Consider the following 115,343-nt stretch of genomic DNA (forward strand, 5'->3'; position numbering starts at 1 on the left):
CGCTCACCGGGGCGGGCGGCAAGTGCCTCGACGTGGCCGGCGCGAACCCCGCGAACGGCACCGGGATCCAGCTCTACGACTGCAACGGCACCACCGCGCAGCGCTGGACCGTGGGCACGGACGGCACCATCCGCGCCCTCGGCAAGTGCCTCGACGCGGCCGCAGGGGGCACCGCCGACGGCACCCGGGTGCAGCTCTGGGACTGCAACGGCTCGGGCGCCCAACGCTGGTCGTACAACTCCGCCACCCGCGACATCGTCAACCTGGCCGCGGACAAGTGCCTGGACGCGGTGGGCGGTTCGACGGCCAACGGAACGCCGACGCAGCTCTGGACCTGCACCGGCGCCGCGAACCAGAAGTGGACGCTCAACTCCTAGCGCCGCAGGCTCCTTCGGGGGTGCCGGGAAAGCGCTCTCACTGGTACGGACCAGAGTCTTGACACCGCTTCCCGGCGCCCCCTTAACTTCAACACGTGAAATAGCCGGACCCCCCACTCGACTTCACCGCCGCGCCCGGCCGCCGCAGCCCTCCCGTCCGACGCTTCCGTGCGCACGCGTGCCCGGACACGACGGCCGACGGCTCCGGGCGCGGCCAGAAGAGGACGGTGACCGCACATGGGAACCCACCGAACCGACCGCAGGAACGTCCGCCGGGCGCTCGTCGCGACCGCGGCGGCGGCCGCGGTCGCCGGCGGCTGGGCGCTGATGCCCGCCGCCGGCGCCTCCGATGAGAAGCCCGCCGCCGGCAAGGCCGCCGCGCAGCCGGCCGCCGCGTCGATGGCAGTGGCGCCCTACCTCTACAACGGCTGGGGCAGCCCGCCCGACCCCGCGGAGGTCATGGAAGCCACCGGTGTCGGCGGGTTCACCCTCGCGTTCATCCTCAGCAACGGCACCTGCGACCCGCAGTGGGACGGACAGCGCCCGCTCAGCGGGGGCGTCGACGAGGAGACCATCGCGGCCGTCCGCGCCGCGGGCGGCGACGTCGTCCCGTCCTTCGGCGGCTGGAGCGGCAACAAGCTGGAGAGCTCCTGCGGCAGCGCGGACGAACTCGCCGCCGCGTACCAGAAGGTGATCGACGCGTATGACCTCACGGCCATCGACATCGACCTCGAAGCCGACGCCTACGACAGCCCCGAGGTCCAGCAGCGCACCGTCGACGCGCTCAAGGCGGTCAAGGCCGCCAACCCCGGACTGAAGGTCATCTTCACCATCGGCACCGGGCAGAACGGCCCCGACACCAGCCTCATCGACCGGGCGGCGCAGTCCGGCCTCGACGTGGACGTCTGGACGATCATGCCGTTCAACTTCGGCGGCAACGGCGGGGACATGGGCCAGTTGTCCGTCCAGGCGTCGGAGGGCCTGCGGGGCTCGCTGCAGGAGGCGTACGGGTACGGCGAGCAGGAGGCGTACCAACGCATGGGCATCTCCTCGATGAACGGCAACACCGACGTGGGCGAGGTCGTGAACCAGGACGACTTCCGCACCATGCTCGGCTACGCGCAGGAGAAGAGCCTGGCCCGGCTCACCTTCTGGTCCGCCAACCGCGACCGCCCCTGCGACGGCGGCGGTGCCGACACCTGCGGGGGGATCCCGCAGGAGCCCTGGGAGTTCACCTCGATCCTCGCCGAGTACCAGGGCTGACGTACCGGGGCACGGTGGCGGCTCCTCCCACGCCGCCGTGCCCCCGGGCGTCCGCCGCGGTGCTCACCCGGCGAGGAACGACAGGTCGCCGTTCTCCTCGGCCCGGATGGGCCGGTCCCCCCACCGGATGTGCTGGACGTCGTCCGTGCACGTCTTCGAGACGTCCTGGCAGAAGTAGCCGGTCTCCTTGCCGGGCTCGGCGGTGAAGACCTCCGGGAGCCGGTCGCACCGCGGGTCCACGGGCGCGAGGGGGCCCTCCGTCGTGCCGTTCTTCCCCGTCTCCCAGGCGTACCAGTCGTAGACCGACCGGGCGGTGTGCAGCGTCCTGAGCGGCTTGGCGGTGTAGACGAAGTCCTGGCTGAACGCCCCCGCGCTCCCCGACGTCATGCCCTTGCTCGTGACCAGCCAGGGCACGGACACCCCCTCGTACGTCACGGTGCAGCGGACGGTCTCGCCGCGCGGCCGGTCGACCTCGCCCGCGCAGCGGCCCGGCCCGGTCTCGCCGATGACGCCGGCCATCCGCACGGTCTCCTGGCGCAGATGGTTGAGCACCTTGGCGTTCAGCTCGTCTTCGTGCTCCGGCGACGGCAGGGCCTTCTCCAACTCGCGGTCGGTCAGCCCGGGGTGGTGCGTGCTGGGCTCGATCCGCACCGGCCGCTTCTCGCCCTTCACCTCGGAGAGCCGGTACTCCGCGTCGCAGCCGCTCGCCTCCTCGCTGCAGCCGCCCAGCAGAGCCACGACGACCGCCGCGGCCGGAATCATCCTTCGCTCCATCCCGCTGTTGTACCGCGGCCGTCCCGGCAGGGGTCCCCGGGGCGTGGTGAAGCGTTTCACACGACACCGGGGACCTGGCGGCACAGCGCGTCGATCGCCGCCACGACCCGGGCGAGTTCGGCATGGTCCGGCGTGCGTCCGTGCAGGCGCCCGAGGCGCGCGACCGCCCCGTCCCGGGGATCGGACGACGGGACGGCGCCGGCGGGGAGATCGCCGAGGTCGACGCCGGGCAGGTGGAGCAGGCCGTCGAGACGGACGCACAGCTCCGGGCCGCCGGTCGCGGGCGCGTGCCCGGCCCCGCCGGCCGGCGGCATCAGCGTGTACTGGTACGTGACCGCCTCGAACCGCGGCGCGTCCGGCACGGGCAGCCCCAGCGCCAGCCGCATCGCCGCCGCCACCATGTCGAAGCCCGACCCGCGCCGTACGACGTCGCCGGCGAGACCGCCGAGACGGCCGTTGACCTCGATCAACCGCGGCCCGTCCGCGGTGAGTTTCAGCTCCGTGTGCACGATGCCGTCGCTGATGTCCAGCGCCCCTATGGCGGCCTCCGCCAGGCTCTCGGCGCGCTCAGCAAGCGGCGTGTCGAGGGTGTGGGGGACGAAGGAGCCGCGTTCCCGGAACGGCTCGACCAGGGGGAACTTCCCCGTCACGCAGAGCGGCCGGCACTCCTTGCGGTGGACGGCCGTCTCGACGGAGACGTAGTCGCCCCACTGCGGCCCCGCCGCCGCGGGATCCCCCGGGAGCAGCGCCTCGACCAGCAGGTCCGCGCCGGGAGCCGCTGCCGCGCAGGCCGCGACGGCGGCGCGCGCGCCGGAGAAGCTGTCGAGCCGGTGTACGAGCCGGCCGCCGGCGCCGCGCCGCGGCTTCAGCACGGCGGGCAGGCCCACCGCGTCCAGCGCGGCGTCGAGGTCCGCGGTGCCGGCGACCGGCGCGAACGGCAGGTCGTCCAGGCCGGCTTCGGCGAACGTCCGGCGCTGCTGCAGCTTGTCCACCAGCCTGCCGGTGACGGCGGGGGAGTGCCAGTACGGGATGTCCAGTGCCGCCGCGATCGCGGAGGTGAGCTCCATCCGGTGCTCGCTGAACGTCAGCAGCCCGTCGGGCAGGAACGTGGCGACCGCACGCGCCGCCTTCCGTGTGTCGAGACCGGTGATGTCGCACAGCGCGAACCGCCGCGTGAGCACCGGCAGCAGGTCCCGTACATGGTGCGAGGCCCGGTCCACGACGAGGAACAACTCCACGCCGCAGCAGCGTGCGGCGGCGGCGACCTCGGCGGCGTCCGCCGACCCCGCGTCGTAGAGAACCCCCACCGTCCGCTCCCCGCCGACCGTGCCCGGTCCTTCGCCCGGCGCATGCGGAGAGGACCGGGGTACCCGGCCCGTCACGTCGTCCCGTCCCCCGCCGTCCGCACCTACCCGCCGTCCCCGGAGCGCCCGCCGGCGCCCGCGGCCAGGGTCACGGCGGTGACGAGCAGGCCGCTGCGGCACAGCCAGCGGCCGCTCAGGTGCGCCAGGGGCGTGCCGTCGACGGTGGGCGCGTCGACCAGGATCCGGGCGGTGAAGGTCCCCGTTTCAGCGTCCAGGTCGACGCGGGCCTCGTCGAAGTCCAGTTCCCTGTGGGTCAGCGGATACCAGACCTTGAAGACCGACTCCTTGGCGCAGAACAGCAGCCGGTCCCAGCAGACGCCGGGCGCGCCGCGCATCCGGGCGCGCACCTGCTCCTGCTCCTCCGGCAGCGCGATGGCCTCCAGGAGGCCGTCCTTGAGGGACTCGTTGGGCTCGGCGTCGATGCCGACGCCGAGCACGTCGCCGCGGCGGGCCACGGCGGCGGCGCGGTAGCCCGCGCAGTGCGTCATGGAGCCGACGACCCCGGCGGGCCACTGCGGCGCGCCGCGGCGACCCGGCAGCAGGGGGGCCGGCTCGACGCCGAGCGTTTCCAGGGCGCGGCGCGCGCACTGCCGTACGGTGGCGAACTCCGCCTGCCGGTGCGGTACGGCGCGGGCGACCGCCCGCGCCTCCTCGGGGTACAGCCGCTCCGCGGGCGGCTCGGGCGGATCGGTGAACGCCTCGGCCGCGACCACCGCGCCGGGCACCAACTCCCGGAGCAGCCGGGCCGGTTCGGCCGGCCCGAGCCGCTTCGGCGCTGCCGCTGATGCCGCCGCTGCCGCCGCTGCCGCCGCTGCCGCCGCTGCCGCCGCTGCCGCCGGTGTGGCCGTCGTCGACGGGGGGAGGACCGTGCGCAGCGGCTCGCGCGGCGGGCGGCGCTTCCACTCCCGCGGGTAGCCGACCGAGACCTCGGTGAACTTCACCCCGTCGTACCAGGTGACGCGGGGGATGTGCAGATGGCCGTAGACGACGGCGGCGGCGCGGAAGCGGCGGTGCCAGTCGGCGGTCAGCGTCGTACCGCACCACTGTGCGAACTCCGGGTAGCGCAGGATGTCGGTCGGCTGGCGCACCAGCGGCCAGTGGTTGACCAGCACCGTGGGGTGCGACGGGTCGACGGCCGCGAGCCGCCGCTCGCTCAGCGCCACCCGCTCCCGGCACCAGGCGTCCCGCGAGCCGTGCGGGTCCGGATGCAGAAAGTACTCGTCGGTGCAGACGACGCCCGCCTCGTGCGCCAGGCGCAGCGACTCCTCCTTGGTCGCCGCGCCGGGCACGCGGAAGGAGTAGTCGTAGAGCACGAACAGCGGGGCGACCGTCACCGGGCCGCCCTCGCCCCGCCACACGGGGTACGGATCCTCGGGGGTCACGACGCCGAGCCCGCGGCAGACCTCGACCAGATGCCGGTAGCGCTCCGCGCCGCGCAGGGTGACCGGGTCGTCGGGGTGCGTCCACAGCTCGTGGTTGCCCGGCACCCAGACGACCTTGGCGAACCGCTCGGCGAGCAGCCCGAGGGCCCACTCGATGTCCGCGACCCGCTCGCCGACGTCACCGGCGACGATCAGCCAGTCATCGGGCGAGGCCGGGCGCAGCCCGGCGGTGATGTCGCGGTTCTCGCGGTAGGCGACGTGCAGGTCGCTGACGGCCAGCAGTCTTCCGTGCATCAGGGCCATTCGATCATTCGGCGACGGCGGAACAGGGGTGTCAAGGGCGTGACGGCAGATCCCGTACGGACCTGCGCCTCAGGTGTGTGCCGACAGGCTGATGCCCCCACCTAAATTCCCGCCAAAAGTCGGCCGACCAGCCGTTTCCCGGGAGCAACGAACGGCTTTCCCGGGGGAGTTGCGGGCGCGACGGGGGCCGCGCCAGACTGGATCCTCAACGTCCGTTGAACAGAAGTGTTCTGTTTGCGAATGACAGGGAGAGCAGATCGTGACCACACCGGCCGCAGGGCCCCACGACGGCGCGGCGCCGTCCCCGGCGCCGACCGCACCGCCCCCGGAGGCGGGCGGCTCCGGTAACTTCGGCGTGCTGTTCGGCCCGCTGGTCGTCGGGCTCTTCCTCGTCCTCGCCTTCGCCGGGCTGATGATCCCCGGGCTGCGCAACCCCGCCCCCAGCGAGATGCCGCTCGGCCTGGCCGGCCCCGGCCCGGCCGTCGCGCAGATCGAAGCGCAGCTCGACGCGGCCGCCCCCGACGCCTTCGAGGTCACGCGGTACGCGGACGAGGCCGAGGCCCGCACCGCCCTGCGCGACCAGGACGTGCTCGGCGCCCTCGTCGTCGGGCCGTCGCCGAAGCAGCCGCCCGCCCTGCTCGTGGCGAGCGCCGCCGGCGACGCCCCGACGACCGCGGCCACGAAGGCGTACGAGCAGCTCACCGCGAAACTCGGCACCCCGCAGCGGGTGGACGACGTCGCGCCGCTGCCCGAGAAGGACTCCCGCGGCATCAGCGCCGTGCTGCTGTGCGTCGCCCTCACCATCGGCGCGGTGATCTTCCAGCTCGTCCTCAGCCTGGCCGCCGCCCACGTGCGGGCCTCGGCGCGGTGGCTGTCCTGCGTCTGCTACGCGGCCGTCGCCGGCCTGGCCGGAGCCGTCTTCGCCGGGCCCGTCACCGGCACCCTGGACGGCCACTTCCCCGAACTGCTGGGCATCGCCACCCTGCTGTCGCTGACCGTCGTCGGCGTCGTCGCGGCGTGCCAGGCGCTCCTGGGGGCGCTCGGCATCGCCGTCGGCGCGCTGCTCGTCCTCCCGCTCGGCCTCGCCTCCTCCGGGGGCGTCGTCGATCCGCACTTCCAGCCCGCCTTCTACGGCGCCGTCTCGGAGTACCTGCCGATGGGCAGCACGGTCTCGCTGCTGCGCCGCGTGCTGTACTTCGACGGCAACGCCGTCGGCGGACCGCTGCTCACGCTGCTGCTGTGGGCGGGCGGCGCCTGGCTGGTCACCCTGGCGATGGAGCGGATCAGGCCCTTCCACCCGCTGATGGTCATGGTGCCCGCGTCGGCCGTCGGCCCGGCACGTACCGCCGCGGCCCGGACGGCCTGATGGCGCGGCACCGCGAGTCCGGCGACCGGCCGGCGGCCGAGTCGCCGGAAGCCGGGCGGGACCGCCGCGAGCTGATCAAGCTCGCGGCGGTCGAGCTGTTCGCCCGCCACGGCTACCGCGGCACCACCGTGCGCGCCATCGCCGAACGCGCCGGTGTGGACCCGGCGCTGGTGATGTACCACTACGGCAGCAAGGAGAACGTCTTCTCCACGGTGATCCGGGAGACGATGCGCGCGGAGGAGCTGCTCCCCGAACTGCCCCGCCTGCTGGACGAGGTCGCCGACACCGACAGCGCCGACGACCCCGCGGCCGACGGCACGTGTCCCGGCGGGCCCGGCAGCCGGCTGCTGCGCGGCTTCCTCACCCGCTGGGAGGACGCCACCACCCGCTCTTCGCTGCTCGTGGTCTTCCGCTCCGTGATGGAGCACCCCGAGGCGTCGCAGCTCTTCCGCGAGGTCGCCGGCGGCGAGCTGCTGCTGCCCATCGCCCGCCGCATCCCCGCCCCCGACCCGGAGCTGCGCGCCGTGCTGGTCGCCTCGCTGCTTCTCGGGCTGGTCACCGGGCGCTACGTGGTGCCGATAGAACCGCTGGCCGGGATGGATCTGGACACCGTCGTCGGCCTCTACGGCCCGTACGCCGACGACATGCTGCTCGGCCGGCTGGGCGGCTCCGCGCCGCCCGGCCGGCCGGGCGCCTGACCACGGGGGCCGGGCTCGTCGTCGCACCGGTGCCCGGGTGGTCCCGTCAGTGGCTCGTCGGCAGCGTGCCGTCGACGAGCGCGGCCACCACATGCCGCCGCTGGAGCTTGCCGCTCGGGGTCTTCGGCAGCGTCCCGCGCGGCACCACCTCCACCCGGTCGGGGCGCAGCCCGGTCTCGTCGGCGACTGCCCGGATGACGCCCTCGCGGATCTCGGCGACGGCGGCGGCGTCCGCGTGGCTCTTCGACTCCACCACCAGCACCAGCGCCTCCGTGCTGCGCTCCTCGTCGGGGCAGCCGACCGCGGCGATGGAGTTCGCCCGCAGGCCCTCCACCGAGGCGGCGGCCGACTCGAAGGCGTACGGGTGGTAGTTGGACCCGGCGATGATGACGACGTCCTTGATGCGGCCGGTGACGTAGGTCTGCCCGGCGTCGGTGAAGCCCTGGTCGCCGGTGTTCAGCCAGCCGTCGTCGCCCAGGACCTTCGCGGTCTCCTCGGGCTGGCGGTAGTAGCCGGACATCATCGAGGCGGTGCGCAGCAGGATCGTGCCCTGCTTGCGGTCCGGCAGGTCGGCGCCCGCGTCGTCCACCACGCGCAGCTCCATCCCCGTCAGCGGGGTGCCCGAGGAGACCAGCTCCTGCGCGTCGGCGGCGCCCGCCTCGGCCTCCACCACCTCGCCGTCGGCGGCCAGCCGGTCGCGGCTGACGGTGAGCGTGGTCAGCGGCTCGCCGGGCACGCACATGGTCGCGGCGAGGGTGATCTCCGCCATGCCGTAGCAGGGCATCATCGAACGTTCGCGGTAGCCGTACGCGGCCATGCGCTCGGCGAACAGCCGCAGCGTGTTCGCCTGGACGACCTCCGCGCCGTTGCCGGCGACCCGCCAGGCGCTCAGGTCGAGGCCCGCCAGCTTGGCGTCGGGGATGTTCGAGGCGCACATGCGGTACGCGAAGTTGGGCGCCGAGGTGAACGTGCCCCGGTAGCGGTGCATCGCCCACAGCCACCGCTCGGGCCGTACCGCGAACGACAGCGGCGGCATGCTCGCCACCGGCAGCCCGTGCAGCAGCGGGGCGAGGTTCAGGCCGATCAGGCCCATGTCGTGGTGCATCGGCAGCCAGCTCACGATCAGGTCGCCGCCGCGGTAGCAGCGCTCGCCGATGGCGGCCGCGTTGGCGAAGACGGACTCGTGGGTCAGGGTCACGCCCCGGCTGTCGCCCGTGGTGCCGGAGGTGAACTGCAGCACCGCGATGTCGTCGGGCTTCGCCTGGGCGGCGGCCAGGTCAAGACCTCCCTCGAAGGGCGGCTCGACGATCGCCACCCCCGCCTCCTTGCAGGGGTCCGTCACGGCGTCGAGGAACTCCGGCGCGACGACCACGGCGCGCGGCTCGGCGCGGCTGATCAGCAGCCGCAGCCGGTCGGCCCAGCGCTGCCGGCGCATCGTCGCCAGCGGCGGCTCGCTGACGAACGGGATGGCGCCCAGAAGGAAGCAGCCGTGCAGCGTGGCGTAGGCGTCGGCGCTGGTGTCCATGCACACGCCGACGCGGTCACCGCGCCGTACGCCGTGCTCCGCGAGGGTCGTCGCGGCGGCGCCCGCGCGCTCGGCCAGCTCCGCCGCGGTCAGCCGTAGGGGGTCCCCGGAGCCCTCGACGTACGCCAGCGGACGGTCCGGGTCACTGTCCGCCAGATCGAGCAGCGCCGCGCCTATCGTGGCCGCCGACGTCAGCGCGACCGGGGCCGGATCCGCTTCGGGCTGAAATCCCGCGCGGTCCTCGTGGATTTCGTCGGTCGAAACGGCAATTGTCATTCCATACCCCCGAATTGACTGCCGCGGTCGCGGCATGAAATGGGCTGGCTGAGGTAGGGTCATGATGGGCGGCGGGCCGCGGCATCGTCAAGTCGGGTATTTCCTGGTCGGGGCTTTAGCGGGCCGCTAGGGCACCCTTAGTCGGTCCGGTCACGATGGACTCACCAGAATAGTGCTGCGCGGTCAGGATGCGTAGCCGCTAAAGTCCCCGCGGTCCCGTGCCGGGATTTCACCGACGCATACTGTGAAGGAACGACTCGACATGTTTGCGCTCGCATTCCCAGGCCAGGGTTCGCAGCACAAAGGGATGGGTGCGCAGCTCTTCGGCCGTTTCCCGGAGGAAGTCGCCCGCGCGGACGAGATACTCGGCTATTCGACAGCGGAGCTGTGCCGCGACGATGCCGAAGGCAGGCTGCAGAACACGGAGTACACGCAGCCCGCGCTCTTCGTCGTCAACGCGCTGAGCTACCTGGCCCACCGCGCCGACGGCGGCGCGGAGCCCGACTATCTCGCCGGGCACAGCCTCGGTGAGTACAACGCCCTGCACGCCGCCGGCGCTTTCGACTTCGACACCGGGGTGCGGCTGGTCGCCAAGCGCGGCGAGCTGATGTCCCGGGTGGCGGACGGCGGTATGGCCGCGGTCGTCGGGCTGACGGCGGAGCAGGTCGCGGAACTCCTGGGCCGGCCGGGTCTGGAGAACCTGTCGATCGCCAACTACAACAACCCGACGCAGACCGTGGTCGCCGGCCCGCGCGAGGACGTGGCGGGCGCGCGCGCCGTCTTCGAGGAGGCCGGCGCGGGCCTGTTCACGGTGCTGCGGGTCAGCGGCGCGTTCCACTCCCCGTACATGTCGGCGATCCAGGGCGAGTTCGCCGAGTTCCTGGGCGGCTTCACGCTCGCGCCGCCCGCCGTGCCCGTCATCTCGAACGTGACCGCCCTGCCGTACGAGGACGACGTCGCCGCCGCGCTCGTACGCCAGCTCGACCACCCGGTGCGCTGGACCGACACCGTCCGCTACCTCATCGCGCGGGGGGTGGCGGACATCAAGCCCGTCGGCCCCGGGCGGGCCATGCGCGGGCTGATCAAGGCCACCCGGCGCGACGAGGAGCGCCGCGCGCAGGAAGCGGCGGAGGCGGCGAAGGCTCCCCAAGCGACGGAATCCGCGGAATCCGCGGCTTCCGCGGAATCCGCGGAAGCCGCGGAATCCGCGGAAGCCGCGGAAGCCGCGCAGGGCGCGGCGGCGGACGCCTCCGGCGGCGAACTGCGCCTGCGCCGCCCCGAGCGTGACCGCACCCGCCCCGAGGGCGCCCCCGCCGTCCAGCTTCACCAGGCCCTCCTGAAGGACCTGCGCACCACCGTCGCCCAGGTGCTGAAGATCGAACCCGCGGTCGTCCGCGGGGAGACGGAGCTGAGCGAGCTGGGCTTCGACTCGATCCGGCTGATCGAGTTCGCCGACCTGCTCCGCCGCGACCTCGGCGTCGACCTCACCCCGTCGGTGTTCTTCGAGCACTTCACCCTGGAGGCGTTCGCGCGCCACCTGCTGACCGAGCACCACGACCTGGTCTCCGCCCGCTACCCGGACGCCGGCGACGACACCCCGCGCACCGGCCCCCGCGGTGCCGGGCGCGCGCAGGACGACGCCCCGCTGCCCGACCCGTACCCCGTCGCCGTCGTCGGCCTCAGCGCGGTGCTGCCCGGCTCGGCGGACCTGGAGCGCTTCTGGCAGCGCCTCCTGGCCGGCGACGAACTGGTCACCCAGGTACCCGAGGGCCGCTGGCGCGACTGGGCCGGGCCGGAGCGCGCCGGCCGCGCCCGCGGCGCGTTCCTCGACGAAGTCGACTCCTTCGACTGCGCGTTCTTCGGCATCTCGCCGCACGAGGCCGAGCTGATGGACCCGCACCAGCGGCTCTTCCTGCAGACGGTGTGGAAGGCGGTCGAGGACGCGGGCCGCCGCCCCGACGCCCTCGCCGGGAGCCGCACCGGCCTGTTCGTCGGGGTCAGCTCCATGGACTACGCGGAGGTGCTGGGACACAGCGCCGCGGGCCCCCAGGCGCACACCGCCACCGGGCTCTCCCACGCCGTGCTGCCCAACCGGATCTCGTACCAGCTCGACCTGCGCGGCCCCAGCGAGGCGATCGACACCGCGTGCTCGTCCTCGCTCGTCGCGGTCCACCGCGCGATCCGCAGCCTGCGCGCCGGCGAGTGCGGGCTCGCCATCGCCGGCGGCGTGAACCTCATGCTCAGCCCCACCCCGTTCGAGTGCTTCGAGCTGGCGGGGATGCTCGCCCCGGACGGCCGCTGCAAGACCTTCGACCGGTCCGCCGACGGCTACGTACGCGGCGAGGGCGTCGTCGCCGTCGTGCTCAAGCCGCTGGCCGCCGCCGAGGCCGACGGCGACCACATCCACGCCGTGATCCGCGGCAGCGCCGTCGGCCACTCCGGCCGCGCCGCGTCGCTGACCGCGCCCAGCCCCGAGGCGCAGGCCGACGTCATCGTCGACGCCTGGCGCGCCGCGGGACTCGACCCGGCGACCGCCACCCACGTCGAGACCCACGGCACCGGCACCAGCCTCGGCGACCCCATCGAGATCGAGGGCCTGAAGCAGGCGTTCGCCCGCCTCTACGCCGCCTGGGGCCACGGCGCCCCCGCCCTGCCGCACTGCTCGCTCGGCTCGGTCAAGACCGCCATCGGGCATCTGGAGGCGGCGGCCGGGCTGGCGGGCCTGGTCACGATGGTGCAGGCGCTCCGGTACGGGAAGCTGCCCGCCCTGCGCCACTTCGAGGAGCTGAACCCGTACATCCGCCTGGACGGCAGCCCCTTCCGCATCGGCGACCGCGCCGGCGACTGGCCGCGGCAGACGGCCCAGGACGGCCCCGCCACCCCGCGCCGCTGCGGCGTCAGCTCCTTCGGCTTCGGCGGCAGCAACGCGCACGTCGTGCTGGAGGAGTACGAGCGCGAACCCGCCGCCGACCCGGCGCCCGCCGCCCCGCTGCTGATCCCGCTGTCCGCCCGCACGCCCGACGCGCTGCGCGGCTACGCCCGCGAGCTCGTGCGCCACCTCGACCTGCACGCGCCCGACGGGGGCACCGCCGACTTCGCGCTCACCGCGCTCGCCGACACCCTGCAGCTCGGCCGGGAGCCGATGGAGGCACGGCTCGCCGTCGTCGCCGAGGACGTCGACGAACTGTACGACGCGCTGGTGCACTTCCTGCGCGGCGAGGACCAGGGCGACACGTGGTGGAGCGGGCAGGCCGCCGGCGCCGCGGACCTCTCGCGCGCGCTGCTCGCCGGTCCCGAGGGCGACACGTACCTCGACGCCCTCGCCACCGCCGGAAAGACGGCGGCCCTGGCCCGCCTCTGGGCGGCCGGCGCGGACTTCGACTGGGCGCTGCTGCGCGGCGGCAGGCCCGTACGCCGCACGCCCCTGCCGACGTACCCCTTCGAACCCCGGCCCGTCCGCCCGCGGGACCTCGTCCCGCACGTCCTGCTCGCCTCCGGCCGGGCGCAGCCCGGGCTCGCGGCGCCGCCCGTGCCCGCGGCGCTGTCCGCCGCGGCGGAGCCGGCCGCGCTGCCGGGCGGCCCGGGCGCCACGCAGGACGCCGTACTCGCGCATCTGGTGCGGCTGTTCGCCGAGGAGCTGAAGTGGCGGCCGGAGGAGATCGACCCGCGGGCCGGCTTCGACGACCTCGGCCTCAGCTCCCTGCTGGTGGAGAAGCTGCGCCGGCGGCTTGAGGAGCACTACGGGCCGGTCGACAGCGCCACGCTCTTCACGTACAAGAACCTCGACGCGCTCGCCCGCCACCTGACCGGCCGCGTACGCACCCTGCCCGCGGCGCCCGCGCCCGCGCTGCTCCAGGCCCCCGCGAGCGCCGCCGGCGCCGGCAGCACGGGCACCCGGGACATCGCCATCGTCGGCATCAGCGGCCGCTACCCCAAGGCCCCCACGCTGGCCGACTTCTGGGACCGGCTGCGGGACGGCGACGACTGCGTGGACGAGATCCCCCTCGACCGCCCCGGCTACCGCCGCTTCGCGGAGCTGGCGCGCGAGAAGTTCGGCGACCAGTGGCCGCGCTGGGGCGGCTTCCTGGACGACGTCGACGCCTTCGACCCGCAGTTCTTCCACATCTCACCGCGCGACGCCCGGCTCCTCGACCCGCAGGAGCGGCTCTTCCTCACCACCGCGTGGGAGACCCTGGAGGACGCCGGCTACACCCCCGCCTCGCTGGCGGATCCCGAACTCGGCGACGAGCGCGGCTCGGTGGGCGTCTTCGCCGGGGTGACGTACAACAACTACCAGATGTTCGCGGGCGGCGACCTGGACGAGGGCGTCTGGCGCATCGTCGGCTCCCAGACCTTCTCGGTCGCCAACCGCATCTCCCACCTGCTCAACCTCGGCGGTCCGAGCCTGACCCTGGACACCGCCTGCTCCTCCTCCCTCTACGCCGTCCACCTGGCCGTCGCCGCCATCCGCCGCGGCGAGTGCGCCATGGCCCTGGCCGGCGGGGTGAACCTGTCGCTGCACCCCAGCAAGTACGTGATGCTCGCCGAGGCCGGCTTCCTCGCCGAGGACGGCCGCTGCCGCGCCTTCGCCGAGGGCGGCACCGGCTACGTGCCGGCCGAGGCGGTCGGCGCGGTGTTCCTGAAGCCGCTGGACAGGGCGCTCGCCGACGGCGACCGGATCCACGCCGTCATCAAGGGCTCGGCGGTCAACAGCGACGGGCGCACCTACGGTTACGGCGTCCCCAACCCCGTCGCGCAGGCCGAGCTGGTACGCGCCGCCCTCACCGACGCCGGCGTCGACGCCGGCTCCATCGGCTACGTCGAGGCGCACGGCACCGGCACGAGCCTCGGCGACCCCATCGAGGTGCGCGGCCTGACCGAGGCCTACGCGGACGCCGCCGCCCCGCACCGCCGCGACGGGCGGCCGGCGTGCGCCATCGGGTCGGTGAAGGCCACCATGGGCCACGCCGAGGCGGCGGCCGGCATCGCCCAGGTCACCAAGGTGGTCCTGCAGTTGCGGCACGGCACGCTCGTGCCGTCGCTGCTGCACACCCCGGACCTCAACCCGAACCTCGACCTCGACAGCACGCCCTTCGCCGTGCAGCGCGAGACCGCGCCCTGGGAGCGGCCGGTGCTGCCCGGGCCCGGCGGGGCAGCGGCCGGGCCCCGCCGCGCCGGCGTCAGCTCCTTCGGCGCGGGCGGCGTCAACGTGCACCTGATCCTGGAGGAGGCCCCGGCCCGCCCCGCCCCGGCCGCCGCGGGCGCCGGCGGGCCGCTGGTGTTCCCGCTGTCGGCCCGTACGCCGGAGAACCTGCGTGCGTACGCGGCCCGCATGGCGGCGTTCCTGCGCACCCTGCCCGCCGAGCCCGACGCCGACGACCCGGAGGCGCCGCGGCCCGCCGACGTCGCGTTCACGCTGCAGCACGGCAGGGAGGCGATGGAGCACCGCGCCGCCTTCGCGGCCCGCACCCTCGCCGAAGCCGCCGAGCACTTCGCGCGCGTGGCCGCGGGCGACGACGCGGACGGCCGCGCCAGCGTCGGCCGCCGCCCCGGCCGGTCCGGCGGCGCACCCGCGGTGCCCGCCGACGCGGCGCCGGAGGAGGCCGCCGCGCTGTGGGCGGCGGGCGGCGAGGCGGACTGGGCGGCCCGGCCCACCGGCGGGCGCCGGGTGTCGCTGCCGACGTACCCCTTCTCGCGGGAGCGCTACTGGCTGGAGCCGGGCGCCACGAACCCGGCACGGCCGACCGCACCGGCCGTGCCGTCCCCCGTGCCCGCGCCGCGGACCGCCCCGGAGGCGGCGGTCCCCGCGGTCGCGGCGCCGGCCGACGCGACGGACCTGCTCGCGGCGCTGGCCGCCGCGCCCCCCAGCGAGCGCCACACCGCGCTGGCCGCGCGGATGCAGCGCACGCTCGGCGAGCTGCTGGAGTTCCCGCCCGGCAGCCCGCCGGACCGGCAGCGCGGCTTCTTCGAACTGGGCATGGACTCGGTGATGGCCGTACGCCTCGGCAACCTGCTGGAAGAGGCGCTGGGCCTGGTCCTGTACGCCGGGGTGGTCTTCGACTACCCGTGCATCGACGACCTCGCCACCTACCTGCTGGACGAGCTGAGCCTCGACGACGCCCCCGCCCCGGCGGTCCCCGAGCCAGCGGCGGAGCCGCCCGGGCCCGCGCCCGCCGACGCCCTCCAGATCGTGCACTACACCGCCGGCTGGGAGCGGGCCGCCGCCCCCGCAGGACCCGCGTCCTGGCTCACCGGCCCCGTGCTCGTCTTCGACGACGACGGCGCCCTCACCGAGCGGGTGCGCGGCCGTCACACCGGCGCCGCGCCCGTCGTCGGCGTCCGGCCCGGCGAGGCGTACGAGGTGTCCGGCGACGGCCGTACCGTACGCGCCGAGTCCGCCCGGGACCACGCCGCGCTCCTCGCCGGCCTCGACACCCCGCCCCTGACCGTCGTGCACGCCTGGAGCGACCCGCGCACCGCGCTCACCTCGGTCTTCCATCTCAGCCAGGCGCTCCTGCGGCTCGGACTGCGCGCCCCCGTGCGGCTGCTGCGGGTCCACGCCCACGCCGGCGCCCGCCCCGATCCGCTCGCGGAGGCGTTCGGCGGCTTCGCCCGCAGCGTCGACCACGAGAACCCGCGGCTCGTCCAGCAGGCCGTGGCCGTGCGCACCGCCGCCGGCGAGGAGCCCGCGGACGCCCTGCTGCGCGTCTGCGAGGCCGAACTCGCAACGGACGCCCGCGCGGACACCGAGGTGCGCCACGACGCGGACGGCCGCTGGGTGCGCAGGCTCCGCGAGCTGCCCGAGGTAGGCGCCGACGAGCCCGCCGGCGTCGCGGTGCGGGCCGGCGGCACGTACGTCATCACCGGCGGCGGAGGCGGCCTCGGCCTGCTCTTCGCCGAACACCTCGCCCGCCGGGCCTCGGTGAACCTGCTGCTCGTCGGCCGCTCGGAGCTCACGGGCGAACGCCGGGAGGCGCTGGAGCGGATCCGCGCCCTCGGGGCCGACGTCCGCTACGAGCGCGCCGACGTGGCGAACCGCGGCGACGTCGAATGGATCCTGGCCGCCGCCCGCGACCGCTGGGGCAGCGTGCACGGCGTCATCCACTCCGCCGGCGTGCTGCGCGACGGGCTGCTGCCCAACAAGACCGCCGACGAGATCGACTCCGTGCTCGCGGGCAAGGTCGACGGCGCCGTCCACTTCGACGCGGCGACCGCGGGCGACGACCTCGACTTCTTCATGGTCTTCTCCTCGCTGGCCGCGCTCGCGGGCAACCCCGGCCAGGTCGACTACGCCTTCGCCAGCCGCTTCCTGAACGCCTTCAGCCGCCGCCGCGAGGAACTGCGCGCCGCAGGCGAGCGGTCCGGCGCGAGCATCGCGCTGGTCTGGCCGTTCTGGCGCGACGGCGGCATGCGGGTCGACGAGGCCACCGAGGGCTTCGTACGCCGCCGCCTGGGCCTGACGCCGCTGGAGAACGCGGTCGGCGTGGCGGCGTTCGACGCGGCTCTGCACCACGCCGTGGCGGAGTTCGGCGTGGTGCACGCGGAACGGGACAAGCTGCAGCGGGTGTTGCGGATCGAGCCGCCGGCGGCCGCATCCGCCGCGGCGGAGCCCGAGGCGGCCACCGCGAGGACCGCCGGCGGCGGATCCGCGGCCGCGAAGGGCGATTCGACGGTGGAGATCGAGCTGAAGGGCGTCCTGGCCGAGCTGGGGCTGTAGCACACGGCACGCGGGGGAGAGGAAACGGCGATGACGGACAAAGAACTGCTGAGGCGTTCCCTGGACGCCGTACGCACCCTGCGCGAACAGGTGGACGAGCTGCGCGCGCGGGCCGAGGAGCCCATCGCCGTCGTCGGCCTCGGCTGCCGCTTCCCCGGCGGCGCGGACGGGCCCGAGCGGTTCTGGGAGCTGCTGCGCGAGGGCCGCGACGGGATCGTGGACGTACCGCGGGACCGGTGGCCCGTCGAGGGCTGGTACTCCTCCGACCGGAGCGAGCCCGGCACGTCGTACACCCGCCGCGGCGGGTTCCTCGCCGAGGGCGCCCACGCGTTCGACGCCGGGTTCTTCGGCGTCACCGACGCCGAGGCCCGCGACATGGACCCGCAGCACCGGCTGCTGCTGGAGACGAGCTGGCAGGCGCTGGAGAGCGCCGGGCTGCTGTCGGGCACCACGGCCGAACGGCGCGTCGGCGTCTTCGTCGGCGTCTCCGGCTCGGAGAACACCCTGCTGCCCCGGTCGCCGCGTGAGGCCGGGCCGTACACCGCCACCGGCTCCGCGATCAGCGTGGCCGCGGGACGGGTGGCGCACACCTTCGGGCTGCGCGGCCCGGCGCTCGCGGTCGACACGGCGTGCTCGTCGTCGCTGCTCGCGGTGCACCTGGCGGTCGAGAGCCTGCGCCGCGGCGAGTGCACCGCCGCCCTGGCCGGCGGCGTCAGCGCCATGATGTCGCCCGCCGTGATGGTCGCCCTGTGCCGGATGGAGGCGCTGGCAGAGGACGGCAAGTGCAAGGTCTTCGACGCCGCCGCCGACGGCTACGTACGCTCCGAGGGCAGCGGAATGGTCGCCCTCATGCGCGCCTCGGACGCCGCCGCCGTACGCGCCCCGGTCCTCGCCCTCATCCGCGGCTCCGCCGTCAACCACGACGGGCGCACCAGCGGCCTGACCGTCCCCAACGGCCGTGCGCAGCGCGAGCTGATCGCCGACGCCGTGGCCGCGGCGGGGGTGGAGCCGCGCGCCGTGGACTACCTGGAGGCGCACGGCACCGGCACCTCGCTGGGCGACCCGATCGAGGTCCGCGCCGCCGCCGACGTCCTGTGCGCCGACCGCGACCCCGGGGCGCCGCTGCGCATCGGCGCCGTGAAGTCCAACATCGGGCACCTGGAGGCCGCCGCCGGGGTGGCCGGCCTGATCAAGACCGTGCTCGCGCTGCGGCACCGCGAGATCCCCGGCGGACTGCACCTGAACACGCCCAACCCGCGGCTCGGCGTCGAGCGCCTGCCGGTGGCGCTGTGCGACCGTACGGCGACCTGGCCGCGCCGGGCCGACGGCCGGCCCCGTACCGCGGGCGTCAGCTCCTTCGGCTTCTCGGGCACCAACGTGCACGTCGTGCTCACCGAGCCCGACACCCGGCCTGACGCCGAACCGCCGCGCACCGCGGGGCCGGAGCGCCCCGCTCACGTCTTCGCGCTCTCCGCGCGCGACCCGGAGGGCCTGCGCGAATCCGCCGCCCGCCACGGCCGGTGGCTCGCCACGCACCCCGACGCGACCCTCGCGGACTTCTGCCACACCGCCACCGCACGCCGCGCCCACTTCGCCCACCGCGCCGCGTTCGTCACCGCCACGCGCGACGACCTCGCGCGCCGGCTCACCGCGCTCGCCGAGGGCGACGCGCCCGAGCCGGCCCCCGGCCGGCGGCAGACCGCCGCGGCCGAGGCCGTCGGCGCCCGCGACCGGGCGCCCGCGCCGCCGGTCGCCTTCCTCCTCGACGCCACCGCCCCCGTCGCGGAGCGCATCCACGAGACGCTGTACGCCACCCACCCGGGATTCCGCGCACACGTCGACAGGTGTACGGCCGAACTGCGGCCCCCGGCCGCCGAGTCGGACGGCGCCCACGGCGCCCCGCTCGCCGCCGACGTACGGACCGTGGCCTGCCAGATCGCGCTGGTACGCACCCTGGGCGACTGGGGCATCGCGGCCGGTGCCGTCGCGGGCGGCGCCGCCCCCGGCGACCTCGCCGCCGCCGTCCTCAGCGGCGCCCTCGACGCCCCCACCGCGGGCGCCCTCCTCGCCGCCCGCCACGGCGCCGCCGCCCCGCCGGCCGCGCCGCCGCGCCGCCCGCGCGCCCTGCGGCTGCTGCACGGACCCGACGCCGGCGAGGCCGGCGCGGACCAGGCGGCCGATCCGGGGTTCTGGCTGCGTCCCGGTGCCGGCGTCCGGCCGGAGGCCGCCGCGGCGGCGCTCGCCGCGCACGGCTACGACACCCTCGTCCACCTCGGCGGGCCCCCGGCACGGGCCGAGGCCGGCGAGATCCGTGGGCTGCCCGGGGACGACATCTGGCGCGAACTCCTCGGCTGGCTGGCGGAACGACACGTCTCGGGCCACGACGTCGACTGGTCCGCCTGCGACGCCGGCTACGAACGGACCCGGCTGGACCTGCCCGGCCAGACGTTCCGACGCCGTGCGCACCGCCCGGACGCCGCGGCATCCGATGCCGCTCCCGCGGCGTCCGGGGCCGGTGCACCCGTGGGCGCGCTCGGCTTGCGGCAGGTCGCCTCGCCGCTCGCGCAGCGCCAGTACACGACCGCCGTCAGCCGCGCGGTCCTGCCCCAACTCGCCGACACCGCCGGGGTGCTGCACGTCGGCTACTACCAGGAGCTGCTGGCCTCCGCGGCCCGCACGGGCCCCGGGCTGCGCCTGGACGACGTGCGGTTCGAGCGGGCGCTGACGGTCTCCCGCGGCCGGGAGCGCACCGTGCACCTGGCGGTGGGGCCGGCGGACGGCGCCGGCTGGGCGGAGTTCTCCGTGCACAGCCGCGAGTCCGGCGAGGCGCCTGCGGAGCGGCCGGGCGACGAGGGCTGGCACCGGCACGCCGCCGGCCGGCTGCGCCCGGGCGGCGGGGGAGCGGAGCCGGGCACGCTGCCCGAAGCGGCGCGGGCGGAGATCCGCGAGCGCTGCCCCGTACGCTTCGAAGGCGCCGAGTTCTACCGGCAGATGGCCGAGCGGGGCGTGCCCCTGGGCCCTTCCGTCGAGTGGGTCGACGAGGCGTGGCTCGGCGAGGGCGAGGTGCTGGCCAGGTTCCGGCCGCCGACGCCCGCCGAGACCGGTGCCGCACCCGGCCGCCCGGACCGCGAACTCCCCGTGCCCGCCGGGATGCTGGACGCCTGCGTACAGCTCTACGCGCTGGCCGCCGGCCCGCAACTGGCCGAGCGGGACCTGTTCATGACCGCCCGCCTCGGCGAGGTCGGCTTCGGCGCCCCCGCCGACGGCGCCCTGTGGTGCCACGTCAGGCTGACCGCGCCGGTCGGCGAGCTGCTGGTCGGCGAGCACCTGCTGTGCGCCGAGGACGGCGCGGCCGTGGGCTGGGGCCGGGGCACCGAGATCCGCGTCATCAGCCCGGGCGCCGGCCGGTACGAGACGTCTGCCGACGACGTACGCGACGACCTGCGCGGCGATGCGGCGCGGCGGGCCCCGGGCGGCGCGTACGACGCCGCCGCGCTGCGGGACCTGCTCACCGGCATGGTCGCCGAACTGCTGCAACTCCCGCCCGCCGAGGTGCCGAGCAGCCGGCCGCTCGCCGAGACGGGCCTCGACTCCCTCGCCGCGCTGGAGCTGCGGCAGCGGGTGCGCGCGGAGACCGGCGTCGACCTCCCGGTCGACCTGCTCATCGCCGGGCCGTCGCTCGACGAGGTGGTCGAGCGCGTCTCGGGGTCCGCGGCGGGCGCCGAGCCGGCGGCGCCCCGCCCGTACGACGTGGACGGCAGGCTCTGGCTGCCGGTCACGCCCCGGGACGACGCCGCCGTGCGGCTGTTCTGCCTGCCGTACGGCGGTCGCGGCGCCTCCCTGTACCGCGACTGGCCGGGCAGCGCGTACGCCGGTGTCGAGGTGGTCCCCGTCCAGTTGCCCGGCCGGGAGGAGCGCGCCGACGAGCGCTGCCTCGTCGACGCCGACGAGGCGGTCGACGCCGTCGCGCAGGCGCTCAAGCCCTACCTGGACCGGCCGTTCGCCTTCTACGGGCACAGCATGGGCGCCCTCCTCGCGTACCGCCTGGCCCACCGGCTGGGCGCGGAGTACGGGGAGTTGCTGCGCCACCTGTTCGTCGGCGCGTTCAGCGCGCCGACCGGCGGGGAGAACCCGCTCGGCGCCCGGCTGCGCTCGGTGACCCAGCGGCTCGGCTTCGAGCAGATGCCGGAGCACGAGGAGCTGGCGCGGGTACGGCGGGCGCAGCCGCGGCTGTACGACACGGCGCTGCGCGCGGAGCTGGGCGAGCACCTGGCGGGCAAGGCGGACGTGGCCATGGACGGCCCCGGCTACTCGGACCTGCGGGTGGTGCAGAGCTACCGGCACGAACCGGGGGAGGCGCCGCTGCGGGTGCCGGTGACCGCGTTCCACGGCGCCGGGGATCCGGTGGTCGCGGAGCAGGACGCCGACGGGTGGCGGCCGTTGACGGACGGCGGCTTCGAGCTGCTGGTCGTGCCGGGCGATCACTTCTTCGTCCACGGCGACCAGAGCGGCCCGCGGGTGCTGGCGGAGATGTCCGCGCGGCTGCGGCAGCCGGTCCGCGCCTGAAGCCGGGGCCGCGCGGGGCAAGCCGAAGGGGCGGACGAAGCCGGTGGCTTCGCCCGCCCCTCGTCGTACCGCCGGGGCTGCCGTCAGACCGCCGCCGGCAGCTCCAGCCGCTCGTCCGCGACGAGGATGGCCTGCTGCAGATCGCGCAGCGCCCGGCAGGGCTCAAGGCCGAGTTCCTCGTTGAGCCGGTTCCTGGCCTGCTGGTACGTACGCAGCGCGTCGGCCTGCCGCTCCGAGCGGCACAGGGCCAGCATCAACTGGCGGTAGAAGGTCTCCCGCAGCGGATACTCGGCCGTCAGCGCGGACAGCCGGCCGATGAGCTCGCGGTGCAGCCCGAGGCTCAACCGCGCCTCCATCAGCCACTCCAGATACTCGAGCCGCGTCTCCTCCAGCCAGGTGGCGAAGCCCGCGATGACCGGGCCGTCGCACAGGTCGCCGAGGACCGGGCCGCGCCACAGGGACAGCCCGTCCTCGAAGGCGGTCACGGCCTGCTCCGGCCGGCCCTCCTTGAGGTGCTGCCGCCCCCGGTGCAGCAGCTCCTGGAAGCGGTCCACGTCGAACTGGTCGTCCTCCAGGTGCAGGAGGTAGCCGGGCGGACGGGTGAGGATCGGGTTGTTCCGGCTGCCGGGCTCGCCGAGGAACTTGCGGAGCTGCGAGATGTAGACGTGGATGCCCGCGGTCGCCCGGCGCGGCGGGTTCTGCCCCCAGATCTCGGCGATGGCCTCGTCGATCGAGACGACCTGCCGGGCGCGGATGAGCAGCAGGACGAGAAGCACCTGCATCTTCTTGGCGCTCACGAATCTGCTGCCGCGGTTGTCCACCACTCGGACGGGTCCGAGTATTTCGTACTGCACTTTTCAACCCCCGATGAATTTTTTTCTCGACCAAAGTGCTTGTTTCATGGCACTCTTGTTCACATTCCATCGCCGCTACAGGCAGGGGAGCTTGTGTGTCACGCGGCGATGCGGTACAAGCCTCTGCAGGCTATGGGAGGGGGTAGGGGGCGCCGAAACCCCTACCCACCCCTAAGGCCCCCCTAATTGCGGTCAGGGGTATTGCGTAGTCCGCACAGGCGCGTGTCGGACACATTTCCGACCCGCGTGGGGGGTCGCGATCCTCCGCCGTTCTCGCAAATGCCCGGTATTCACCGGCGCGTATCCGCCGCCCGTTATCCGGCTCCCGATGCCGCCGAAAACGCCGCTGCCGGTTCCCTGGCACCAGGGAACCGGCAGCGGCCGTTGCGGGGCTCCGGCGGACCGGAGGGAGGCCGGGAGAGGCGGGACGGGCGGCGTCAGCGCGGGCTGAGGCCCTGACGCATCGCCAGCAGCGAGCCGAACGTCCAGTCCACGGTCTGCTGCACGTGCGCCGGCGCGCCGTGCACGTCGTCGAACTCGTTCATGCTGAGGTGCTTCACGTGCTGCCGCAGGAACGCCGGGTCCCCGGCCGGGATGATCTCGTCGCGCAGGCTGGCGGAGTAGCAGACGGGTATCTCCAGGGCGGCCAGGTCCCCGGGCGTCAGCGCCCAGTCGGCGAGCGTCTTGTGCAGCGCGTCCACGTCGCCGTCCGGCGTGCCCGTCAGCCGGGCCAGCGTGTGCCGGGTGATGCCGGGCACGCCACGCAGCCACGCGGCGTCGCCGAAGAACTCGCTCACCGGCGCCCCCGACGTCACCACGCCGCGGAGCCGGACGTCGTGCCCGGCCCAGCGCAGCGCCAGGTGCCCGCCGAAGCTGTTCGCGAGGGCGTACGTGTCGGTCACGTCCGCCCGGTCCGCGATCGCGTCCAGCACCGCGGGCAGCATCCGCCAGCTCTCCCGGTCGTACGGGACGGTGTTCTCGCCCACGCCCGGCAGTTCGGTGACGACGACGGCCATGCCCAGCGCCGCCGCCTGGAGCGTCACCGGCGCCCACTGCTCCTTGAGGCTCACGATCCCGCCCGCCACCAGCAGCACCGGCTTCGGCTCGGCTGCCGAAAGACCGCCGGCCCAGGCCACCACCTCGCCGTCGGCCAGCGGCGCGCTGACCCGCTCGATGCCCGCCTGGTCGGCGCGCCAGCGGTCGAACACCGACCGGCACTTCTCGTACGCGGCGTGCCGCGCCGGGCCGTCGACGACGGGGAAGCGGGCCATGGTGTAGCAGAGGAACCCCGGCAGCAACTGCCCGGCGTCGACGAGTTCCCCGGCCGCCGCCGACCACTCCGCCGTCCACGAGCCCGGGGCGCCGTCCTCGTCGTTGGTGATGCGGCCGAGTACCGCCTCGTACCGCTCGGCGGGCAGTTGCAGCGCCTTGGCGTGGACGAGCGCGAACTCCTTGAGTTCGGTGACGTCGTTCATCGTGTTCCCTCCCGCTCCCAGCGCACGGTCAGGGCGAGGTGGCCGGGCACCGCGTCGATCTGCCGCAGATCGTGCCGGAAGTCGGCGGTCCCGTCCTCGGCGTGCCCGTGGGTGTCGAAGCCGTTGCGTGGATAGAAGTCCCTGACCTTGCCGTTCTTCGGCGACGGCACGTACCGCGCCGCGACCGCCTCGGCCCCCTCGGCGCGGGCGTGCGCCAGCAGCGCGGCGAGGCAGCCCTGCTCGATGCCGCGCGAGAAGACCCGGCAGCTCAGCAGGAAGTTGTCGATGTGCCACACGGGCCCGTCGGTCCGTACGAACACCGCACCGACCAGGCCGTTGTCGCCGAAGCGGTCGCCGGAGCGGACGGCCAGGACCAGGTTTCCGGGCGAGCCGGCCAGCGAGCCCACCTCGTCCTGCTGAAGCCGCCTGGTGGTCAGGTTGAACTGGTTGGTGCGCTGGGTGAGCTGGGCGAGCCGCGGCAGGTCGGCCTCGGCGGCGGCGGTCAGCTCGACCCGCACGTCCAACTCGCTCAGGTACTCGTCCAGCGAGGAGAAGGAGTCGAGGAAGTCCTTGCGGACCAGTTCCTCGCGGTAGCGCTCGGGCCGGCGGACGTCGTCGTCGGTGAGGTCGCGCACGTCGAACCAGCCGTCGGCGAGCAGCCGTTCGGCGTGCAGCGCCGGGTCGCCGTCGAGGTGGAGCACCGTGACCTCGGGCAGTTCGCGGGACACCAGGCCGCACTCGTAGGAGCTGTCGTCGGCGAAGACGAACGAGTCGAGGCCGAGGTTGAGGTCGGCGGCGAGCGCCCGCAGGTTGTCGTGCTTGGGCGACCAGTTGGCGACCACCCGGACGAAGTCGGCCTCGCGCACGGTCATCTCGGGGTGCTCGCGCAGCACCTCGCGGACGGGCTCCACGTCGTTCTTGCTGACGGCGGCCACGAGCACGCCGCGCGAGGCGAGCTGCTTGACCACCCGCTGCATGCGCTGGAACGAGCGCCCGGTGCGGCCGTCGGCGACCTCGATGCCGTCCGGGCCGTCGTCGCCGAGCACGCCGCCCCACAGGGTGTTGTCCAGGTCGACCGCGAGGACCTTCTTCGCCCGCCCGGCCCGGCCGCGGGCCAGGTGCGCGACCTCGCGCGCGACGGCGGCGGTCAGCTCGGCCGCGAAGGGCGTGCCGGCGTAGGTCGCGAGGCGGGCCTCGGCGAGGGCGGCGGGGCCGGTGAGGAGCGGGTCGAGGTCGAGGACGACGAGGCCCGGGTGGTCGTCCATCAGCGCGAGCAGCCGGGCGTTGCCCTCGCGCCAGACGGCGCCGAGCCGGGCGCGGGAGCGGTGGTCCACGAGCTGCGCGGTGAACTCCCGGGGCAGCGGCATCGTGGTGTAGACGAGGGTGCCGGAGCCCGAGGAGCCGTGGGTGGCCGCGAGCTTGCCGAGGAGGTGCACCTTCTCGGTCAGCACCCGCTCGACGTCCTCGGGCCGCCACGGGCGCGGGACCTCGTCGAAGACCACCCCGGCGGCCAGCAGGCACACCACGACGTCGGTGCCGGCGGCGTAGACCTCGCTCGCCGGGTCGGCGAGGTCGAACAGCCAGCCGCCGTAGTCCGCGACGTGGGGGCGCAGCAGCAAGCCGTGCCGGGCCAGCTCCATGGTGAGGGGCGGGACGATCCCGGCGGTCGTGCCGTGCCCGGTGACCGCGACGGACACGGTCGGGACGCCGGGGTGGACGGCGAGTACGTCGTCGGGGGCCAGGCGGGACAGCAGCCGCCCCGCGCGCTGCCGTTCGTCCTCGCCGAGGCCGTGCAGCAGGGCGGGCAGTCTCGGGTACTCCGCGACCAGGTTCCCGGACCGGTGCAGTTCCGCGACCGGATCCGGAGCGGACGGCGGGCGAGCGGGGGCAGCGGACACGGATTCGCACCTCCTGGTGAACCATCGCGGCGGGCCGCCGGGCGGCGCGACGGAAGGGGGCGCGGGGCGGACCGTCACCCAGGTTCACCGGCGGAGCTTGACGGGGTCTTGGAGGCCGCTAAAGCGGGCGTACGGCGGCCGGCGCGGTCAGGGCTCGGCGGCGCGTCGTCACCGTGGGACCCCGCCCCGCCGTACGCCGGCTACGGCACGGCGCCGCGCGCCGCTGCGTGAACAGCGGCGCGCGGCGCCCGTACGGACATCCGCGGTCCCGTCAGGCCGTCGCCTCCAGCGCGAAACCCGACTTGATCCACTTGCTCGACTCGATGGCGACGCCGAGGGCCCGGTCGCCCGCGGCGAGCTTCGGCAGCAGCCGCTCCAGTTGGAAGAACACCAGCGCGTTGCCGTTGTTGCCGGTCTCGTCGACGCAGGAGACCTCCTGGGCTTCCGGCGCGCCCATCCGCTCCCGGATCAGCGCCGTCATCCGCCCGGAGAGCTGCGGCGGCAGCACGTACGTCAGCTCGTCGGGCTTCCAGTCCAGCCCGTACAGCAGTTCCTCGGCCGACTCGGCGGCCATCTCCGGAACCGCCGCCTCGATCGCCTTGTAGTCCTCGCTCACCGGCGGTCCTTCGAACCGGCGGCTCGCGCCGTACCAGTCGAGCGTCTGACCGGGCTGGCGGCCCAGACCCACCAGTTTCGTGAACACCGCCCGCAGGGCGGGCCCCGGCGACGGCTCCGCGGTCAGCACCAGCGCCCCGGCACCGTCCCCGAACAGCATGAGGTTCACCAACTGCGCGGGCGGCAGCTTGGCGGCGTCCATGTCCGGGTCGACGAGCTTCGCCGAGACGTCGCCGCCGAGCACCAGCGCCGTGCGGTGGCTGCCGGACAGCAGCAGCCCCGCCGCCACCGACAGCGCCTGCACCGCGCCCGAGCACCCGGACTGCAACTGGTAGGTCGGCACCTGGTCGATGCCCAGCCGGTCCGCGACGACGTTCACCGTCGTCGGCATCAGCATGTCGGGCATCGCCGTGCCCATCACCATCACGTCGACGTCGGACGGCTCCAGGCCGGCCGCGGCCAGCGCCCGCCGGCCCGCCGTCTCCCCGAGGTCGGCGAGCGAGAACCGCGGCTCACCCGTCTCCAGATCCACCGCGAGATGGCGGTACTTCGTGCCGACGAACGCCTCCGCCCACTGCTCCCACATCGGGCCCAGGCCCATGCGGCGGCCCAGCGTCGCGTTGTCGATCCGCGGTCCCGGCGACGCCGTGCCGAGGCCGGCGACCCGCAGGTCGCGCTCCCGGTTCAGTACGAGCACGTGATCACCAGGCCACCGGGAGCCGGCTCGCGGCGTACATCGTGGCCTCCGCGCGCAACGGCACCTCGTCCGGGTCGACCGCCAGCCGCAGCTCCGGGAACCGGCGGAAGAGAGCCGAGTACGCGATCCGCATCTCCACCCGGGCCAACTGCTGGCCCAGGCACTGGTGGATGCCGTAGCTGAACGCCATGTGCCCGGACGTGGAGCGGCTGACGTCGAAGCCGTCCGCGTCCTCGAAACGGCCCGGGTCGCGGTTGGCCGCCGCCAGGGACACGGTGACCCCGTCGCCCGCCTTGATCAGCTTGCCCTCCAGCTCGACGTCCTCCAGCGCGGTGCGCGGAACGCCGAACTGGGCGATCGTCAGGTACCGCATCAGCTCCTCGACCGCGTTGGCGAACAGCGTCGGGTCCTCGCGCAGCCGCTTGACCTCGCCCGGGTGGCGCAGCAGCGCGTACGTGCCGAGCGACAGCATGCTGGCGGTCGTCTCGTGCCCCGCCATCAGCAGCAGCATCCCGATGCCGGTCAGCTCCGCGTCGTTCAGCTCGCCCGTGGCGATCAGACCGCTCAGCAGGTCGTCCTCGGGCTCCTTGTGCTTGAGCTGCACCAGCTCGTGGATCAGCCCGTAGATCGCGGCGAAGGCCGCCGCCACCTCCTCACCGGACGAGCCGATGCGCATCACCGTCGTCGAGTGGTCCTGGAAGCGGCGGCGCTCCCCGTACGGAACTCCCAGCAGCTCGCAGATCGCCAGCGACGGGATCGGCAGCGCGAAGGCCGGCACCAGGTCCGTGGGCGGCCCCTGCCGCTCCATCTCGTCGAGGTGCTCCTCGGTGATCTGCTCGATCCGCGGCTCCAGCGCCTTCATCCGCCGCACCGTGAACTGACCGGTGAGCAGCCGCCGGTAGCGGGTGTGGTCCGGCGGGTCCATGTGCATGAAGAAGCCGGGCGGCACCTTCTCCCAGGGCCGGCCGCCGGACGGCAGCTCGAACGGCACCTTCTTGATGTCGCCCCGGGCGCTGAACCGCTGGTCGCTGAGCACCTTCCGGGCCGCTGCGTGACTCGTCACCAGCCAGCCCACGTGCCCGTCGGGATACAGCAGCGGGCTCACCGGCTCCTCGGCACGCAGCCGGCCCAGCTCTTCCGGCGGGTCCAGCGGGCGCGGGCGCTCGGTCGGCAACCGCCGGGGCGGCGTGGACAGCGTGTCCGACATGACGCGTTTCCTTCCTCCGCATGCGAAGCCGCGGGGCCGGCACTGCCGGTCCACGCCTTTCCGCCCAGCCTCGGGCCGCGGCCTTAAGGCGGACTTGGGCGTGCTTAAGGCGCCTCGGCCGGCTCGGCCGCCTGCTCGAACCGGATGACCTGGCCCGGGCAGGAGCGCACCGCCTCGTCCACCGCGGCCCACTGCTCCTCGGCGGGGCGCCCGTCCAGCACCACGACCTGACCTGTCGCCTCATCCTGGTCGAAGACGTGCGGGGCCAGCAGCGTGCACATGCCCGACGCCACGCACCGCTCGATCTCGGTCTCGACCTGCATGGAGGAATCCCGCATGAGGGCATCCTTCCGGAACTCGGATCCGTTGAACCGGCCCGTAGCGTAAGGCCATTCACGTCCGCATTCGTAGCCGGAAAGGGCTTTAGAAACCGGCAAGTCGCCCCCAAGACGGAGCCCGCATGGTGAACCGGGCGGCATACGGCAACCGCCCGGACCGGACCCTGCGGAAAGGGCGGAAAAGCAATGGCGGAAGCAACCCGTGGCCCGAACACCCGAGTTCACGGAGTCGTACTCGGGGGCGGCCTCGCCGGCGTGCTGGCCGCACGTGCCCTGCGGGACCACGTCGACCACGTCACCGTGGTCGAACGCGACACCTACCCGGAACAGCCCGAGCCCCGCAAAGGCGTCCCGCAGGGCCGGCACGCGCACATCCTCTGGTCCGGCGGAGCCGAAGCCATCGAAGCGCTGCTCCCCGGCACCCTGGACCGGCTGCGCGCCGCCGGCGCCTACCGCATCGGCGTCAAGGAGGACATGGTCCTCTACAGCGCCTACGGCTGGCAGCACCGCTTCCCCGGCTCCCACTACGCGCTCACCTGCAGCCGCCCCCTCCTCGACCAGACGGTCCGGGAAGCCGCGCTGGACCACCCGGACACCGAGGTGCTGACCAGGACCGAGGCGCACGGTCTGCTCGGCGACCGCACGTGCGTCACCGGCGTGCGCGTACGCACCGCCGACGGCGCCTCGCGCGACCTGACCGCCGACATCGTCGTCGACGCCACCGGCCGCGGCTCCCGGCTGCGGCACTGGCTCGCCGACCTCGGCCTGCCGCCCGCCGCCGAGGAGAGCGTCGACACCGGACTCACCTACGCCACCCGCGTCTTCCGCGCCCCCGCCGCCGCCCCGCGGCCCTTCCCCGTCGTCAGCGTCTACGCCGACCACCGCACCGGCCGGCCCGGCCGCAACGGCCTGCTCCTGCCCATCGAGGACGGCCGCTGGATCATCACCCTCTCCGGCACCCGCGGCGGCGAGCCGACCGCCGACGACGAGCGCTTCGGCGCGTTCGCCCGCGAACTGCGCGACCCGGTCGTCGCCGACCTGATCGAGGCCGCGGAGCCGCTGACACCGGTGCGTACGACCCGCAGCACCCTCAACCGCCGCATGCACCTCGACCGCCTCGCCGACCGCCCCGAAGGACTCGTCGCGCTCGGAGACTGCGTGGTGTCCGTCAACCCCATCCACGGCCACGGCATGAGCGTCGCCGCCCAGTCCGCCCGGGCCCTGGAGACCTGCCTGAGCCGCGCGGGCGGGCTGAAGCCCGGCCTGGCCCGCACGGCGCAGAAGGCCATCGCCGCGGTCGCCGACGCACCGTGGCTGCTCTCCGCCTCACAGGACCTGTGCTACCCCGACAACAAGGCCACCGTCAGCGACCCCCGCCTGAGCACCCAGGCCGCGCAGCGGCAGGGGTTCGCCGACATGGTCACCAGCGCCTCCCTGGTCAACGAGTGCGTCTGCGACGCCCTCACGGCCGTCACCACCCTCACCGCACCGCTGGGGAGCCTGGAGACGCCCGAATTCCTCGCGTCGCTGCGGCAGCCGGCCCGGCCGCCGCTGACGGCGGCCCCGCTGACGGACGCGGAGGCGGCCGTGCTGCGAGCGGCGAAGTAGAAAAGCCCGCGGCCACACAAACCAATAGGCAAAGACAACAAGAGAACCGCCCGCCGTGACCACGGCGGGCGGTTCTCCTTTCACCGGCCTTTCACTGACCTGGCGCCGCAGGTGCCCCCTCGCCGTCCGTACGACCGAGCTGCCGGTCGATGAAGTCGAAGATCTCCTCCGTAGACGACTCCTGGATCTTGTTGCTCACGTCCTCGGCCTGGACCGGCCGCGCGTCGTTCCAGTTCGACAGCAGCGCCTGCAGCCGCAGCGTGATCCGCGAGCGCTCCGCCTCGTCCGCCGCGAGCTGCTTCAGCTCCAGCTCCAGCGCGTCCAGATCGGCGAGCACGCGGCGCGACGCGGTGACCGCCTCCGGCATCAGGTCCGCCAGGATCCGGCCGGCCAGCGCGTCGGGGGTGGGGTGGTCGAAGATCAGGGTTGCGGGGAGGCGTAGTGCGGTGGTGGTGGTGAGTTGGTTGCGGAGTTGGACGGCGGTGAGGGAGTCGAAGCCGAGTTCTTTGAAGGGGCGGTGGGGGTCGATGGTTTCTGCGGTGCCGTGGCCGAGGACGGCGGCGATGTTGTTGCGTACGAGGTCGAGGACGGTCTTGTGCCGCTGCTCCGGCTCCGGCAGCGCCGTGAGCTGATCGGCCAGCGCGGTCCCGCCGGGCGCGCCCGGGGCGGACGCGGCGGTGGTGCGGCGGGGGGCCGGTGCGAGGTCGCGGAGGAGTGGGGGGAGGTGGGGTGTGGTGCGCAGGGTGCTCGGGTTGAGCGGGACGCAGAGGTGGTGGGGTTGGGGGGTGGTGAGGGCGGTGTCGAGGAGGCGGAGGGCGTGTTCGGTGGTCAGGGGGGTGCCGGTGCGGGTCTGCTGGTGGGTGGTGAGGTGGCCGGTGAGGTCGGTGGTCTGTGCCCAGTAGCCCCAGGCGAGGCTGGTGGTGGGGAGTCCCTGCCGGGTGCGGTGGTGGGCGAGGGCGTCGAGGTAGGTGTTGGCGGCGGCGTAGTTGGCCTGTCCGGGGTTGCCGAGGGTGCCGGCGGCGGAGGAGTAGAGGACGAAGTGTGCGAGATCGAGGTGTTGGGTCGCCTGGTGGAGGTGGTAGGCGGCGTCGACCTTCGGCGCCAGGACCGGGTGCAGGGTCTCGGGAGTGAGCTGGGTCAGGACGGTGTCGTTGAGGATCCCTGCGGTGTGGATGACGGCGGTCAGCGGGTGGTCGTCGCCGATGGAGTCGACGAGGGCGTGTACGGCGGTGGCGTCGGTGACGTCGCAGGCCGCGATGGTGACCTGGGCGCCGAGTGGGGTGAGTTCGTCGCGTAGCGCGGTGGCGTTGGGGTGGTCGGGGCCGCTGCGGGAGGCCAGCAGGAGGTGGCGTGCGCCGTGCTCGGTGATCAGGTGGCGGGCGGTCAGGCTTGCCAGGCCGCCGGTGCCGCCGGTGATCAGGACGGTGCCCTCGGCGTCGAGAGGACGGGGCTCTGCCGCCGTGTCGTCGGTGGACCGCGTGAGGCGCGGGATGAGGATTTCGTCGTTGCGGACGGCGAGTTGCGACTCGCCGGTGGCGAGAACTTCGGCGAGATGCGGGACGTCCGCCGGGTCGGGCTCGATGTCCGCGGTGTCAGTGTCGGTGTCGATGAGGTGGATGCGGCCCGGGTTCTCGTTCTGAGCGGAGCGGACGAGGCCCCACAGCGGCGCTTGGGCCAGATTGACGTCCTCCGCCGGGCCGGTGGCGACGGCGCGGTGGGTGAGGACGACGAGGCGTCGGTCGGTCTCGTCGTTGTCAGCCAGCCAGCTCTGCAGATTGCTGAGCAGCGCCTCGGTCGCGGCGTGGGCCGCGGCGGGCGTGTCCTCGGCGCCGGGGACGGCGGCGTACACGTCGATCTGCGCGAGATCCACCTGCTCCGCCTGCTCGGCCGGAGTGGTGCTCCAGGCGAGGTGGAACAGGCTGTTGCGCGTGTCCTCGCCGCTACGAGCGCTGAGCGCCGCGGCGTCGATCGGCCGGGTGGTCAGCGCCGTGACCGTGGCCACCGGCGCGCCCGTGGTGTCCCAGGTGCGCAGTGCGAGGTCCTGCCCCTGCTCACCGGTCGGGGTGAGGGTGGCGCGTAGCCGGGTTGCGCCGGTGGCGTGGACGGAGACGCCGCTCCACGCGAACGGCAGCCGAAGCTGCCCGTCCGCGCCGTCGTTGTGCACCGCCAGGGGGTGGAACGCGGCGTCGAGGAGCGCGGGGTGGATGGTGTGACCGGCGGAATCGGCGCTCTGCGGGAGGTCGATCTCGGCGTGCAGCGTCCCGTCGGCTTCCTTCCAGGCGGCGGTGACGCCCTGGAAGACCGGGCCGTACTCGTAACCCGCCGCCGCCAGCTCCGGGTAGAGCGCGCTGACCTCGAACGGCTCGCCACCCGCGGGCGGCCACTGGGTGAGCGGCTCGGCGGCTTCGGCGGCGTCGGTCAGGGTGCCGGTGGCGTGGCAGGTCCACGGCTCGGGCTCGGCGTCGTCGGAGTGCGGGCGCGAGTGGACGGTGACCTGCCACCGGCCCGTACCCCCTGTGTCGGATCCTCCCTGCGCGGCGGCGGTGACCTGGAGGTCGCGGGCGCCGGTCTCCTCCAGCACGAATGGGGCCTGGAGGGTGAGTTCTTCGAGGTGGGTGGCGCCGGTGTGGTCGCCGGTGTGCAGGGCGAGGTCCACGAGGGCGGTGCCGGGGAGGAGGACCGTCCCGGCGACGGCGTGGTCCGCCAGCCACGGATGGCTGCTCAGACTGACGCGGCCGGTCAACACCGTCGTGCCCGCGCCGCAGTCGATGCCGTCGGCGAGCTGGACCGAGGCGTGCAGGAGCGGGTGGGTCGAGGCGGCGAGGCCGAGGTCGGTGGCGCTGGTGAGCCGGGCCGGGGCGTTCAGCCAGTACGGCTCGTGCTGGAACGGGTAGGTGGGGAGGCTCGGAAGCGCGCTCTCCGCCGCGGGGAGGTGGGGGGTGAGGTCGATGGGGTGGTGGTGGGTGTGGAGGGTGGTGAGTGCGGTGAGGAAGCGGGTTTTGGTGCCGTTGTTGCGGATGAGGGTGGCGTGGTGGTGGGCCGGGGTGGTGCGTTGTTCGAAGGTGTCGGCCAGGGCCGCGGTCATGATGGGGTGGGGGCTGGTTTCGATGAGGGTGTGGTGGCCGTCGTCGAGGAGTTGTTCCAGGGTGGTGTGGAAGTGGACGGGGTGGCGGAGGTTGTTGAACCAGTACTCGGCGTCGAGGTCCTGGTCGAAGGGCAGGAGGGTGCCGGTGTGGGTGGAGTAGAACGGGATGCTCGGCGGCACCGGTTCGATCGCGGCCCGCTGGGTCAGGTCTCCGATGATCGTGTCGCGTAGGTCTTCGACGTGCGGGGTGTGTGAGGCGTAGTCGACGGGGATCAGACGGGCCCGAACGTCCCGCTCCTGGTAGGTGTTGACCAGGTCGGTCAGGGGCCCGGTCTCGCCGGCGAGGATGGTGGTGTGGGGGCCGTTGACAGCGGCCACATGCACGCCTTCCGGCAGCTCGCCCAACTCATCCTTGGGCAGCGGAACGGACGCCATGGTGCCGGTGCCTGCAAGGCGGGTGATGGCCTGGGCCCGCAGGGCCACCACGGCGATCGCGTCAGGAAGGGTCAGCGCACCGGCGACGTAGGCCGCGGCGATCTCCCCCTGCGAGTGCCCGATCACGGCGTCGGGTTCCACGCCGTGGTGGCGCAGAAGTTGCGCGATGCCGGTCATGACCGCGAACAGTGCGGGCTGGACGACATCGACCGGGTCGAGGGCGTGCTCGTCCTCGCTGGCCAGCACCTCCAGCAGGTCCCAGTCGCACCAGCGGGACAACTCGTCCCGGCAGGCAGCCAGGTGGGCGGCGAAGACGGGTTCTTCGGTGGCGAGCTGGTGGCCCATGCGGGTCCACTGCGAGCCCTGGCCGGGGAAGACGAACGCGGTCTTCCCCGCGGCCACCGGACCCGGCCCCGTGACCAGCGCCGGATGGGCGGCACCGGTCGCCAGCGCGGCCAGCGCCTCCCTCAACTCGTCGCGGTCGGTGGTGACCACGCCGGCGCGGTGGTCCATCTTCGCCCGCCCGGACCACAACCGCCCGGCCAGCGCACCGACCTCCACATCCGGGTGCTCGTCCACGTACGCGGCGAGCCGCTCGGCCGACTGCGCCAGCGCGGCCGCCGAACGCGCCGACACCACCACCGGCACCGCACCGTCCGAGCCCGCCTCGGCCTCGTCGGACACCGCAGCCGGCGGTGCTTCGAGGATGAGGTGGGCGTTCGTACCACTCATGCCGAACGACGACACCGCCGCCCGCCGCGGTCCGTCCTCGGGCCAGGGGCGCGCCTCCGTCAGCAGCTCGATGTGGCCCGCGTCCCAGTCGACATGGCTGGTGGGCATGTCGACGTTGAGGGTCGGGGGCAGTACCCCGTGCCGCATGGCCTCGACCATCTTGATGACGCCCGCGACACCGGCCGCGGCCTGCGTGTGGCCGATGTTGGACTTGATCGAGCCCAGCCACAGCGGATTCGCCTCCGTGTGCGCCTGGCCGTACGTTTCCAGCAGCGCCTGCGCCTCGATCGGGTCGCCCAGCGTCGTACCGGTGCCGTGTGCTTCGACGGCGTGGACCTGCTCGCCGCTCAGCCCGGCGTTGGCGAGCGCCTGCTCGATGACCCGGCGCTGCGAGGGGCCGTTGGGCGCGGTGAGCCCGTTCGACGCGCCGTCCTGGTTGACCGCGGAGCCGCGGACGACGGCGAGCACGTCGTGTCCGTTGCGCCGCGCGTCCGACAGTCGCTCGACCAGCACCAGACCGACGCCTTCGCCCCAGCCGGTGCCGTCGGCGGCGTCGGCGAAGGGCTTGCAGCGGCCGTCGGCGGCCAGGCCGCGCTGCCGCGAGAAGACCTGGAAGGTGCCGGGGGTGGCCATGATGGTCGCGCCGCCGGCCAGGGCCAGGTCGCACTCGCCGTTGCGCAGCGCCTGCGCCGCGAGGTGCAGCGCGACGAGGGACGACGAGCACGCCGTGTCCACCGTCATGGCCGGGCCTTCGAGCCCGAAGGTGTACGCCACCCGGCCCGAAGCGATGCTCGCCGAGCCGCCGGTGGCGAAGTAGCCCTCCAGGTGGTCAGGTGCGTCGTGCATGCGCATGAGGTAGTCCTGGGAGATGACGCCCGCGAACACACCGGTGCTGCTGCCCTTGAGGGTGGTGGGGTCGATGCCCGCCCGCTCGAACGCCTCCCAGGCCGTCTCCAGCAGCAGCCGCTGCTGTGGGTCCGTGGCCAGGGCCTCGCGCGGGTTCATGTGGAAGAAGTCCGCGTCGAACTGACCGGCGTCATACAGGAACGCGCCCTTGCGGGTGTACATCTTGCCCGGTGCGTCCGGGTCCGGATCGTAGAGGCCGTCGAGGTCCCAGCCCCGGTCCTCCGGCAGGTCGCCGATCGCCTCGACGCCCTCGGAGACCAGCCTCCACAGATCCTCGGGCCGCCGCATCCCGCCGGGGTAGCGGCAGGCCATCGACACGATCACGATCGGGTCGTCGTCCACCACGGGCGTGACCTGCTTCACCGCGCGAGCCCGCGGCTGCTCGTCGAGCAGCTTGCCGCGCAGGAACGCCGACAGCTCGGTGAGCGTCGGGTGGTCGAAGACCAGCGTGGACGGGAGCTGGAGCGCGGTGGCGTTGGTGAGCCGGTTGCGCAGCTCGACCGCGGTCAGCGAGTCGAAGCCCAGCTCCTTGAACGGGCGCTGCGGGTCGATGGTCTCGGGGCGCGCGTGGCCGAGCACGGCCGCGACGTTGCTCCGGATCACGTCCAGCATCAGCCGGTCCTGCTCGGCCTCCCCGAGCCCGGCCAACTCCTCGGTCAGCCCCGAGCGCCGCACCGCGCTCGCGCCCGCGGCGGTCGCGCGGCGCGCGGTGGCCGACACGAGGTCGCGGAGCAGCGGCGGCACCTTCGACGCGCGGCGCAGGCCCGCCGGCTCGACCGGCATGCAGACGAGCGTCGACTCGGGACGCTCCCGAAGCGCGACGTCGAAGAGGTGCAGACCGTGTTCCGTCGTGAGCGGTGTGCCGGTGCGACTCTGCTGGTCGGCGGTGAGGTGGGCGGTGAGGCCGGTGGCTTGCTTCCAGTAGCCCCAGGCGAGGCTGGTGGTGGGGAGGCCCTGGCGGGTGCGGTGGTGGGCGAGGGCGTCCAAGTACGTGTTGGCGGCGGCGTAGTTGGCCTGCCCGGGGTTGCCGAGGGTGCCGGCCGCCGAGGAGTAGACGACGAAGTGCGCCAGGTCCAGCTTCTGGGTCGCCCGGTGCAGGTGATAGGTGGCGTCGACCTTCGGGTCGAGGACGGGGTGCAGGATCTCGGGGGTGAGCTGGGTCAGGACGGTGTCGTTCAGCGCGCCCGCGGTGTGGATGACGGCGGTCAGCGGGTGCTGTGCGTCTACGGAGTCGATGAGGGCCTGTACGGCGTCGGCGTCGGTGACGTCGCAGGCGGTGAGGGTGATGTGGGCGCCGAGTGCGGTGAGTTCGTCGCGGAGAGCGCCGGCGTCGGGGTGGTCGGGGCCGCTGCGGGAGGCCAGCAGGAGGTGGCGTACGCCGTGCTCGGTGATCAGATGGCGTGCGGTGAGTCCGGCGAGGACGCCGGTGCCGCCGGTGATCAGGACGGTGCCCTCGGGGTCGACCGGGCGGGGGAGGGTGAGGATCAGTTTCCCGGTGTGCCGGGCCTGGCTGAGGTAGCGCAGGGCGTGGCGAGCCTGCCGTACGTCGAACGAGGTGGTCGGCAGCGGGGTCAGGTGGCCGCTGGCGAACAGTTCCGCCAGGTGCGTGAGGATCTCGCCGATGCGGTCCGGGCCGGCTTCGATGAGATCGAAGTTGCGGTAGTGGGCCTCGTGTTCGGCTTGGACGGTGTCGGCGTCGCGGATGTCCGTCTTGCCCATTTCGATGAACCGGCCGCCGGGGCGCACCAGGCGCAGCGAGGCGTCGGTGTATTCGTGGGCGAGGGCGTTGAGGACGACGTCGACACCCTGGTGCGGGGTGTGTGCGCGGAAGTGTTCCTCGAAGTCGAGGTCGCGGCTGGACGCGATGTGGTGCTCGTCCAGGCCCTGGGCGTAGAGCAGGTGGTGCTTGCCCGGGCTGGCGGTGGCGTAGACGTCTGCGCCGAAGTGGCGGGCGAGTTGGAGCGCGGCGGAACCGACCCCGCCGGTGGCGGCGTGCAGCAGCAGCGACTCGCCGGCTTGCAGTCGGCCCAGGTCTTTGAGCGCGTAGTACGCGGTCAGGAAGGCCACCGGAATCCCCGCCGCCTGGGTGGCGGACCACTCCGCCGGCACGGGCGTGAGCAGCCGGTGGTCGGTGATCGCGCGGCTGCCGGCACCCTCGGGCATGAGGCCCATGACGCGGTCGCCGACGGCGACGGACGTGACGTCGTCGGCGACCTCCGTCACCACTCCGGCGCCCTCGCTGCCGAGGGGGGCGTCGCCGGGGTACATGCCCAGGGCGATGAGTGTGTCGCGGAAGTTGAGGCCGATCGCGTGCAGTTGCACGCGGACCTGGCCGCCGGCCAGCGGCGCGTCCCACTCGGGGGCGGGCCGGCACGCAAGCGCCTCCAGCGTTCCGTCGCCGTCGCTCGCCAGTTTCCACGTGCCTTCCGGCACGTCCAGCACGCCGCTCTCCGCGCCCGTCGCGCGCACGAGGCGCGCGGCCAGCACCTGGCCGCCGCGGACGGCGGTCTGGGGCTCGGCGGTGGCGAGGGCGTCGGCGAGGTGCGGGATGCCGGCGACGCCGGAGTGCGGGTCGATGCCCGTGGCGTCGGTGTCCACGACGTGGATGCGGTCGGGGTTCTCGTTCTGGGCGCTGCGGAGCAGGCCCCAGAGCGGCGCGTGGGCGAGGTGGACGACGTCGGCGGGGTGCGTGGCGATGGCCCGGTGGGTGACGACCGCCAGTCGGCGGTCCGTCTGGTCGTTGTCGGCCAGCCAGTTCTGTACGTGGCTGAGCAGGGCCTCGGTCGTGGCGTGGGCCGCGGCCGGGGTGTCCTCGTCCGCGGGCGCGGCGACGTACACGTCGTACCGATCCGGCTCCGCGTGCTCGTCCTGCTCTGCCGGGGCGGGGCTCCAGGAGAGGTGGAAGAGGCTGTTGCGGGTCGCGGCGCCGGTGTCGGCGCTGCTGGTCAGCGCCGAGGCTTCGACGGCCCTGGTGTTGAGGGCCCCGATGGTGGCGACGGGGGCGCCGGTCGGATCCCAGGCACGAAGCGAAAGGTCGTGGCCCTCGTCGCCGGCGGGGGTGATCGTCGCGCGGAGGTGGGTGGCGCCGGTGGCGTGCACGGAGACGCCGGTCCACGCGAACGGCAGCCGCAGTTGCCCTTCCTTCGTCGCGTGCGCCCCGGCCTGGGTGCCGGCTTGGGCCGCCAGCGGGTGGAGGGCGGCATCGAGCAGGGCGGGGTGGATCGTGTGCCCGTCGGGGTCGGTGTCCTCGGGCAGGGCGATCTCGGCGTGGAGGGTGCCGTCGGGCTGGGCCCACGCGGCCGTGACGCCGCGGAATGCGAGCCCGTACTCGTAGCCGCCCGCGGCCAGCCGGGGGTAGACCTCGGTCACGTCGAGCGCCTGCGCGCCGGCCGGCGGCCACTGGGTGAGCGGCTGGGCCGCGTCCGCCGGTTCGGCGGTGAGCGTTCCCGTCGCGTGGCAGGTCCACGGCTCGGGCTCGGCCTCGTCGTCCGCGTGCGGGCGGGAGTGGATCGCGACCTGCCAGCCGTCCGCATCGGGGTGAGGTCCTGCGGTGACCTGGAGGTCGCGGGCGCCGGTCTCCTTGAGCACCAGTGGGGTCTGGAGGGTGAGTTCTTCGAGGTGGGTGGCGCCGGTGTGGTCGCCGGTGTGCAGGGCGAGGTCCACCAGCGCGGTGCCCGGCAGCAGGACCGTACCGGCGACCGCGTGGTCGGCGAGCCACGGGTGGCTGCTCAGGCTGACCCGGCCGGTGAACACCATCGCGCCACCGCTGCCCGTCTGGTCCGCGAGCGGGACGGCGGCGTGCAGCAGAGGGTGGGTGGTGGTGCCGAGGCCGAGGTCGGACGCGCTGGTGAGCTGGGCGGAGCCGTGGAGCCAGTAGCTTTCCCGCTGGAAGGGGTAGGTGGGCAGCTCGGGCAGGTGGTCGTCGGTGGGACGGTCGGTCCTCCCGAGGTGGGGGGTGAGGTCGATGGGGTGGTGGTGGGTGTGGAGGGTGGTGAGTGCGGTGAGGAAGCGGGTTTTGGTGTCGTTGTTGCGGATGAGGGTGGTGTGGTGGTGGGCCGGGGTGGTGCGTTGTTCGAAGGTGTCGGCCAGGGCCGCGGTCATGACGGGGTGGGGGCTGGTTTCGATGAGGGTGTGGTGGCCGTCGTCGAGGAGTTGGGTGAGGGTGGTGTGGAAGTGGACGGGGTGGCGGAGGTTGTTGAACCAGTACTCGGCGTCGAGGTCCTGGTCGAAGGGCAGGAGGGTGCCGGTGTGGGTGGAGTAGAAGGGGATGGCCGGCGGCACCGGTTCGATCGCGGCCCGCTGGGTGAGGTCGCCGATGATCGTCTGGCGTAGGTCTTCGACGTGCGGGGTGTGTGAGGCGTAGTCGACCGGGATCAGGCGCGCCCTGATCTCCCGCTCCTGGTAGGTGTTGACCAGGTCGGTCAGGGGCCCGGTCTCGCCGGCGAGGATGGTGGTGTGGGGGCCGTTGACAGCGGCCACATGCACGCCCTCGGGCAGCTCGCCCAACTCATCCTGGGGCAGCGGAACAGAGGCCATGGTGCCGGTGCCTGCAAGGCGGGTGATGGCCTGGGCCCGCAGGGCCACCACGGCGATCGCGTCAGGAAGGGTCAGCGCACCGGCGACGTAGGCGGCGGCGATCTCCCCCTGCGAGTGCCCGATGACGGCGTCGGGTTCCACGCCGTGGTGGCGCAGGAGTTGGGCGATGCCGGTCATGACCGCGAACAGTGCGGGCTGGACGACGTCGACCGGGTCGAGGGCGTGTTCGTCCTCGCTGGCCAGCACCTCCAGCAGGTCCCAGTCGCACCAGCGGGACAACTCGTCCCGGCAGGCGGCCAGGTGCGCGGCGAACACCGGCTCTTCGGTGGCGAGCTGGTGGCCCATGCGGGTCCACTGGGAGCCCTGGCCGGGGAAGACGAACGCGGTCTTCCCCGCGGCCACCGGACCCGGTCCCGTGGCCAGCGCCGGGTGGGCGGCACCGGTCGCCAGCGCGGTCAGTGCTTCGCGCAGCTCGTCGCGGTCGGTGGTGATGATGCCGGCGCGGTGGTCCATCTTCGCCCGCCCGGACCACAGTCGGCCGGCCAGCGCACCGACCTCGACATCCGGGTGCTCGTCCACGTAGGCGGCAAGCTGCTCGGCCGTCTGCGCCAGGGCCGCTGCCGAACGAGCCGACACCACCACCGGCACCGCACCGTCGGAGCCCACCTCGGCCGAAGGCTCCGCCGCCGCAGCCTCAACCGGTGCTGCCTCCAGCACCACGTGGGCGTTCGTGCCACTGATGCCGAACGACGACACCGCCGCCCGGTACGGCCCGACGCCCTCGGGCCACGGCGTCGACTCCGTGACGAGCGAGATAGTTCCGGAGCTCCAGTCGACGTGCTGAGACGGCTCGTTCACGTGCAGCGTGGGCGGCAGCACTCCGTGCCGCATCGCCTCGACCATCTTCATAACGCCGGCGACGCCGGCCGCGGCCTGCGTGTGGCCGATGTTGGACTTGATCGAGCCCAGCCACAGCGGCCGCTCGGGGCTGTGCTCGCGCCCGTACGTCGCCAGCAGCGCCTGCGCCTCGATCGGGTCGCCCAGCGCCGTGCCCGTGCCGTGCGCCTCGACGGCGTCCACCTGACCGGGCGTCAGCCCAGCGCTGGCGAGGGCCTGCTCGATGACCCGCTGTTGCGAGGGGCCGTTGGGCGCGGTGAGCCCGTTCGACGCGCCGTCCTGGTTGATAGCGGAACCGCGCAGCACCGCCAGCACCTTGTGGCCGTTGCGCTGGGCGTCCGACAGCCGCTCCAGCAGCACGAGCCCGACGCCCTCGCCCCAGCCCGTACCGTCCGCCGCGTCGGCGAACGCCTTGCACCGACCGTCCACGGACAGCACGCGCTGCCGCGAGAACTCGATGAAGGCACCCGGGCTCGACATGACGGTGGCGCCGCCCGCGAGGGCGAGGTCGCACTCGCCGTTGCGCAGCGCCTGCGCCGCGAGGTGCAGCGCGACCAGCGACGACGAGCACGCTGTGTCCACCGTCACCGCCGGACCCTCGAGACCGAAGGTGTACGCCACCCGGCCGGAGGCGACGCTCGCGGCGCTGCCGTTGCCGAGGTAGCCCTCGAAGCCCTCCGGAGCGTTCTGCATCAGCCGGGCGCCGTAGTCGCCGTAGATCACCCCGGCGTAGACGGCGGTGCTGCTGCCCCTGAGCGTGGTCGGGTCGATGCCCGCCCGCTCGAACGCCTCCCACGAGGTCTCCAGCAGCAGCCGCTGCTGCGGGTCCGTGGCCAGGGCTTCGCGCGGGTTCATGCGGAAGAAGTCCGCGTCGAACTCGTCGGCCTCGTGCAGGAACGTGCCGTAGCTGGTGTAGCTCTTGCCCGTCGCCGCCGGGTCGGGGTCGAAGAGGTTGTCGAGGTCCCAGCCGCGGTTCGTCGGGAAGCCGGACAGCCCCTCGCGGCCCTCGGCGACGAGCTTCCACAGCTCGGCGGCGGAGCGGACCTCGCCGGGGAAGCGGCACGCCATGGACACGATGACGACGGGATCGTCCGCCGTGTCGGCGTTCACGAGCTGGGGCGCTGCCGAGCGCGGCGCCGCCTCCAGCAGCTCGGAGCCGATGTGGTCGGCGAGAACCTGGGCGGTCGGGTAGTCGAAGATCAGGGTCGCCGGCAGCCGCAGCCCGGTGGCGGAGTCGAGCCGGTTGCGCAGTTCGACCGCGGTGAGGGAGTCGAACCCCAGGTCGTTGAAGGGAGCCTGCGCGTCCACGGCGCCGGCGTCGCTGTGGCCCAGCACGGCGGCGGCGTTGGTGCGCACGAGATCGAGCAGCAGGCGCTGCTGGTCGGCGGCCGACAGCCCGGCGAGCTGCTGCGCGAGCCCCGAGACCTCGTTCGCCGCGGCGGCTGCCGCCCGGCGGCGCGCCCGGGGCGCGAGGTCGCGCAGGAGGGCGGGGACGCGGTCGCCGGTGCGGAGTGCGGCCGGGTTCAGCGGGACGCAGAGATGGTACGGGGACGGGGTGGCGAGGGCGGCGTCGAGGAGCTGGAGGCCGAGCTCGGTGCTGAGCGCCGCGTCGCTGCGGGCCACCTCGCTGTCGCCGAGGTGGCTGGTGAGGTCGGTGGTGTGCTTCCAGTAGCCCCAGGCGAGGCTGGTGGTGGGGAGTCCCTGCCGGGTGCGGTGGTGGGCGAGGGCGTCCAAATAGGTGTTGGCGGCGGCGTAGTTGGCCTGTCCGGGGTTGCCGAGGGTGCCGGCCGCCGAGGAGAAGAGCACGAAGTGGGCGAGGTCGAGGTGCCGGGTCGCCTCGTGCAGGTGGTACGCGGCGTCGACTTTCGGTGCCAGGACCGGGTGCAGGGTCTCCGGGGTGAGCTGGGTCAGGATCGTGTCGTTGAGCACGCCCGGGGTGTGGATCACGGCCGTGAGGGGGTGCTGCTCGTCCACGGAGTCGACGAGGGCGCGTACGGCGTGGGCCTCGGTGACGTCGCAGGCCGCGATGGTGACCTGGGCGCCGAGTGCAGTGAGCTCGTGGCGGAGAGCGTCGGCCTTGGGGTGGTCGGGGCCGCTGCGGGAGGCCAGCAGCAGGTGGCGTACGCCGTGCTCGGTGATGAGGTGACGGGCCGTCAGGCTCGCCAGGCCACCCGTGCCGCCGGTGAGGAGCACGGTGCCGTCCGGGTCGAGCGGCCGGGGGAGCGTGAGGATCAGCTTGCCCGTGTGCCGGGCCTGGCTGAGGTGCCGTAGCGCGTTCGGCGCGTGGCGCACGTCGAAGCAGGTGGTCCGCGGCGGTGTGAGATGGCCCGCGGCGAACAGCTCGGCCAGGTGGACCAGCATCTCCTGGATGCGGTCCGGGCCGGCCTCGATGAGGTCGAAGTTCTGGTAGCGGACCCGGTGGTCGGCCTCGACGGCCCGCGGGTCGCGGATGTCGGTCTTGCCCATCTCCAGGAACCGGCCGCCGGGTCGCAGCAGGCGCAGCGACGCGTCGGTGTATTCGTGGGCAAGGGCGTTGAGGACGACGTCGACACCCCGGTGGGGGGTGTGCGTGCGGAAGTGTTCCTCGAAGTCGAGGTCGCGGCTGGAGGCGATGTGGTGCGCGTCCAGGCCCTGGGCGTAGAGCAGGTGGTGCTTGCCCGGGCTGGCCGTCGCGTAGACGTCGGCGCCCCAGTGGCGGGCGAGTTGGAGCGCGGCGGAGCCGACGCCCCCGGTGGCGGCGTGCAGCAGCAGCGACTCGCCGGCCGCCAGGCCGCCGAGGTCCTTGAGCCCGTAGTACGCGGTGAGGTACGCCACCGGGATTCCGGCCGCGTCGGTGAAGGACCACCGGTCGGGGATGGCGGTGACCATGCGGTGGTCGGTGACCGTCTGCGCGCCGACGCCGTTCGGGAACATGCCCATGACGCGGTCGCCGACCGCGACGTTGGCGACGTCGGCGCCGATCTCGGTCACGACGCCGGCGCCCTCGCTGGCGAGCAGCGCCTCGCCCGGGTACATGCCCAGGGTGATCAGGGCGTCGCGGAAGTTGAGCCCGATGGCCCGCACCGCGACGCGCACCTGGTGCGGAGCCAGCTCCTCGGGGAGGTTCGGGTTGGGCAGGAAGGCGAGGTTGTCGAACGTGCCGGAGGCGGTCTTGTCCAACCGCCAGGACCGCCCGTCGGGAATCGTCAGCGCGTCGGCGGCGCCGTCGGCGGAACGGGCCAGCCGCGGGACGAGGACCTGGTCGTGGCGGACGGCGAGCTGCGGCTCACCGGTGGCCAGGGCCTCGACCAGGTGGGGGACGGACGCGGGGTCGCCGCCGGTGAGGGTGTCGACGGTGGTGTCGGTGTCGACGAGGCGGATGCGGTCCGGGTTCTCGTTCTGCGCCGTACGGACCAGACCCCAGAGCGGCGCGTGCGGGAGGTGGACGTCGTCGGCCGGGGCGGTGGCGACGGCGCGGTGGGTGAGCACGACGAGGCGGCGGTCGGTCTGGTCGTTGTCGGCCAGCCAGCTCTGCACGTGGGTCAGCAGCGCCTCCGCCGCGGCGTGCGCGGCGGCGGGGCCGTTGTCCCCGGCGGGCACCGCGACATAGAGGTCCACCTGCTCCGGATCCACCCGCTCGGCCTGCTCGGTGGCGGCCGGATTCCACGCGAGGTGGAACAGGCTGTTGCGCGTCGCGGCGCCCGCATGGGCGGCGCCGGTGAGCGCAGAGGCGTCGACCGGGCGGGAGTTGAGCGCGGCGACGGTGGCGACGGGCGCGCCGGAGGGGTCCCACGTGTGCAGGGTCAGGTCGTGGCCGTGCTCGCCGGTCGGGACGAGGGTGGCGCGCAGATGGGTGGCGCCGGTGGCGTGGACGGTGACGCCGGTCCAGGCGAAGGGCAGCCGGAGCCGGCCGTCCGCGTCTTCCCTGCCGAGGTTCTCGGCCGCGAGGGGGTGGAGGGCGGCGTCGAGGAGGGCGGGGTGGAGGGTGTGGCCGGTGGTGTCGGCGTCCTCGGGCAGGGTGATCTCTGCGTGGAGGGTGCCGTTTGTGCTGCGCCAGGCGGCGGTGACGCCTTGGAAGGCGGGTCCGTAGTCGTAGCCGGCTGCGAGGAGGCGGGGGTAGAGATCGGTGACGTCGACGGGCTCCGCGTCGGGCGGCGGCCACTGGGTGAGCGGCTGGGCCGCTGCCGCCGGTTCGGTGGTGAGGATGCCCGTGGCGTGGCAGGTCCAGGGCTCCGGTTCGGCGTCGTCGGCGGTGTGGCGGCGCGAGTGGATCGTCACCTGCCAGCGGCCGACGGCTTCACCGTCTGCCCCGAGCTGGGGGGCGGTGGTGACCTGGACGTCATGGGCACCGGCCTCGTCCAGGGTGAGAGGCGCGTGGAGGGTCAGTTCTTGCAGGTGGGTGGCGCCGGTGTGGTCGCCGGTGTGCAGGGCGAGGTCCACCAGCGCGGTGCCGGGCAGCAGGACCGTACCGGCGACAGCGTGATCCGCCAGCCACGGGTGCGTGGACATGCTGAGGCGGCCGGTGAAGACCGTCGTGCCGGCGGAGCCGATGCCGGCCCCCGTCGTGTCCGCGAGCTGGACGGCGGCGCTGAGGAGGGCGTGGGCGGTGCCGAGCTGGCCGAGATCGGTCGCGCTGGTGAGCGCGGCGGGGGCGTCGAGCCAGTAGGGGCGGTGCTGGAACGGGTAGGTGGGCAGTGTCGGGAGGTTGCCGGGGGTCTCGGGGAGGTGGGGGGTGAGGTTGGTGGGGTGGTGGTGGCTGTGGAGGCTGGCCAGGGTGGCGAGGTGGGTGAGGGTTTCGGTGGGCAGGTGGGGGGTGCTGCGGACGCTGGAAGGGAGGTGTGGGGTGAGGGTGGGGTGGGGTGCGAGTTCGGTGAAGAGGGTGATGTTCTCGTTTTGGGTGAGGTGGGTGATGCCGTGGTGGAAGTGGACGGGCTGGCGGATGTGCTGGGCCCAGTAGGCGGGGTCGTGGTGCTGGCGGTCCGTCGCGGGCAGACCCGTGACGTTGGAGATGACGGGTACCTCCGCCTCGCCGAGGGTGTGGCGGGCGAAGAGGTCCGTCAGGTGGTCGGTGAAGGCGTCGAGGACGGGTTCGGTGTGGGCGGTGTGGAAGGCGTGCGCGACCTTGAGCGCCTTGGTGCGGATACCCGCCTCGGTCAACTCCCCGGCGAGTGCTTCGAGGGCGTCGAGAGGCCCGGCGACGGCGAGGGAGGTCGCGGAGTTGTGCGCCGCGATGGCCACGTCACCGTGGCGTTGGAGGTACGGGGTGAGGGCGTCGGCGTCGGTGTTGACCGCGAGCATGCCGGTGCCCTCGGGGAGGGTGTGGAGCAGCTTGGCGCGGGTGGCGACCATGTCCGCGGCGAGGGTGAGGGGGAGGGTGCCGGTGAGGTGGGCGGCGGAGAGTTCGCCGATGGAGTGGCCGATGAGGGCGGTGGGCTGGATGCCTGCGGTCTGCAGGAGGCGGTAGCCGGCGACGTGGTGGGCGAAGAGCGCGGGCTGGGTGTAGAGGGTGGTCTCCAGCAGGGCCGCGTGCTCGCTGTCCTTCGCCGCGAACGTCACTTCGCGTAGCGGGATGTCGGTGTCGAGGTGGTGGTCGAGTGCGGTGCAGACCTCGTCCAGGGCTTCGGCGTAGACCGGGAAGGTCTCGTACAACTCGCGGCCCATGCCGGGGCGCTGGCTGCCCTGCCCGGAGAACATCACCGCCAGCCCACCGCCCTCGGCCGGACCCGGACCGGTGACCAGTGCGGAGTGCGCGGCACCGGAAGCCAGCGCGGTCAGCGCGTCCCGCAACTCGCTGCGGTCGGCGGTGACGATGCCCGCGCGGTGTTCGAGCTTCGCTCGCCCGGACCACAACGGCCCGGCCAGCGCGCCGACCTCGACCTCGGGGTGCTGCTCCACGTACGCCGCGAGCCGGCCCGCGACCTGCCCGAGGGCGGCCGCCGAACGGGCGGAGATCACCACCGGCACCGGTGCCGACCTGGTCGTCACGTCGGCGTCGGCAGGCTGCTCCGGGGCGGCTTCCAGGATCACGTGCGCGTTGGTGCCGCTGATCCCGAAGGAGGAGACGGCAGAGCGTCGCGGCTCACCGGTCTCCGGCCAGGGCTGTGCTTCCGTGAGCAGCGATACGGCGCCTGCGTCCCAGTCGACGTGACTGCTGGGCTCGTCCACGTGCAGGGTGGCCGGCAGGACGCCGTGGCGCATCGCCTCCACCATCTTGATCACACCGGCCACCCCGGCCGCGGCCTGGGTGTGGCCGATGTTCGACTTCACCGCCCCCAGCCACAGCGGGCGCTCTTCGGTGTGCGCCTGGCCGTACGTCGCCAGCAGCGCCTGCGCCTCGATCGGATCACCCAGCGTGGTACCCGTACCGTGCGCCTCGACCGCATCGACCTGACCCGCACTCAACCGCGCACTGGCCAGAGCCTGCTCGATCACCCGCTGCTGCGACGGCCCGTTCGGCGCCGTCAGCCCGTTGGACGCACCGTCCTGGTTGACCGCCGACCCGCGCAGCACCGCAAGGATCTCGTGCCCGTTGCGCTCGGCGTCCGACAGCCGCTCCAGCAGCACGAACCCGACGCCTTCACCCCATCCCGTCCCATCCGCCGCCTCGGCGAACGGCTTGCACCGTCCGTCCGGCGCCAGCCCCCGCTGCCGCGAGAACTCCACGAACACACCCGGCGTCGCCATCACCGTCACACCACCGGCAAGAGCGAGGTCGCACTCGTCGTTGCGCAACGCCTGCGCCGCCAGGTGCATGCTCACCAGAGACGACGAGCACGCGGTGTCGACCGTCACCGCCGGACCTTCGAGGCCGAAGGTGTACGCCACCCGCCCCGACGCCACACTCGCCGCACCACCATTGCCCAGGAAGCCCTCGTAGCCCTCCGGGATCCGGTGCATGAGCCGGCCGGTGTAGTCGTCGTACATGACCCCGGCGAAGACGCCCGTCTTGCTGCCCTTGAGGGAGTGGGAGTCGATGCCCGCGCGCTCGAACGCCTCCCAGGCCGCCTCCAGCAACAGCCGCTGCTGCGGGTCCGTGGCCGTGGCTTCCCGGGGGCTCATGCCGAAGAACTCGGGGTCGAACTCGTCCGCCGAGTGCAGGAAGCCGCCCTCGTGGGCGTAGCTCTTCCCGGTCCGGTCGGGGTCCGGGTCGTAGAGGCCCTCGACGTCCCAGCCGCGGTTCCCGGGGAACCCGGAGATCGCGTCCGTGCCCTCAGCGACCAGCCGCCACAGGTCCTCGGGCGAGCGCACCCCGCCCGGGTACCGGCAGGCCATCGAAACGATCGCAATCGGCTCCTGCCGTGCCGTCTCGGCGTCCTGCAGGCGCTGCCGCGTCTGGTGCAGCTCGGCGATGGCGCGGGTCAGGTACTCCCGAAGCCTGGCTTCGTCCGACATTGGTCGTCGCTCCTCTGTACGGAATTGCTGGGGCGGCGCGGGCGCCGCCGGGGTCAGGAAAGGTCGAGATCGCTGTCGAGCAGGTCGAAGAGTTCGTCGTTGGACGCGGACCGGAGCTTCGTCTCGATGTCCTCGTCGTCCGGCGCCGTGCGTGCGGTCTCGTTGAGGCGGGTGAGGAGGGCCTGGAGCCGGCGTGTCACCTTCACCCGCCCGGCGTCCTCCGCGGAACGCTCGATCAGCGTCAGTTCGAGCTTGTCGATCTCCGCCAGGAAGGAGGTCTCGGCGCTCGCCTCGTCGACACCGATGCTCTCGCCGACGTACCGGGCCAGATCGTTCGGCGTGGGGTAGTCGAAGATCAGTGTGGAGGTCAGGCGGAGCGCGGTGGCGTCGCTGAGGCGGTTGCGGAGCTGGACGGCGGTGAGGGAGTCGAAGCCCAGCTCGTTGAACGGGCGGTACGGATCGATCGCGTCCGCGCCGCCGTGCCCCAGGACCGCGGCGACGGCGCTGCACACGACGTCGAGCAGCAGCTTCTGCCGCCCCTCCGACGGCAGCGCCCGCAGCCGGGCGGCCAGGTCGGCCCCCGACGGCTGCGCCCCGTGCGCCCGCGCGGCGGTGCGGCGGGGGGCCGGTGCGAGGTCGCGGAGGAGTGGGGGGAGGTGGGGTGTGGTGCGCAGGGTGCTCGGGTTGAGCGGGACGCAGAGGTGGTGGGGTTGGGGGGTGGTGAGGGCGGTGTCGAGGAGGCGGAGGGCGTGCTCGGTGCTGAGGGGGGTGGTGCCGTGGGTGAGGGTGCGGATGTCGGTGGTGGTGAGGTGGCCGGTGAGGCCGGTGGTCTGCTCCCAGTAGCCCCAGGCGAGGCTGGTGGTGGGGAGTCCCTGCCGGGTGCGGTGGTGGGCGAGGGCGTCGAGGTAGGTGTTGGCGGCGGCGTAGTTGGCCTGTCCGGGGTTGCCGAGGGTGCCGGCCGCGGAGGAGAAGAGCACGAAGTGGGCGAGGTCGAGGTGCCGGGTCGCCTGGTGGAGGTGGTGGGCGGCGTCGACCTTCGGTGCCAGGACCGGGTGCAGGGTCTCCGGGGTGAGCTTGGACAGGACGGTGTCGTTCAGGGTCCCTGCGGTGTGGATCACGGCGGTGAGCGGGTGGTCCACGGCCACGGAGTCGATGAGCGCTCGTACGGCGTCGGCGTCGGTGACGTCGCAGGCCGCGATGGTGACCTGGGCGCCGAGTCCGGTGAGTTCATCCCGTAGCGCGGTGGCGTTGGCGTGGTCGGGGCCGCTGCGGGAGGCCAGCAGCAGGTGGCGTACGCCGTGCTCCGTGATCAGGTGGCGGGCGGTCAGGCTTGCCAGGCCGCCGGTGCCGCCGGTGATCAGGACGGTGCCCTCGGCGTCGAGAGGACGGGGTTCTGTCGCGGCGTCGTCGGTGGAGCGGGTCAGGCGCGGGGCGAGTAGCTGATCGTCGCGGAGGGCGAGTTGGGGTTCGCCGGTGGCGAGAGCTTCGGCGAGGTGCGGGACGTCCGCCGGGTCGGGCTTGATGTCCGCTGTGTCGGTGTCGCTGTCGATGAGGTGGATGCGGTCGGGGTTCTCGTTCTGGGCGGTGCGGACCAAGCCCCACAGCGGCGCGTGGGCGAGGTGGATGCCCCCGGTCGCGTCGGTGGCGACGGCGCGGTGCGTGAGGACGACGAGGCGTCGGTCGCTCTGCTCGTTGTCGGCCAGCCAGCTCTGGAGGTGGGTGAGCAGGGCTTCCGTCGTCGCGTGGGCCGCGGCGGGGGAGTCGTCCTCGGCCGGGGCCGCCACGTACACGTCGATCTGGTCGAGGTCCGTCTGATCGTGATCCCGCGTGGGGGCGGCGGAGCGCCAGGCGAGGTGGAACAGGCTGTTGCGCGTCGCGGCGCCCGCATGGGCGGCGCCGGTGAGCACGGTGGCGTCGACGGGCCGGGTGGTGAGGGCGGTGATCGTGGCCACCGGAGCACCGGTCGGGTCCCAGGTGTGGAGGGCCAGGTCGTGGCCGTGCTCGCCGGTGACGGCGAGGGTGGCGCGTAGCTCGGTGGCGCCGGTGGCGTGGACGGACACGCCGGTCCACGCGAACGGCAGCCGCAGCTCCTCCGTCTTGCCGCTCGCGCCGCCGCCGGAGAGCGTCCGGGTGGCGAGGGGGTGGAGGGCGGCGTCGAGGAGTGCGGGGTGGAGGGTGTGGCCGGTGGTGTCTGCGTCCTCGGGCAGGGTGATCTCTGCGTGGAGGGTGCCGTTTGTTCCGCGCCAGGCGGCGGTGACGCCTTGGAAGGCGGGTCCGTAGTCGTAGCCGGCTGCGAGGAGGCGGGGGTAGAGGTCGGTGACGTCGACGGGCTCAGCCCCGGCGGGCGGCCACTGGGTCAGCGGTGCGGCCGGATCTGCCGGTTCGGTGGTGAGGATGCCGGTGGCGTGGCAGGTCCAGGGCTCGGGTTCGGAGTCGTCGGTGTGCGTCCGGGAGTGGATGGTGACCTGCCACCGGCCGGTGCCGCCGTCCGTGGTCCCAACCTCGGGACTTGTGGTGACCTGGAGGTCGCGGGTGGTGGCTTCGTCCAGGATCAAGGGCGCTTGGAGGGTGAGTTCTTCGAGGTGGGTGGCGCCGGTGTGGTCGCCGGTGTGCAGGGCGAGGTCCACGAGGGCGGTGCCGGGCAGCAGGACCGTACCCGCGACCGCGTGGTCGGCAAGCCAGGGGTGGGAGTTCCGGCTGACCCGGCCCGTGAACACCGTGGTCGAGCCGTTCTCGTCGGTGCCGTCGGCGAGTTGTACCGCGGCGTGCAGCAGCGGGTGCGTGGCGGACGCCTGGCCGAGGTCGGTGGCGCTGCTGACCTGAGCGGGGAGGTCGAGCCAGTAGGGCCGGCTCTGGAACGGGTAGGTGGGCAGTGTCGGGAGGTTGCCGGGGGTCTCGGGGAGGTGGGGGGTGAGGTTGGTGGGGTGGTGGTGGCTGTGGAGGCTGACCAGGGTGGCGAGGTGGGTCAGGGTCTCGGTGGGCAAGTGGGGGGTTGGCTTCGTGCTGGACGGCAGGTGGGGGGTGAGGGTGGGGCGGGGTGCGAGTTCGGTGAAGAGGGTGATGTTCTCGTTTTGGGTGAGGTGGGTGATGCCGTGGTGGAAGTGGACGGGCTGGCGGATGTGCTGGGCCCAGTAGGCGGGCTCGTGGTGCTGGTCGGTGGTGGCGGGTTGGCCGGTGGTGTTGGAGATGACGGGGATGTCGGCGTCGCCGAGGGTGTGGCGGGCGAAGAGGTCCGTCAGGTGGTCGGTGAAGGCGGCGAGGATGGGTTCGGTGTGGGCGGTGTGGAAGGCGTGGGCGACCTTGAGTGCCTTGGTGCGGATACCCGCTTCGGTCAGTTCCCGGCCCAGCTCTTCGAGGGCGTCGAGGGGCCCGGCGAGTGCGGTGGAGACCTCGGAGTTGTACGCGGCGATCTGCACCCGCGCGTGGCGGTCCAGGTACTGGCTCAGCGGTTCGGGTGCGGACTGTACGGCGAGCATGCCGGTGCCCTCGGGGAGGGTGTGGAGCAGCTTGGCGCGGGTGGCGACCATGTCCGCGGCGAGGGTGAGGGGGAGGGTGCCGGTGAGGTGGGCGGCGGAGAGTTCGCCGATGGAGTGGCCGATGAGGGCGGTGGGCTGGATGCCCGCGGTCTGCAGGAGGCGGTAGCCGGCCACGTGGTGGGCGAACAGGGCGGGCTGGGTGTAGAGGGTGGTCTCCAGGAGAGCAGCGTGGTCGGTGCCGGGCTCGGCGAACATCACTTCGCGTAGCGGGATGTCGGTGGCCAGGTGGTGGTCGAGTGCGGTGCAGACCTCGTCCAGGGCTTCGGCGTAGACCGGGAAGGTCTCGTACAACTCGCGGCCCATGCCGGGGCGCTGGCTGCCCTGCCCGGAGAACATCACCGCCAGCCCACCGCCCTCGGCCGGACCCGGACCGGTGACCAGTGCGGAGTGGGCGGCACCGGAGGCCAGCGCGGTCAGCGCTTGCTGGAGTTCGGTGCGGTCGGCGGTGACGATGCCGGCGCGGTGTTCGAGCTTCGCTCGCCCGGACCACAACCGCCCGGCCAGCGCGCCGACCTCGACCTCGGGGTGCTCGTCCACGTACGCCGCGAGCCGGCTCGCGACCTCCCCGAGGGCGGCAGCCGAACGGGCGGAGATCACCACCGGCACCGGTGCCGGCTCGGTCGTCACGTCGGCGTCGGCAGGCTGCTCCGGGGCGGCTTCCAGAATCACGTGCGCGTTGGTGCCGCTGATCCCGAACGACGAGACCCCCGCACGCCGCGGCTCACCCGTCTCCGGCCACGGCCGCGCCTCGGTGAGCAGTGATACGTGGCCCGTGTCCCAGTCAACGTGGCTGGAGGGCTCGTTCACGTGGAGGGTCCGGGGAAGGTGGCCGTGGCGGAGAGCCTCGATCATCTTGATCACACCGGCGACACCGGCCGCGGCCTGCGTGTGCCCGATGTTGGACTTGATCGAGCCCAGCCACAGCGGACGCTCTTCGGTGTGCGCCTGGCCGTACGTCGCGAGCAGCGCCTGCGCCTCGATCGGATCGCCCAGGGTCGTACCCGTACCGTGCGCCTCCACCGCGTCCACCTGTCCCGCGCTCAGCCCGGCGTTGACCAGGGCCTGCTCGATGACCCGCTGCTGCGACGGGCCGTTCGGCGCGGTGAGGCCGTTGGAGGCACCGTCCTGGTTGATGGCCGATCCGCGCAGGAGGGCGAGTACTTGGTGTCCGTTGCGCTGCGCGTCGGAGAGGCGTTCCAGGAGTACGAGACCGGCGCCCTCGCCCCAGCCCGTACCGTCGGCGGCGTCGGCGAAGGGCTTGCACCGGCCGTCGGCGGCGAGGCCGCGCTGTCGGGAGAACTCCAAGAACGCGGAGGGCGTGGACATCACGGTGACGCCGCCGGCCAGGGCGAGGTCGCACTCGCCGTTGCGCAGCGCCTGCGCGGCGAGGTGCATGCCCACGAGGGAGGACGAGCAGGCGGTGTCGACGGTCATGGCCGGGCCTTCGAGGCCGAAGGTGTACGCCACGCGGCCGGACGCCACGCTCGCGGCACTGCCGTTGCCGAGGTAGCCCTCGAAGCCCTCCGGGGTCCGGTGCATCAGGCGCGGGCCGTAGTCGGCGTAGATGACGCCGGTGAAGACGCCGGTGTTGCTGTCCCGCAGGCTGGTCGGGTCGATGCCGGCCTGCTCGAAGGCTTCCCAGGCGGTTTCCAGCAGCAGGCGCTGCTGGGGGTCGGTGGCCAGGGCCTCGCGGGGGTTCATGTGGAAGAAGTCGGCGTCGAACTTCTCCGCGTCGTGCAGGAAGGCGCCGTGGCGCGTGTACGTCTTGCCCGTCGCGTCGGGATTCGGGTCGTAGAGGTTGTCGAGATCCCAGCCGCGATTGACCGGGAACTCCGAAACCGCGTCCGTGCCCTCGGCGACCAGCCGCCACAGGTCCTCCGCGGAGCGGACCTCGCCGGGGTAGCGGCAGGCCGTCGAGACGATCGCGATGGGGTCGTCGTCGGTGACGGTGCGGGCGGTGAGGGTGCGGGTGCCGCCGGGTGCCGTGTCGAGGAGCCGGCCGAGGAGGTGGCGGGTGAGCGCGTCGGGTGTGGGGTGGTCGAAGATCAGGGTTGCGGGGAGGCGTAGTGCGGTGGTGGTGGTGAGTTGGTTGCGGAGTTGGACGGCGGTGAGGGAGTCGAAGCCGAGTTCTTTGAAGGGGCGGTGGGGGTCGATGGTTTCTGCGGTGCCGTGGCCGAGGACGGCGGCGATGTTGTTGCGTACGACGTCGAGGACGGTCTTGTGCCGTTGCTCCGGCTCCGACAGCGCCGCGAGCCGTTCCGCGAACGCGTTGCCGTCGGTCGCGGCCGAGGAGGCGGCGCGTCGGCGGGTCGGCCCGGAGGCAAGGCCGCGGAAGAGGGCGGGGAGCCGGTCCGGGCTACGGAGGGCGGACGGCGTGACCGGGATGCAGAGGTGGTGGGGCTGACGGGTGGTGAGGGCGGTGTCGAGGAGGTGGAGGGCGTGCTCGGTGCTGAGGGGGGTGGTGCCGTGGGTGACGTTGCGGACCTCGCTGGTGCTGAGATGGCTGGTCAGGCCGGTGGTCTGTGCCCAGTAACCCCAGGCGAGGCTGGTGGTGGGGAGTCCCTGCCGGGTGCGGTGGTGGGCGAGGGCGTCCGCGTACGTGTTGGCGGCGGCGTAGTTGGCCTGTCCGGGGTTGCCGAGGGTTCCGGCGGCGGAGGAGTAGAGGACGAAGTGCGCCAGGTCCAGGTGCCGGGTCGCCTCGTGCAAGTGGTACGCGGCGTCGACCTTCGGCGCCAGGACCGGGTGCAGGGTCTCCGGGGTGAGCTGGGTGAGGGTGGCGTCGTTGAGGGTCCCCGCGGTGTGGATCACGGCGGTCAGCGGGTGCTGCTTGTCGATGGCCGCGATGAGGGCGTATACGGCGTCGGCGTCGGTGACGTCGCAGGCGGTGAGGGTGACGTGGGCGCCGAGTTCGGTGAGTTCGTCGCGGAGGGCGCCGGCGTTGGGGTGGTCGGGCCCGCTGCGGGAGGCAAGAACGAGGTGGCGTACGCCGTGCTCGGTGATCAGGTGGCGGGCCGTCAGGCTTGCCAGGCCGCCGGTCCCGCCGGTGATCAGGACGGTGCCCTCGGGGTCGAGGGGACGGGGTTCCGCGTCAGTGGCGGTGGACCGCGTCAGGCGCGGGATGAGGATCTTGTCGTTGCGGAGGGCGAGTTGCGGCTCGCCGGTGGCGAGGGCGTCGGCGAGGTGGGGTACGTCGTCGGTGACCTGCGCCGCGGCGTCCACGGCGGTGTCGGTGTCGATGAGGTGGATGCGGTCGGGCTGTTCGTTCTGGGCGGTGCGGACCAGGCCCCACAGCGGCGCTTGGGCGAGGTGGATGTCCTCGCTCGGATCGATGGCGACGGCGCGGTGGGTGAGGACGACGAGGCGTCGGTCGGTCTCGTCGTTGTCGGCCAGCCAGTTCTGTACGTGGGTGAGCAGGGCTTCGGTCGCGGCGTGGGCCGCGGCGGGGGTGTCCTCGGCGGCGGGGACGGCGGTGTACACGTCTATCTGGTCGAGATCCACCTGCTCCGCCTGCTCGGCCGGAGTGGTGTTCCACGCGAGGTGGAACAGGCTGTTGCGAGTCGCGGCACCTGTGTGGGAGCTACTGGTCAGCGCGGTGGCGTCGACGGGCCGGGTGTTGAGGGCGGCGATGGTGGCGACGGGGGCGCCGGTGGGGTCCCAGGCGTGGAGGGTGAGGTCGTGGCCGTGCTCGCCGGTGGGCACAAGGGTGGCGCGGAGCCGGGTGGCGCCGGTGGCGTGGACGGACACGCCGCTCCACGCGAACGGCAGCCGCAGCTCCCGCGTGTCGTCACCGGCCGCGTCGAGGCCGCGGGTGACGAGCGGGTGAAGGGTGGCGTCGAGCAGGGCGGGGTGGAGGGTGTGGCCGGCGGTATCGGCGTCTTCGGCGAGGCTGACCTCGGCGTGGACGGAGCCGTCGGGGTGTGACCAGGCGGCGGTGACGCCCTGGAAGACGGGCCCGTACTCGTAGCCGGCCGCCGCCATCCGGACGTAGAGGTCCGCGATGTCGAGCTGCTGTGCGTCGGCGGGCGGCCACTGGGTGAGCGGCTGGGCCGCGTCCGCCGGTTCGGTGGTGAGGATGCCGGTGGCGTGGCAGGTCCAGGGCTCGGGTTCGGCGTCGTCGGTGTGCGTCCGGGAGTGGATGGTGACCTGCCACCGGCCGGTGCCGCCGTCCGTGGCTCCTGCCTCGGGGCTCGTGGTGACCTGCAGGTCGCGGGTGGTGGCTTCGTCCAGGATCAAGGGCGCCTGGAGAGTCAGCTCTTCGAGGTGGGTGGCGCCCGTGTGGTCGCCGGTGTGCAGGGCGAGGTCGACTAGGGCGGTGCCGGGGAGGAGCACGGTCCCGGCGACGGCGTGGTCCGCGAGCCAGGGGTGGGTGTTCAGGCTGACCCGGCCGGTGAACACGGTGGTGGCGTACGAGCCTTGCGCACCGGTGCCCGAGTCCTCGTTGCCGTCAGCGAGCTGGACGGCCGCGCTGAGGAGCGCGTGGGCGCTGCTGATCTGGCCGAGGTCGGTCGCGCTGGTGAGCTGGGATGGGGCGTCCAGCCAGTAGGGCTGGTGCTGGAAGGGGTAGGTGGGCAGTTCGTGCAGGTGGTCGCTGGATCGGTCGGTGGCGGGGAGGTGGGGGGTGAGGTCGATGGGGTGGTGGTGGGTGTGGAGGGTGGTGAGTGCGGTGAGGAAGCGGGTTTTGGTGCCGTTGTTGCGGAGGAGGGTGGCGTGGTGGTGGGCCGCGGTGGCCCGCTGTTCGAAGGTGTCCGCCAGGGCCGCCGTCATGACCGGGTGAGGGCTGGTTTCGATGAGGGTGTGGTGGCCGTCGTCGAGGAGCTGTTCCAGCGTGGTGTGGAAGCGGACCGGGTGACGGAGGTTGTTGAACCAGTACTCCGCGTCCAGCAGTTGGTCCGGCATGAGCAGAGCGGCGGTGTGGGTGGAGTAGAAGGGGACGGAAGGTGCGAGCGGCTGGATGCCGGCGCGTTCGCTGAGGTCGCCGATGATCGCGTCGCGCAGGTCTTCGACGTGCGGGGTGTGTGAGGCGTAGTCCACCGGGATCAGACGTGCCCGAACGTCCCGCTCCTGGTAGGTGTTGACCAGGTCGGTCAGGGGTTCGGTTTCGCCGGCGAGGATGGTGGTGTGGGGGCCGTTGACCGCGGCCACATGCACGCCCTCGGGCAGCTCGCCCAACTCATCCTGGGGCAGCGGAACAGAGGCCATGGTGCCGGTGCCCGCAAGGCGGGTGATGGCCTGGGCCCGCAGGGCCACCACGGCGATCGCGTCAGGCAGGGTCAGCGCGCCGGCGACGTAGGCGGCGGCGATCTCCCCCTGCGAATGCCCGATCACGGCGTCGGGTTCCACGCCGTGGTGGCGCAGGAGTTGCGCGATGCCGGTCATGACCGCGAACAGCGCGGGCTGGACGACATCGACCGGGTCGAGGGCGTGCTCGTCCTCGCTGGCCAGCACATCGAGCAAATCCCAGTCGCACCAGCGGGAAAGTTCGTCCCGGCAGGCGGCCAGGTGGGCGGCGAAGACGGGTTGTTCGGTGGCGAGCTGGTGGCCCATGCGGGTCCACTGGGAGCCCTGGCCGGGGAAGACGAACGCGGTCTTCCCCGCCGCCACCGACCCGGGGCCTGTGACCAGCGCCGGGTGCGCCGCACCCGTGGCGAGTGCGGTCAGCGCTTCGCGCAGCTCGTTCCGGTCGGTGGTGATGATGCCGGCGCGGTGGTCCATCTTCGCCCGCCCGGACCACAACCGGCCTGCCAGCGCACCGACCTCGACATCCGGGTGCTCGTCCACGTACGCGGCGAGCCGCTCGGCCGACCGCGCCAGCACTGCTGCCGAACGAGCCGACACCACCACCGGCACCGCACCGCCGGAACCCGGCACGGCCTCGTCAGACTCCGCACCCGGTGCCGCGACCGGAGCGGCCTCAAGGATCAGGTGGGCGTTCGTGCCGCTCATCCCGAACGACGACACCGCCGCCCGCCGCGGCTGACCCGTCTCCGGCCAGGCCCGCGTCTCCGTCAGCAAGGCGACGTGGCCGGTGTCCCACTCCACGTGAGTCGAGGGTTCATCCACGTTCAGCGTCTGCGGAAGCAGGCCGTGGCGCAGCGCCTCGACCATCTTGATCACGCCGGCGACACCGGCCGCGGCCTGCGTGTGCCCGATGTTGGACTTGATCGAGCCCAGCCACAGCGGGCGCTCTTCGGTGTGCGCCTGGCCGTACGTCGCGAGCAGTGCCTGCGCCTCGATCGGGTCGCCCAGCGTCGTACCCGTACCGTGCGCTTCCACCACGTCGATCTGTTCCGCGGCCAGCCCCGAATTGGCCAACGCCTGCTCGATGACGCGCTGCTGCGAAGGGCCGTTGGGCGCGGTGAGCCCGTTCGACGCGCCGTCCTGGTTGATCGCGGAACCCCGCAGAACGGCCAGCACCGTGTGCCCGTTGCGCTCGGCGTCCGAGAGGCGTTCGAGCAGGATGAGGCCAGCGCCTTCGCCCCAGCCGGTGCCGTCGGCGGCGTCGGCGAAGGGCTTGCAGCGGCCGTCGGCGGCGAGACCGCGCTGCCGCGAGAAGACCTGGAAGGTGCCGGGGGTGGCCATGACGGTCGCGCCGCCGGCCAGGGCCAGGTCGCACTCGCCGTTGCGCAGCGCATGCATGGCCAGGTGCAGGGCGACGAGGGACGACGAGCACGCCGTGTCCACCGTCATGGCCGGGCCTTCCAGCCCGAAGGTGTACGCGATCCTGCCGGACGCCACGCTGCCGGAGCTGCCCGTGGCGATGTAGCCCTCCAGCCCCTCCGGGTTCTGGTGCAGCCGGAGCAGGTAGTCCTGGGAGATCACGCCCGCGAACACACCCGTGCTGCTGCCGCGGAGGACGGCGGGGTCGATGCCCGCCTGCTCGAACGCCTCCCAGGCCGTCTCCAGCAGCAGCCGCTGCTGGGGGTCCGTGGCCAGGGCCTCCCGCGGGTTCATGTGGAAGAAGTCCGCGTCGAACAGGTCGGCGTCGTGCAGGAACGCCCCGTGGCGGGTGTAGACCTTGCCCGTCGCGTCGGGGTCCGGGTCGTACAGGTTCTCCAGGTCCCAGCCGCGGTTGGCCGGGAGGTCGCCGATGGCGTCGCGACCGGTGCTGACGAGGTCCCAGAGCGCCCGCGAGTCGCGTACGCCCCCGGGGTAGCGGCAGGCCATCGAGACGATCGCGATCGGGTCGTCGGTCGTGGCGGTGGTGCCGACGCGGCTCGGGGCCCGCGAGGTGAGGGACCCGGTGTCGAGGAACTGGCCGAGGAGGTGGCGGGTCAGCGCGTGGGGGGTGGGGTGGTCGAAGATCAGGGTCGCGGGGAGGCGCAGCGAGGTCGCGTTCGTGAGGCGGTTGCGGAGTTCGACGGCGGTCAGCGAGTCGAAGCCCAGCTCCTTGAACGGGCGCTGTGCGTCGATGGCGTCGGCGGTGCCGTGACCGAGGACCGCGGCGACATTGCTGCACACGAGGTCCAGCAGGCGGCGCTCCTGCTCGGCCTCGGGGAGCGCGGCGAGCTGCTCCGCGAGCGCGTTGCCGTCGGCCGCGGCCGAGGTGGCGGCGACGCGCCGGGCCGGCCGGGGGACGACGTCGCGCAGCAGGGCGGGGAGACGGGGTGCCGTGCGCAGCGCGGCGGGGTTGAGGGGGAGGCAGAGCTGGTACGCCTCGGGGCCGGCGAGGGCCGTGTCGAACAGGCGGAAGGCGTGGTCCGCTTCAAGCGGGGTCGTGCCGTGGGTGACGTTGCGGACCTCGTTGTCGTCCAGGTGGGCGGTGAGGCCGGTTGCTTGCTTCCAGTAGCCCCAGGCGAGGCTGGTGGTGGGGAGTCCCTGGCGGGTGCGGTGGTGGGCGAGGGCGTCCAAGTAGGTGTTGGCGGCGGCGTAGTTGGCCTGTCCGGGGTTGCCGAGGGTGCCGGCGGCGGACGAGTAGACGACGAAGTGCGCCAGGTCCAGGTGCCGGGTCGCCTCGTGCAGGTGGTACGCGGCGTCGACCTTCGGCGCCAGGACCGGGTGCAGGGTCTCCGGGGTGAGCTTGGACAGAACGGTGTCGTTCAGCGCGCCCGCCGTGTGGATCACGGCGGTGAGCGGGTGCTCGTCCTCGATGCTCTCGATCAGGGCGGTGACCTGGTCGGGGTCGGTGACGTCGCGGGCGGTGAGGGTGATGTGGGCGCCGAGTGCGGTGAGTTCGTCGCGGAGAGCGCCGGCGTCGGGGTGGTCGGGGCCGCTGCGGGAGGCCAGCAGGAGGTGGCGTACGCCGTGCTCGGTGATCAGATGGCGTGCGGTGAGTCCGGCGAGGACGCCGGTGCCGCCGGTGAGGAGCACGGTGCCGTCCGGGTCGAGCGGCCGGGGGAGCGTGAGGATCAGCTTGCCCGTGTGCCGGGCCTGGCTGAGGTGGCGGAGGGCCTGCGGCGTGTGCCGGATGTCGAAGGAGGTGGTCGGCAGCGGCGTCAGGTGGCCACTGGCGAACAGTTCCGCCAGGTGGGCGAGGATCTCGCCGATGCGGTCAGGGCCGGCTTCGATGAGGTCGAAGTTGCGGTAGTCCGCCTCGTGCTCTGCCCGGACGGTCTGCGGGTCGCGGATGTCCGTCTTGCCCATTTCGATGAACCGGCCGCCGGGGCGCACGAGGCGTAGCGACGCGTCGGTGTATTCGTGGGCGAGGGCGTTGAGGACGACGTCGACGCCCTGGTCGGGGCCGTGGGTGCGGAAGTGTTCCTCGAAGTCGAGTGAGCGGCTGGACGCGATGTGGTGTTCGTCCAGGCCCTGGGCGTACAGCAGGTGGTGCTTGCCGGGGCTGGCCGTCGCGTAGACGTCGGCGCCCCAGTGGCGGGCGAGCTGGAGTGCGGCGGAGCCGACGCCGCCGGTGGCGGCGTGCAGCAGCAGGGACTCGCCGGATTGCAGTCGGCCCAGGTCCTTGAGCGCGTAGTACGCGGTCAGGAAGGCCACCGGAATCCCCGCCGCCTGGGTGAAGCCCCACTGCTCGGGGACGGTGGCGAGGAGGCGGTGGTCGGTGACGGCGTGGGAGCCCGCTCCATCGATCATGACACCCATCACCCGGTCGCCCACGGCGAAGTCGGTGACGTCGTCGGCGACGCCGGTGACGACGCCGGCGCCCTCGCTGCCGAGGGGCGCGTCGCCGGGGTACATACCCAGGGCGATGAGTGTGTCGCGGAAGTTGAGGCCGATCGCGTGCAGTTGTACGCGGACCTGGCCGCCGGCCAGCGGCGCGTCCCACTCCGGCATCGGCCGACAGGTGACCGCCTCCAGCGTGCCGTCGCCCTCGGTGGCCAGCTTCCAGGTGCTCTCCGGCATCGCGAGCGCACCGCTGACGCCGGAGGAGCGCACCAGGCGCGCGCAGAGGAGCTGGCCGTGGCGGAGGGCGAGTTGCGGCTCGCCGGTGGCGAGGGCGTCGGCGAGGTGGGGTACGTCGGTGACCTGCGCCGCGGCGTCCACGGCGGTGTCGGTGTCGATGAGGTGGATGCGGTCGGGCTGTTCGTTCTGGGCGGTGCGGACCATGCCCCACAGCGGCGCATGGGCCAGATTGACGTCCTCCGCCGGGCCGGTGGCGACGGCGCGGTGGGTGAGGACGACGAGGCGGCGGTCGGTCTCGTCGTTGTCGGCCAGCCAGCTCTGGAGGTGGGTGAGCAGCGCTTCGGTCGCGGCGTGGGCCGCGGCCGGGGTGTCCTCGGCGGCCCGGGGGGCGACGTAGAGATCCACCTGACCGGGATCGATCCGGTCGGAGTCGTCCTGCTGAGCCCGGGTCGGGGTCCAGGTGAGCTGGAAGAGGCTGTTGCGGGTGGCGGCGCCCTCGTTGGAGCCCCCGGCGGTGAGAGCGGCGGGGTCGACGGGCCGGGTGTTGAGGGCGGCGATGGTGGCGACGGGGGCGCCGGTGGGGTCCCAGGCGTGGAGGGTGAGGTCGTGGCCGTGCTCGCCGGTGGGCACAAGGGTGGCGCGGAGCCGGGTGGCGCCGGTGGCGTGGACGGACACACCGCTCCACGCGAACGGCAGCCGCAGCTCCCGTGCTTCGTCCGTCGCGGCGTCGCCGTTGTTGAGGGCGCGGAGGGCAAGGGGGTGGAGGGCGGCGTCGAGCAGGGCGGGGTGGATGGTGTGCCCGTCGGCCTCCGCGTCTCCGGGGAGGGCGATCTCGGCGTGGAGGGTGCCGTCCGGCTGGGCCCACGCGGCCGTGACTCCGCGGAATGCGGGCCCGTACCCGTAGCCGGCCGCCGCCATCCGCGGGTACAACTCGGTCACGTCGAGCGCCTGCGTGCCCGCCGGCGGCCACTGGGCCAGCGGCTGCGCCGCGTCCGCCGGTTCGGCGGTGAGGACGCCGGTGGCGTGGCACGTCCACGAGGCGGGCTCGGCCTCGTCGTCCGCGTGGGGACGGGAGTGGATCGCAACCTCCCAGCCGTCGCGGCCGTCGGCGAGCGGCGTGGTGGTCACCTGGAGATCGCGGGCACCCGTCTCCTCCAGCACGAGTGGGGTCTGGAGGGTGAGTTCTTCGAGGTGGGTGGCGCCGGTGTGGTCGCCGGTGTGCAGGGCGAGGTCGACTAGGGCGGTGCCGGGCAGCAGGACCGAGCCGGCGACGGCGTGGTCGGCGAGCCAGGGGTGTGTGGACAAGCCGAGGCGGCCGGTGAACACCATTGTGCTGGCACTGGTCTCGTCCGCGCCGGTGGTGTCGGCGAGTTGGACGGCGGCGCTGAGGAGGGGGTGGGTAGTGCTGCTCAGACCGAGGTCGGTCGCGCTGGTGAGCTGGGATGGGGCGTCCAGCCAGTAGGGCTGGTGCTGGAAGGGGTAGGTGGGCAGTTCGTGCAGGTGGTCGTCGGAGCGGTCGGTGGCGGGGAGGTGGGGGGTGAGGTCGATGGGGTGGTGGTGGGTGTGGAGGGTGGTGAGTGCGGTGAGGAAGCGGGTTTTGGTGCCGTTGTTGCGGAGGAGGGTGGCGTGGTGGTGGGCCGCGGTGGCGCGCTGCTCAAAGGTGTCCGCCAGGGCGGCGGTCATGACCGGGTGGGGGCTGGTTTCGATGAGGGTGTGGTGGCCGTCGTCGAGGAGCTGTTCCAGCGTGGTGTGGAAGTGGACGGGGTGACGGAGGTTGTTGAACCAGTACTCCGCGTCCAGCAGTTGGTCCGGCCTGAGCAGGGCGCCGGTGTGGGTGGAGTAGAACGGGATGGCCGGCGGCACCGGCTGGATGGACGCCCGCTCGGTCAGATCGCCGGTGATCGTCTGGCGTAGGTCTTCGACGTGGGGGGTGTGTGAGGCGTAGTCGACCGGGATCAGGCGCGCCCGGATCTCCCGCTCCTGGTAGGTGTTGACCAGGTCGGTCAGGGGTTCGGTTTCGCCGGCGAGGATGGTGGTGTGGGGGCCGTTGACCGCGGCCACATGCACGCCCTCGGGCAGCTCGCCCAACTCATCCTGGGGCAGCGGAACAGAGGCCATGGTGCCGGTGCCCGCAAGGCGGGTGATGGCCTGGGCCCGCAGGGCCACCACGGCGATCGCGTCAGGCAGGGTCAGCGCGCCGGCGACGTAGGCGGCGGCGATCTCCCCCTGCGAATGCCCGATCACGGCGTCGGGTTCCACGCCGTGGTGGCGCAGGAGTTGCGCGATGCCGGTCATGACCGCGAACAGTGCGGGCTGGACGACATCGACCGGGTCGAGGGCGTGCTCGTCCTCGCTGGCCAGCACGTCGAGCAAATCCCAGTCGCACCAGCGGGACAGTTCGTCCCGGCACGCGGCCAAGTGCGCGGCGAAGACGGGTTCTTCGGTGGCGAGCTGGTGGCCCATGCGGGTCCACTGCGAGCCCTGGCCGGGGAAGACGAACGCGGTCTTCCCCGCCGCCACCGACCCGGGGCCTGTGACCAGCGCCGGGTGCGCCGCACCCGTGGCGAGTGCGGTCAGCGCTTCGCGCAGCTCGTTCCGGTCGGTGGTGATGATGCCGGCGCGGTGGTCCATCTTCGCCCGCCCGGACCACAACCGCCCGGCCAGCGCACCGACCTCCACATCCGGGTGCTCGTCCACGTACGCGGCCAGCCGCTCGGCCGACTGCGCCAGCGCTGCTGCCGAACGAGCCGACACCACCACCGGCACCGGTGCCGCCACCGACGCCTCGCCCGAAGCCTCCTCCGGCGCCGTAGCGCCGTCGCCCGCCTGCGCCTCGTCCGCTGCCGCGACCGGCGCGGCCTCCAGAATGAGGTGGGCGTTCGTGCCGCTCATGCCGAACGACGACACCGCCGCCCGCCGCGGCTGACCCGTCTCCGGCCAGTCCTGCGTCTCCGTCAGCAGCGAGACGGTGCCCGACTCCAAGTCCACGTGGCTGGTGGGCCGGTCCACGTGGAGCGTGGGCGGCAACTCCCCGTGCCGCATGGCCTCGACCATCTTGATCACGCCCGCGACACCGGCCGCCGCCTGTGTGTGCCCGACGTTCGACTTCACCGAGCCCAGCCACAGCGGGCGCTCCACCGAGTGCTCGCGCCCGTACGTCGCGAGCAGCGCCTGCGCCTCGATCGGGTCGCCCAGTGTCGTACCCGTGCCGTGCGCCTCGACCACGTCCACCTGGCCCGCGCTCAGCCCGGCGTTGGCGAGCGCCTGCTCGATGACCCGGCGCTGTGACGGGCCGTTGGGCGCGGTGAGCCCGTTCGACGCGCCGTCCTGGTTGATCGCGGAACCCCGCAGCACCGCCAGCACCTTGTGGCCGTTGCGCTGGGCGTCCGACAGCCGCTCCAGCAGCACCAGCCCGACGCCCTCGCCCCAGCCCGTACCGTCCGCCGCGTCGGCGAACGCCTTGCACCGGCCGTCCGCGGCCAGGCCGCGCTGGCGGGAGAAGACCGTGAAGGCGGACGGGCTGGACATGACGGTGGCGCCGCCCGCCAGCGCGCTGTCGCACTCGCCGTTGCGCAGCGCCTGGATCGCCAGGTGGAGCGCGACCAGCGACGACGAGCACGCCGTGTCCACCGTCACCGCCGGGCCCTCGAGACCGAAGGCGTACGCCACCCGGCCCGAGGCCACGCTGCCGGCGCTGCCGGTCGCCGCGTAGCCCTCCAGGTCGCCGGTGGCGCGGTAGAGGCGCAGCAGGTAGTCCTGGGAGTTGAGCCCCGCGAAGACGCCCGTCCGGTCGCCCTTCACCCCGGCCGGGTCCAGGCCCGCCCGCTCGAACGCCTCCCAGGCCGTCTCCAGCAGCAGCCGCTGCTGAGGGTCCATGGCCAGCGCCTCGCGCGGCGAGATGCCGAACAGCTCCGCGTCGAACTGCTCGGCACCCTCCAGGAAGGCGCCCATCCGCGTGTAGCTCTTGCCGCTCGCCGCCGGGTCCGGGTCGTACAGGTCCTCGGCCCAGCCGCGGTCGGCCGGGAACTCCACGATCCCGTCGCGGCCCTCGGCCACCATCCGCCACAGGTCCTCCGGCGAGGCCACGCCGCCCGGGTAGCGGCAGGCCATCGACACGATGGCGATGGGCTCCGTGGACTTCGACTCGACCTCGTTGAGGCGCCGACGGGCCTGGCGGAGCTCCGCGGTCACCCACTTGAGGTTGTCCAGAAGCTTCTGCTCGTTCTTCATCAGCGCAAGCTCCTTGTCGAGGCGCGGAGAGGTACCGGTTGGCGCAGAGGCGGGCGGGGGTGTGCGCGGGCGTTCCCGCGCGCGGGCGTACGGACGGAAGGCGTCATGACTTGCCGAACTCCGTCTGGATGATGTCGAGAAGGTCGTCGACGGACGCGGACTCCAGGTCGCTGTCCGCCTCACCGCCGGCGCCGTCCGGCCCGCCGCCCGGCGCGTGGCCGTTCTCCGCCCCGTACGACGCGGGTCCGTCGAGCCGCTGGAGCATCGTCCGTAGCCGCTCACCGGCCCGGCGCCGCACCTCCTCGTCCGCCAGCGCCGCGCCGTTCAGGGCCCCGTCGAGTCGGGCCAGGTCGGCGAGGAGCGACTGGCCGGCGGCGTCGGGGCCGCCGAGTTCCTCGCGCAGGCACGCGGCGAGGGCGTCCGGCGTCGGGTAGTCGAAGACGACGGTCGTCGGCAGCCGCAGCCCGGTGCGGGTGTTGACGCGGTTGCGCAGCTCGACGGCGGTGAGCGAGTCGAAGCCCAGGTCGTTGAAAGGCTTGCCGGGCCGTACGCTGTCGGCCGACGCGTGCCCGAGCACGCCCGCGACCTCCGTACGCACCAGGTCCAGCAGCTCGCGCTGCTGCTCCTCGGGCGAACGGCCCGCCAGCAGCGACCGCAGCCGCGCGGCGGCATCGTCGCTCGCGGCCTCGGGCGCGTCCGCCTCCCGCGCACCCGCCGCCGCGCGCGCCTCCGGCAGTTCACCCAGTAGCGGGCTGGGCCGCCGCGAGGTGAACGCAAGGGTGAACGTCGACCAGTCGATGTCGGCGATCGTCACCGGAGCCGCGTCTCCCCGTACGGCCTCGGCCATGGCCGCCACCGCGGCACCCGGGTCGAGACCGCGGATGCCGCGGCGCAGCAGGCGCCGGGAGTTCTCCTCCGCGCCGGCCATGCCCTCACCGCTCCACGCGCCCCAGGCCACCGCGGTGGCCGGCAGGCCGAGGGCGCGGCGGTGCTCGGCGAGCGCGTCGAGGTAGGCGTTGCCGGCGGCGTACGCGCCCTGTGCTCCGCTGCCCCACACGCCGGCGGTCGACGAGAACAGCACGAAGGCGTCGAGCCGGCTGCGGCCGTCCGCGTCCTGCGTCAGCTCGTGCAGGTGGCGGGCCGCCAGGGACTTGGGGCCGAGGACTTCGGCGAAGTGCTTGGCGTCCAGGTCCTCCAGCCCGCGGTCCACGCTGACGCCGGCCGTGTGCACCACGGCGGTCAGCGCGGTCTCTTCGGGTACGCCGTCCAGCAGCGCGGCGAGGGCCGCGCGGTCGGTGACGTCGCAGGCGGCGACCGTCACCGCGGCGCCGGCCGCCGTCAGTTCTGCGCGCAGCTCGTCGGCGCCGGGGGCGGCGGGTCCGCGGCGGCTGACGAGGAGCAGGTGCTCGGCGCCGTTCGCGGCCAGCCAGCGGGCGGCGTGGGCGCCGAGGCCGCCCGTCCCGCCGGTGATGAGGACGGTGCCGCGGGGCGGCCACGCGGCGTCCGCCTTGCGGGCGGGAGTCGTACGCCTGAGCCGCCGCGCACGCGGCCCGTCGGCCCGTAGCGCGACCTGGTCCTCCGCCGGCGCGCCGGAGCCGTCCGGCGTGCCGGCGAGCAGCCCGGCCAGCTCCGTGCGCCCGCGTGCGCCGAGGTCGGCGGGCGCGCCCGGAAGGTCGAGCAGCCCGCCCCAGCGCGCGGGCTCTTCGAGCGCCGCGGCCCGGCCGAAGCCCCACACCAGGGCGGATTCCGGGTTCCCGAGTGGGTCCTCGTCGCCCACCGACACGGCCTGGCGGGTGGCGGCCCACAGGGGTGCGGTCACCCCGGCGTCGCCGAGGGCCTGGGTGAGGAGGACGGTCGCGGTCAGCTCCTCCGGTACGTCGTCGGCGGCCGGGTCCGTGTCGGCCGGGTCCGTGCCGGTGGGGTCGGCGCGTACGGCCAGCAGCGACAGGATCCCTCGCGGCTGCCCGGTCTCCTCGACCCGGCGGGCGAGCTGCTCGGCGAGCGTGGCGCGCGCCGTGCCCGCGGCGATGTCGACGGTGGCGACCTGCGCGCCGGCATCCGCGAGCGCCGTCGCGCAGAACTCGGTCCACTCGCCGGCCCGTCCGTCGTCCGGTACCGCGAGCAGCCAGGTGCCGTCCAGCGCCGCGTCGCCGCCCTGCGGCAGGCGCGCCCAGGAGGTCCGGTAGTGCAGACCGGACCGCGCCGGGTCCGCGGCGGTGTGCTCCACCGGGTCGATCCAGTGGCGGCGGCGCTGGAAGGCGTACGTGGGCAGCTCGACGGGCCGCCCGGGCCGCAGCACGTCCGTCCACCGCGGGCCGGCGCCGTGCGCGTGAAGCTCGCCCATGGCGTGCAGGAGCGCGGTGGGCTCGTCGGGCCGGGCCCCTTGCACTTCGCCGTCCCGGGCCTTGCGGGCCGGGCGCAGCGTCGGGATCACCGCGGCGTCGCCGTCAGTCGGCAGGATCGCCCGGGTGAGGGTGGTCAGCGTGGCGCCGGGGCCGATCTCCAGGAAGGCGGTGGCGCCCTCGCCGACGAGGTGGTCCAGCCCCTGGTGGAAGCGGACCGGGCGGCGGATGTGCTCGGCCCAGTACGCGGCGTCGGTCAGCTCCTCCGCCGTGGCCGCGGCGCCGGTGAGGTTCGACACCACCGGGAGGGCGGGAGCACGGTACGTGAGCTGGGCCGCGGTGCTCGTGAACTCGGCCAGCACGGGGTCCATCTGGGCGGAGTGGAAGGCGTGGCTCACCTTCAGCCCGCGGGTGCGGATCCCGGCCGCGCCCAACTCTCCGGCGAGCGCGGCCAGCGCGTCCACCGGCCCGGCGAGCACCGTCGCCACGGGGGAGTTGTACGCGGCGATCTCCACCCGCCCGTGCCGCTCCAGGTGGTCGGCCAGGGCCTCCGGTCCGGCCTGGGCGGCGAGCATGCCGCCCGTGCCGTGGGGGAGTTCGTTCATCAGCCGCGCGCGGGCCGTGACGAGCCGGGCCGCGTCGGTGAGGGACAGCACGCCGGCGACGTGCGCGGCGGTCACCTCGCCGATGGAGTGGCCGATCAGATGGTCGGGCTGCACGCCCCACGCCTGGAGTTGCCGGGTGAGCGCCGTGTGCAGGGCGAACAGGCCGGTCTGGGTGTAGAGGGTCTGGTCGAGCAGCGCGGACCCGTCGTCGGCCGCGTCGGCGAACATCACGTCGCGTACGGGGAGGTCGAGGTGCGCGTCGAGCGCCGCGCAGACCTCGTCCAGCGCCTCGGTGAACTCGGGCAGCACGCCGTACAGTTCGCGGCCCATGCCGGGGCGCTGGCTGCCCTGGCCGGAGTACATGAACACCAGGCCGCCGGACTTCTGCTCGCTTCGGGTACGGATCACGCCGGGCGCGGGCCGGTTCCGGGCCACCCCGCGCAGGCCGTCGAGGAGTTCCGTACGGTCGCGGCCGAGGACGACCGCGCGGTACGGCAGCGCGGTGCGCCGCGAGGCCAGCGACCACGCCACGTCGGGCGCGCCCAGCTCCGGCCGCGTGCGGACGTGCTCGGCCAGCCGGGCGGCCTGGGCGCTCAGGCCCTCCGGGGTCGCGCCGGAGACCAGCCAGGGGAGCGCGGCAATGGAGGACTGCGGCGTCCCCTCCGCCTCCTCCCGGGCGACGGCCGGTGCCTCCTCCAGGATGACGTGCGCGTTCGTGCCGCTGATCCCGAACGCGGACACCCCCGCCCGCCGCGGGCGGTCGGCCCCGCGCGGCCACTCCCGCTGCTCGGTCAGCAGCGAGACGACGCCCGCGTCCCACTCGACGTGCGTCGACGGCTCGTCGACGTGCAGCGTGCGCGGCAGCACCCCGTGCCGCATGGCCTCGATCATCTTGATGACGCCGGCGACGCCCGCCGCGGCCTGAGTGTGCCCCAGGTTGGACTTCACGGAGCCCAGCCACAGCGGCCGTTCGGCCGAGTGCTCGCGCCCGTACGTCGCCAGCAGCGCCTGCGCCTCGATCGGGTCGCCGAGCGTCGTGCCGGTGCCGTGCGCCTCGACGGCGTCCACCTCGGCGCCGGTCAGCCGGGCGTTGGCGAGGGCCTGCCGGATGACGCGCTGCTGGGCGGGGCCGTTGGGCGCGGTGAGGCCGTTCGACGCCCCGTCCTGGTTGACGGCGGAGCCGCGGAGCACGGCGAGCACCCGGTGCCCGTTGCGCTCGGCGTCCGACAGCCGCTCCAGCAGCAGCACGCCGGCGCCCTCCCCCCAGCCCGTACCGTCGGCGGAGTCCGAGAACGACTTGCAGCGGCCGTCGGGGGCGAGGCCGCGCTGCCGTGAGAACTCCACGAAGACCGCCGGCGTCGACATCACGGTCGCACCGCCGGCCAGCGCCAGCGTGCACTCGCCGTTGCGGAGGGACTGCGCCGCGAGGTGCAGCGCGACCAGCGACGACGAGCAGGCCGTGTCGACGGTCAGCGCGGGCCCTTCGAAGCCGAAGGTGAACGCGATCCGCCCCGACGCCACGCTCGGCGCGCTGCCGTTGCCGACGTACCCCTCGTACTCCGCGGGGGTGCGCAGCAGCAGCCGGCCGCCGTAGTCGCTGTACATGATCCCCGCGAACACGCCGGTCGACGAGCCGCGCAGGCGGTCTGCGGGGATGCCGGCGCCCTCGACGGCCTCCCAGCACAGCTCCAGCAGCAGCCGCTGCTGCGGGTCCATCGAGGCCGCCTCGCGCGGCGAGATCCCGAAGAATTCGGCGTCGAACCGGTCGGCCTCGTGCAGGAAGGAGCCGGCGCGCGTGTACGTGGTGCCCGGGCGCTCCCCGCTCGGGTCGAAGAGCGCGTCGATGTCCCAGCCGCGGTTCTCGGGGAACGTGCTGGTTCCCTCGGCGCCCCGGCTGAGCAGGTCCCACAGGTCGGCGGGGGAGTCGACGCCGCCGGGGTAGCGGCAGGCCATGGCCACGACGGCGATCGGGTCGTCGTCGGCCGCCCGGGGGGTGGCCGCCGGCACGGCCGGCGCGGCGGCCCCGGCGGACTCCACCAGCTCCGCGCGCAGGTGCTCGGCCAGCGCCCGGGGCGTGGGGTGGTCGAAGACCGCGGTGGCGGGTAGCCGGCGGCCGGTGGCGGCGCTGAGCTGGTTGCGCATCTCGACCGCGGTGAGCGAGTCGAAGCCGAGGTCGCGGAAGGTCTGCCCGGGGCTCACCGACTCGCCCTCGGGCAGGCCGAGGGCGAGCGCGGCGGTGCGGCGGACGAGCGCCAGCAGCCTACGGTCCTGTTCGGCGCGGCCGAGCGCGGCGAGCCCGGAGAGCGGGTCGGCGGTGGTCGGTGCCGCGTCCGAGTGCTCGGCGGGGGTGGCGGGCGCGGGTGCCTGCGCGCGGAGTACGGCGGGCAGCGTCCCGGCGCGGGACTGCGTGCGCAGCGCCCGGCGGTCGAGGACCACGGGGGCTGCCAGCGCCACCGGACTGCGCAGCGCGGTGTCCAGCAGGGCGAGCGCGCGGCTCGCGGACATGGCGCGGACGCCGGCGCGGGCGATGCGCGCCCGGCCCGCGCGGTCCAGGGCTTCGCCCATGCCGCCCTGCTCCCACAGGCCCCACGCGAGACTGACGGCGGGCAGCCCGCGGGCGCGGCGGTGCTGGGCGAGGGCGTCGAGGAAGCCGTTCGCGGCGGCGTAGTTGGCCTGTCCCGGGGTGCCGAGGACCGACGCGAACGACGAGAACAGCACGAACGTCACCCCCGGCCGGTCCGCGGTGAGCCGGTGCAGGTGCCAGGCGCCGTCCACCTTCGGCCGCAGCACGGCGTCGAGCTGAGCCGGCGTCAGCTCGCCGACCGTCGCGTCGTCCAGCACGCCCGCCGCGTGCACCACCGCGGTCAGCGGGTGCTCCGCCGGGATCCGGCCCAGCGTCTCGCCGAGAGCGTCCGCGTCGGCGACGTCGCAGGCGGCGAAGGTCACCTCGGCGCCGAGCGCGGTGAGTTCCGCGCGCAGTGCGTCCGCGCCGGGGGCGGCCTGGCCGCGGCGGCTGACGAGAAGCAGACGCCGTACGCCGTGGGCCGTGACGAGGTGCGCGGCGACCCGGCCGCCGAGCGTGCCGCTCGCGCCGGTGACCAGAACGGTGCCCTCGGGGTCGAGGCCCGTGGGGCCGTCCGCCGCGATCCGGGTGAGCCGCGGGGCGAGAAGGGCGCCTTCGCGGATCGCCACCTGCGGCTCGCCGGCCGCCAGGGCGGCCCGTACCGCGTCCGCGACGGAGAGCGCCGACCGCTCGCGCGGGTCGTCGTCGACCAGCACGATCCGGTCCGGGTGCTCCGACTGCGCCGAGCGCAGCAGCCCCCACACCGGGGCGGACTCCAGCGCGGGTACGTCCCCGTCCGGGTCCGCGCCGACCGCGCCGCGGGTGACCACGGCGAGCCGGCCGTCGGCGAAGCGGTCGTCGGACAGCCACCGCTGCACGGCGGCCAGCACTCGGGTGACGGTCGTACGCGCCCTCTCCGCGGTTGCGTCGCCGCCGCCGTCCGCGGCGGGGCACCGTACGACGACCACACCGGGCCGCTCGGGCACGGCCTCCGCGGACTGGAGCATCGCGGCGAATTCGTCGAGCTCCGTCTCCCGCGGCACCGGCCCGTCCCCGGTCTCCGGCGCCGCGTCGAGCGGGCGCCACACGACCCCGTACAACGGGTCGGCGGACACCGCGCCGAGGCCGTCGGCCGGCACCGGCCGCAGCGCCACCTCGTCGACCCGCAGCACCGGCGTGCCCGCGGCGTCGGCGAGGTCCAGGGCGACGGTCTCCGGCCCCGTGGGCGTCACGCGGGCGCGCAGCGCCGCCGCGCCGGGCCGGGCCAGCAGCCGTACGCCGGACCAGGCGAACGGCAGCCGCAGGTCCGTCCCCGACTCGTCCAGCAAGGCGACCGTGTGCAGTGCGGCGTCCAGCAGCGCGGGGTGGATGCCGTACTCGTCGAGACCCGCGTGCTGCGCCTCGGGCAGCGCCAGGTCGGCGTACAGGTACTCGCCCGCGCGCCACACCGTGCGCAGCGAACGGAAGGCCGGGCCGAAGCGCATCCCGCGCTCGTGCAGCCGGTCGTAGAGGTCGTCCACGACCGCGGCCGGCTCACTCGCCGGCGGCCAGGCCGTGCCGTCCCAGGCGTCCGGGGCCGCGCCCGCGTCGGGCGCGATCACACCCGTCGCGTGCAGCGTCCACGCGGCGTCCGCGGCGAGGTCGGCGGCGAGGCCATCGGCGTCCTCGTCGGTGTCCGGCTCGGGGCGGGCGTACAGGGACAGGGCGCGGCGGCCTTCGGCGTCCGGGGCGGCCACCGCCACCTGGAGCTGGAGCGCACCCTCCGCCGGCAGCACCACCGGGCGGCGCAGCGTCAACTCCTCGACGCGGGCGCAGCCGACGTGCCGTGCCGCGCACAGGGCGATCTCCACCGCGCCCGTGCCCGGCAGCACCACGGTGTCGCCGAGCACGTGGTCCGGCAGCCAGCCGGGCGTACGCGCGCTGATCCGGCCCGTGAACACCGCCCCGGGCCGCTCGGCGTCCGCCGTCTCCAGCACCGCGCCGAGCAGCGGGTGCCGGGTGACCCGGACACCCGGCTGGTCGGCGGCCGGACGCGCCTGCCGCAGCCAGTAGGGGCGCCGCTGGAACGCGTACGTCGGCAGCTCGACAGGGCGGCCCCCGGGGTGCAGCGGGCGCCAGTCCACCTCCGTGCCGTGCACGTGCAGCCGGGCGACCGCGGTGAGCAGGGCGGGGACCTCGGGGTGCGCGCGGCGCAGCGCGGACGTGACCACGGCCGGTTCACCGGCGGGCTGCGCCGGGGCGGCGTCGTCGATCACCGCCTGCGCGAGGGTGCTGAGGGAGGCGTCGGGGCCCAGCTCCAGATACGTCGTCGTGCCCCGGCCGGCGAGGTCTGCGACGCCCTGGTGGAAGCGGACGGGGCGGCGGATGTGCTCGGCCCAGTACGCGGGGTCGCGGTGCTGCCGGTCCGTCGCGGGCAGACCGGTGACGTTGGAGAGGACGGGAACCTCCGCCTCGCCCAGGGCGTGGCCGTCGAAGAGTTCCGTCAGGTGGCGCGCGAACGCGTCGAGGACCGGCTCGGTGTGCGCGGTGTGGAAGGCGTGCGCCACCTGCAGCCGCCGGGCGCGGACGCCGGCGTCCGCCAGCTCCCGCGCCAGCGCGTCCAGCACGTCGAGCGGCCCGGCGAGCGCGGTCGCGGTGGGGGAGTTGTACGCGGCGATCTCCACCCCCGCGTGCCGCTCCAGATACTCGGCCAGCGGCTCGGCGCCGGACCGTACGGAAAGCATGCCGGTGCCCCCGGGGAGCGTGTGCATCAGCTTCGCCCGGGTGGCGACCATGTCGGCGGCGACGTCGAGCGGGAACACCCCGGCCACGTGCGCGGCCGACAACTCGCCCACGGAGTGCCCGATGAGGTGGTCGGGTCGCACGCCCCACGACCTGAGCAGCCGGGCCAGCGCGGTGTGCACGGCGAACAGCGCGGGCTGGGTGTAGAGCGTGTGCTCCAGCAGCGCCGCCCGCTCGGTGCCCGCCGCGGCGAACATCACCTCGCGCACGGGGACGTCGAGGTGCGCGTCGAGCGCCGCACACACCTCGTCGAGTGCCTCGGCGAACGCCGGGAACTCCTCGTACAGCTCGCGCCCCATGCCGGGGCGCTGGCTGCCCTGCCCGGAGAACATCAGCGCCAGCCGCCCGGTCTGCTGCACGCCGGTGACCAGCCCGGTGGCGGCGTCACCGCGGCCGAGGGCGTCGAGCCGGCCGAGCAACTCCCCGCGGTCCGCGCCGAGGAGCACCGCGCGGTGCCCGAGCGTGGCCCGGGAGGTCGCCAGCGCGTGGCCCACCGCGTCGGCGGCAAGCTCCGGTCGGGCGCGGACGTGGTCGGCCAGCCGGACCGCCTGGGCGCGCAGCCCGTCCGCCGTGGCGGCGGAGACGAGCCAGGGCCGGGCGGGGCCGCCGGACGGCGCCGGCGGGGCCGACTCCTCGTCTGCAGGGGGCTGTTCCACGATGACGTGCGCGTTGGTGCCGCTGATCCCGAACGCCGACACCGCGGCGCGGCGCGTACGGCCCTCGCCGTGCCACGGCCGCTCCTCGCCGAGCAGCGCGAGCGTCGCGGGGTCCCAGTCGACGTGCGGGCTCGGTTCGTCCGCGTGCAGCGTACGGGGCAACTGCCCGTGCTCCAGCGCCAGTACGAGCTTCATCAGCCCGGCCACGCCCGCCGCGGCCTGGGTGTGCCCGATGTTCGACTTGACCGAGCCGAGGTACAGCGGCGCCCCGGCGGCGGCACGCCCGCGTCCGTACACCTCCAGCAGCGCCTGCGCCTCGATCGGGTCGCCCAGCTCCGTGCCCGTGCCGTGCGCCTCGATCGCGTCGACGTCGGCGGCGCCGAGGCCCGCGTCGGCGAGGGCCGCGCGGATCACCTTCTCCTGCGCCTGCCGGCTCGGCGCCGTCAGCCCGTTGGAGGAGCCGTCGGAGTTGACGGCGCTGCCGCGGATCACGGCGAGCACCCGGTGGCCGTTGCGGCGGGCCGCGCTCAGCGGCTCCAGCAGCACGACGCCCGCGCCCTCGGACATGCCCATGCCGTCGGCGCCCGCGCCGAACGCCTTGCAGCGCCCGTCGGCGGCCAGCACCCGCTGCCGGCTCATCTCGGTGAACGGCCCGACCGTGGAGAACACCGTCGCCCCGCCGGCCAGCGCCATCGTGCACTCGCCGCGGCGCAGCGCCTGCACCGCGAGGTGCACCGCGGTCAGCGACGTGGAGCACGCGGTGTCCACGCTCACCGCCGGGCCCTCGAGACCGAGGGTGTACGCGAGCCGGCCGGACAGCACGCTGAGGACCGTGCCGGTGAGCAGGTGCCCGCCCACCTGCGCCTCGGCATCGCCCAGCAGGCCGCCGTACTCGGTGGGGTTGCTGCCCACGAACACGCCGGTACGGGAGCCGCGCAGCGCGTGCGCGTCGATCCCGGCCCGCTCCACGCTCTCCCACGTCAGCTCCAGCAGCAGCCGCTGCTGCGGGTCCATGGCCAGCGCCTCGCGCGGGGAGATGCCGAAGAAGGCGGCGTCGAAGCCGGCGATGTCGTCCAGGAAGCCGCCCTCGCGCACGTACGAGGTGCCGGGCCGGCCGAGCTCCGGGTCGAAGTGGTCGTCCAGGTGCCAGTCCCGGTCCGCGGGCATGGCGGAGATGGCGTCCCGGCCGTCCCGCAGCAGCTCCCACAGCCCGTCGGGGGTCCGTACGCCGCCGGGGAAGCGGCAGGCCATGCCGACGACCGCGACCGGCTCCCGGCGCTGCTCCTCCACCTCCCGCAGCCTGCGCGTGGTCCGGCGCAGGTCGACGGTGAGCCGTTTGAGGTAGTCGCGCAGCTTGTCTTCCTCGGCCATGGCCGGAACTGCTCCTCTCCGTGCGCCGCTCCGGCGCTGGTCAGCCGGTTGTCGATGCCGTCGGTCCCGGCTCCGCCGGCCCGAACTCGTCGTCGATGATCTTCAGCAGGTCGTCGGTGCTCGCGTCGTCGAGCCCGGCGTCGTCGTCCTCGGACGGGCCGGCCGCCGCCGTGCCGGGGTCGGTCAGCGCGGCGGCGAGCGCCCGCAACCGGTCGTGCACGGCCGCGCGTTCCGCGCCCTCGACGGGCGCGGCGTCCAGGGCCGCGGCCAGCCGGTCCAGCTCCTCGTGTACGGAGCCGGGCGCCGGCTGCCCGCCCGCCGCGCCCAACTGCCCGGTCAGGTGGCGGGCGAGGGCCTGCGGGCTGGGGTGGTCGAAGACGAGCGTCACCGGCAGCGGGAGTCCGGTGGCCGCGCGCAGCCGGTTGCGCAGCGCCACCGCGGTCAGCGAGTCGAAGCCCAGCTCCTTGAACGTCTGCCCCGGCGTGGGCCGGTCGGCGGGGCCGTGGCCCAGCACCGCGGACACTTCGGCGGTCACGACGTCCAGCACCTCCCGGCCGCGGGCCGCCTCCGGCAACTGCGCCAGCCGCTTCAGCCGCTCCCCGTCGGCGCCCGCGCCCGCAGCCGCGGCGCCGTCCGCCGCCGCGGAGCGCCGCAGCGCGCCACGGGCGGCGGGGATCTCGTCCAGCAGCGGCCGGGGCCTGGCCGAGGCGAAGACCGGCGCGAACGTCTGCCAGTCGACGTCGACCAGCGTCACCGGCCGGCCGCCGCCCGCGGCCAGCTCCCGGCCGAGGCCGGTGAGCGCGAGCGCCGGGTCCAGCAGCGGCAGCCCCTGCCGCGTCAACTGCGCCTCGTCCAGCTCCTCGGGCAGCCGCTCGCTGCGCCACGCGCCGAAGGCGACCGACGTCACCTTGCGGCCCTGCCGGCGAAGTTGCTCCGCGTACGCGTCGAGGAAGGCGTTCGCCGCCGCGTACGCGCCGTGCTCGCCGCTGCCCCAGACGGCGGCGATGGAGGAGAAGAACACCAGCTCGGTGTCCTCCCCCAGCAGTTCGGCGAGGTGGACCGCGCCCAGCGCCTTCGCCGCCAGCACGTCGGCCACCCCGGCGGCGGACGCGCCGGCCAGCGGCTCCAGGTGGGTCGCGGTCGCGGCGTGCACCACCGCGCGCACCGGGCCGCCCGGCTCCGCGGCCCGCTCCAGCAGGCTGCGTACGGAGTCGCGGTCGGTCAGGTCGCAGGACAGCGCCGTCACGCCGATGCCCCTGCCGCGCAGCTCGGCGGCCAGCGCGTCGTGTCCGGGCGCGTCGGGCCCGCGGCGGCTGGCCAGCACGATGTGCTCGGCGCCGCCGTCGGCGAGCCAGCGCGCCAGGTGCGGCGCCAGCGAGCCGGAGCCGCCGGTGACCACGACCGTGCCGCCCGGCTGCCACGCCGGGCCGTCCGCGGGCGCCGGGGCGGGCAACAGCCGCCGCACGCGCATCCCGCCGGGCCGGACCGCCACCTGGTCCTCGTCGCCCGCGCCGCCCGCGAGCACCGCGCACACCCGCAGCCAGTCCTCGTCGTCGGGCCGCTCCGGCAGGTCGACCAGGCCGCCCCACAACTGCGGCTGCTCCAGCGCCACCACGCGGCCCAGGCCCCACGTCTGCGCCTGCACCGGGTGCGCCAGCAGATCGTCGTCCAGGGCGCGCACCGCGGCGCACGTCAGCGACCACACGGGTGCGGTGACGCCCAGCTCCACCAGCGCCTGCACGAGGCCCAGCAGCCCCGCGACACCGGACGGCAGCGCCGCGTGCCCGGGGTGCGGACGCTCGTCCAGCGCCAGCAGCGACAGCACCCCGTCGACCGCCCCGCCGGCCAACGCGGCCGACACCCGTGGCGCGATGCCGGCGCGGTGGTCGTCGGCCCGCTCGTCCAGCTCTACCACGGTCACCCGGGCGCCGCGCGCGGCGAGCGCGGTGCCCGCCGCCTCAGCCCAGGCGGCGAGCCGCCCGCCGGCCTCGGCGCGGGTCACCAGCAGCCAGTGCCCGTCGGGGCCCGGTGTCCGCCGGTCCGCGGCCGGGCGCCACCCGATCTCGTAGCGCTGACCGGCGAGCGCCGCGTCCGTACGGGTCCGGGTGCGCCAGCGGTGCAGCGCCGGCACCACCTCGCGCAGCGTGTCCTCGCGGACCTCCAACTCCCGGCGCAGCGCCTCGGTGTCGGCCTGCTCGACCAGCGCCCAGAACGTCTCGTCCGCCCCGGCGTCGCGACCGGCGGACCCCCGCGGCCGGCGATCGTCGCGGTCGGCGAGCCAGTAGCGGCGGCGCTGGAACGGATAGGTGGGCAGCGGCACCCGCCGGGCGCCGGGGAAGAGAACCCCCCAGTCCGGCACGACACCGGCGGCGTACGCCTCCGCCAGCGCCTGCTTGAAACGCGGCTCGCCGTCCTCGCCGCGGCGCAACGTGCCCAGCGCACGCCCCTCGGCCTCCGCCGCGTCGAGGACCTGCTCGATCGCGGGCACCAGCACCGGGTGCGGGCCCATTTCCAGGAACACGGTGTGGCCCGCGTCCATCAGCCGCTCCACGGTCTGCGCGAAGAGCACGGGGGAGCGGAGGTTGCGGTACCAGTAGCCGGCGTCCAGCGACTCCGTGGGCATCGGCTCACCGGTGACGGTGGAGTAGAACGGCACCGCCCCGGCCCGCGGGGTGATGGCCGCCAGCTCGCGCAGCATCTCCTCGCGCACCGGCTCGACGAGCCGCGAGTGCGAGGCGTACGCGATGGGCACCGTCCGCGTCCGTACGCCCCGCTCCTCGCAGTCGCGCATGAACGCCCGCACGTCCGCCTCGACGCCCGCGACGACCGTGGCCGACGGCCCGTTGACGGCCGCGACGCCGACGTCGCCGCCGGTCTCCGCGAGCCGCTTCTCCACCTCCGCGACGGGCAGCGACACCGACGCCATCGAGCCGTGCCCGGACAGCGTGTGCACCACCCTGCTGCGCACGGCCACCAGCCGGGCGCCGTCCTCCAGCGACAGCGCCCCGGCGGCCACGGCCGCCGCGAACTCGCCCTGCGAGTGGCCCACGACGGCGGCCGGCACCACGCCGTGGTGTCGCCACAGCTCGGCGAGCGAGACCATCACCGCCCACAGCAGCGGCTGAACCACGTCGTCGCGCTCCCAGCAGGCGTCGTCCGCGGGGGCCGTCAGCTTCTCGCGCATCACGTAGCCGGTGTGCGGGGCGAGGGCCGCGGCGCAGCGCTCCATCGACGCGGCGAACACCGGCTCGGAGTCCCACAGTCCGACGGCCATCCCCGGCCACTGCGCGCCCTGCCCGGAGAAGACGAAGACCGGGCGGGCCGCGCCGGACACCGCGCTGCCGCGCACCACTCGCGCGGAGCCGTGGTCCGCGGCCAGCGCCGCAAGTCCCTCGGCCAGCTCGGCGGTGTCGCCGCCCAGCACCACGGCGCGCTCCTCGAACGCCGCCCGCGTCGTCGCCAGCGACCAGCCGACGTCCGCGGCGCCGGGCACCGGCCCGGTGCGTACCGCCTCGGCCAGCTCCGCGGCCCGTGCCCGCAGCGCCTCGCCGGTACGGGCCGACAGCGTCCACAGCGCGGTCCCCGTCCCCGGCCCGCCGGACTGCTCGTCCCGTTCCGCCGCGGGCGGCGCCTGCTCCAGCACGACGTGCGCGTTGGTGCCGCTGATGCCGAACGCGGACACCGCCGCCCGCCGCGGCCGGTCCACCTCCGGCCAGGGCGCCTCCTCGGCCAGCAGCGCGACGCCCCCCGCGGCCCAGTCGACGTGCCGCGACGGCGTCTCGGCGTGCAGGGTCCGCGGCAGCCGGCCGTACCGCATGGCCTGCACCATCTTGATGATCCCGGCCACGCCGGCGGCGGTCTGGGTGTGCCCGATGTTGGACTTCACCGAGCCCAGCCACAGCGGCTCTCCCGCGGTGTGCTCCCGGCCGTACGTCGCCAGCAGGGCCTGTGCCTCGATCGGGTCGCCCAGCGACGTGCCGGTGCCGTGCGCCTCCACGGCGTCGACCTGCCGCGCGGTGAGCCGGGCGTCGGCGAGGGCCTGTTCGATGACGCGCTGCTGCGCGGGGCCGCTGGGCGCGGTGAGGCCGTTGGAGGCGCCGTCCTGGTTGACCGCGCTGCCGCGGATCACCGCGAGCACCGGATGCCCGGCGGCCTGGGCGTCGGAGAGCCGCGCCAGCACGAGCATGCCCGCGCCCTCCGCCCAGCCGGTGCCGTCGGCGTCGTCGGAGAACGACTTGCAGCGCCCGTCGGACGCCAGCCCGCGCTGCCGTGAGAACTCCACGAACATGCCCGGTGTCGACATCACCGTCGCCCCGCCGGCCAGCGCCATCGTGCACTCCCGCGCGCGCAGCGCACGCGTGGCCAGGTGCACCGCGACCAGCGAGGACGAGCACGCCGTGTCCACCGTCAGCGCCGGACCCTCCAGGCCGAGCGTGTACGCGATCCGCCCGGAGGCGACGCTCGGCGTGGTCCCGGTCAGCACGTAGCCCTCTGCGCCGCCGCCGGCCTCGTGCAGCCGCGGCCCGTAGTCGGCCGCCGAGGTGCCCGCGAACACTCCGGTGGCGGAGCCGCGGAGCCCGTCCGCGGCGATGCCCGCACGCTCCAGCGCCTCCCAGGCCAGCTCCAGCAGCAGCCGCTGCTGCGGGTCCATCGCCGCGGCCTCCCGCGGCGACACCCCGAACAGCCCGGCGTCGAACTCCGGAAGGTCGTAGAGGAAGCCGCCGCGGCGCGCGTAGCTCGTACCCGCCCGGTCCGGATCCGCGTCGAAGACCGACTCCAGGTCCCAGCCCCGGTCGGCGGGAAACTCGCCGATGGCGTCCCCGCCCGCCGACACCACCTCCCACAGCGCGTCGGGCGACACCGCGCCGCCCGGGTAACGGCAGGCCATCCCGATCACCGCGATCGGCTCGTGGTCGCGCTCCTCCAGCGACTCGAGCCGCTGCCGGGTCTGGCGCAGATCGGCGGTGACCGCCTTCAGGTAGTCGCGGAGCTTTTCCTCGTTGCTGCTGGCCATCGAACGCCTTCATGAGGACGGCGCCGGCGGCGCCTGCGGGCAGGGACCGCGCGGCGGGAACGTACCGGCGGAGCTACAGGGGGCGGGGGAGGGCGAACACCCGCGGCCGCCGTGCGGTCTGCGCCCTCCCGGGGCGCGGGGCCCCGGGAGGGCGTGACGGGCGGCTGTGGACCGACGGCGTGGCCGCGGGACCCCGCGGTGCCCCGCCGGCTACGGCGTGTGCGGCTTGCGGGCCGCGGACACCACGTAGTCCAGGGACGTCAGTTCGTCCTTCAGCAGGTCCTGGTCGCGGTGGGCGACGGCCACCATCTTGTAGAACAGCTTGCTGGACCGCTTCTTGAACGTCGGGTCCTGCAGCCGGCGCACGTGGTACTCGCGCCACGGCTCGTAGACCTCGTCGCGGATCGACCTGACCTCGACGCTCTCGAAGCCGGCGGACTCCAGGAGCTCGCCGTACCGCTTCCGCGGGTACCAGTTGGCGTCGTCGATCATGACGCGGATCCACTTGATGGCGTGCGAGCGGATGTCGGCCTTCGGCTTGCCGCCCTCCATCGGGATGATGTCGGCGGTCACCAGCACGCCGCCCGGGCGCAGCACGCGGTACGCCTCGGCGAAGAAGTCCGCGCGGGTGGCGAAGTGGAAGGCTGACTCCAGGGCCACCACCTTGTCGACGCTGCTGTCGGGCAGGGGGATCGCGGTCGCGGAGCCCTCGCGGAAGTCGATCCGGTCCGTCAGCCCGCGCTCCCGGGCCCGCTCGGTGGCGATCCGGATGTGCACCTGGGTGATGTTGATGCCGATGATCTTGCTCGGCCCGTACTTGTCCACCCAGTGGAAGTCCTGGTCGCCGTAGCCGAAGCCGACGTCCAGGATCGTGTCGTCCGGCTTGAACTCGGCCGTGTCGGCCACCTCGTCGGCGAGGGCCTGCGCCGCCTCGTCGAGCTTCGTGCACCCCGGCCAGTAGCCGAGGTTGTAGTAGTTGGTGTCCTCGACGACCAGCCGGTCCGGCGGGTACATCTCGTACAGCCGTGCCGTCTTCTTCTCGGGGTCGGAGGTCGTACGGACCAGGAAGAGATTTCCCAGCATCCGCAAGTCCTGCCACAGTGACAGCTTCACAACGGCAATCCCTTTCTGCGATCGGTCGCCGACCGAGACGGCCGCGGAATCCACATCTGACGAAACCCGAAACTAGGAGCGCCGTCTAAAGACGGCCTTGGTCCGAACTAGTCCAGCGCCAAGCGCTTTGGCGCGGCTTTGGCGGCGGCATCGAACATGCCCTCCCCGGCGCGGACAGACCCGCACCGCCGTCGCGAAGGAGCCCCGATGCTGGACGAGGACGCGCGCAAGCACGTCGCCCTGGAGTACTGCCGGCGGATCAACGAGAGCGACGTCGACGGCGTCCTCGGCCTCTTCGCCGACCCGCTCCACGTCGAGGACCCGGTCGGCGACAAGACCTTCATCGAACGCGCCGCGTACCGCGCCCACATCGCCCGGCTGGTGTCGTACGGCGTGTACGAGATCCCCGGCGCCCCGGTCGCCGGCCTGGACCGCGAGCACGTCGCCCTGCCCATCACCGTCGAGCTGCGCCCGGAGGGCGTGCCGCGGGGCAAGTTCGTGCGCATCTCCCTGATCGCCGTCATGCGGGTCGGCGGCGAGGGCCTCATCCGCCACATGCGGGTCATCAGCGGCCGTACGGACATGTCGCTGCACGACGCGGCCGAGGCCGCGGACGCCGCCCGGTTCGTGTGAGCGCACCCGCGCGGCGGCCGGGCTTCGGAGATTCTTAGGGACCCCTTTAGGCGCCGTGCCGACACTCCCCGAAAGTGCGCCTTCGCCTTTCGTCACAACGGGAACGAGAGCCGATGTCCAAGGAAGAGAAGCTCGTCGAGTACCTGAAGTGGGTCACCGCCGAGCTGCATGAGGCCCAGCAGCGGCTGTCCGTCCTGGAGGCGGGGGACCGGGAGCCGGTGGCGATCGTTTCGATGGCCTGCCGGTACCCGGGCGGGGTGCGCTCGCCGGAGGACCTGTGGCGGCTGGTCGCCGAGGGCACGGACGCGATCTCCGGGTTCCCCCTGAACCGGGACTGGGAGCTGGACGGCCTCTTCGACGCCGACCCCGACCGGTCCGGTACGAGCTACGCCCGCGAGGGCGGCTTCCTGCACGACGCCGCCGCGTTCGACGCGGCCTTCTTCGAGATCAGCCCGCGGGAGGCGACCGCGACGGACCCGCAGCAGCGGCTGTTGCTGGAGGCGGCGTGGGAGGCGTTCGAGCGCGCGAACCTGGACCCGCACAGCCTCAGGGGCAGCAGGACCGGCGTCTTCGCGGGCGTCATGTACAGCGACTACGTCGCCCGCCTCATGGACCGGCTGCCCCCCGGGTTCGACGGCTTCCTGGGCAATGGTGGTGCGGCGAGTGTGGCGTCGGGGCGGGTGGCGTACACCTTCGGCCTCGAAGGTCCGGCGGTGACCGTCGACACCGCGTGCTCGTCGTCTCTGGTGAGCATGCACCTGGCGGCGCAGGCGTTGCGCAACGACGAGTGCGACCTCGCTCTTGCCGGTGGTGTGACGGTGATGGCGACGCCGGGTGTGTTCGTGGAGTTCTCGCGGCAGCGGGGGCTGGCGCCGGATGGTCGGTGCAAGCCGTTCGCCGAGGCGGCGGATGGGACGGGGTGGGGTGAGGGTGTCGGGTTCGTGCTGCTGGAGCGGCTGTCGGACGCGGAGCGCAACGGGCACGAGATCCTTGCGGTGCTGCGCGGGTCGGCGGTCAACCAGGACGGTGCGTCCAACGGGCTGACGGCGCCGAACGGGCCGTCGCAGCAGCGGGTGATCGAGCAGGCTCTGGCCAGTGCGCGGTTGAGTGCGGGTCAGGTCGATGCGGTCGAGGCGCACGGTACGGGTACCACGCTGGGTGATCCGATCGAGGCGCAGGCGCTGCTGGCGACGTACGGCCAGGCGCACACCGAAGAGCGTCCGCTGTGGCTGGGGGCGGTGAAGTCGAACATCGGTCACACCCAGGCCGCGGCCGGGGTGGCGGGTGTGATCAAGATGGTGGAGGCGATGCGGCACGGCGTCCTGCCGGCCACCTTGCACGTGGACGAGCCCTCCAGCCATGTCGACTGGGACAGCGGTCATGTTTCGCTGTTGACCGAGGCGCGGCCGTGGCCGGAGACGGGTGAGCCGCGGCGTGCGGGGGTGTCGTCGTTCGGGATCAGTGGCACCAACGCGCACGTGATTCTGGAAGCCGCCCCGGAGCAGTCTGCCGACGCCGAGGTGACGACCGAGCCGGCACCGGTGCCGGTGGTGATCTCGGCCCGTTCGGCGGCCGCCCTGGGGCAGGTTGCGGGCCGGCTCGCGGCGTACGTGGAGCAGCACCCCGAGGTCGAGGTCGGTGCGCTGGCCGGGCGGTTGTGGTCCGGGCGAGCGAAGCTGGAACACCGCGCCGGCATCATCACCAACGACCGCAGCGAGTTGCGGGACGCGCTGACCGCGCTGGCGGCGGGTACCGCGCACTCTGCACTGGTCACCGGCTCCGGCCCGGCCGAGGGCGGTGGGCTGGCGGTGATGTTCTCCGGGCAGGGCAGCCAGCGCCCCGGCATGGGCCGCGAGTTGTACGAGACCTTCCCGGTCTACGCCGAAGCCCTGGACGAGGTCTGCACCGCACTCGACCACCACCTCGACACCGACATCCCGCTACGCGAAGTGACGTTCGCGGCGAAGGACAGCGAGCACGCGGCCCTGCTGGAGACCACCCTCTACACTCAGCCCGCTCTGTTCGCCCACCACGTGGCCGGCTACCGCCTCCTGCAGACCGCGGGCATCCAGCCCACCGCCCTCATCGGCCACTCCATCGGCGAACTCTCCGCCGCCCACCTCACCGGCACCCTCCCCCTCACCGTGGCCGCGGACATGGTCGCCACCCGCGCCAAGCTGCTCCACACCCTCCCCGAGGGCACCGGCATGCTCGCGGTCAACACCGACGCCGACGCCCTCACCCCGTATCTCCAACGTCACGGTGACGTGGCCATCGCGGCGCACAACTCCGCGACCTCCCTCGCCGTCGCCGGGCCTCTCGACGCCCTGGAGGAACTGGGCCGGGAGCTGGCGGAGGCGGGTATCCGCACCAAGGCACTCAAGGTCGCGCACGCCTTCCACACCGCCCACACCGAACCCATCCTCGACGCCTTCACCGACCACCTGACGGGCCTCTTCGCCCGCCACACCCTCGGCGAGGCGGAGGTACCCGTCATCTCCAACGTCACGGGTCTGCCCGTGACGGACCGTCAGCACCACGACCCCGTCTACTGGGTCCAGCACATCCGCGAGCCCGTGCACTTCCACCACGGCATCACCCATCTCACGCAGAACGAGAACGTCTCCCTCTTCACCGAACTCGCGCCCCGCCCCACCCTCACTCCCCACCTGCCGTCCGGCACGAAGCCAACCCCCCACCTGCCTACCGAAACCCTCACCCACCTCGCCACCCTGGTCAGCCTCCACAGCCACCACCACCCCACCAACCTCACCCCCCACCTCACCGAGACCGGGGCCAAGCTCCCCGCCCTCCCCACTTATCCCTTCCAGCACCGCCCCTACTGGCTGCGCGCCGACCCCGCCAAGGCGACCGACACCCGCCCCGGTGACGCCGAGTTGTGGGACGCGCTGGAGCGCGAGGACCTGGACGGCGTGCTGTCCGCGATGGGCGTGCGGGATGCCGACGTCACGGCGTGGAAGAGCGTCCTGCCCGCACTCGTCACCTGGCGCCGCCAGCGGGCTTGGGGCCACCGCCTCGGCTGGGAGGCCCTGGACGACGGCACGCCGCCGCTTCTGCTGGACGGCGCCTGGGTCGTCCTGGTCCCCGAGCGTGCCGAGGAGCAGCCGGCCGTACGGACCGTGCTGACGGCGCTGGACGAGGGCGGGGCCGGCGCCGAAGTCGTCGTCGTCGAGCGGGAGATGGCCCGTACGACGTTCGCCGGCCGGCTGCGCGCCGCGCTTGGTGCCTGCGGGACCCGGCTCGCCGGTGTGCTGTCGCTGCTCGCGTTCGCCGACCCGGCGCACCCCGGTCCTGACGGCCTGGAGCTGTCCGCCGCGCTGCTGCACGCGCTCGACGACGCCGCCGCGCACGCACCCGTGTGGTTCGTGACCGCGGGCGGCGCGGCGACCGGCCGGCAGGACGCGCTGGCCGACCCCGCGCAGGCCCGCATCTGGGGGCTGGCACAGGCGTTCGCCGTCGAACACCCCGAGCGCTGGGGCGGCCTGGTCGACCTGCCCGCGGACGGGGTGAGCGACCGCGACGCGCGCGGGCGGCTCCGGGCGGCGCTGGCCGGCCGGGCGGATCGCTCGGGCGCCCGCGAGGACCAGGTCGCCATCCGGTCCGGGGCGCTCTTCGCCCGCCGGCTGCGGTCGGCGGACCTCGCCGCCGCCACCGAGCCGTGGCCGCGCGCCACGGACGGCACGGTGCTGGTGACCGGCGCCGCCGGCGCGCTCGCCGAGGAGATCGCCGTGCAGCTCGTACGCGAGGGCGTACGGCACCTGCTGCTGACCACCGAACCCGGAGCGGACAAGGAAGCCGCCGCGCTGGTCGCGCAGTTGCGTGCGGCGGGCGCGGAGACCGTGGTGGCCGCCCTCGACCTCGCCGACCGCGACGCCGTCGCCGCGCTCGTCCGCTCCGTCGGGCCCGAGCACCCGCTGAGCGCCGTCGTGCACGTGACCGCCGAGCTCGACGACGCCGTCATCGGTGCCGTGGACGCCGACGAGACCGGCCGGCTGCTGGCCCCGGCCGCGAAGTCCCTGGCCAACCTCTGCGAGCTGACCCTCGACCGGGGGCTGGAGTCGTTCGTGCACTGCACCTCCGCGGTCGGTGCCCTCGGGGCGGCCGGCTTCGGCGCCCAGGGCGCGGTGCACGCCCACCTGGAGGCGCTGGCGCAGACGTACCGCGCGCGCGGCCTGCCCGTCATCTCTGTCGCCTGCGGCCCGTGGCAGGACCCGGAGACGGCGGACACCGCGGCCGGAAAGCACCTGCGCTACCAGGGCATCCGGCCCATGGCGCCGCGGCCCGCGGCACGGCTGCTGGTACGCGCCGTCGCCGGCACGTCGGCCGCGCCCCTACTGGTCGACGTCGACTGGGACCGCTACGTCGGGGAGGCCGACCGGGGCGCCGCCGGCTCCCTGCTGCGCGCGATTCCCGGGGCCCGCGGCGCCGGCGCGGCCGAGGCGGGCGACGGGCAGCCCGGGGACGACGGGCACCTCGGCGAGGCCGCGGCGCGGCTGCGCCACCGGCTGGACACCGCCACCGCGGCCGAGCGCGCGGAACTGTTGCTGGAACTGCTGCGGGACGCGTCCGCCCAGGTCCTCGGGCACGCGGACACCGCGGAGATCCCCGCCGACGCCCAGTTCACCGAGCTGGGGTTCTCCTCCTTCACCGCCCTCGAACTGTGCAACCTGGTCGCGGCCGTGTCGGGGCTGCAGATCCCGCCGATGGCCATCTTCGACAACCCCACGCCGCAGGCACTGGCCGGTTACCTGATGACCACGTTCGAGGGAGAGACCTCCCCCGTACCGGAGGCCGGGGCCGCCGCCCGGTGACGCGCCGCGCACCGACCAGGGCAACGCGCCCCGAACCGACATACGTTCGTACCTTCCGAAGGAGCCTTTATGAGTGAGCCGGTCGTCGTCGTGGGCGCCGGGCCCGCCGGTCTGATGCTCGCCTGTGAGCTGGCGATGCGCGACGTGCCCGCGGTCCTGGTGGACGTGCATCCCACGCAGCGCGCCGAGGCTCCGGCCATGGCGATCAACGCGGGCACGCTGGAGATGCTGGACCAGCGCGGCCTGGCCGCCGGGCTGCGGGAGGGCACGGTCACCTTCCCCGAGGTGCGGTTCGCGGACCTGCGCCTGGCCTTCGAGAAGGTGCAGGGGCCGCGGGAGCCCACCCACATGGTGCTGCAGTCCCGGCTGGAGAAGGTGCTGATCGACCGGGCGGTCGAGCTGGGCGTCGACCTGCGCTGGGCCACCCGCCTGACGGGCTACGAGGAGGCGTCGGACGGCTCCGGCGTCACCGTGACGCTCGTCTCCGACGTCGGCGAGGAGCGCCTGCGCTGCCGCTACCTGGTCGGTTGCGACGGGCGGGAGAGCGTCGTACGCAAGCAGGCCGGCATCGACTACGTCGGCGACGACTGGGTGATCGTCCGCGGCATCGTGGGCGACGTCGCGATCGACCGGGGGGACGTGGCGCCCGAGCAGTACGGGCTGTCCTACACCGACAACGGCGACCAGTTCCTCGGCGCCCCGCTGAGCCCCGACGTCATGCGCGTGTTCAGCGCGGAGTTCTCCACCGAGCCGCCCGAGTTCGAGGACGGCCCGGCGACGCTGGAGCAGCTCGGCGACGCCGTCAGGCGGCTGACCGGCAAGGAGCTGAAGGCCACCGAGGCGCACTGGCTGCAGCACTACTCGATCGTCACCCGCAACGCCGAGCAGTACCGCAAGGGCCGCGTCTTCATCGCCGGCGACGCCGCGCACGTGCACTACCCGTACAACGGGCAGGGCCTGGGCACCGCCATCGGCGACGCGGTGAACCTCGGCTGGAAGATCGCCGCGGAGATCCACGGCTGGGCGCCCGACGGCCTGCTCGACTCGTACCACGTGGAGCGGCACCTCGCGGGCCGGCTTGCCTGCATGAACATCCAGGCGCAGCTCGCCCTCCTCTACCCGCGCCCGCTCGCCCGCTACATGCGGGAGATGATGGGCGAGTTCCTGAAGTTCGACGAGGTGAACGTCTTTCTCGCCGAGATCGTCACCAACCTCGGCCCCGCCGTCCCCATCGCCTACGAGGGCGCACCCGAGCCCGCCGACGGCGACCGGCTGCTCGGCCGCAGGCTGCCGCAGGTGCGGATCAAGACCGCCGCCGGCGACATGGGCGTCGCGGAGACGCTGCAGTCGGGCCGCGGCGTGCTGCTGGATCTGACCGGTGACGCCTCCGCGCAGGAGGAGAGCGGCTGGGCCGACCGCGTGGACGTCGTCCGCGCCCAGCCCGTACCCGACCTGCCCGGCACCCTCCTGCTGCGCCCGGACGGCTGCGTCGCCTGGCACGACGGCGACGGCTGGGGCCAGGAGGAGCTGCGCACCGCGCTGCGCACCTGGTTCGGCGCACCGACCGGCTGACGAGCCGGTCGGGGCGCGCGTCATCCCGGAGGCGCGGCGGGAGCAGATGCCGCCGCGCTCTCCGGGGACGGCCGCGCCGCCGAAGCGGCGTGAGACCCGGCCAAGGGCGGCTTTAGGCCAACGGAACAGCATGGCCGCCTCGGCGCCGGTGCCTGCTCTGCTGAGCGGTGCCCGGCGCTTTCGCCTAGCAGTACCACCACCAGAAGGGAAAGCAGTGCGCCCGACAGAGTTCCCCTCCCGGCTGACCGCCGCCGGGGCCGCGGCCATCGCGCTCACCGTGCCCATCGGCGCGACCCAGGCCCACGCCGCGGACGGTCACAAGGCCGAGTGCGTGTCCATCTCGTTCATCGAGGAACTGGTCACCACCGAGACCAAGGACGCGGCTCCGGTCGGTCCCAGCGTCGGCGACGTCGTGATCACCGAGGACGCGGTGCTGGACGACCAGCGCAACCGCATCGGCACCAACGACATCAAGGGCATCATCATCAAGAAGGACGCCGAGACGGGCGAGCTGTTCTCGTTCTCGGCCGCCGAGTACACCCTCGACGACGGCACCATTCACGTCGCGGGCCTGGTCAACCTGACCGCGCTGGCCGCGGGCGAGGAGCAGAAGCTCCCGGCCTACGGCACCGGCGGCCGGTACGCCGGCAAGGTCGGCGAGCTGTCGTGGACCCTCGTCAGCGCGACCGAGTCGCTCAACTCCATTGCGCTCTGCGACTGACGTCGCGGGCCACAGCCGAACGACGGGCTGAGACCGGCGGGCACCGCCCGCCGGTCGCTCCTGCCCGACCCCGACCAGCAGAGCCCGGGAAGTGCGATGATCCTCGAACCTCAGGTGTGGGCCGCAGCCGCGGCGGACGACTCCGGCAACTGGGCCACCGACCTCATGGAGGACCTGGGCTCGCCCGGGGTCGCGATCGCCACCGGCCTGGAGAGCCTCTTCCCCACCGTGCCCAGCGAGCTCGTGCTGCTGCTCGGCGGGTACACGGCCCGCCTCGGCGACCTCAACCTCCTGGCCCTGGTGTGCTGGAGCACCATCGGGTCCGTGGTCGGATCCGTCCTCCACTACTACGTCGGCGCGCTCCTCGGCAGGCGCCGTACCCGCGCCATCTTCATCCGCTTCCCGCTGGTGCAGGAGTCCGACCTCGACCGCGCCGAGGCGTGGTTCGGCCGCTACGGCGCCAAGGCCGTGCTGATCGGCCGGCTGATCCCCATCGTCCGCAGCTACGTCTCGCTCCCCGCCGGCATCGAACGCATGGCCATGCCGCTGTTCGTGGCGTACACGGCGATCGGCTCGCTGCTGTGGAACGTCGTCCTGCTCACCGTCGGCTACGCGGTGGGCAGCAGCCACGACACCGTGGAGCAGTACGCCAACGGGTTCACCGTCGTCGTCGGCGGCATCCTCCTCGTGCTCGTCGTGCGGTTCGTCGTCGTCCGCCTGCGGGCGCGGCGCCGGGAGCGGCGCCAGGCAGCGGCGAAGTCCGCATGACCTGCCCGTAAGGCAGTCAGCACACGGTTAGGCCCTCTTTAGCCCGGCCGCCGAGCATGAGCCAGTACCGCGCCCGGCATCGCCTCCGCGCGCCCGCCGGGCCCCGACGGATCGGAGTGTGGACAGTGTCGGAACCGGCGGCCCAGGCCCTCGCGCGACCGGAAGGCCCGGCATCCATCGCCGTGGTGGGGACGGCCTGCCGTCTCCCGCAGGCCGACACCCCCGAGGCGTTCTGGGAACTCCTGCGCGACGGCCGCGACGCCGTCACCGCGCTCCCCGACGGACGCCCGGACCTGCACGCCCCGGGGGAGGCGCCGAACAAGGCCCGCAGCGGCGCGTTCCTCGACCACGTCGACCTCTTCGACCCCGCCTTCTTCGGCATCGGCCCGCGCGAGGCCGCCGCCATGGACCCGCAGCAGCGCCTCGTGCTGGAGCTGGCGTGGGAGACGCTGGAACGGGCCGGTGTCGTGCCCGCGTCGCTCGCCGGCACCCGCACCGGGGTGTTCGTCGGCGCCATGGCCGACGACTACGCCCGGCTCACCCAGCAGTTCGGCCCGGCCGCCGTCGGTCAGCACACCGCGACCGGCCTGCACCGCGGCATCATCGCCAACCGCGTCTCGTACCTCCTCGGCCTCACCGGCCCCAGCATGACCGTCGACACCGGGCAGTCGTCCTCCCTCACCGCCGTCCACCTCGCCTGCGCAAGCCTGCTCCGCGGAGAGGCGGACCTCGCGCTGGCCGGCGGCGTGAGCCTCAACCTCACGGCCGACGGCTACGAGATCACCGAGGCGTTCGGCGCGCTGTCGCCCGACGGCCGCTGCCACACCTTCGACGCCCGCGCCAACGGCTACGTACGCGGCGAGGGCGGCGGCTTCGTGCTGCTGAAGCGGCTCTCCGACGCCCTCGACGACGGCGACCGGGTGCTCGGCGTCATCCTCGGCAGCGCCGTCAACAACGACGGCGCCACGGACACCCTCACCACCCCGGGCGCCCCGGGCCAGGCCGACCTGCTGCGCCTGGCCTGCGACCGCGCCGGCGTCGCCCCCGGCGACGTCCAGTACGTCGAACTGCACGGCACCGGCACGCGGCTCGGCGACCCCGTCGAGGCCACGGCCCTCGGCGAGGCCCTGGGCGCCGGCCGCGGCGACCGGGACCGGCTGCGCGTCGGCTCCGCCAAGACCAACGTCGGCCACCTGGAGGGCGCGGCCGGCATCACCGGCCTGATCAAGACGCTGCTGAGCCTGCACCACCGGGAGTTGCCGCGCAGCCTCCACTTCCGCTCCGCGAACCCCGCGATCCCGCTGGCCGACCTCGGGCTGCGGGTGCAGGAGGAACACGGGCCGTGGCCGGACGAGGGCCGGCGGCTGATCGCCGGGGTCAGCTCGTTCGGGATGGGCGGCGCGAACGCGCACGTGGTGGTGGGGGAGCCGCCGTCGCCGAGCGTGAACGGAGCGGCGGGGACCGGTCACGCGTCCGCCGCGGCGGACACGGGCCCGGCGCCCGTCGGGGACGCCGGCGTACTGCCCTTCCTCCTCTCCGGCCGCAGCGCCGCCGCCCTGCGGGCCCAGGCGCGCCGGCTGCACGACCACCTGACCGCGCGAGGCGGCGTCGCCACTCCCGTCGACGTCGCCCGCGCTCTCGCCACCACCCGCTCGGCCTTCGAGTACCGGGCCGCCGTCCTCCCCGCCCTCACCCCGGCGGAGGCGACGGCTCCGGCCGCCGAGGGGACTCTCGACGCGCTGGTCGCCGGCCTGGCGGCACTCGCCGACGACACCCCCGCCTCCGGCGTCCTGCGCGGCACCGTCCGCGACGGCCGCGTCGCGCACCTCTTCGCCGGCCAGGGCAGCCAGCGCGCGGGCATGGGCCGCGAACTGCACGCGTCCTGGCCGGTGTTCCGCGCCGCACTCGACGAGCTGTGCACCGCTCTCGACGTCGCGCTCGCGCCGTACGCCGACCGCCCCCTGCGCGACGTGATGTTCGCCGACGACGACCCGGACCTGCACCGCACGGTCTACGCGCAGCCGGCGCTCTTCGCCTTCGAGGTCGCCCTCTTCCGGCTGCTGGAGAGCTGGGGGATGCGCCCCGACGTGGTGGCCGGCCACTCCATCGGCGAACTCGCCGCCGCCCACGTCGCCGGCGTGCTCACGCTGCCCGACGCCTGCCGCCTGGTCGCGGCCCGCGGCGGTCTCATGCAGGCGCTGCCTGAGGGCGGCGCGATGCTGTCCGTCCGCGCGCCGGCCGCCGAGGTCGAAGCGCTGCTCACCGGTCCTGACGCCTTCTCCGGGCTGGACGTCGCCGCGGTCAACGGCCCCGCGGCCACCGTCGTTTCGGGAGACGTCGAGGCGGTCGACCGCCTGGCCGCGGTGTGCGCGGAGCGGGACTGGAAGACCCGCCGGCTGCGGGTGAGCCACGCCTTCCACTCCGCGCACATGGACGGCATGCTGGCGGGCTTCGCCGCCGTCGCCGCCGAACTGGACTTCCGGCCCCCGCGCATCCCGCTCGTGTCGAACCTCGACGGCCGGGAAGTCGGCGCCGACGAGGTCTGCGACCCCGGCTACTGGGTGCGGCACGTCCGCCGTACGGTCCGCTTCCACGAGGGCGTGCGCTCGCTGGGCGCGGCCGGCGTCACCACGCTCGTGGAGATCGGGCCGGACGGGGTCCTGTCCGCCATGGCCAAGGACTGCCTGCCGGACGCGGTGACCGTACCGCTGCGCCGCGGCGGCACCCCCGAGGCGCGCGAGGTCCTGACGGCGGTCGTGCGGGCCCACCTGCACGGCGTGGCCGTCGACTGGTCCGCCGTGTTCCAGGGCGCGGACACCGGGCATGTCGACTTGCCGACATATGCGTTCCAGCGCGAGCGCCACTGGCTGACGGGGGAGCGGCAGGCCCCGGCCGTCACCCCGACCGACCGCCGCGACCCGACGGGCACGGGCGTGTCGGCTGCTCCGGCCCTGGCGGCCCCCGCCGGTGCGGGTGCCGGCGCGCCGGGGACCCTGGCGCTCGTCGTGGGCGAAGCCGCCGGCGTCCTCGGGTACGCCGACGCCTCGGCGGTCGAAGTGCGGCGCGCCTTCCGCGACCTGGGCGTCGACTCGATCTCCGCCGTCACCCTCCGGGACCGGCTGGCCGACGCCACCGGCCTCGACCTGCCCAGCTCCGTCCTCTTCGACCACCCCACCCCCGAACGCCTCGCCGCCCACCTGCACGCCCGCCTCACCGGCGCCGACGACGGCGTCGCGACCACCGCCGTCGCCGTGGACGCGGACGACCCGGTGGTCGTCGTCGGGATGGCGTGCCGCTATCCGGGCGGTGTGACGTCGCCGGCGGAGCTGTGGGACATGGTGTGGTCGGGGCGCGAGGGGATCTCGGGGTTCCCGGTGGACCGGGGCTGGGGCACCGATTTGTTCGACGCCGATCCGGGCACGTCGGGCAAGTCGTACGCGCGTCAGGGCGGCTTCCTGCATGACGCGGGGGAGTTCGACGCGGAGTTCTTCGGTGTCTCGCCGCGTGAAGCGCTGGCGATGGATCCGCAGCAGCGGCTGGTGCTGGAGACGTCGTGGGAGGCGTGTGAGCGCGCCGGCATCGATCCCGACAGCCTGCGCGGCAGCCGCACCGGCGTCTACATCGGCGCCACCGCGCAGGAGTACGGGCCCCGGCTCGCCGACGGCCATGACGGCCACGGCGGCCATCTGCTCACCGGCACCACGGTCAGCGTGCTGTCGGGGCGGGTGGCGTACGCGCTCGGTCTTGAGGGTCCGGCGGTGACGATCGACACGGCGTGCTCGTCGTCGCTGGTCGCCCTGCACCTTGCCGCCCAGGCGCTGCGCAACGGGGAGTGCGACCGCGCACTCGCCGGCGGCGTCACCGTCATGGGCTCTCCCGGCATGTTCCTGGAGTTCTCGCGGCAGCGGGGGCTGTCGCCGGACGGCCGGTGTAAGGCGTTCGCGGAGGGCGCCGACGGTACGGGCTGGAGCGAGGGCGTGGGGCTGCTGCTCGTCGAGCGGCTGTCGGAGGCGCAGCGGCGGGGGCACGAGGTGCTGGCCGTGCTGCGCGGCTCCGCCGTCAACCAGGACGGCGCTTCCAACGGCCTGACGGCACCCAACGGACCCTCGCAGCAGCGGGTCATCCAGCAGGCACTCGCCACCGCCGGACTCGGCGCCGGCCAGGTCGACGCCGTGGAGGCGCACGGGACCGGCACCAGGCTTGGCGACCCCATCGAGGCACAGGCGCTGCTCGCGACGTACGGGCGGGAGCGCTCGGCGGAACGGCCGCTGTGGCTGGGGTCGCTGAAGTCCAACATCGGGCACACGCAGGCCGCGGCGGGAGTCGCGGGCGTCATCAAGATGATCGAGGCGATGCGTCGCGGCGCGCTGCCGCAGACGTTGCACGTCGACCAGCCCACCACGCACGTGGACTGGGACGCGGGTGCCGTCTCCCTGCTGACGGAGGCGCGGGAGTGGCCGGAGACGGGGGAGCCGCGGCGGGCGGCGGTGTCGTCGTTCGGCATCAGCGGTACGAACGCGCACGTGATCCTGGAGGAGGCTGCGGAGGAGGAGCAGGCGCCCGCGGGGGATCCCGGTCCGGGTGTGCTTCCGGCGGTGCCGTGGGTGGTGTCGGCGCGTAGCGCGGAGGCGTTGCGGGCGCAGGCGGCGCGGCTGGGGGAGTTCGTCGGGGAGGCCGGGGGAGAGGTGTCTCCGGTGGACGTCGGGGTGGCGCTGCTGTCGCGGTCGACCGGCGACTACCGGACCGTGGTCACGGGCTCCGACACCGAGGAGCTGCGGAACGGGTTGGCGCGAGTGGCGGCGGATGCCTTCGAGCCCTCTCCTGCTGCGACCGGCGGTGTCGGGCTGTTGTTCACCGGTCAGGGTGCGCAGTGGCCCGGGATGGGCGCGGGGCTGGGCGGTTTCGCGGTCTTCCGGGAGGCGTTGGAGGAGGTTTGCGCCGGGTTCGACGGGCTGTTGAGCCGTCCGCTGGACCAGGTGCTGGCCGCGCGTGACGGCGGGTTGGTGGACCGGACGGAGTTCACGCAGCCGGGGTTGTTCGCGTTCGAGGTGGCGATGTTCCGTCAGCTTCGTGCGTGGGGTGTGGAGCCGACTGTTCTCGTGGGTCATTCGGTGGGTGAGTTGGCCGCGGCGCACTGTGCGGGTGTGTGGTCGCTGGCGGATGCGTGCCGTCTGGTGGCCGCCCGCGGGCGGTTGATGGAGGCGTTGCCGCCCGGTGGGGCGATGGTGTCGCTGCGCGGGAGCCTGGACGAGGTCGGTGCCCTGTTGGAGGGCAGCTCCCAGGTCGATGTCGCCGCGGTCAACGGGCCGCGGTCGGTGGTGATCTCCGGTGATGAGGGGGAGATCGAGGGGTTGGTGTCGCGTTGGGAGGCGGGGGGTGGTCGGGCGCGTCGGTTGCGGGTGTCGCATGCGTTCCACTCGCCGCTGATCGAGCCGATGCTCGCCGACTTCCAGCAGGTGGCCGAGGACGTCGAATACCACGCTCCTGGGCTTCCCTTGGTCTCGAACGTCACGGGCCGACTCGCTGACGCGGAGACGGTGTGCGATCCGGAGTACTGGGTGCGGCACGTGCGCCAGGCGGTCCGCTTCGCGGACGGCGTGCAGTCGGCGGCTCGCACCGGGGTCTCCGTGTTCATGGAGGTCGGGCCCGCCCCGGTGCTGACCGCCATGGGGCAGGAATGCCTCCCGGACGAGCCCATCCAGTGGATCGCCCTCTCCCGCGCACCCCGGGAAGGCGATGCGGAATCTCGCGCCGTGGGTGAGCTGATGTCCGGCGTCGGTGCCGCGTTCTCCGCGGGTGCGCGGGTGGATTGGCGTGCGGTGTTCGGTGGCGTGAGCGGTCGGCGGGTTGCGCTCCCGACGTACGCCTTCCAGCGGCGCCGCTACTGGCTCTCCGGATCCGCGTCGACCGGTGACCCGGCGGGTCTCGGTTTGGGTGTGTCCGGGCACGGGTTGTTGGGTGCGGCGGTGACGGTCGCTTCGTCCGGTGCGGTGGTGTTGACCGGGCGGGTCTCGCGCGCCGGTGACGGCTGGGTGACCGGGCATCGGATCCAGGACAGGGTGCTGGTGCCGGGTGCGGCGCTGGTGGAGATGGCGTTGCGGGCCGGGGACGAGGCTGGCTGTCCCGTCCTGGAAGACCTGACGCTCGAAGCCCCGCTGGAGTTGCCCGAGATCGGGGGCGTGCAGATCCAGGTCACCGTCGACCCCGCCGAGGGTGACGCATCGGCTCGTACGGTCAGCGTGCACTCTCGCCCGGACGACGACCCCGAGCGCCCCTTCACCCGCCACGCCACCGGCAGCCTCATCCCTTCCACCGACGACGAGGTCGGCGAGCCGTGGCAGGGCGCCTGGCCACCTGCGGGAGCCGAGGCCGTCGACCTGGCCGGCGCGTACGGCGCGCTGGCCGAGCAGGGCTACGACTACGGGCCCGGTTTCCGGGGCCTGACCGCGCTGTGGCAGGAGGGGACGACCCGTTACGCGGAGGTCGTGCTGCCCGAGGAGCACACCGGCGGGCACGGGCCCGACGCCTTCGGCCTCCACCCCGCCCTCCTCGACGCCGCCCTGCACACTCTCCTCGTCGACAGCGGAGACAAGCCCGACGCCGGCATCCGCGTGCCGTTCTCCTGGTCGAAGGTCGTGTTGCACGCCACCGGGGCCACCCGGCTGCGCGTCAAGGCCGAAACCTCCGGCCCGGACACCGCCGAGATCACGCTCTTCGACGCCGAAGGCGGCCCGGTCGCCGAGGTCGGCGAGCTGACCCTGCGTACTCTCTCGGCGGAGCCCCGGTCCACCGCCGACCTCTACACGCTGCGCTGGACCGCGCAGCAGCGCCCCGCGGCCGGCGCACCGGACCTCGCCGGCTGGGCCACCCTCGGCCCCGCCGACCCCCTCCCCGGCACCGCCGCCATGCACCACCCGAGCCTGGCCGACCTCCTCACCACCGGCCACCACCCCACCGCCCTCGTCTACGCCCCCGCCCCCGGCGACCCCACCCCCGCCACCACCCACCGGGCCGTACACGACCTCCTCACCCTGCTCCAGCACCACCTCGCCGAACCCCGCCTCACCGACACCCCCCTCATCCTCCTCACCCGCCACGCCCACACCGCCGAGCCCGACCCCGTCCACGCGGCGCTGTGGGGGCTGGCCCGTACCGCGCAGGCCGAGTACCCGGGCCGTGTCCACCTGGTCGACACCGACGACCACCCCGACACCCGCACAAACCTCCCCGGCGCACTCGCCCACACCCTGGCGAGCGCCACCCCCCAACTCGCCCTCCACCACAGCACCCCCCACACCCCGCACCTCACCCACCTGCCGCCCCAGGGCGACGCGGGGGAGGCGTTCGGCCGCCGGAACGGCACCGTGCTGATCACCGGTGGGGCCGGGGCGCTCGGCGGGCTTGTCGCACGTCATCTGGTGGCGGCGCACGGCGTACGGCACCTCCTGCTCGCCGGCCGCCGCGGCATCGACACCCCCGGAGCGGCCGAGCTGCAGGAGCACCTGCGGGCGGCCGGCGCGGAGGCCACGTTCGCCCGCTGCGACCTCACCGACCGCGACGCCGTGGCCCGGATGCTCGCCGAGCTCCCCGACGACCGGCCGCTGACCGCGGTCGTCCACGCCGCGGGTGTCGTCTCCGACGCCACGATCGCGTCCCTCACGCCCGAGGCGCTCAGCGAAGTCCTCGCTCCCAAGGTCGACGCCGCGACGCACCTCGACGAGCTGACGCGCGACTTCGATCTCGACGCCTTCGTCCTCTTCTCCTCGGTCGCCGGCGTGCTGGGCACCCCGGGGCAGGGCAACTACGCCGCGGCCAACGCCTGGCTCGACGCGCTGGCCGCCCGCCGCCGGGCCCAGGGGCTGCCGGGCCAGGCCCTGGCGTGGGGCCTGTGGGGCGACGTCGGCGGCGCCGGCGGCATGGGGGCCGCGCTCGGCGAGGCCGAACTCGCGCGGTGGCGCCGCAGCGGTATCGCCCCGCTGACGCCGGAGCTCGGGCTCGCGTCCCTGGACGCGGCGCTGCGCACCCGCACGCCGAACCTCATCCCCGTACGCATGGACCTCCCCGCGCTCCGCGCGCAGGCCGGGGCCGGCGACGTGCCGTACCTCCTCCGGGACTTCGCCCCCCGCCGCCGCACCCGCCGGGTGGCCGCGGGGACGGCGGCCGGCACGACCGCCCTCGCCGCCCGGGTGGCCGGTCTCGACGCGGCGGCACAGGAGGCCGAGCTGGTCGGACTGGTCCGTACCCAGGCCGCGCTGGTCCTCGGCTACGACGACGCGGCGACCATCGACGCCGACCAGGACTTCAAGGCGCTCGGCTTCGACTCCCTGACCGCGGTCGAGCTGCGCAACCGCGTCAACGCCGCGGCGGACGTGCGCCTCGCCCCCACGGTCGTCTTCAACTACCCCACGCCCGCGGGCCTCGCCCGCCATCTGCGCGACGAAGTGCTCGGAGCCGTCACCGCCGCCACCGCGACCACCGCCGCCGCGGTGGACGCGGACGACCCGGTGGTCGTCGTGGGAATGGCGTGCCGCTATCCGGGCGGTGTGACGTCGCCGGCGGAGCTGTGGGACATGGTCTGGTCCGGCGGCGAGGGCATCTCGGAGTTCCCCACCGACCGCGGCTGGGACACCGACCTCTTCGACGCCGACCCGGGCACGTCCGGGAAGTCGTACGCGCGTCACGGCGGCTTCCTGTACGACGCGGGGGAGTTCGACGCGGAGTTCTTCGGCGTCTCGCCGCGTGAGGCGCTGGCGATGGATCCGCAGCAGCGGCTTGTGCTGGAGACGTCGTGGGAGGCGTGCGAGCGCGCCGGCATCGATCCCGACAGCCTGCGGGGCAGCCGCACCGGCGTCTACGTCGGCGTCATGTACCACGACTACGCGCCCCGCATGTCGACCGAACGGCAGGAGATCGAGGGCTACGCGCTCACGGGAAACCTGTCGAGCGTGCTGTCGGGGCGGGTGGCGTACGCGCTCGGTCTTGAGGGCCCCGCGATGACGATCGACACGGCGTGCTCGTCGTCGCTCGTCGCCCTGCACCTCGCCGCCCAGGCGATGCGGAACGGGGAGTGCGACCGGGCGCTCGTCGGCGGCGTCACCGTGATGGCGACGCCGAACACCTTCGTGGAGTTCTCGCGGCAGCGGGGGCTGTCGCCGGACGGCCGGTGCAAGGCGTTCGCGGAGGGCGCCGACGGTACGGGCTGGAGCGAGGGCGTCGGGCTGCTGCTGGTGGAGCGGCTGTCGGAGGCGCGGCGGCGGGGGCACGAGGTGCTGGCCGTGCTGCGAGGGTCCGCGGTCAACCAGGACGGTGCTTCCAACGGCCTCACCGCGCCCAACGGGCCGTCGCAGCAGCGGGTCATCCAGCAGGCGCTGGCCAGCGCCGGCCTGAGCGCCGCGCAGGTCGACGCGGTCGAGGGCCACGGGACCGGGACCAGGCTCGGGGACCCCATCGAGGCGGAAGCGCTGCTGGCGACGTACGGGCGGGAGCACTCCGACGAGCGACCGCTGTGGCTCGGCTCGATCAAGTCGAACCTCGGGCACACGCAGGCGGCGGCGGGTGTCGCGGGTGTCATCAAGATGGTCGAGGCGATGCGGCGCGGGAGTCTCCCGCGGACATTGCACGTGGACACGCCGAGCACGCATGTCGACTGGGACGCGGGTGCGGTCGCGTTGCTGACGGAGGCGCGGGAGTGGCCGGAGACGGGGGAGCCGCGGCGGGCGGCGGTGTCGTCGTTCGGGATCAGCGGTACGAACGCGCACGTGATCCTGGAGCAGCCGGTGGCCGAGCCGGTGCGCGATGAGCCGGGTTCCGTTGGGCTTCCGGTGGTGCCGTGGGTGGTGTCGGCGCGTAGTGCGGAGGGGTTGCGGGCGCAGGCGGCGCGGCTGGGGGAGTTTGTCGGGGAGGTCGGGGTAGAGGTGTCTCCGGTGGACGTCGGGGTGGCGCTGCTGTCGCGGTCGACCGGCGACTACCGTGCTGTCGTCGTCGGTTCCGACGTGGGCGAACTCGGCGCCGGCCTGGCGCGGGTGGCCGAGGGCGACGCCTCGCCGGCGATGTCCGGCGGCGGTGTCGGGTTGTTGTTCACCGGTCAGGGTGCGCAGTGGCCGGGGATGGGTGCCGGGCTGGGCGGTTTCGCGGTCTTCCGGGAGGCGTTGGCGGAGGTCTGCGCCGGGTTCGACGGACTGCTGAGCCGTCCGCTGGGCGACGTGCTCGCCGACACCGGTGTCGACGGGCTCATCCATCGGACGGAGTTCACGCAGCCGGGGTTGTTCGCGTTCGAGGTGGCGATGTTCCGTCAGCTTCGTGCGTGGGGTGTGGAGCCGACTGTTCTCGTGGGTCATTCGGTGGGTGAGTTGGCCGCGGCGCACTGTGCGGGTGTGTGGTCGCTGGCGGATGCGTGCCGTCTGGTGGCCGCCCGCGGGCGGTTGATGGAGGCGTTGCCGCCGGGTGGGGCGATGGTGTCGCTGCGCGGGAGCCTGGACGAGATCGCTGCCCTGCTGGAGGGCAGCTCCCAGGTCGACGTGGCGGCGGTCAACGGGCCGCGGTCGGTGGTGATCTCCGGTGATGAGGGGGAGATCGAGGGTCTGGTGTCGCGTTGGGAGGCGGGGGGTGGCCGGGCGCGTCGGTTGCGGGTGTCGCATGCGTTCCACTCCCCGCTGATCGAGCCGATGCTCGCCGACTTCCAACGAGTGGCCGAGGAGGTCGAGTACCGCCGGCCGTCCCTCACGCTGGTCTCGAACGTCACGGGAGAGGTCGCCGACGCGGAGACGGTGTGCGATCCGGGGTACTGGGTGCGGCACGTGCGCCAGGCGGTCCGCTTCGCGGACGGCGTGCAGTCGGCCGCCCGGGCGGGTGTCTCGACGTTCATCGAAGTCGGGCCCGCCCCCGTGCTGACCGCCATGGGACAGGAATGCCTCCCGGACGAGCCCATCGAGTGGATCGCCCTCTCCCGCGCACCCCGCGCGGAGGAGAACGGCGCGGCCGCCTCCCGTGCCGCCGACGTGCTGATGTCCGGCGTGGGTTCGGCGCATACGGCGGGCGTGCGGGTGGATTGGCGTGCGGTGTTCGGTGACGTCCGCGGACGGCGGGTCGGCCTCCCGACGTACGCCTTCCAGCACCGCCGCTACTGGCTGTCCGGCCCCGTCGCCGCGGGCGATCCGGCGGGCCTGGGCCTGGGTGCCTTCGGGCACGGGTTGTTGGGTGCGGCGGTGACGGTCGCGTCGTCGGGTGCGGTCGTGTTGACCGGTCGGGTCTCCCGGACCGGTGACGGCTGGCTGACCGGGCACCGCATCCAGGACAGGGTGCTGGTGCCGGGTGCGGCGCTGGTGGAGATGGCGTTGCGGGCCGGGGACGAGGCGGGCTGCCCCGTCCTCGAAGACCTCACGCTCGAAGCCCCGCTGGAGTTGCCCGAGGCCGGGGGTGTGCAGATCCAGGTCACCGTCGACCCCGCCGAAGGCGACGGATCGGCCCGTACGGTCAGCGTGCACTCCCGCCCGGACGACGACCCCGAGCGCCCCTTCACCCGCCACGCCACCGGCCGCCTCACCCCCGCGGACGCGGAGACCGGCGCCGACCGCGGGATGGGGCAGGGCGCGTGGCCGCCGGCGGGCGCCGCGAGCGTGGACCTCACCGACACCTACGAGCGGCTGGCGAAGCAGGGCTACGACTACGGGCCCGGTTTCCGCGGTCTGACCGCGCTGTGGCAGGAGGGGACGACCCGTTACGCGGAGGTCGTGCTGCCCGAGGAGCACACCGGCGGGCACGGGCCCGACGCCTTCGGCCTCCACCCCGCCCTCCTCGACGCCGCCCTGCACACTCTCCTCGTCGACAGCGGAGACAAGCCCGACGCCGGCATCCGCGTGCCTTTCTCCTGGTCGAAGGTCGTGTTGCACGCCACCGGGGCCACCCGGCTGCGCGTCAAGGCCGACACCGCCGGCCCCGACACCGTCCAGATCACCCTGTACGACACGCAGGGCGCCCTCGTCGCGGAGGTCGGCGAGCTGGCCCTGCGTACCCTGCCCGCGGGCGGCGGGCAGACCGCTATCCCCGACCACCTCTACGCCCTGCGCTGGACCGCGCAGCAGCTCCCCGCGGCCGGCGCACCGGACCTCGCCGGCTGGGCCACCCTCGGCCCCGCCGACCCCCTCCCCGGCACCGCCGCCATGCACCACCCGAGCCTGGCCGACCTCCTGACCACCGGCGACCAGCCCACCGCCCTCGTCTACGCCCCCGCCCCCGGCGGCCAAACTCCCGCCGCCACCCACCGGGCCGTACACGACCTCCTCACCCTGCTCCAGCACCACCTGACCGAACCCGGCCTCACCGACACCCCCCTCATCCTCCTCACCCGCCACGCCCAGGCCCTGCCCACCGACGCCGACCCCGCGACCGACCCGGCGCACACCGCGCTGTGGGGCCTGGCCCGCTCCGCGCAGGCCGAGCACCCGGACCGTATCCACCTCCTCGACACCGACGACCACCCCGACACCCGCACCCACCTCCCGCACGCACTCGCCCACACCCTGACGAGCGGCACGACCCAACTCGCCCTCCACCACGGCACCCCCCACACCCCGCACCTCACCCACCTCCGCGACGATCCGCCGCTGACCCCGCCCCCGGGCGCGGACGCCTGGCGGCTGGACACCGCCACGCCGGGGACCCTGGAGTCCCTGCAACTGCTGCCCGCCACCGAGGCGCTGGAGCCGCTCGCCCCCGGCACGGTCCGGGTGTCCATACGCGCCGCCGGGCTCAACTTCCGCGACGTGCTCATGGCGCTCGGGATGTATCCGGGCGAGCAGATCATGGGCAGCGAGGGCGCCGGCGTCGTCACGGAGGTGGGCCCCGGCGTGACGGACCTCGCGCCCGGCGACCGCGTGCTGGGCCTGCTGCCGCACTCCTTCGGCCCGGTCGCGGTCGCCGACCGGCGCATGCTCACCCCCATGCCCGAGGGCTGGACCTTCGCCCAGGCCGCGGCCGTGCCCGTCGTCTTCCTCACCGCGTACTACGGCCTGCGTGACCTGGGCCGGCTCGCGAAGGGCGACGCGGTGCTCGTGCACGCCGCCACCGGCGGCGTCGGCATGGCGGCCGTCCAACTGGCGCGGCACTGGGGCGCGGAGGTGTACGCCACCGCCGGCCCGCAGAAGCAGGGGCTGCTGCGCGAGCTGGGGCTGCCGGCGGAGCGGATCGCCTCCTCGCGCGACCTCGACTTCGTGGAGCGGTTCCGGCGCGCGTCCGGCGGCGCCGGCATGGACGTCGTCCTCAACTCGCTGGCACGGGAGTTCGTGGACGCCTCCCTGGGACTGCTCCCCGCGGGCGGGCGGTTCGTGGAAATGGGGAAGACCGACATCCGCGACGCCGCCGAGGTCACCCGGAGCCACCCGGGGATCACCTACCGGGCGTTCGACCTGATGGAGGCGGGCCCGGACCGGATCCGCGAGATGCTCGCCGAGATCGTCGCGCTCTTCGAGGCGGACGTGCTCACCCCGCTGCCGCTGCGCACCTGGGACGTGCGGCGGGCGCCCGAGGCGTACCGCTTCATGAGCCAGGCGCGGCACGTCGGCAAGATCGTGCTGACCGTGCCCGCACCCGTGGACCCGGCCGGCACGGTGCTGGTCACCGGCGGCACCGGCGCGCTGGGCGCGCAGGTCGCGCGCCATCTGGCCACCGTCCACGGGGTACGCCACCTGCTGCTGACGAGCCGCCGCGGAATGGACGCGCCGGGAGCCGAGGCGCTACGGGCCGAACTGGCCCGCCTCGGGGCCGACGCCACCGTCGCGGCATGCGACGTGTCGCGGCGCGAGGACGTCGTACGGCTCCTGGACGGCGTACCGGCGGAGCACCCGCTGACCGCCGTCGTCCACGCGGCGGGCGTGACCGCCGACGGCACCGTCGAGACCCTCGACGCCGCGGCCGTCGATCGGGTGCTCGCGCCCAAGGTGGACGCGATCGCGCACCTGGACGAGCTGACCCGCGGGCTCGACCTCAGCGCCTTCACGCTCTTCTCGTCCATCGCCGGCACCCTCGGCACGGCCGGACAGGGCAACTACGCCGCCGCCAACGCCTGGCTGGACGGGCTGGCGCAGCGCCGGCAGGCGCTCGGGCTGCCGGCGGTCTCCCTCGCCTGGGGCTACTGGGCCGAGGAGAGCGAGCTGTCCGGCCACCTCAGCGACGCCGATGTGGCCCGGCTGAGCCGTACGGGCATCCTGCCGCTGGCCACCGCAGAGGGACTGGCCCTGCTGGACCAGGCCGTTGCGCTGGGCGACGCCGCCGTGGTGCCCGCGCGGCTGAGCACACGCGCCGAGGAAGGCGTGGCGGTGCCGGAGGTGCTCCGGCAGGTCGTCAGGCCGGCGCGGCGCACGGCCGCGGCGGACGACTCGCCCGCGTCCGGCGGGTCGCCGGTGGAGCTGGCGGGGCTGCCGGCGCCGGAGCGGGCGGAGGCGCTGGTGAAGCTGGTCCGTACGCACGCCGCCGCGGTGCTCGGGCACGGCTCGGCCAACTCCGTGCCCCGCGAGGCCGCGTTCAAGACCATCGGCTTCGACTCGCTCGCCGCCGTGGAACTGCGCAACCGGCTCAACGCCGCCACCGGGCTGCGGCTGCCCGCCACAGCCGTCTTCGACAACCCGACCGCCGAGGCGCTTGCCGCGCTGCTCGACGGGGAACTGCCGGGCGCCCCGGCGGCTGCCGTCCCGTCGGACGAGGCGGGGGCGGGGAGCCTCGGTGAGCTGGAGGGCATGCTGGCCGCGGGCGCGCTCGACGAGCAGGACCGGGCGAGGCTTGCCAAGCGGCTGAAGGCTCTGGTGTGGCAGCTCGAAGACGTGCGCCCCGCCGGGACCCCGGAGACCGGTCCCGCGGCCGGCGAGCCCGCCGGTGAACTGGACGTGGTGAGCGACGAGGAGATGTTCGCGATGATCGACCGGGAGCTGGGCCGGGAGTGACTCCCGCGCCCGGCCCGGCCGGTGGACCGGGGTGGGCGGAAAGGACCGCCGGCCCGCGACGGGAGTGCGCGGGCCGGCGGTACGGGAGGCGGGGTGGCGGCGAACCCCGCTGCGGTGCGAAGCGGGTCAGGGACTCGGGGCGGGGGAGGCCGGGTCGCGGGCGTCGGCGGCCTCGTGGACGGACTCCTCCTGCGCGGCAGGCCGCCCGGCGGACGGCTCGGCGACGGCTGCCTCGCCGGCGTCTGCCGTACCGGGGGCCGCTTCCGGCCCGTACGCCTCCAGGAAGTCCCGGAGTTCGGAGAGCACGTCGGCCGCCTCGGCCCCGTCGATCACCCTGTGGTCGAAGGCGAGGTTCAGCCGCATCACCGGCGCCACGACGACGGCCCCGTCCCTGACGACCGGACGGTCCACGATCCGCCCGACGCCCAGCGTGACGGTCGCGCCGCCGACCGAATGGAAGCCGTCCACCGCGCGATGGCCCAGCGAGGTGACGGCGACGGTGCCCCGCAGTTCGGGCCGGTGCGCGAGCGACCGCGTCGCGAGCCGGAACAGCGTGCGGCCGACAGGCACGGGCAGCCGGTGCAGCTTGCGGACCGCCTCGAACTCCGGCATGGACGCGGGATCTCCGTCGCGCAGCCGGTCCACGTGCCCCTGCACGTCGTCCAGGCTCGCCTGGTCCAGCTTCGGCACGACGGAGGACAGCACCACGCGGCGCCCGCCGAGGGTCTTGTCCAGCGTCACCTTGCCGCCGACGGTCGCGTAGCGGGCGACCTTGGGGCGGAGCCGGCCGCGGATGGCCGCGTTGGCCTCCGGGTGCCGGGCGAGCACGCTGCCGGACGCATGCAGGACGTACGAGACGACCGAGTACCTGCGGCCGTCGCGCCGGGCCTGCGCCCGGTGCTCCTGTATCCGGCTCATGTCCACCTCGGTGTCGAGGAAGACCGGCGCCGCGTCCCGTATCTCGTCGCAGTGGTAGAGCGTGTGGCGGCGCTCGGCGGGGAAGCGGGTGACGCTCACGCCGCGACCGCCGCCTTGTGGATGCCGTTGAGGCTGCCGGCCTCCAGCAGGTCCGGAAGCGACACGCTGCGCCCGGTGCGGCGTTCGAGCGCGGCCGTCAGCCAGAGCAGGTGCACCGAGTCCCAGCCGGCGATCTCGTCCAGAGGCCGGTCGGCGTCCTCGACGGACACCGGCAGCCCCAGCTCGTCACGGATCAGCACCACAAGATCGTCGATGGTCGTCATGAAGCGGGCACTACCTTTCGGGGATGGGTCAACGGGACTACGTCGCGGTCGCGGTCGAGAACGCCCGGACGTCGCGCATGAGGGCGGTGGCGACGGCCCGCTCCGCGCCTTCGAGGTAGAAGTGGCCACCGGGGAACCGCTCGATGCGGAAGGCGCCCGAGGTCAGCGGCTCCCAGGCAGACGCCTCGCGCTCGGTCACCCGCGGGTCCGCGGTGCCCGTGAAGACGCTGACGGGGCAGCGGAGTACGAAGCTCCGGTCGTAGCGGTACGTCTCCACGGCGGTGTAGTCGGCGCGCAGCGCCGGCAGGATCATGGCGCGCATGTCCGGGTCGGCCAGGATCTGCGGGTCGGTGCCGCTCAGCGTGGTGATCTCCGCGATGAGCCCGTCGTCGTCGCGCTGGTGCACGGTCTCGACGCGCGGCGTCGCCGGCGAGTGCCGACCGGAGGCGACCAGGCCGATCGGCGGGTTGGCGCCGGTCCGCTCCAGCCGTGCGGCGGTCTCGAAGCCGACGACAGCGCCCATGCTGTGCCCGAAGAGGACCAGCGGCAGGTCCGTGAGCGGCGCGAGGACGTCGGCCACCCGGTCGGCCAGCGCGTGGACGTCGCGCAGCGGCCGTTCGTGGCGGCGGTCGTGCCGGCCCGGGTACTGCACGGCCACGAACTCGACCGACGGCGGCAGTTGCCGCTGCAGCGGGAAGAACGTGGTCGCCGCGCCGCCCGCGTGGGGCAGGCAGACAAGCCGTACGTTCGGCTGCCGGGCCGCGCCGAAGCGGCGCAGCCACGTCTCGTCGAACGGGGTCTGTGCGGTCACCGGGGCCATGCCTTCCCGCGCTCTCCCGGGTGCGAGAGGCCGGCACACGGGGGAAAGCGCACCTTGAGCACTCCGACTCGTTTGTCGCCGCCCACGCTATTGGCGCCGGTTGGAGGCGGACAAAGAGCCGCTAAAGGCGTACGGGCACGGAGGTGCACTCCGCGCCCGTACGGTACGTCCTGTCAGGCCGGCAGGCTCTTCAGCCGCTTGCCGATGTCGGCGCGCTGGCCGATGCCCAGCTTCTGGTAGATGCGGGTGAGATGCTGCTCGACCGTGCTCACCGTGATGTGCAGTCTGCCAGCGACCTGACGGTTGGTCATCCCCTTCGCCACCAGCGCGGCCACCCGGTGCTCCGCCCGGGTCAGCAGCTTCTGGCCGCCGGCGGCGCCTGCCGGGCCCGCCGCACTCGCCGGGTCGGGCACGGGCCTGCTCGCCCGCTCCGGGAGCGGCGTACGTGCCATGGCGTGGTCGGGCAGGCAGTTGCGGGCGATGTGCGCCGCCGCGGCCTGCGCCCTGCCCGCCCAGGACTCGTGGCCGAGTCCCCGCAGCTCCGTGGCGAGTTCGTGCAGCGTCCGCGCCTGGTCCAACCGGTCGCCGGTGGCGAGGAGTTCGTCGACCGCCCGGAACAGCAGCCCGGGGCGCTTGTGCGGCGGCGCCAACCTGGCCCGTAGCCGCAGCTCCATCGCGTGGGTGCGACCGCCGTGGCACGGGGCGCGCGCGGTGTGCTCGGCGAGCATGCGCGCGGACATCTCCTCGTCCCCCAGGTGCAGCCACGCCTGGGCGACGTAGAGCCGCCACGGCGCGAGCGTCGGATGGTCGACGAGGGTGCGCTCCGCGACCTTCCCGATCCGCAAGAAGTCGGCCAGCGCCGAGTGCGGCCTGTTCGTGGCGAGATGGAAGCTGCCGCGGACGCACAGGTAGCTGAGCCAGTAGACGCTCTTCTCCCACGCCGGGGGAACGGGCTTGGCGAACACCCGCGCCACCTCGTCGTAGCGCCCCATCTCCATGTGCAGCGCGGCGAGCACAGCCTCCGCCGCGCACGCGTACCCCGTGCTGCGCTCGGTGATGACGCTCTCCACCAGCCTGATGCACTCAAGGCTCGCCGCCAGTTTGCCCTGCCGCAGGGCGATCATCGCCTGCTGCAGCGAGAAGATGGCCTGCCAGCCCGGTGCGTCCCGGCTCGCCGACTCCTTGATCAGCCACTCGCACCATTGCCAGGCGGATTCGAGCCGGTCGGCGATGACCAGGGCCTTGATCGCGCAGGACAGCGACCAGACCGTGGAGTCGGAGAGGGTCGAGACCTCCAGCAGGTTCTCGGCCGCGGCGGCCCAGTCCCCGCGCTCGCCGTGCAGGAACGACCCCTCGAAGCTCTGGAACAGGGAGGATGCCGACGCGTACGGGCTGCGGGCGCCGTCGTCGGGCGGCGGGAGACGCGGAGCCTGCCCTTCGCCCTCGTGCCGGGCGGACTGGTGGCTGTACCAGGCCCACAGCCAGCCGATGCTGGGGTGGTCCCCGGCGCGGACGTCGGCGGCGCTCGACTCGGCGCCCTGCCGCTGGAGAACCTCGAACGCCTCCTGGATTTTGCCGTACCTGAAGAGCAGATCCGCGAGTCCGTCGTAGGCCGTGCTGGGCATTTTGTCCGCATGGAAGGCACTGAGGAGTGCCGTCAGGTGCCGGACTTCGGTGGCCGCCGGGCTGATGCGCTGGGTGATGAGCGCCAGGCGCAGGTATATCTCGATACGATCCGGGCTGTTCGGGCTGTTTTCCAGCGCGAGTTCGAGATACCTGACGGCCAGCCGGATGTTTTCCTGGCCGATGGCCGTCTCCGCGGCGTCGCGCAGTGCGGACCGCTGCCACGCCTCCGGCGCGTGCCGGGCGGCGAGGAGATGGCGGGCCACTTCTGTGGTGGGACTGCCCGCACTGTTCTGGACCATTGCGGCGCGCCGGTGCAGTTCGTTTCGCTGGAGCGTGCCCAGGTCCGCAAGTATTTCCCGGGGAGCGCTCCCGTGCCGGAAATTCGTGCCGTCCAGGATCCCGGAGTTACGCAGCGCCTCCAACTGCTGGTCCACGACCGCGGGTGAAACACGGGTCATGCCCGACAGCAGCTCCGGTGCCGCGGAATCCCCGAGTACGGAGACCAGCCGCCCCAGTTCCACCGCGGTGGCGCCGCTGCGGTAAAGGCAGGACACGACCGCGCGGCCGTACATGCCCAGCTCCGCGGAGGTCTCCGCGCCGGTCGGCCGCGCCTCCATGTCCTCGTCCCGGAGGTCCTCCAGCAGCGCGCGCAGCAGCAGCGGGCTGCCGCCGCTGAGGTGGTGCAGCAGCTCGATCCACTGCTCGTGCGGCCGGTTGACGCGCGTGGTGACCGCCGCCCGTACCCCCCGCTCGTCCAGCGGACCCAGGTGGATGCGCTGGGCGTTCGGCCGCCGCAGCAGCTCCGTCTTGACCGGCTGGTCGCGATGGCGCAGGTGCGGACAGTGGGAGAGGAGGATGAGGGTGCGCCGGCTGCGGTGCCAACTCACCGTCTGGAGCAGGAAGTCGAGTTCGGACCAGGGGATGTCCTGGACGTCGTCGACACTGATCACCACCGCACCGTTCTCCGCGACGTGCGGCAGCGCGGCGCTGAACTGCAGTGCGGGCGTGGCCCCCGTGGGGACCTCGCCCGGTGCGGGGGCCGGCACCTGCGCGACGAGCTGCTGGAACAGGGAGATCGGCGGGTGCGCCGCGGTGCTTCTGCCCTGCACGCTGAGGATGGTCGCGCCCATGTCGGCCGCGTGTTCTGTGATGGCGTGTAACAGCGCGCTCTTGCCGCAGCCCACGCCGCCTTCGATGAGAATTGTGCGCGACATTCCGTGGAGACAGCGAGAGAAAGCAGACCGCAGCGCCTCGAATTCGGCCGCACGGATGACGAAAGCCATACCGGATTACTCACCTCCCGTTGGCGCAGTGGATTCGTCGTGTGAATCCATGCACCTGAGCAAGTCCAGGTCATACGGCACTCAGGGGAAGCGCCGTACCGCGTATTCGGTTAGTTTTACAGGTTGGTTTTGGCTGTGCAAGGCCGGATTATCTCAGGTGGACGGGTAATGCGTAGGTCCGTTTTGTATCGTTCATCCTGACCTTGTCGTGGTGCTGCGGAGTATACATCCCCTGGGACAATCGCATCGGCCCGCGAGGACCGCCCCGTCCGGCATGCAGGAGTGAACGCGGGCGTTCCGTACGGCGCTTGAGCCTTCGAGGTGCGTCTCCGGCTACCCGATGGTGGCGCGCGGACGGTTCGCGGGGGAGTGGGGCAGCCGGATTTTGGCGGGACTTTGGCGCCGCGCAACAGTCTGCCCGGATGGTTGCTGCCCTCGTCAGGCTGCGGCGTCTGCTGCAGGAAGCCCTGACCGCCCTCGGCCGCGTGTGGTTCTTCATCCCGCCACCACCCCCTGTCCTGCCCGAGCCCGCGGTCCCGCCGGGTCCCGTCCCCGGCCACCCCGAACGCCTGCGCCCCGACCTGCCGCTGACGGAAGAGGAGGAGGCGCTGCGCCGGCAGTTGGACGACATCGCCCTGCCCGACGCCCTCGGCGAGGAGAGGCACCCGGGCGCGTAGCCGTGCGCGCGGCTACGCAGCCGGGGGCCGGGAAAGGGGAAGCCCCGGTCGGAGGGGGGATCCGACCGGGGCGGTCCGGGGTGGATACGGAGGGCGGTCGCCTCGCGGCGAAAGGCTCCGTGGGGCTTCAGCCGAACGATCTTCCCCACGGGCGAGAGGTGAGGCCCGGGGACACTGTTCCCTCCATACCCACGCTCTGTTCAACGGGAGGGGACCTCCGCTTGTTCCGTGCCCCCGCGCCGGAGCATGTGAACCGCGACACAGCCCGCCGCGGGGTCAGTCCAGCCAGCGGCCGTCGCGCATCAGCTCGCGTCCGCGCAGCTCGTTCACCTCGCGCCAGGCCTGGATCCGCCGCGGGGTGATCCGGAACCAGCGGTACGGGGCGGCGAGGCCGCGCGGGTCGAAGCCCGTACGCGCCGCGAAGCGGTCGCCGTGCTCCCGCGGCAACGCGTCCAGCTCGAAGACCTCGACCTCGCCGTCGATCAGCGTGACGTCCCGGGTAGGGCCCAGCGCCAGCCGCGCCACCCCGGTGGCGGCCATGTTCCTGCCGGTCGGGCTCGCCGCCGGCGTCGCCACCCACAGCGCCTCACCGTCCCAGGAGAACGACAGCGGCACGAGGTGGGGCGTGCCGTCCGGCGCCGCGCTGGCCACCCAGACGTCGACGTCGTGGGCGAGCCGGTGCTCGGTGTCCCGGCGGCGGCGGTCGGTGGTCCGGGGCGCGGCGGGGTGCGTGGGTGCGGTCATCTCTCGCTCCTGGTCGTCGTGAGGCTCGTACGCGATCCGCCCGGTGCGCCGCACCCGGCCCGATCGCCGTGACACCACAGCCTCGCCCCGCCCGTCCCCGTACCGCCTCCGTGCCGACCACGGAGAGCACCGCGGATAATGAGGTGGTGTCCGCCCCGCCGATCTCCGCCCGCGAAGCCGAAGTGCTCGCGCTCCTCGGCGAGCACCTGAGCAACGCCGAGATCGCCGGGCGCCTCTTCATCTCCGTACGCACCGTCGAATCGCACGTCTCCTCGTTGCTGCGCAAGCTGCACCTGCCCGACCGGCGTGCCCTCGCCCGGCACGCCGCCGCCACCGCCCGCGCCGGCCACGCCGGACCCGCGCCCGCGCTGCCCGCGCCGCTGACGGCGTTCGTCGGCCGCGCGCGCGAGCGCGCCGAACTCGCCGCGGCGGTACGGGCCCACCGGCAGGTCACCGCCGTCGGCCCAGGCGGCGTGGGCAAGACGCGGCTCGCGCTCGCGGTGGCCGGCGACCTGGCCGCCGAGTTCCCCGACGGCGTGTGGTTCGCCGACCTGGTCCCGGTCACCGACCCGGCGCGGGTGGGTGCCGCGGTCGCCGCCGCCGTGGGCGCGGGCGAACAGCCGGGACGCGACGTGGACGACGCCGCGCTGGGCGCGCTCGCGGACCACGACGCGCTGCTCGTGCTGGACAACTGCGAGCACGTGCGCGACGGAGTCGCACCGTTCCTGGAGCGTCTCCTCGCCGCCTGCCCCCGGCTGCGGGTGCTCACCACCAGCCGGGCCCGCCTCCTGGTGCCCTTCGAGCGCGCCTTCCCGGTGCCCCCGCTGTCCCGCGCCGGCGGCGACGACTCCGACGCCGTGGCCCTGTTCATGGACCGCGCGGCGGCGGTCGGCCCGCTGCCCGGACCGGGCGCGGCCGAAGGCGTCGTGGCCGTCTGCGAACGGCTCGACGGTATGGCCCTGGCCATCGAGCTGGCCGCCGCCCGCTGGGCGACGCTCGGGCTCGACGGCCTGGCCGCCGGCCTCGGCGATCAGCTCCGGATCCTCAGCGGCGGCGCCCGCGCCGACGACCGCCACCGCTCGGTGCGTGCCGTGCTCGACTGGAGCCACGACCTGCTGCAGCCACAGGACCGGGCGCTGCTGCGCCGGATCTCGGTGTTCGTCGCCCCGTTCACGGCCGCTGCGGCGGCCGAGGTCGCCGGGCCCGGACCCGAGGACGTCTCCGCCGTCGCCGACGGCCTCGGCCGGCTCGCCGAGCAGAGCCTCCTCGGTGTCACCCCGTCCGCGACCGGCACCCGCTACCAGGCGCTGGAGACCATCCGGCAGTACGGCGCGGAACGGCTCGCCGCCGCCGGCGAGCAGACCGCCGTACGCGCCCGCCACCTCGGCTGGTGCACGACCGCCGCCACCGCGCTGGCCGGTGCCGGCGGCCCGGACTGGCGCGCCCGGTTCGACGACCTCGCCGAGGACGTGCGGGGCGCGCTCGCCTGGGCCGCCGCCCAGCCGGAGCGGCGCGCGGACGCCCACGGGCTCGCCCTCTCGCTGGCCGGGCTGGCGTTCACCCGCAACCTGCTCGGCGAGGCGCAGCAGCGGTACGAGCAGGCCGCCGCGCTCGCCGACGACGCGGGCGCCGCCGTCGCGCTGCGGCACGCCGCCGCGGTCGCCGGCTGCCGGCGGCTCGGCGACGACGTGTACCGCCTGCACCGCGCCGCCGCCGGGGCCGCGGAGCGCGCCGGCGACCGCGCGGGCGCGGGCCGCGACCTCGCCGAGGCCGCCACCGCCGCGTACCGCTTCTCGACCTCCTTCACCCGGCTCCCCGCCGTCGCCGAGGTCACCGCCCTGCTCGCCCGCGCCCGCGACCTGGCCGGCGACGACCCCCGCGCCGGCGCCGCCGTCGCGCTGGCCGAGGCGGCGGTGGTCACCGACGCGTACGGCGCCGTGCAGGGGGGCGCGGACAACGCCGTGGACGAGACGATCGCGCGCGTCGAACGGGCCGTCGAGCTGGCCCGCCGCGCGGCCGACCCGGTAGCGGAGTCCGCCGCGCTCGACGCGCTGTCCGGCGCCCTGAGCTGGGCCGGCGACGCCTTCGCCACCGCCGCCGCCACCCGCCGCAGGACCGAGGCACTGGCGGACCTGCCGCCCACCCCCGCCGCCGTCCACGAGCGGACGGACGCCCTCGCCATGGCCGCGGGAACCGCGGTCGGCGCCGGCGAGCTTGACCGCGCCCGCCGCCGGGGGAGGGAACTCGCCGAGCACCCGCTGCTCGCCGAGGCCGGCCACCACGCCACCTCCTGGCTGCTCGTCGCCGACGCCTTCGCCGGCCACGCCGACGAAGCCCTCGCCCACGCCGTACGGTTCCGCGACTCCTTCGAGCACAGCGGCGGGCACCGGTCGCTCTCCCTCGCCGCCGGGGCCGCGTCGGTGGCCATGATCCACGGGCTGCGCGGCGACGACGACTCCCGCGCGGCCTGGCTCTCCCTCGCCACCCGCGCCGACACCACGCCCGAGCACCGGCACGGCTACGGCGCGGTCTTCGACGCCACCGTCCTGCTTCACCGCGGCGAGGCCGGCGCCGCGCTGGAGCGGGTCGCGCCCGAACCCGACGAGGTGTGGAAGTGGGTGTGCTGGGTCTGGCTGCACTGGTACGTCGCGCTGCGCGCGGAGGCGGCGGTACTCGCCGGCCACCCGGACGCCCGCGCGCGGATCGCCGCGGCCCGCGCCGTCGTCGCCGGGAACCCGGTCGCGGCCGTCCAGGTGGACCGCGCGGAGGCGCTGCTCGACGGCGACCTTGCGCGGCTGCCGGCGCTCGCGGCGGCGTTCGCCGCGGCGGGGAGCCCGTACCAGGCGGCGCGCACGCTGCTGCTCGCGGGCGGCGAACACACCGCCGCGGGCGAGGCGGCGCTCGCGGGCCTCGGCCTCGTACCGAAGGACCGGCTGCCGCAGGAACTTCCCCCACGGGACCCGCCTCGGAACCCGCCGCCGAAGGCCGCCGGACGACCGCGGGCGTAGCCCCGCCGGTTAGCTGACGGCCTGCTTCACCAGCGCCGCGATCCGCGCCTCCACCTCGTCCGTCACCTCGGTCAGCGCGAAGCCCGCGGCCCACATCGTGCCCTCGTCGAGGTTCGCCAGATCGCTGAACCCGAGGGTCGCGTAGCGCGTGTTGAACTTCCCGGCGCTCTGGAAGAAGCAGACGACCTTGCCGTCCCGTGCGTACGCGGGCATGCCGTACCAGGTCTTCGGCGCCAGCTCCGGCGCCGTGGCCGTGACGACCGCGTGGACGCGCTCCGCCATCGCCCGGTCCGCGTCCCCCATCTCCGCGATCTTCGCGAGCACGTCCCGGACCGCCTCCGCCGCCTTGTCCGCCCGCGACCCGCGGCGCGCCGCCTTCTTCTGCTCCCGGGCGTGCTCCTTCATCGCGGCCCGCTCCTCGGCCGAGAACCCCTCGTATCCGCCCGCCTCGCTCGTTCCCATGATCACTCCTGTTCCGGAATCCGCACCGCCCGGTCCTTCGCCGGGCCGGTCACGGTGCGCACAGCCTCGCCCCGAGGAGCCACGGAGCGCCTCCGTGCCGACCACGGAATCCGCCACGGACGCACGCAGCCGCGGCCCGCGGCCGAGACCGGATTGGGCTGGACGGGGGGCAGTTGGGTGTGTCTGACCGTAATAGGGCGGTGCCGCCACCGGCTTCTCCTACGGTTCTCACGTTCCTCCCCGCTCTGGTGCT

At 74.0% G+C, this 115,343-nt stretch carries 35 protein-coding genes and 2 pseudogenes (1 of these 37 only partly in view); 15 read left to right on the top strand and 22 right to left on the bottom strand.

All coding sequences use genetic code 11. From position 1 onward, the window contains the following. Together O7599_RS36460 and O7599_RS36465 are read left to right on the top strand one after the other, a co-directional pair. Window positions 1–377, top strand: partial view of a lectin gene (locus tag O7599_RS36460; protein ID WP_281619889.1) — the end only. Its footprint begins 907 nt before the window's first position; the window shows 377 of its 1,284 coding nt (coding positions 908–1,284); its start codon lies beyond the left edge, outside the window; it ends in the stop codon at window positions 375–377. A gap of 393 nt (window positions 378–770) precedes the next feature. Then, window positions 771–1,640 (top strand): annotated as a pseudogene (locus O7599_RS36465) (chitinase); the annotation flags it as partial. A 63-nt stretch (window positions 1,641–1,703) separates the two neighbouring features. On the opposite strand, the gene O7599_RS36470 reads toward O7599_RS36465, so the two are convergent. From O7599_RS36470 to O7599_RS36485, 4 genes and pseudogenes are all read right to left on the bottom strand, one after another. After that, on the bottom strand, window positions 1,704–2,414 hold the full coding sequence (locus tag O7599_RS36470; RefSeq protein ID WP_281619890.1) for a hypothetical protein: 711 nt from the start codon (window positions 2,412–2,414) through the stop codon (window positions 1,704–1,706). Window positions 2,415–2,470: 56 nt separating this feature from the next. Then, entirely contained in the window at window positions 2,471–3,721 is a 1,251-nt protein-coding gene (locus O7599_RS36475) for an ATP-grasp domain-containing protein (protein WP_281619891.1), read from the bottom strand. 101 nt (window positions 3,722–3,822) lie between these two features. Further along, a complete protein-coding gene (locus O7599_RS36480) occupies window positions 3,823–4,503 on the bottom strand; it encodes a 4'-phosphopantetheinyl transferase superfamily protein (protein ID WP_281623661.1) in 681 nt (226 codons plus the stop codon). 132 nt (window positions 4,504–4,635) lie between these two features. Next, a pseudogene (locus O7599_RS36485) lies at window positions 4,636–5,463 on the bottom strand (metallophosphoesterase); the annotation flags it as partial. A gap of 259 nt (window positions 5,464–5,722) precedes the next feature. On the opposite strand from O7599_RS36485, the gene O7599_RS36490 reads away from it, so the two are divergent. Next, window positions 5,723–6,829: a hypothetical protein gene (locus O7599_RS36490; RefSeq protein ID WP_281619892.1), complete on the top strand. Its 1,107-nt coding sequence runs from the start codon at window positions 5,723–5,725 to the stop codon at window positions 6,827–6,829. Further along, on the top strand, window positions 6,829–7,527 hold the full coding sequence (locus O7599_RS36495) for a TetR family transcriptional regulator (protein ID WP_281619893.1): 699 nt from the start codon (window positions 6,829–6,831) through the stop codon (window positions 7,525–7,527). Before O7599_RS36490 ends, O7599_RS36495 begins: the two co-directional genes overlap by 1 nt. 46 nt (window positions 7,528–7,573) lie before the next feature. Here the strand turns inward: O7599_RS36495 and O7599_RS36500 are convergent, their stop codons facing one another. After that, entirely contained in the window at window positions 7,574–9,328 is a 1,755-nt protein-coding gene (locus O7599_RS36500) for a fatty acyl-AMP ligase (RefSeq protein WP_281619894.1), read from the bottom strand. Between the two features lie 262 nt (window positions 9,329–9,590). Between O7599_RS36500 and O7599_RS36505 the strand changes: the two genes are divergently transcribed. Both O7599_RS36505 and O7599_RS36510 read left to right on the top strand, forming a co-directional pair. Next, on the top strand, window positions 9,591–17,045 hold the full coding sequence (locus tag O7599_RS36505; protein WP_281619895.1) for a type I polyketide synthase: 7,455 nt from the start codon (window positions 9,591–9,593) through the stop codon (window positions 17,043–17,045). A gap of 30 nt (window positions 17,046–17,075) precedes the next feature. Next, window positions 17,076–21,611: a beta-ketoacyl synthase N-terminal-like domain-containing protein gene (locus O7599_RS36510; RefSeq protein WP_281619896.1), complete on the top strand. Its 4,536-nt coding sequence runs from the start codon at window positions 17,076–17,078 to the stop codon at window positions 21,609–21,611. An 83-nt stretch (window positions 21,612–21,694) separates the two neighbouring features. Here O7599_RS36510 and O7599_RS36515 read toward each other — a convergent pair whose 3' ends face one another. The 6 genes from O7599_RS36515 to O7599_RS36540 all read right to left on the bottom strand — a co-directional run bounded on the left by O7599_RS36515 (window position 21,695) and on the right by O7599_RS36540 (window position 28,695). After that, complete coding sequence (locus O7599_RS36515; protein WP_281619897.1) at window positions 21,695–22,465, bottom strand: AfsR/SARP family transcriptional regulator; 771 nt, start codon at window positions 22,463–22,465, stop codon at window positions 21,695–21,697. 437 nt (window positions 22,466–22,902) lie between these two features. After that, window positions 22,903–23,940, bottom strand: coding sequence for an alpha/beta fold hydrolase (locus O7599_RS36520; protein WP_281619898.1), 1,038 nt, complete (start codon window positions 23,938–23,940; stop codon window positions 22,903–22,905). Next, window positions 23,937–25,838 carry an HAD-IIIC family phosphatase gene (locus tag O7599_RS36525; RefSeq protein ID WP_281619899.1) on the bottom strand — a complete coding sequence of 634 codons (1,902 nt, stop codon included), beginning with the start codon at window positions 25,836–25,838 and terminating at the stop codon, window positions 23,937–23,939. The genes O7599_RS36520 and O7599_RS36525 overlap by 4 nt, the downstream gene beginning before the upstream one ends. A 271-nt stretch (window positions 25,839–26,109) precedes the next feature. Further along, window positions 26,110–27,150 (bottom strand): 3-oxoacyl-ACP synthase III family protein, encoded by a 1,041-nt coding sequence (locus O7599_RS36530; protein WP_281619900.1) that lies wholly within the window; start codon window positions 27,148–27,150, stop codon window positions 26,110–26,112. Window positions 27,151–27,154: 4 nt separating this feature from the next. Further along, window positions 27,155–28,357: a cytochrome P450 gene (locus tag O7599_RS36535; RefSeq protein ID WP_281619901.1), complete on the bottom strand. Its 1,203-nt coding sequence runs from the start codon at window positions 28,355–28,357 to the stop codon at window positions 27,155–27,157. Between the two features lie 104 nt (window positions 28,358–28,461). Continuing rightward, window positions 28,462–28,695 (bottom strand): ferredoxin, encoded by a 234-nt coding sequence (locus O7599_RS36540; protein WP_281619902.1) that lies wholly within the window; start codon window positions 28,693–28,695, stop codon window positions 28,462–28,464. A gap of 186 nt (window positions 28,696–28,881) precedes the next feature. On the opposite strand from O7599_RS36540, the gene O7599_RS36545 reads away from it, so the two are divergent. Then, on the top strand, window positions 28,882–30,303 hold the full coding sequence (locus O7599_RS36545; RefSeq protein ID WP_281619903.1) for an FAD-dependent monooxygenase: 1,422 nt from the start codon (window positions 28,882–28,884) through the stop codon (window positions 30,301–30,303). A gap of 91 nt (window positions 30,304–30,394) precedes the next feature. Here the strand turns inward: O7599_RS36545 and O7599_RS36550 are convergent, their stop codons facing one another. The 5 genes from O7599_RS36550 to O7599_RS36570 all read right to left on the bottom strand — a co-directional run bounded on the left by O7599_RS36550 (window position 30,395) and on the right by O7599_RS36570 (window position 81,770). Further along, window positions 30,395–48,265: a type I polyketide synthase gene (locus O7599_RS36550; protein WP_281619904.1), complete on the bottom strand. Its 17,871-nt coding sequence runs from the start codon at window positions 48,263–48,265 to the stop codon at window positions 30,395–30,397. A 53-nt stretch (window positions 48,266–48,318) separates the two neighbouring features. After that, a complete protein-coding gene (locus O7599_RS36555; protein WP_281619905.1) occupies window positions 48,319–65,325 on the bottom strand; it encodes a type I polyketide synthase in 17,007 nt (5,668 codons plus the stop codon). Between the two features lie 103 nt (window positions 65,326–65,428). Next, window positions 65,429–75,643 (bottom strand): type I polyketide synthase, encoded by a 10,215-nt coding sequence (locus O7599_RS36560; protein ID WP_281619906.1) that lies wholly within the window; start codon window positions 75,641–75,643, stop codon window positions 65,429–65,431. A gap of 40 nt (window positions 75,644–75,683) precedes the next feature. After that, window positions 75,684–80,657: a type I polyketide synthase gene (locus O7599_RS36565; RefSeq protein ID WP_281619907.1), complete on the bottom strand. Its 4,974-nt coding sequence runs from the start codon at window positions 80,655–80,657 to the stop codon at window positions 75,684–75,686. A gap of 210 nt (window positions 80,658–80,867) precedes the next feature. Next, window positions 80,868–81,770: a class I SAM-dependent methyltransferase gene (locus O7599_RS36570; RefSeq protein WP_281619908.1), complete on the bottom strand. Its 903-nt coding sequence runs from the start codon at window positions 81,768–81,770 to the stop codon at window positions 80,868–80,870. A 207-nt stretch (window positions 81,771–81,977) separates the two neighbouring features. Between O7599_RS36570 and O7599_RS36575 the strand changes: the two genes are divergently transcribed. The 6 genes from O7599_RS36575 to O7599_RS36600 all read left to right on the top strand — a co-directional run bounded on the left by O7599_RS36575 (window position 81,978) and on the right by O7599_RS36600 (window position 105,229). Next, window positions 81,978–82,403 (top strand): nuclear transport factor 2 family protein, encoded by a 426-nt coding sequence (locus O7599_RS36575; protein WP_281619909.1) that lies wholly within the window; start codon window positions 81,978–81,980, stop codon window positions 82,401–82,403. 113 nt (window positions 82,404–82,516) lie between these two features. Continuing rightward, on the top strand, window positions 82,517–87,235 hold the full coding sequence (locus O7599_RS36580) for a type I polyketide synthase (protein ID WP_281619910.1): 4,719 nt from the start codon (window positions 82,517–82,519) through the stop codon (window positions 87,233–87,235). Window positions 87,236–87,304: 69 nt separating this feature from the next. Further along, entirely contained in the window at window positions 87,305–88,807 is a 1,503-nt protein-coding gene (locus tag O7599_RS36585; RefSeq protein WP_281619911.1) for an FAD-dependent monooxygenase, read from the top strand. A 214-nt stretch (window positions 88,808–89,021) separates the two neighbouring features. Next, window positions 89,022–89,528, top strand: coding sequence for a hypothetical protein (locus O7599_RS36590; RefSeq protein WP_281619912.1), 507 nt, complete (start codon window positions 89,022–89,024; stop codon window positions 89,526–89,528). A gap of 96 nt (window positions 89,529–89,624) precedes the next feature. After that, window positions 89,625–90,296 (top strand): DedA family protein, encoded by a 672-nt coding sequence (locus O7599_RS36595; protein ID WP_281619913.1) that lies wholly within the window; start codon window positions 89,625–89,627, stop codon window positions 90,294–90,296. 125 nt (window positions 90,297–90,421) lie between these two features. After that, window positions 90,422–105,229: a type I polyketide synthase gene (locus O7599_RS36600; RefSeq protein WP_281619914.1), complete on the top strand. Its 14,808-nt coding sequence runs from the start codon at window positions 90,422–90,424 to the stop codon at window positions 105,227–105,229. Window positions 105,230–105,355: 126 nt separating this feature from the next. Here the strand turns inward: O7599_RS36600 and O7599_RS36605 are convergent, their stop codons facing one another. The 4 genes from O7599_RS36605 to O7599_RS36620 form a co-directional block, all read right to left on the bottom strand. After that, window positions 105,356–106,246, bottom strand: a complete 891-nt coding sequence (locus O7599_RS36605) for a 2-oxo acid dehydrogenase subunit E2 (RefSeq protein ID WP_281619915.1) — start codon at window positions 106,244–106,246, stop codon at window positions 105,356–105,358. Continuing rightward, window positions 106,243–106,470, bottom strand: coding sequence for an acyl carrier protein (locus tag O7599_RS36610; RefSeq protein ID WP_027756637.1), 228 nt, complete (start codon window positions 106,468–106,470; stop codon window positions 106,243–106,245). The genes O7599_RS36605 and O7599_RS36610 overlap by 4 nt, the downstream gene beginning before the upstream one ends. A 37-nt stretch (window positions 106,471–106,507) precedes the next feature. Next, entirely contained in the window at window positions 106,508–107,290 is a 783-nt protein-coding gene (locus O7599_RS36615) for an alpha/beta fold hydrolase (protein WP_281619916.1), read from the bottom strand. 173 nt (window positions 107,291–107,463) lie between these two features. Continuing rightward, the gene (locus O7599_RS36620) at window positions 107,464–110,199 is read right to left on the bottom strand and encodes a LuxR family transcriptional regulator (RefSeq protein ID WP_281619917.1); all 2,736 of its coding nucleotides are present in this window, start codon (window positions 110,197–110,199) and stop codon (window positions 107,464–107,466) included. Window positions 110,200–110,621: 422 nt separating this feature from the next. Here O7599_RS36620 and O7599_RS36625 point away from each other — a divergent pair, with 422 nt between their 5' ends. Then, window positions 110,622–110,876 (top strand): DUF6059 family protein, encoded by a 255-nt coding sequence (locus tag O7599_RS36625; RefSeq protein WP_281619918.1) that lies wholly within the window; start codon window positions 110,622–110,624, stop codon window positions 110,874–110,876. A gap of 276 nt (window positions 110,877–111,152) precedes the next feature. Here O7599_RS36625 and O7599_RS36630 read toward each other — a convergent pair whose 3' ends face one another. After that, window positions 111,153–111,620, bottom strand: a complete 468-nt coding sequence (locus tag O7599_RS36630; protein WP_281619919.1) for a pyridoxamine 5'-phosphate oxidase family protein — start codon at window positions 111,618–111,620, stop codon at window positions 111,153–111,155. Between the two features lie 146 nt (window positions 111,621–111,766). Between O7599_RS36630 and O7599_RS36635 the strand changes: the two genes are divergently transcribed. After that, window positions 111,767–114,628, top strand: a complete 2,862-nt coding sequence (locus O7599_RS36635; protein ID WP_281619920.1) for a LuxR C-terminal-related transcriptional regulator — start codon at window positions 111,767–111,769, stop codon at window positions 114,626–114,628. A gap of 9 nt (window positions 114,629–114,637) precedes the next feature. Here O7599_RS36635 and O7599_RS36640 read toward each other — a convergent pair whose 3' ends face one another. Beyond that, window positions 114,638–115,090 (bottom strand): DUF1801 domain-containing protein, encoded by a 453-nt coding sequence (locus O7599_RS36640; protein WP_281619921.1) that lies wholly within the window; start codon window positions 115,088–115,090, stop codon window positions 114,638–114,640. Between the last annotated feature and the right edge of the window lie 253 nt (window positions 115,091–115,343).

It is taken from the genome of Streptomyces sp. WMMC500 (assembly GCF_027497195.1).
Lineage (GTDB): Bacteria > Actinomycetota > Actinomycetes > Streptomycetales > Streptomycetaceae > Streptomyces.

What these genes read in the sequence shown, in the direction of transcription:
- O7599_RS36580 (WP_281619910.1), top strand. Translation starts at nt 82,517, where the DNA reads ATGTCCAAGGAAGAGAAGCTCGTCGAGTACCTGAAGTGGGTCACCGCC.
- O7599_RS36520 (WP_281619898.1), bottom strand. Translation starts at nt 23,940, where the DNA reads ATGAACGACGTCACCGAACTCAAGGAGTTCGCGCTCGTCCACGCCAAG.
- O7599_RS36500 (WP_281619894.1), bottom strand. Translation starts at nt 9,328, where the DNA reads ATGACAATTGCCGTTTCGACCGACGAAATCCACGAGGACCGCGCGGGA.
- O7599_RS36545 (WP_281619903.1), top strand. Translation starts at nt 28,882, where the DNA reads ATGGCGGAAGCAACCCGTGGCCCGAACACCCGAGTTCACGGAGTCGTA.
- O7599_RS36575 (WP_281619909.1), top strand. Translation starts at nt 81,978, where the DNA reads ATGCTGGACGAGGACGCGCGCAAGCACGTCGCCCTGGAGTACTGCCGG.
- O7599_RS36555 (WP_281619905.1), bottom strand. Translation starts at nt 65,325, where the DNA reads ATGAAGAACGAGCAGAAGCTTCTGGACAACCTCAAGTGGGTGACCGCG.
- O7599_RS36565 (WP_281619907.1), bottom strand. Translation starts at nt 80,657, where the DNA reads ATGGCCAGCAGCAACGAGGAAAAGCTCCGCGACTACCTGAAGGCGGTC.
- O7599_RS36640 (WP_281619921.1), bottom strand. Translation starts at nt 115,090, where the DNA reads ATGGGAACGAGCGAGGCGGGCGGATACGAGGGGTTCTCGGCCGAGGAG.
- O7599_RS36540 (WP_281619902.1), bottom strand. Translation starts at nt 28,695, where the DNA reads ATGCGGGATTCCTCCATGCAGGTCGAGACCGAGATCGAGCGGTGCGTG.
- O7599_RS36595 (WP_281619913.1), top strand. Translation starts at nt 89,625, where the DNA reads ATGATCCTCGAACCTCAGGTGTGGGCCGCAGCCGCGGCGGACGACTCC.
- O7599_RS36535 (WP_281619901.1), bottom strand. Translation starts at nt 28,357, where the DNA reads ATGTCGGACACGCTGTCCACGCCGCCCCGGCGGTTGCCGACCGAGCGC.
- O7599_RS36615 (WP_281619916.1), bottom strand. Translation starts at nt 107,290, where the DNA reads ATGGCCCCGGTGACCGCACAGACCCCGTTCGACGAGACGTGGCTGCGC.
- O7599_RS36470 (WP_281619890.1), bottom strand. Translation starts at nt 2,414, where the DNA reads ATGGAGCGAAGGATGATTCCGGCCGCGGCGGTCGTCGTGGCTCTGCTG.
- O7599_RS36620 (WP_281619917.1), bottom strand. Translation starts at nt 110,199, where the DNA reads ATGGCTTTCGTCATCCGTGCGGCCGAATTCGAGGCGCTGCGGTCTGCT.
- O7599_RS36550 (WP_281619904.1), bottom strand. Translation starts at nt 48,265, where the DNA reads ATGTCGGACGAAGCCAGGCTTCGGGAGTACCTGACCCGCGCCATCGCC.
- O7599_RS36610 (WP_027756637.1), bottom strand. Translation starts at nt 106,470, where the DNA reads ATGACGACCATCGACGATCTTGTGGTGCTGATCCGTGACGAGCTGGGG.
- O7599_RS36495 (WP_281619893.1), top strand. Translation starts at nt 6,829, where the DNA reads ATGGCGCGGCACCGCGAGTCCGGCGACCGGCCGGCGGCCGAGTCGCCG.
- O7599_RS36510 (WP_281619896.1), top strand. Translation starts at nt 17,076, where the DNA reads ATGACGGACAAAGAACTGCTGAGGCGTTCCCTGGACGCCGTACGCACC.
- O7599_RS36630 (WP_281619919.1), bottom strand. Translation starts at nt 111,620, where the DNA reads ATGACCGCACCCACGCACCCCGCCGCGCCCCGGACCACCGACCGCCGC.
- O7599_RS36505 (WP_281619895.1), top strand. Translation starts at nt 9,591, where the DNA reads ATGTTTGCGCTCGCATTCCCAGGCCAGGGTTCGCAGCACAAAGGGATG.
- O7599_RS36585 (WP_281619911.1), top strand. Translation starts at nt 87,305, where the DNA reads ATGAGTGAGCCGGTCGTCGTCGTGGGCGCCGGGCCCGCCGGTCTGATG.
- O7599_RS36560 (WP_281619906.1), bottom strand. Translation starts at nt 75,643, where the DNA reads ATGGCCGAGGAAGACAAGCTGCGCGACTACCTCAAACGGCTCACCGTC.
- O7599_RS36625 (WP_281619918.1), top strand. Translation starts at nt 110,622, where the DNA reads ATGGTTGCTGCCCTCGTCAGGCTGCGGCGTCTGCTGCAGGAAGCCCTG.